This is a genomic window from Salinarimonas sp. NSM, assembly GCF_052380005.1.
Classification (GTDB): Bacteria; Pseudomonadota; Alphaproteobacteria; order Rhizobiales; family Beijerinckiaceae; genus Salinarimonas.
In genome coordinates, this window is the sequence record NZ_JBQTCJ010000006.1 from 1 (window position 1) to 103,058 (window position 103,058).

The following is a 103,058-nucleotide window of genomic DNA, read 5'->3' on the forward strand; positions in this document are numbered from 1 at the left end:
CCTCGAGCGCGTCCTCGGCCCGCGCGGCGCGGGCCGCGAGCCGGGCGAGGCGCACGGGACCGAGGCCCTCCGCCGCCAGCAGCGGCGCGATCCGCCGCAGCCGCGCGCGGGCGAAGCGCGGGGCCGCGTTCGACGGGTCCTGGACGAAGTCCCACTCGCGCGCCACGCAGGTGGCCACGAGGCGTGCCTTGGGCAGGTCGAGGAAGGGCCGCGCCAGCACGAGCCCGTCGAGATCCGCGCGCGGGCGCATCCCGGCGAGGCCGGCGGGCCCCGAGCCGGCGCAGAGCCGCATCAGCACGGTCTCGGCCTGGTCGTCGCGGTGATGTGCGGTGAGGATCGCGCCGGCGCCGGCCGCACGGGCGGCCTCCGCGAGGAGGGCGTAGCGGGCGGCGCGCGCGGCGTCCTGGACGCCCCGAATCGGCTTCTCGCCCGGCCAGGCGCGGATCTCGTGGGGAAGCCCGACCTCGCTCGCCCATGCGGCGACCCGCAGCGCCTCCGCGGCCGAGCCGGGGCGCAGGGCGTGGTCGATCGTGACGACGCGGGTGGACGTGCCGGTCTCGCGGGCGAGCGGCGCGGCGAGGCGCATGAGCGCGACCGAATCGGGGCCGCCGGAGATGGCGAGGATCAGCCCGGTGTCGCGGAAATCACGGAAGTGCGGCGTCAGGCGGCTCCGCGCCTCGGCATCGGCGAGGGGAGCGTCGTCCGGCACGACCATCGCGGGCGAGGGCTCAGCCGCAGGAGGCGCGGCGGCGCTCGCGCTCGACCGCCTCGCGCACGGGCATCGAGGCGTCGTCGTAGCGGCGCGTGAGCTCCGCGAAGGTGGCGCAGGCCTGCTCGCGGGCGCCGAGCTCGACGAGCGAGGTGCCGAGCTTGAGCATCGCGTCGGGCGCCTTGGGCGAGTCCGCGTGCTCGGTCGAGACCTTGAGGAACTGCTCCGCCGCCTCCCGGTGGCGGCCGCGCTGGGCGTAGGTCTCGCCGAGCCAGAAGGTGGCGTCCGGCACCAGCGCGTCGCGCGGGTGGGACTGGAGGTACTGGCGAAAGCCCATCTCGGCGCGCTCGTATTGGCGCTGCAGCAGGTAGGCGTAGGCCGAATCGTAATCGAAGCGCGGATCCTCCGAGCCGGTGGCGGCGATGGACGGACCCGCTCGCTCGACGGACGGCAGAGGCGCCTCGCCGCGCAGGATCGCGGCGATGTCGAGCGGCGCGCCGCCACCCTCCGGCGGGGGCGCCTCGGCGGCGCCGAGCGGCGTCGAGGGCGTCGTGGTGCCGAGCGGCTGGGGCGCGCCCGGTGCCGAGGGGCTCGTGCCCGGGTCGAACGCGTCGGAGCGCTGGCCGGGCGCCGCCGAGGGCGCTCCGGCCGGCGCCGTCGCCGGCGGCGGGAGGGCGGAGGCGGGGCCGCCCATCTCCTGGAAGCGGAAGTCGACGTCCTCCTGGAAGCGCTGCAGCTGCTCGCGCAGCTGGCGGTTCTGGAACGTCAGTTCCTCCACCTGCCCGGAGAGGCGGCGCACCTCCTCCTCGAGCTGGTTGAGGCGTACGACGACCTCCGTCGCGCTCTGGGCGCGCGCGGGCGCGCTACCTGCGAGGAGGGCTGCGAACGGAGCGGCCGAGGCGAGCGCGACGAGCGCGAGCGCCGAGGCGAACGCGACGAGGGAACGGGGAAGGAGCATGGAGCGCGGTACCGATCGGTGCGGGGAACCTCCCGATACCACAGTCGCCCGGGGCGGCCAAAATATGGCGTGGGGCGGCCGCTCAGGCCGGCGGGTCACCCTCGCCGCGAGCGTGCTGCTCGGCCTCGACCGCGGCCGCCAGGATCGCGAGCGCGACGCCTTCCGCCGCCGCGCGCACGTCGGCGAGGGAGGGGAAGCTCGGGGCGATGCGCAGGTTCTCGTCGCGCGGGTCCGTGCCGCCGGGCCAGGTCGAGCCCGCCGGCGTCATGGCGATGCCCAGCGCCTTGGCGGTGGCGACGACCTTCCTCGCCGTACCCGGGCGCACGTCCACCGAGACGAAGTAGCCGCCCCGCGGGCGCGCCCAGCGCGCCGCGCCCGTGCCCGCGAGCCGCGCCTCGAGCGCCGCCTCGACCGCCGCGAACTTCGGCGCGAGCAGCGCGCGATGCCGGTCCATGTGCGCGGCGAGCCCCGCCGCGTCGCCGAAGAAGCGCACGTGGCGCAGCTGGGCGAGCTTGTTGGGGCCGATCGTGCGCAGGCTCGCCTTGGCGAGGTACCAGGCGACGTTGGCGGGCGAGGACCCGAAGAAGGAGAGGCCCGCGCCGGCGAAGGTCACCTTCGAGGTCGAGGCGAAGACGAAGGCACGGTCCGGGTTTCCCGCCGCCGCGCAGGCGTCGAGCACGTTGGCGAGCGTGTCGCCCTCCTCGACGAGGTCGTGGACGGCGTAGGCGTTGTCCCAGAACAGCCGGAAGTCCGGCGCCGCGGTCTTCATCGCAGCCAGCGCCTCGACCACGCCCGGCGCATAGGTCTCGCCGGTGGGATTGGAGTATTTCGGCACGCACCACATGCCCTTGACCGACGGGTCCTGCACGGCGCGCGCCACCGCGTCGACGTCCGGACCCTCGCCGGTGAGCGGCACGGGGATCATGCGAACGCCGTAGCCTTCGGTGATGGCGAAGTGGCGGTCGTAGCCCGGCACCGGGCACAGGAAGGCGATGGGGCCCTCCTCGCGCGACCAGGGGCGGGTCCCGCCCGGCACCCCGTGGAGCAGCGCCCAGACCAGGCAATCGTGCATCATCGCGAGCGAGGCGTTCTCGCCGACGACCACCTGCTCCGGTGGCGCGCCGACCATGCCGGCGAAGAGCCTGCGGGCCTCGGCGATGCCCTGCAGGCCGCCGTAGTTGCGCGCGTCCTCGCCCGCCTCGGTGTGGTAGTCGCCGTTGCCCGGCAGCGCGAGCATGGCGTTGGCGAGGTCGAGCTGCTCGGGCGCGGGCTTGCCGCGCGTCATGTCGAGCTTGAGCCCCTTCGCCCGGAACGCCTCGATGTCGCGCGCGACCTCGGCGGCGAGCGCCCGCAGGGCGTCTGTGGTGAGTTCGGCGAGAGCGGGCACGAGGGGCCTCCGGACGGCTGTGGATCGCCGGAGGTTAAGGAGCCGGCCGGCTTCGCTGTCAAGCCGTGACGGCGCGCACCCTCACGCCGCCGTCCCGTCGCGCGGATCGCGGGGCGCCTCGAACTGGCCGCGCTTGCGGAAGCGCTTGAGGTAGGCCGGCACGATCGCCTCGACCGCGGTCGAGGCGATGCCGATCCCCTCGAGCGTGCGGCCCTCGGCCTTCGCCGCCTCGGACACGACGTTGTCGGAGGCGAGCATCTTCAGCTGGTCGCGGGTGAGCACGATCTCGTCGGGCAGGAGGCCGAGCGTGACCTTGTCGAGCGTCTCGGTGAGCCCCGCCTGGAAGCGCGCGAGCTTGTCGGGCAGCGTCAGGATCGGGCGGCGGCGCTCGGTGTAGCGCAGCACGAGCTCCACCACCTCGCGGAAGGTGAAGACCTCCGGCCCGCCGAGCTCGTAGACCTTGCCGCCGGCGACCGTCCCGTCCATCACGCGGGCGATCGCCTCGGCGACGTCGGCGACGTAGACCGGCTGGAAGCGGGTGTCCGCGGCGGCGATCGGCATCACCGGGAGCGCGCGCGCGAGCACGGCGAAGCGGGTGAAGAAGCCGTCTCCCGGGCCGAACACGATCGAGGGCCGCAGCACCACCGCGTCGGGCAGCGCCTCGAAGACCCGCGCCTCGCCCTCCGCCTTGGTGCGGCCGTAGCGGGACGCGCTCTCGGGATCGGCGCCGATGGCGGAGACGTGGGCGAGCGGCACGCCGACCTCGGCCGCGGCCCGCGCGACGGCCGCGGCGCCCTCCGTCTGCACGGCGGAGAAGGTCTGCTTGCCGCCCTCCTGAAGGATGCCGACGAGGTTCACCGCCCCGTCCGCGTTCTTCATCGCGGCGCGCACCGACTCGGGGAAGCGCAGGTTCGCCTGCACGGGCATGATCTGCCCGACGGTGCCGAGCGGCTGGAGGTGGTAGGCGAGATCCGGGCGGCGCACGGCGACACGCACGCGGTAGCCGCGCCGCGCCAGGATCTGGCAGACGTACCGGCCGAGGAAGCCGGATCCGCCGAAGACGGTGATCAGTTTCGCGCTCGGCCAGCCTGCCGCCTGCATGGTCCCTCACCCCTCGCTCACGATGCGGGGGATCTCTAGAGCGTTCCGCAGCGCTGGGGAAGGGCGCGCGGTGAATTTGCCGCGCCCGGCGCGGGCTTTCCGCCCCCCCGACCCGGTCCGCGTCAATCGCGCCGGGGAATCTGCGGAACGCCGTGGCGGCCGCGGTCGACGACGCGCACCGGGATCGGCCGCAGCACGCGGTCCTCGTCGCGATGCCCACCGCCCCCGCCGCCGGAGCCGCCCTCGTGGTCGTCGTCCTCCCAGGGCAGCAGCATCACTGCCGTGGCGATGGCCGCGCCGCCGCAGGTGACGGCGAGCCCGAAGGCGAGGAGGATCACGGCGACGAAGCCGTTGGGATCTGTGAGCGCCAGGGTCGCCACGCCGCGGAAGTCGACCGCGACGAGCACGGCGGCGATCGCCATGCCGAAGCCGATCCCCAAGAACCCGTTCGTCACGAACAGGCGGATCAGCGGCTGCTTCATCAGGGCACGCATGGGCGGCCCTCCTTCTCGAGCAAGAGCGCGTCTATGGAAGAGTACGCATCCGAGGCCATCCTGGATCCGTCCCCTTTACGATTTCCTGCATCTCCCTCGGATTCGCGGCGGGGCTCTGTCGGGTACGCGCCCCGCGCGGACGCGAGAAAGACGATTGACGGCGCCCGCGGACCTGCTATGAAGCCCCCCACCGCGCGAGCGGGCCCAGGTGGCGGAATTGGTAGACGCGCTGGTTTCAGGTACCAGTGGTTAACAGCCGTGGAGGTTCGAGTCCTCTCCTGGGCACCAAGCCGACGCAGATGCGTTGTGCGCCGAACTCCCCGATCCAAGTGAATTTTCGATACCGCCCGTGTTGCGCACGGATGGTCGACGCTCCTGCCGCGCTCGCTTCCACGCGCGGCGACGCGACGGAGTCGAGTACGGCTGAGCACGCCTTTCGAAGGCAGCGGGACGACGGCCGCCGGCTCGACCTTTTCGATGAGATTCAACGCGACTGCTCTCCTCGGTTCAATGTTGCCGCTACTCTCGCCGATGAGTAGCATATCCTGGGCAGTACGGGAGAGAGCGCCGCGTGACACCCGATGAGTTGGACAAGCTCCGTGCGGCGTCCCGCAGCTTCGTCGCCCACGCGCGCCAGGATGCTCATCCGGGTCTTGCCGTAGTGCCAATCAGCTTCCGGGCCAAGGCGGCCGCGAGGAGCGCGAGATGACGAAACGAGCGACGACCGGCACGAAACGAACGGCGCCCTTCAAGACCCGCACATCCCGGGCAGGGCACGTGCTCACGCATGCCGTCTCCGTGGCTCCCTCGGGCAAGGTCCGTCTCCGCAAGCCACGGGCGGCGAAGCGCTCCGCCGACTACGCGGCCGCGATGGCACGCCTGGACGCGCTCCCCGCGGACTTTCTCGACTGGATGGACGACGTCCCGGCATGGCCGCTGGACGGGCCCGAGGTCCTGGGCGGCCGCCGATAGGCTCGTCCCGCTCACCCTTCCCCCATCAACCGATCCCTGATCGCCTTGTACCCCTCCACCGCGTGCACGGCCGGGCTGCCGTCCGCCTTCGGGCTCGTGTAGACGAGCGCGCCTTTCGCATGGGGGTGGGGCTCCACGCGGACGATGTGGGCGATGTTGATGAGCACCTTGGGCTTCTGGACGCTCTCGACGGTCAGCTCGATGAAGGGCATGGGGCGGCTCGGGGCTCCTCGCGGCGGGGGACGCTGGGGAGGCTAGCGGGGGTGCCTTGACGATTTCCTGACGCCCCCGCCCCGGGCCGAGCCACGCGCCCTCAGAGCGCCGCCTCGAACAGCCCCCTCAGGTTCTCCTTCGTCAGCTCCACCGGATTGCCGCCGCAGGACGGGTCGTCGAGCGCCATGGCGACCATCTCGTCGATCCGGTCCGCCGTCACGCCCATGTCGCCGAGCCGGCGGGGAATGCCGAAGCGGTCGTTGAAGGCCTGGACGAAGGCCCGGAAGCCCTCGTACCCGCCATCTATGCCGAAATACGGTGCGGCGCGGTCGAAGCGCTCGCGGATCGCCGGTGCGTTGAGATCGAGCACGGCGGGCATGCAGACCGCGTTCGTGGTGCCGTGATGGGTGTTGAACAGCGCGCCCACCGGGTGGCTCATGGCGTGGATGGCGCCGAGCCCCTTCTGGAAGGCAACCGCGCCCATGGCGGCGGCGGACATCATGTTCGCGCGCGCCTCGATGTCGCCCGGCGAATCGTACGCCCGCGGCAGGTTCTCGATCACGAGCCGCATGCCTTCGAGCGCGATGCCCTGGCTCATCGGGTGGTAGAAGGGGCTCGAGAACGCCTCGACGCAATGCGCGAAGGCGTCGAGCCCGGTGCCCGCGGTGATGGCCTTGGGCATGCCCACCGTCAGCTCCGGGTCGGCGATGACGACGGAAGGCAGCACCTTCGGGTGGAAGATGATCTTCTTCACGTGGGTCTGCGAATTGGTGATGACGCTCGCGCGGCCCACCTCCGAGCCCGTGCCCGCCGTGGTCGGCACGGCGACGATGGGGGCGATGCCGCTCGCGTCGGCCCGGGTCCACCAGTCGCCGACGTCCTCGAAATCCCAGATCGGCCGTGTCTGGCCCGACATGAAGGCGACCATCTTCGCGAGGTCGAGCCCCGAGCCGCCGCCGAAGGCGACGACGCCGTCGTGCCCGCCCGCGCGGTAGGCCTCCAGGCCCGCCGCGAGGTTCAGCTCGTTGGGGTTCGGGTCGACCTCGGCGAACAGCGCCCTGCCGAGGCCGGCCTCCTCCAGGACGGCGAGCGCGCGGGCGGTGATCTCCATGGAGGCCAGCCCGCGATCGGTGACCAGCAGCGGCTTTGCGATCCCCGCCGCGCGGCAGGCCTGCGGCAGCTCGGCGATACGGCCGGCGCCGAAGCGGATGGCGGTGGGGTAGGACCAGGTGGCGCGGGGACCGGCGGGCGGGCTCATGAGCGAACCTTCTTGAGGTGGTAGGATTTCGGGCGGGTGAGCGCGTGGTAGCCGAGCACGGAGAGCCCCGCGCCGCGGCCGGTGTCCTTGCAGCCGGTCCAGCAGAGCGCGGGATCGAGGTAGTCCGCGCGGTTCATGAAGACCGTGCCGGTCTCGACGCGGTCCCCGACGCGGGCGGCGCGCTCCGGGTCCGCGGTCCAGAGGCTCGCGGTGAGGCCGAAACGGCTGTCGTTCATCAGCCGGATCGCTTCCTCGTCGTCGGCGACCGGCATGATGCCGACGACGGGGCCGAAGCTCTCCTCGCGCATCACGGCCATGTCGTGCGTGACGTTGGTGAGCACCTGCGGCGTCAGGTACGCGCCGCCGTCGTCGGCGGGGTCCTTGGCCAGGTGCGCGACGGCGCCGGCGGCGACGGCCGCGTCGATCTGCTCGCGCACGAGCCGCGCGAAGCGCACGTGCGCCATGGGGCCGAGCGTGGTCTCCTTGTCGAGCGGGTTGCCGAGGCGCTGCGCGCGCGCCCACGCCACCGCCTTCTCGACGAAGGCGTCGTAGAGGCTCTGGTGGACGTAGATCCGCTCTATCCCGCAGCAGCATTGCCCGGAATTGAACATCGCGCCGTCCATCAGCCCGTCGACGGCCGCGTCGAGGTCGGCGTCCTCCATGACGTAGCCGGGGTCCTTGCCGCCGAGCTCGGTGGCCACGGGCACGAAGGTGCCCGCCGCCGCGCGCTCCATCGCCTGCCCGCCGGGCACCGAGCCCGTGAAGTTGACGAAGTCGACGGCGCGCCCGGCGATGAGCGCGCTCGACGTGTCGTGATCGAGGAAGACGTTCTGGAACACGTCCTCAGGGATGCCCGCCGAATGGAAGGCCTTCGCCATGCGCTCGCCGACGAGCAGCGTCTGCGTAGCGTGCTTGAGCAGCACGGTGTTCCCGGCGATCAGCGCCGGCGCCACCGTGTTGATGGCGGTCATGTACGGGTAGTTCCAGGGCGCCACCACGAAGACCACGCCCCAGGGCAGCCGGCGGATATAGCGGCGGAAGCTCTCGTCGTCGCTCACGGGAATGTCGGCGAGCGCGTCCTCGGCGATGGCCGCCATGTGGGTGCCGCGCTCGGAGAAGCCGCGGAACTCGCCGCCGTAGCGGACCGGCCGGCCCATCATCCGGGCGAGCTCGGGCACCACCTCGTCGTTCATGGCGCCCACAGCCGCGATGCCGGCGAGAACCAGCTCCGCCCGCTCGCGGATCGAGCGCGCGGCCCAGGCCGGCTGCGCGGCTCGGGCGCGGGCCGCGGCGGCGCGGGCGGCGTCGGCCGAGAGGGCCGGCCGCTCGGCGAAGACCGATCCGTCGATCGGCGAGATACATCTGAGGATCTGCGACATGCTCACGCTCTCTCGAAGCCCCGCTCGATCTCCCAATCGGTGACCGCGCGGTCGAACTCTTCCTGCTCCCACTCGCCGCAGCGGACGTAGTGGTCGACCACCGCGTCGCCGAAGGCCTCGCGCAGCATCGCCGAGCCGCGCAGGGTCTCGATGGCGGCGCGCAGCGCGCGCGGGATCTCGACGACGTCGCCGCTCGCATAGGCGTCGCCCTCGTAGGGCGGGTCCAGCGCGAGCCCCTCCTCCATGCCCTTGATGCCTGCGGCGATCATCGCGGCCTGGGCGAGATAGGGGTTCATGTCGGAGCCGCCGATACGGCATTCCATGCGCACGCCCCGCGTCCCCTCCCCGCACAGCCGGAAGCCCGCGGTGCGGTTGTCCACCGACCACACCGCCTTGGTCGGCGCGAAGGTGCCCGCGGCGAAGCGCTTGTAGCTGTTGACGTAAGGCGCGAGGAAGATCGTGTAGTCGCGGGCATAGGCGAGAAGCCCCGCGGTGAAGCTGCGCATCAGCGCCGACATGCCGTGCTCGGCCTTGGAATCGTGGAAGGCGGGCTCGCCGTCCTTCCAGACGGAGAGATGCACGTGGCTCGACGAGCCGACCTTGCCCGGGGCCCACTTGGGCAGGAAGGTCGCCGAGCAGCCGTTCATCCAGGCGATCTCCTTGGCCGCGTGCTTGGCGATCGTGTGGTGGTCGGCGCAGTCGAGCGCGCTCGCATAGCGGATGTTGAGCTCCTGCTGGCCGGTCTCGGCCTCGCCCTTCGAGTTCTCCACCGGCACGCCCGCACCCACGAGATGGTTGCGCAGGGGCCGCATCACGGCCTCTTCCTTGGTGGTCTGGAAGAGGTTGTAGTCCTCGTTGTGGCCGTTGAGCGGGACGAGGTCGCGGTAGCCGCGCTTCTGGAGGCTGCGGTAGTCGCCCTCGAACAGGAAGAACTCGAGCTCGGTCGCCATCATGGCCTCGAGCCCCATCGCCTCGAGCCGCGCCGCCTGCCGACGCAGCATCTCGCGCGGGGAATGGGGCACGGGGGCGTGGGTGTGGTGGTCGAGCACGTCGCAGAGCACGAGCGCCGAGCCAGGCAGCCACGGCATCAGGCGCAGCGTGGAGAGGTCGGGGCGCATGACGTAATCGCCGTAGCCCTTGGCCCAGCTCGTCGCGGCGTAGCCGTCGGGCGTCGACATCACGAGATCGGTGGCGAGCAGGTAGTTGCAGCAATGGGTCTCGCGGTGGCCGTGCTCGAGGAAGTTGGCCACGTGGTAGCGCTTGCCCATGAGCCGCCCCTGCATGTCCACCATGGCGACGAGCACGGTGTCGATCTCGCCCGAGGCGGCCTTGGCGGCGAGGGTCTCGAGGGTCAGGTTCGCGGGCATGGCGGGCTCCGATGGCGGGCGCGGGAGGGCGGCCCGCACGGGGCCGCCCTCGATCTCTTCGAGGCGGGCGGAGGTCAGAACGTGTAGGGCGGGCCCGCCTGGTTGATGATCTCGTTGTACTCTCGGAAGATCGAGACGATCCTGGCGTGGACCTCGCCCTCCTCGGCGATCTCGGTCCAGAACTCCTTGGCGGCGTTCTCGACCTCGGCCCATTCCGCGGCCGGCACGGTACGCAGCGCGAGCTTGTCGCCGGTCGCCCGCAGCCGCGCCTCGCCGCCCCAGTACCATTGATTCCGGTAGGTGTGGCCCGCGTCGATCGCCGCCATGACGAGCCGCTTCAGGTGATCGGGCAGCTCCGCCCAGCGCGCCTCGTTCACGAAGAAGGAGCCGATCCAGGCGCCGGAGATGTTGTTCGTCAGGAAGTAGTCCGTCACGTCGGCCCAGCCGACGGTGTAGTCCTCGGTTATGCCCGACCAGGCCATGCCGTCGAGCTCGCCCGTCTGCACCGCGACCTCGGCATCCTCGTAGGGGATGTTCACCGGCACCACGCCGAAGCGGCTGAGGAAGCGCCCGGCGGTGGGGAAGGTGTAGAGCCGCAGGCCCTCGAGATCGGCGACGGAGGTGATCTCCTTGGTCGTGTTGAAGTTGCACGGATCCTGGCCCGCGGCGGAGAGCCACTTCACGCCGACCTTGGCGTATTCCTCCTCCCAGATCTCGGCGAGACCATACTGGTTGAACAGCACCGGCACGTCGAGGATGTGCTTCGTGGCGAAGGGGAAGTAGCCGCCGAACACCCGCAGCGGCGTCGGCGAGGCCATCGAGTCGTCGTCGGAATGGACGCCGTCGATGGTGCCGCGCTGGAGCGCCTGGAACAGCTCGCCGGTGGGCACGATCTGGTCGGCGTAGAACAGCTCGATCTCCATCTCGCCGTTCGCGGCGGCGTTGATCGCGTCGATGATGGGCTTGGTCACGTGCTCGCCCAGCGCCGCGCCGGCATAGGTCTGGAAGCGCCAGCGGATCGGCGCCTGGGCACGCACGATGGCCGGTGCGGCGAGGGTCGCGGGTGCGGCGAGGGCCGCGCTCTTCAGGAATGTGCGTCTCGTGGTCATCTCGGCTTCTCCTCTGGTTCGAATGGCCGGCCGGTTGACCCGGCTCTGGTCCTTGCGATCACAGACCGTACACCTGAGCGGGAAGCCAGAGCGCGATCTGCGGGAAGATCATCACCAGCGCGAGCGCCAGGATCATGATGAAGACGAAGGGGATGATGGAGCGGTAGATGTCCCCGAGCTTGATCTCCGGGGGCGCCATCGCCCGCATCAGGAAGAGATTGTAGCCGAAGGGCGGGGTCATGTAGGCGATCTGGCAGGTGATCGTGTAGAGCACGCCGTACCAGACGAGGTCGAAGCCGAGCGCGCCCACCAGCGGTACGTAGAGCGGAGCGACGATCACGAGCATCGCCGTGTCGTCGAGGAACGTGCCCATCAGGATGAAGCTCAGCTGCATCAGGATGAGGATCACCCAAGGGTTGAGCCCGAGCTTGTCGGTGAAGAGGTCGTCGATGGCGCGCACGGCGCCGAGCCCGTCGAACACCGCCCCGAAGGCGAGTGCCGCCGTGATGATCCACATGAACATGCAGGTGATGCCGAGCGTCTGGCGCGTGCTGGTCTCGAACACGGCCCACGTCATGCGCCCCTTGGCGACGGCGGCGACGAAGGCGGCGATGGCGCCCACGGCCGAGCTCTCGACGAGGCTCGTCCAGCCGTTGACGAAGGGCACCATCATCACGGCGAAGATGCCCACCGGCAGGAGCCCAGCACGCAGGAGCCGCATCTTCTCGGCGCGGGTGATCTGGTCGCGCTCCTCGAGCGACAGGGTCGGCCCGAGCTTCGGGTTCAGCCGGCAGCGGATGGCGATGTAGACGATGAAGAGCCCAGCCATCATCAGCCCGGGGATCGCGCCGGCGAGCCAGAGCTGGCCCACCGGCTGGCGCGCGATCATGGCGTAGAGCACGAGCACGACGGAGGGCGGCACGAGGATGCCCAGCGATGATCCCGCCTGGATCACCCCCGTGACCATCAGCTTGTCGTAGTTGCGTTTCAGCAACTCCGGCAGCGCGATCGTCGCGCCGATGGCCATGCCCGCGACGGACAGCCCGTTCATGGCCGAGATCAGGACCATGAGCCCGATCGTGCCCATGGCGAGGCCGCCGGGCATGCCGCCGGTCCAGACGTGGAACATCCGGTAGAGGTCGTCGGCGATCTTCGACTCCGACAGGACGTAGCCCATGAACACGAACATCGGCAGCGTCAGCAGCGGGTACCAGCGCATCACCTTGATGATGGCCGAGAAGCCGATGTCGTAGCCGCCGCGCTCGCCCCAGAGCAGGATCGCTGCGATCACAGCCACGAAGCCGATCGCCGCGAAGACGCGCTGGCCCGTGAAGAGCATCAGCATCATCGTCGAGAACATCAGGATCGCGATCAGCTCATAGGGCATCGCCGCGCTCCCCCTCGCCGAGCGCCTGTGAGCCCGGTGCATCGTCCTCGTGGCGGATCGGCGCGCCGGTGGCGAGGAACAGCACGTCCTTCGCCAATTCGCTCAGCGCCTGGAGCAGCATCAGCGTCACGCCGATGCAGATCGTCACCTTGATCGGCCACATGTACGGCCGCCAGGCCGAGGACGAGCGCTCGCCGCCGAAGGAGAAGGAGTAGATCGTGCTCTCGATCCCGCCCCAGAGCAGCACGCCGAGGTAGAAGATCAGGAAGCCCACGGTGAGCACGTCCATCAACGCCTTGCGCCGGGACGAGAGCGCGCCGTAGATCAGGTCCATGCGCACGTTCGCGCCCATCTGCATGGCGTAGGGTCCGCCCAGGATGAAGTAGGCGACCATCACGAACTGGGCCATCTCCAGCGTCCACAGGGAGGGCACGAAGAAGGTCTTCGAGATCGACGACCAGAGCAGGATGCCCATCAGGCCGAACAGGCCGAACATGACCACCCGGCCGATGGCCCAGTTGCAGCGGTCGATCACGGCGACGTAGGCGCGAAGGCCCCTCAGAAGTGCATTCATGGCGCCGCCCCCGCAGCCTGCGGCGCGTCGGCGAGTGCGCGCGCCAGCGTCCGCGCGAGGTGGTCGCCCATGCGCGCGGACGCCGCGTCGGTGGCGATCAGGTCATTGCGCACCTCGATCATGAGCGCACGGCGCCCCTCGCCCTCGCCGTGGCGGGCGAGCGTGTAGGTGACGCCGTCGGCGGCGGAATAGGGCTCGTCGAGCGCCGCGCGATAGGCGCCACGCGCACGCTCCGCGGCGACGGCCGCGCTGGCCAGCGCCGCGTCCTCGTGATGCAGGAAGCCGATCTCCACCGCGCGGGGAACGCCGAGATAGACCGGCGTGAAGCTGTGGACCGTGACGAGGTCGATGGTGCGCCCGCAGCGCCGCTCCTGGGTGCGGCAGACGTCGGCGAGCGTGGCGTGGAAGGGCTCGTGCACGCGCTCGAAGCGCAGCCTGCGCGCCGCCTCGTCGAGATCGCGGTTGCCGGGGACGTCGTAGCGCTCGCTGCGCGCGGGGATGCAGTCGGGCGCCGAGAGCGGGCGGTTGCAGTCGTAGACGAGCCGCGACAGGCCGCCCGACACGAGCGGCGCATCGAGCCGCTCCGAGAGCCGGCGCGCCAGCACGGCGGCGCCGATGTCCCAGGCGACGTGGGCACTCCGCGCCTCGTCGTCGAGGCCGAGGTCGTCGAGCTCCGGGGGGATCGCGCGGGAGGCGTGCTCGCACACGAGGACGAGCGGCGCCGCGCCGGCCGTCCCCGTGATCTCCACCGCCGTCCAGCCCGCGTCCGCCACGTCGTCGCCCCTCCCCGCCTGCCGTCGCTCGAGGCTCCTCGCCGCAAACCCCTTGCCGCAAACCCCTTGCCGAGCTCGTGTAAAATTCACTACATGAGTTCGAGGCGTGTCAAGCTTGTTTCTGTAGCGGATCGATCATCCACGATCCGCGCTGAAGCGGAAAGGACATTTCTTGAGCAGGAAGCCCCTCGTGCGCGACCTCCTGAAGCGCAAGCAGGCGGAGCTGACCGCGGCCGAGCGCCGGCTGACCGCGGTGCTCCTGCAGGATTCGCTCGTAGGCGGGCTGCAGTCGGTCACCAAGCTCGCCGAGAGCGCCGAGGTCTCGACGCCGACCGTCATCCGCCTCGCCCGCAAGCTGGGCTTCGACGGCTACGGCGGCCTCCAGGACGCGATCCGCGAGGAGATCGCCGCGCGCATCAAGCAGCCGCTCGCCAAGCTCGACATGGCCGAGCCGCAGGCCCCGCGCGACCACATCCTCGCGCGCTTCGCCAAGGCCGCCTTCGAGAACATCGGCCGCACGCTCGAGCAGATCGACCTCGACGAGTTCGACCGCGTCGCCGCGCTCCTCTCGGCCTCCGAGCAGCAGCTGCACCTCGTCGGGGGGCGCATCACCCGCTCGAACGCGCATTATTTCTACAACCACCTCCAGATCATCCGTCCGCGGGTCTTCCTCCTCGACAGCTCGCCCAGCGTCTGGCCGCAATCGCTGCTCGACATGGACGAGACCTCGACGCTGATCTGCTTCGACATCCGCCGCTACGAGCGCGAGCTCGAGAAGCTCGCGCAGCTCGCGGTGAAGCAGGGCGCCCGCGTCGTGCTGTTCACCGACCAATGGGGCTCGCCGATCGAGCGCTGGGCGCTGCACACGTTCCGCTGCGCCGTCGAGGTGCCGTCGAGCTGGGATTCGACGCTCTCCATCAACATCCTGGTGGAGAGCCTGATCGCCGAGGTCCAGAGCCGCAGCTCCCGCTCCAGCGTGGAGCGCATCTCCGCGCTCGAGCGCATGATCGGCGAGACCAACATCTTCCGCGGGACGAGCCCCGGCCGGGAACCGGGAGCCTGAGGGCGCCCACGGGCGAGGAGCGCGAGCGGCCGTGCTGGGCCGCCTCCAGGCGGTCCGCCGCGCCTACCGCGTTGAAGCGGCGGCGATCCTGCGCGAGGATCGCCGCCGGACGTCTGCGTCCCCGCGCGTGCGTGACGCCGGCACAGACGCCGATCTTCCTGCCGAGAGACCCCGATGAGCGACGACGTTCCACCACACGCCACCGTCCACGTCCGCCCGAGCGAGGCCCGCGACGTGCCGTCGATCACGCGGATCTACGCCCATGCGGTGCTGCATGGGCGGGGCACCTTCGAGCTCGTCCCGCCGGACGAGGACGAGATGCGCCGGCGGCGCGCCGCGCTCGTCGACGCGGGGCATGCCTACCTCGTCGCCGAGAGCGAGGGCCGCGTCGTCGGCTACGCCTATGCGGGCGCCTATCGGCCCCGCGCCGCCTATGCCTCGACGGTCGAGAGCTCGGTCTACGTCGATCCCGACCGGCGCGGGCACGGCATCGGCCGCCTGCTCGTCTCCCGGCTGATCGCGCTGGCGGAAGCGGCCGGCTACCGCCAGATGGTCGCCGTCGTCGGCGACAGCGACAACCACGCCTCGATCGCCCTGCACGAAGGGCTCGGCTTCAGCCGCATCGGCGTGCTGCGCGCGGTCGGCTGGAAGCACGAGCGCTGGGTCGACACGGTGCTGATGCAGAGGTCGCTCGGCGCGGGCGCGGGCGCACCGCCGGATGCGGGAGGCTGATGGGGGGTGAACGGCGAACGGCGGGCTATGCGGCCCGTGGGGCGAACGTTGGCGGACAGGGCGTCCGCCCGAATTCGTTGCGAGGCAAGGTGTAGAGGACGATCAACGCCCGGCGCCCCACCATCCGCCCTATCAGCGGGCGGGCAGTGACCCGCTCTCCCCCGCCCGCGTGAACCCCCGCGCGATCCGCTCTGCGATCCGCTCGGCTGCCTCCCGCGACCACCGCCCCGTCGCCGATCGCCGCGTGCCCTCCGCGAAGTAGACGTAGGCCACCGGGCGATCCGCGGCGTCGAGCACGATGAAGCACTCCTCACGGGCGTCGACACGGCAGGGTGGGCGCGGGGCTTCAGCGTCGGTCATGCCGGCGAGATAGCGCGGCCCCTGAAACGCGAAAAGCCCCGGGCCGCGCGAGGCGGACCGGGGCGAAGGTGGTGCGGGGGAGCGAGTGGGCTACGGGTCGCGCGCCCGGCGCGGCTGGCCCGCGGCGGCGATCGCCGTCATCAGCGAGTTCCGCAGGTCCCGCAACTCCGTCTTGATCTCGTCGCCGAGCCGGCCGAGTTGCTCGTGCGAGACGTATTCGCGGGCGATCTTGGTCTCGAGCGCGGCCGTCATCTCGCGGGCCTCGCGAGCGAGCCGGCGGGCGGTCTCGGCTTCCGCGCGCGCGTCGTCGCGGACCTTCTCGGCCATCGCGGTGGCGGCCCTGGCGTGCTCGCGGGCTTCGTCGCGGAGTTGGTCCCGGACCCGCACGAGATAGAGCACGATGCCGATCACGAACGCTCCGTAGAGCGAGAGGCCGGAGAGGATCGCCATCGTCACCGGGACGTCCTGGAGAGTGGTGGGCACATTCACGGGGCGTCGTCTCCGTAGCTCTCACGGACGCCCGCGTACCAGCGGGCGGCTTCTTGAAGTCGGCGCGCGTTCTCGACGCGGCCGGCGCGCTCGCGGGCGGCGATCCCGAGAAGGGGCTCGCCCGCGCGGGGATCGGCGACGGCGACGGGAGCGGCGAACCCGGGCCATGCCGGAAGCTCCCGCGGCGCGGGGCTACCGGATGTCGCGCAGGCGGCGCACGTCATCGCCAGAAGCGCGACAGCGGTCGCCCTCCGGCAGGCTCGCGAGATCGGCGGTGAGCGCATCGACCCTCTCCTGGTTGGATGCGGCTTCGGCCGCGAGCTGTTCGGCCTGGCGCGCAGCGCGGCGCTCGGCCTCGCGGGCGGCGACGACATCGGCCTGCATCGCGGCGATCACCTCGCGCAGCCGATCGGCCTCGCATGCCTCGCGCGCGCTCGACGCGCCCCACCACCACCCGAGCGCGGCGGCGATGACGATGAGCCCCAGGCGGGACGTGGCGAGCCGCCACAGGGTCGCGAGCGCCGTCATTCCGCCGGCCCGTCCGGGATGTTGCTCTGCTTCACCACGCGGGCCAGCGCGGCGCCGACGATGACGGCCGCGGTCACCCACTGCGGAATGGTCTCGGTCCAGTCCGGCACGACCTCACGGACGATCTCGAGCACGGCCGCGGCTGCCATGAGGTACATGCTCCACGCGCGGGTCGCGATCGTGGTCCAGTTCTCGACGAGCTTCATGGCGTCACGCCTCGTTGAGAGAGATCGGCACCCCGTCCGGCCCACGAGCGATCGTGCCCGTGCGCGGCATGGGGTAGGTGGAGGGCCAGCGGTAGCCGAGAAGGCGGTCCTTCCCGAGCCGGGCCACCGTGACCGCGTCGGACTGGTTGCCGCCCAGCACGTGAACGTGGCCGGCATCCTCGCCGGCGTAGAACCCGACGTGCCCCGACGTCCCGGACCGCGAGCCCCGCCAGAACACCGCGACGGCGCCGAGCGCGGGCTCGCCCAGCGGCTCGCCGAAGCGCATCCAGTTCCGCGCGAGGTAGGGGTTGCCGGGCAGGCGCTCGCCCGGGAGCGTCACGGCGATGCAGGTCTCGACGAAGTCACCGCACCACGGGAGCCGGGCGGGATCGCCGAGCGTCGGGCCGTCGCTGCGCAGGAAGCGCGCGAGGATGCCGTTGTCCCGGCGCTCGTGGAGGCCCTTCTTCGTCTCGGCGAGCGCGTACCAGGGCGGGGTGCGCAGGTCCTGGACGAAGGGCGCCGCCGGCCCGGACCCGAACAGCGCGGCGCGCGTCTTCGGCCCCACCACGCCGAGCCCCTGAAGCCCCACGCTCTTCTGGAAGGCGACCACGGCCGCGCGCGTGAGCCGGCCCATGATGCCGTCGACGGGCCCGGGGTCGAAGCCCTTGGCCGCGAGGGCGCGCTGAAGGCGCGCGATGTCCATGTCCATAGTCGTGCTCCGTCGTGCCGGCGCGCGGATGGCGGGCAGGCGACATGTCGTGAGGATGGATGACGTAAGGTCTTACGCTTGCGTAAGGTGCGCACCGGCAGCTAGAGCGAGTCCATGACCACGCTCCGGAACACAGCCCTTCGTGTCGTCGCGCTCGCCCGCGGCGCCTGTCTCGTGCTCGCCATGGTGGCGGCGCTCGCCGTCGAGGCGATCGTGCTCCTGGCCTCATGGGCCGCGAGCAAGCCCCGCGCGGCGATGACACCGGCGGAACGCGCCGAGCACGATCGCGAGGCGTGGCGAGGCTAGCCCGCGAAGCCCATCACCGCCACGCGGAACTCCAGCGGCGGGAGCGTCACCGCCCCGCCGGAACCGTTCTTCGCGTAGACCGCGACGAGCCCGGTCGTGGCGACCTGGCCCCAATAGCTGAGGCCATCGGCGCTGGCGGCCGTCGAGCGCGGCGTGACCATGACCAGGTCGCCCGCGAGCGCGCCCGGGACCGAGATATAGCCGTAGCCCGTCTTGCCGGCCGGAACGGTGCCGAACGAGATCACGCCCTCGCGGCTGAGAAGCCGAACGCACCCCGCGCCCTGTGGTCCGCCGACGCGCAGCGTGGGCACCCACCCCTTGTCCGACGAGACGAAGGTGGTGCGGATGCCGTGATCCACGATGAGGGTCCCGACGCTCGTCGTCTTGCCCTCGTAGAGGTTCGCGGCGACGGAGCGCGGGCCGACGTAGAGCGCCGTCGAGGTCGCCATCGCCTCGATGTACGGGTACTCGACGGTGTTCGCGATGCAGCCGTTCGGATGCCCGGGATGGTCGACGAAGAAGTGGATGTCGACCGCGGCCTCGGACTTCGGATTGTCGAGCACGTTGCCCGTCCCGAGCAGCGAGAAGTTCCGGGAGCATCCGGAGACGCGCCCGCCTTCCCATCGCATCGCGTTCGGGCCGCGGCTGGGATAGGCGGGGTCGAAAGTGCACACGAGCCCGCGGACATTCGAGAATCCGTGGATGGCGCGCCCGGCGACGACGGGGTTGTCCCACGTGTTGTAGTACGGCCCGGACCCGCCGACGCCGCCGGCCCATTCGATGCCGACCTGGCCCGACGCCATGAGGTTGGCGGCGCAGTCCACCCAGCGGCTGTTCTTGGTGCGGTCGCGGAGCCCCACGGCGCCGGGTGCGGTCAGCTCGACGTGCACGCGCTCAACGAGGCACGAGGCGAGATAGCCCGACGCGGCGACGGCGTCGTCGGTATCGAGTGCGACGCCCGGGCCGGCGTAGACGAGATCGCACAGCGCGCCGACGATCTCCTGGCCGTGGTGCTTGAGGCGAAGCCCCTGGCCGACACCGAGGAAGTACCTGGCGCCGTGGTTGCGCCGTTCGATCCGCCCGCCCTCGTCGAGCATGGTCTGGATCGCCACGAGGTCGTGTTCCTGCGCGAGCGACGTCGCGCAGGGGAAGACGGCTTGCGCGGCCTCGAGCGTGGCGTAGGACTCGGAGAGCGGGTGCGACTGGCCATCGCCGATCGCGCCGTAGAGCTCGGGCGTGCGGGGTGCCGTCATCGAGTGCCCCCGCGGGTCTTCCCCTTGCGTGCCTCCGGCTTGGGGTGGGCGGCCTTGATCTCGGCGCGGGCCTCGAGCACCGTCGCGAAGTCCGGCACGACGGGCGCGCCGGTGTGCTCGCGGATGGCCTCGACCTGCTCGACGAGGGCGCCGAGCGTGCGGCCGTCCAGGTCCGCGTAGGCACGGCGGCGGGCGATGCGGTGGTTGTCCATGGTGTCCCCCGGGATCAGTAGAGCGGCACGACGCCGACGCAGCGCGTGTAGTTGAAGTTGGCGTCGGTGGTGGACGTGAGTCGGTAGAGGAGCGACGTACCGGTCTGGCCGGAAACGTCGGCCAGCGCGCGGAACATGATCTCGCCCGTGGCGCCGAGCGCGCCGAGCGTCTCCACCGCCGCCGCGGCCCAGGTCGTGCCGCCATCGATCGAGAAGTCGATGAGCACGTTCGTGCCGATCGTCGCGAAGTTGATGGGCAGGATCGCGAAGTATCCGAGAACGTCGTCGGGGTCGGCGGAAATCGTCGTCGCGACCGGGCGGAAGTTGACGTTGTTGCCGCCGACGCGCCGCGCCGCGACGGGAACGACGATGTTCGAATCCTCGGTCAGCCCGGCATAAGTGCCGCCGACGGCGGCTGCCGAGGCGACGGTCGAGACGGCGCGATTGCCGGCGGTGCTGCGGCTGTTGGTGCCGAGCGAACCGACCCTGTGCACCGCGACGTGATAGTCGCCGGAGGCCGGCACGGTGTAGGGCGACGCGAGGCGCGCGTATTCGAATCCGCCGCCGCCGGTGTGCGTGAGCACGACCGACGCCACGACGGTATAGTTGCCCGCGCTCGTGCGCTGGACGATCTGGAGCGTGTAGTCGCCGGCGACGGCGGCGCGCACGCCCAGATCGGTGATGATCTCCTCGTTGTTCACGGCCCACGCGCGGTCCAGCGTGAGGGTGAAGGACCCGTAGCCCGACGTCCCGGAATCCGTGGTGGACGTCTCGGTGTATCTGATCGTATCGTTGGCGTACCAGTCGCTTGCGGCGACATAGGCCCCGCCCGTGACGACGTTGAGCGTGTTCGTCTCGAAGTCGTCGGACAGCCGGAAGGCGCCGACCGGGCCGAGGATCGAGGCCGCGTCGTTGCTGGCCATCGCATAGGCGAGCGCCGAGCCCGCCATGTCCCGGGCGACCTGGTCGACGGCGCCCGTGAGCTGCGAGGCGTCGCCCGTCTTCGTGAGGAAGTTGCCGTAGTCTGCGGCGCTGACCATGAAGCGAACCACCGCGGCTCCCGACAGCGAGAGCTTGGACGTCCCGACGGTGCCGGCGATGAGAGACACCTCGACCGTGTCGCGGGTCATGGTCGTGAGAGACCCCCCGAGCGTGCCGCGCCCGATCTCGATGTTGTTCCCGTCGAGCAGGATATACGTGACCGTGTCGCCGTCGGACGGCGCCGGCGAAGCGCTGGCCGGCGCGATGAAGTTGCTCGCCACCGGCGACCCGAAGGTCACCGTGCCGATGCCGGTCGTGCCGACCGCGCACGCGACGCGGTTGATGTAGACGTGAGCCATGATGGCGACCTCTCAGGCTGTGAAGATCGAAACGACGGGACGGCGCGGGCGGGCGATGGCGCTCGGCGCATGAGGGATGACGACGGTCTCCGGCAAGACGTCCAAGTCGACGGCAACGATGGGCGCGCTCTCACCGATGGCGAACTCGCCGATGGATTCCGCCCCGCCTATCGGATACGGGATCGGCGCATCGGCCCACCGTGCTGTCACGGCCGTGCCGCCCCCGACGTCCGGGACGCGCGCCGTGGAAACTGTCACCACGGGCGAGGTGAAGTCTTCGAAGCCCTCGCCCTGGCCGATCGCCAACTCGCCGATCGAAGAGCCGACGCCGATGCGCGTCGTGTTGAAGGCGCTCGCCGCGGCGCCTGCACCCACCCGGGGGGCCGGCGCATCCGCCACGGTCGCGATCGTGACGAGCTCGACCACGGCCCCCGGCGGAAGCACCGGCACGAGCGCGTCGACCACCGTTTCGACGACACCCGCCGAGACGGTCGCGCCGGCGCCGGCCCGCGGCGCTACGCCCGCGGTGATGGTCCCGACCGATCCGACCTCGACGGCCGCGCCGGAGCCCACCGCCGGGGCGAGCGCCGCCGCGACGGAGACGACGGCGCCGACCGTGACGACGGTGTCCCCCGTGGCCAGGGGCGTGAATTCGCCGATCGCGAATTCGGAGATGGCGCCGTCCGCGATAGCCATGGGCGGGCTCCTCTACGCGGGCGAGATCAGGAAGGGGCGACGAACGTGAACAGCCCGTTCGGGTCGAGCGCGATGAGGAAGTCGGTGCCGTCCGACGCCTCTCGCACCGAGTCGAAGGCCACGTACGCCAGGGGCCGGTCGCTCGCGTCGGCGTCGTCGTAGATCACGGCGGCGCTCGCCGGCCCGATGTTGCCGCCCGTGGCCCGGACGCGCACGTCGTCGGCGTCCACCCGCGCGGCGTTCGTGCTCACGGTGGTGACCGCGACGTTGTCGAGCGTCTCGCCGCCCGCGGTCCATCCATTGCCCGAGACCTCGCGCGCGTTGGCGCTTCCCGCGACGGCCGTGAGGGTCGCATCCGCCGCCGAGAACGAGGCGGTGTTGTCGAGCAGCATGACCTTCAGCGTCATGTTGCCTATGCCGACGTCCGCGATGTGCGCGCGAGCGCCGTTGTAGACCGAGATGGTATCCGCCATGGGGGCTCTCCAGAGATCAGGTCAGATCAGCTCGGCAGGCGCTCGAGCAGCAGGGTCACCGACACGTCCGCCAGGGTCGCGTCGGGGATGTCCGGCCCGCGGACGCTGATCACGTCCCCGGGGGCGAAGGTGGTCTCGGTCGCGGCGAAGGTCCCCGCCGTCGCGCCGACGGCAAAGGTGATCGTGCCGAACTGGACGCCGTTCTTGCGGACCGAGAAGACCGTCGAGGCCGTCGCGGCGGTGACCGCGCGGGCGTAGGAGCGCTCGGTCGGCGCCGCGGGCGTGGGGGCGGCGAAGTTCGCCGGCGCGCGCAGCGGGAACGTCGCGACGACGAGGGCGAGGTCCAGGCCCGAGGCCGGCCGCCCGGCTTCCGAAACGGCGATTCCGAAGCGTGCGCCGAAGGCGTCACGCACGGCCTCGACCTCGGCGAGCGCCTCCTCGGCCCCGCCCCGCGCCACCTGCGCGGCCGCACGGTCGGCGGCGACGGCGACGGCGGCCGCGCCGAACCCGGAAGCCAGCGAAAGCCGGTAGACGCCCTCGAAGGCCAGCATCTCGTAGATGCGCCCGCCGATGAGATCGCCGACGGCAGGATCCGCGCCCTCCGCATCCTTCACGCGCACACCGTTGAGCGTGACCGTCGTCGAGGTGTTCGTGTTGGGCCAGACGATCCGGAACGTCGCCGCGAGGTCGCGAGTGGGCGGCGGCACGTCAGGGGTCGCGGTGACCGCGTTGCTGCCGCTCGCGCCGCCGAAGACGACGGTGCGCTCCGGCAGGTCGCCGATGCGTACCCAGGAGCCGGTGCCGCTCCCTCCGATCTTGCGATAGATCCCGTTGCTGGCCACCGTCGCGTCGGCGTAGACGTAGCCCAGCGTGTTGGCGTTGGGCGTGAGGTAGGCGTTCATCGCCGCCCGGGTGTCGAAGACGGTGGCGCCGCCGGACAGCCCCACGACCCGTCGCTCGATGTCCATGTGGTAGAGCTGAGACTCCGCGAGGCTCGGCTGCCGCGCCGTGCCGTCGGCGGCGAAGGGCGCATAGATCGTCGCCGCGGTGCGCGCGAGCGTCATCGCTGTCTCCTCGAATGCGGGGTAGGGACTGCCGTCACGACTAGTTGGAGATCGCCTCGACCGTGACGCTGGCCGAAGCGGTGGCGCTGGGCGTGCCGTTCGAAGAGCGCGCCTGCGCTTCGAACGTCACCACGAGATTGTCCCCTTCCTGGTCGGACGGCTGCGGCAAGGCCGCCGCGACCGTGAAGCGCTCGCCGGGGCGCGCGTCGAGCACGGTCCACGACGACCAAGCCCCCGGCGTGCCGAAGCGCGTGGTCCGCTGCCGCCAGGCGACCGAGGCCAAGAAGAGACTGGACGGCGAGTCGATCGTCAGCGTCGCCGTGCCGGCGGACGTCGGCGGATCGCCGGGCGTCTCGACGACGGACAGCCCCACCGCCCCCGGAGGTGCGTTGATGATCGCCGGCACCACGGCGAGCACGTCGGAGAAGTTCGAGGGCTCGCTGTCGGCGTTGAAGACGCGATGCCGAGCCTCGACCTGCTGTCCGGAGAGGTTCCCCACCACGAAGGCGTGGGTCACGCCGTTGAGCAGCAACTCGTTCATCGCCCGGTAGCGGGTGGGCCCATCGACGCCGATCGTCCGGTAGATCGCCTCCGTCGTCGGGAAGCCCGTGTTCACGTACCCGAAGCGGGTCACCGCCACCCCGTTCGAAGGGTAGACCACCACCGCGGCTCCGGTCATCTGCGCCGGCTTCGGCACCGACGACTGGAATGCGAGGTCCGGGATCTGCTCCGGCGCGGGTGCCTCGTCCACGGCCGGGTTCCACGGCGGGAGCGCGGGCTGAACCCGGAACGGGATCTCGCACCGCCCCTCGTCGTCTTTCTCGCGCACCTGTCCGATCTCCGCGACCTCGGTCGTGTCGAGGTCGGGAAGCGGGAACGAGATCGTCTTGCAGCCCACTGCCGCCAGTCCCGAGAAGTGCATCTCGACTATGCCGCTCCGGGCGCGCTCAAGGTAGAACAGCCGCCGGGCGACGCGCTGCGCCTGGGAGGCGGACGGGCAGAACAAGAGCCGGACTTCGGTGATCTGCTCGCCGTAGCGCGCGATTTCAGACTCGATCCGCGCCCAGCCGACGCCGGTCATGTCGAGCGGCTCGACGCTGTAGTTGCGCTCCGGGCTGTAGTAGGCCACTCGGCACACGTTCGGCCGGTCGACGCCTTCCGGGCCGTTGGTCCACTTCACGTTGACGATGTCGTCTTCCGTGAACTGCACCTCCGGCGCGCGCACGTCGTCGACGAGCCGGAACCAGATCTTGCCGTCGGTCTCGACTTGCTCCGCACCGATGGAACGCAGCACGTCGGCGAGCACGGTCTCGCGGTCCGTGGATTCCGAGAACACCCCCCATGCGCGGGCTCGCTTCTCGGCCCCGCCGCCTCGGATCGGCACGAGCGCATCGGCGAGGTCCGCCTCGGCCGCGATGGCGTCGAGGTCGAAATCGGAGGCGACGAACGGGAAGCGCCGGGCGACGTGCAGCGCCGCCAGGATGCCGTTGTCCGTCCACTTCCACGACGTGGGAACGTCGAACACCTGCGCCGGGTCGCGCGGGTCGAACATCGGCTCCCAACGGCCCTCGAGCTCCGCGTCCGGGGGGCCGGACTGCCACAGCTTGAGGAACAGCTCGGTCCCGAGCCCCGGCGAGATAGCGATGATGAGCGACTGCGCGATGCCGCGGCAGCGATGCGCCGCGGTCCACAGCCCCGGGAAGTCGACGAGGAGGTCGTTCCACGCCGTCTCGGTCCCGTCGCCGACCTTGGTGCGCCAGTAGAGCCACGAGGCCCCACCCGGGCGCGCGTAGGGCGGCGAGGACACCGCGTCGTTGTCGTCGACGATCACCTCCCGCCCACCGAACCAGTACCGTTCGATGGCCGTGAGCTTCGGCGCGGCGAAGGGGCCGCCGGCGTGCCAGATCAGGCGGTAGCGGTTAGCGCCGGCCGTGTTGCCGAAGGCCTTCAGCCCTCCAATGCGGGCGCGCCCGATAGCGCGGATCTCGTCGCCGTCCGCGCTCTCGAAGGTCGACTTCGCCGAGCCCGGGTCGATGCTCTGCGCCGTGGCCGCACCGCCACGCCGCCCGCCGCCCGCTGCCGCCGAGATTGCCACGCCGGCGCCGACGACGACGGCCGTCGCCACGGCCTGTGCGATCGTGACGCCGGCAATGAGCGTCGCCGACGTTGCCGGAAGCAGCGTGGTGACGATCCCGGCGATGATGGTCACCGGGTCCGCCTGCGCAGCCGTCGTCGTCGCGGCGAGCAGCGCCACGGCGAGAAGCCAGGGAAGAGCGTGCATGTCAGGGTTCCGGGACGTGCCAAGCGGCGACGATGGCCGGCTCGCGCGGGGCCAGGCCGCGCAGCCCCGCCGTGGTGCGGATGTAGGCGTAGCCGCCGTTGCTCCAGATCGCCCCTACGACGCCGATCGAGAGGCGCAACAGCCCGACGTCACCGATCTCCGGAGAGCCGTACGAGCGCCGCGCGCCGGGCACCGACAGCATGGCGTTGTCCCACAACGGCTCCAGGCCGCCCGCCATGAGCGTGCGGGCCTCGGCCTCGGTCGTGTAGCGCGGCAGGTCGAGCGCGGAGCCGGTCTCGGTGCGCACCCACGCCGCGGGCCAGGCGCAACAGTCGTTGACGCCCCACGTCCACGGGCAGTCGCGGAAGGGGGCGAGGAATGCCGCGAGGCGTTCGGCGCGCGTCACGTCCAGTTCTCCTCGACCTTCACACCGATGAACTGCCCGCCCTTGTCGCCTGGCCAGCGCTCGAGCTGTGCTTGGGCATTCCATCGCCCGCCGGGCGAGAACCGGAATCCGTGCCAGACGGACTCCAGCGTCAGCGCGACGATGCGCCGGGCGATGCCCGCCCACTCGAGCGAGGGCGCCGTCATCAGCCCGCGCGGAAAGAGCGGCTTCGGGGGGATGATGATCTCCCCCGTCTCCATGTCGAACGCGCACCAGTAGAGGACGGCGGATCGTCCCTCGACCTCCGCGGCCGTCGCGTGGACGGACCGGAAGAACTCTCGGTTGGCGCCCGTGAGCGTGAGCGTGACGGCGGCCGCGGTCCCGAAGGTCGGCTCATCGATCTGTCCGACGAAGAGAAGCTGCCCGCCCTCCGGGTCGGTGACGCCGGTCCACTCCTCTCCGTCGAGGTAGAGCGGCCCCGCGCCGGAATGCAGCCGCGCCTCGCCGCTCGGCAGGTCGAGTCGGGCCAGCAGTGCGCGCGCCACGTGCGGGCTTCGCAGCTTGGCGAGGAACTCGGTGAACGGCCCTGCCATCGGTCAATCCGCGAAGTTGCTCCGGACCGTCGGGTCCGGGATCTCGAGAAGCGTGAGCGTCAGCCCCTCGGCCACGTTGAGCCCGCGCGCGAGCTGCACAGGGCCGAAGGACCGCATCGCAACGATCGGGCGGAACGTGGCGAAATCGTCTGTCGTCAGCGCCTTCCGCAGCCCGGGCCAGATGCGGTAGACCCCGGGCGCGAACACCTCCGTCACCACGTGCATCCCGAAGTAGACTGGGCCGAAGCCGATCCGAGCACCCATGTCGAGACGGTGACCGGCGAAGACGTCGCGCAGTTCGATGCTTGTTGCGCCGAGCGGGGCCGGGGTCGCGAGCGGGACCGGCGGCATGTCGAGGCTCCAGCGCAGGCCGTTGGACCATCGCGCTCCGCTGGACCACGTGATCCCGCCGAACTCCTCATCCGGCGTGAGCGTGAGTCCGGCCCGGGCGTAGGAGAGCCTGTCGACATCCGCGAAGGAGACCCGCACGGCATTGGCGCCGGCGTGCAAGCCGGTCGCCATGCCGCGATAGGCGCGCAGGGCGTCACCCCAGAGGCGCGGGAGGCCAAGGCGGAACTGCCACAGGCCGTTCATGGTCGAGAAGGTCTGCACGAAACCCGAGACGGCCTCGTTGCTGCCGGCCCCGATCGCGCGCGGGCCGGAAAGCTCTTCTTCGGAGACGATGCCGAGGCCTACCGGCCAATCCAGGAGACGCGGCATGGGCTATGCCCTCCTGTTGCGCGTCTCACGCGCGTTGATGAATGCCGAGACGCGCTTCTCGAACCCGCGGGCTTGCTCGCGCATCTGGAGCTCGAGTTGCTGGACCCGCGCAGCGTCCGCGCCGCGTGCATCGATCACGGGCGCGTAGTTCAGGACAGGCGCCGGACCGCGGTCGTTCGCGGGGCCGCCGAGCATGTGGTTCGGCACGACCCGTCCCGCGGTCTCCGGAACGAAGATCTCCGGACCGCGCCCGGCCCCGACCATGTACGGCATGCCGGCCATGGCCGGCCCGCCAGAGTCGCGCGGGCGAAGGAACGAAAGCAGGTTGAGCGGCCCGCCTGCCCCACCGCCGGCGCCACCGAACGCACCGTCGAGGATGCGCATGAACATCCGGTTCGCCGCCATGCTCAGCAGTTGCGTGGCGAGACCCCGGATCGCATCGCTCGCGCTCTTCGATCCGGTGACGATGCCCATGAACATGTCGGTGAGGCCGCTCGCGACCGTGCTCTTGATCTGGTCGAGGTGCTGCTGCTCTTCCTGCATCAAGCGCAGCTGCTCCGTCGCCGCGGCTTGCGCCTGGGCTTCGGCGTTGATCGACTCGACGAGCGCGGACGTGATCGGGACGCCGGCTTCCTTCGCTGCATTGAGGCCCTCGAAGGCAAGCCGGTGGGCATCGATCGCGACCTGGGCCATCCCGAACGTCTCGGCCTCAAGGCGAAGCGCCTCGGTCCGCTCGCGAGTCGACTGCAGCCACCGCTCGAGCGCGTTCTCGCTCTCGCGGCCGCCCGCGCCTGCGAGAAGCCCGGAGATGTCCGGCGCGACAATCTCGGGAAGCTGCGGCGCCGCGGGCGCTGGCGGGCTGTACGGGACACGCTCGTTGAACGAGGGCGTCTCGAGGATGCGCTGCGCGTCGAGAAGCGCCGCGCGCTCGGTGCGTAGCTCTTCAACGATGCCCTCGAGACGAGCCGCCTGTCGGGAGGAGAACACGCTGCCACCCGCGGCAAGCGCGCGGTGGCCCGCGAGGTCCTCCTCGCGCCTCTGCAGCATCATGTCGACTTCGGCGAGCTGATCATTCAGCCTTGCCGACGCGTGCCCCGCCGTGGTCAGCCGGTCGAGCATGCCGCCGATGGCCGCCGCCGCGCCATTGGCTGCCCGCCCGATGACGTCGAGCGCGCCCGCGAGCCCACGCATGACAGGGGATGCATTCTGGGCATCGGCCGAGGCCTCCCGGATCTCCTCGCGGAAGGCGAACAGCGCACCCAGAGCGGCCGCGGCAGCGACCGCGAGCGCACCGAACGGGTTGCGCGCGATGGCCGCGGTGAGCGCGTTCACGGCTCCCACCATCCGCGTACCGATGGCGACGGTGAGACCGCCGACCATGGCGAGGATCTGCGGGCCGAACGCGGCCGTCATCCCGGCGCCGACCACGAACAGGCCCTTCGCGAGGGTGTCGGCGTTCGCAGCGAGCGCGGCCGTCGCCGGCACGAGCGATGCCGAGAGCACGGCGGCGGCGCCCTCGAGCCCCGGCACGAGCACGTTGAGCGCGACCTCACCGATGTTGCGCAGCGACGCCCCGACCGGCGTGAGAGCGCCTTCGATGCGCTCGGTCCACGACACGTCGATTCGCGCCATGGCCTCGTTCGTCGAGCCGGCCTTCTCGCGCATGTCGTCGAGGATGGCGTTGAAGCTCTCCCCCGCGCCGCCCGCGAACGAGAGCGCGGCGTTCAGCGCTTCGATCGAGCCGAAGAGCTGGGCCAGAGCCGCCGCATCGCCGCCCGTGCGCTCCGTCACGTCCGCGAGGAAGCCGGCGAGCCCCTTCGCCTGGAGCGCGGCGACGCTGTACTCGATGCCGAGCGCCTTGGCGACCTTGCGGGCCTGCTCGGTTGGTGCGGCGACCTGCGAGAGGATCGCGCGCAGGCCGGTGACGGCGCTCGCCGTCGAGAGACCTTGCGTCGTGAGCGCAGCCACGCCCGCGTTCAGCTCGTCGAAGCCGACGCCGAGTGCCGCCGCGGTCGGGATCACGTTGCCGAGGCTCGACGCGAGCTCGCCGATCGTCGTCTTGCCCGCTCGCATCGCGACGAAGAGCGAATCGGACGCGTCGATGGCGGAAAGCCCGGAGGCGGCATAGGCGTTCGTCGCGGTCGTGAGGACGTCCACGCCCGTGGTGACGTCAACGAGACCGCCGGTCGCCAGCCGGTTGGCGGCGTCAACGACCGCCGTCGCCTCCGCGACATCCGACGCGCCGGCCGAGATCGCCTGATAGAACGCCTGGACCTGAGGCGTCGCCGATCCGCCGAACTCGCTCGCCAGCCCGCGCGCCGCGGCCGATACCTCTTCCATCTGGCCATTCAGGACCGGGAAGAGCGTCGAGACCTCGCGCAGGGCCGCATCGAAGCCGATCGCGGACTGGATGCCCTCGCTGAGCGAAAAGCCCGCGCCGAGCGTCGCCGCGGCGCCCGCGATTGCGCCGAACACCGTCCGTGCGGTATTCCCGAAGCGCTCGACGTCCCGCTCGGCATCGCCGGCGCGGTCGCCGAAGCGGTCGAGATCGGCCATGGCGCGGCGCAGCGCGTCCGTGGCCACCTCGATACCGAGGCGGGCGATGTCGACCATGGCGAGACCTCAGAGGGAGGGGCGGATGCGTGTACTAGGTGCCGCGATTGGCGTACTGGCTTTCGCGAGCGTCAGCGTCGCTGAAGAGCGCTCACCCGAGGTGGGACGGCTTCTCGACGCGGCCGACATGGTGCTGGTGACGGTCGAGATGTGCGCCGGGAGCCTGAGCGATGCAGAACAGGCGGCCGCGCGCCTCCAGGTGCTAGACGCGATATCTTCGGTCGCCATGCCTCGCGAGCGGGCGGCAGAGTGGTTTCGACTAATTGTTCAGGATGCCGAGATGCTGCGCGACGATATCGTGACCGACGAGTGCGCGCCGCTCCTACAGGATGCTGTTGCCGAGATGGAGCAAGCAGCGCACTCCGTCCGGCGGTCATGGGCGCCCGTGCGGCGCTGAAACGGAAACCGGGGCCTCTCGGCCCCGGCTCTGTGGTCAGACGGTCTCGCGTTCCGGAGCGTTCCTCCGGTCCGGGAACGGGATCACCCCTTGTCCCTTCTGGCGATCGTTGTGCTCGCGCACGAGCCCGTTCCCGCGCTCGCGCATGTAGGCGTCCGCGAAGGCCCGCGGGTACAGCCACACGCCCGAGTGCGGGCATCGCCGGAGCGGGACCGGCGGCACGGCCTGGAGAGCGCGCTCACGCATCTCGAAGCCGATCCGCCGGTTGACGCCGTTCCGCCCCTTCTGGATCGCCTTCGCTTCGTCGAGGAGCTGGCGCGTCGAGACGTAGTCGAGCACGGCCCTGCGCGGATCGTGCGCCACCACAAGCGCCTGGACCTGTCCCGCGAGCGCGCCCATGGCCCGCTCGATACCCGTCACCTTCTTCGCCAGCATGCGGCTGATGCCGTTCGTCCGCTCGGCGAGCTCGTCGCCGCCCGCGAGCGCCTTCCCGAAGAAGTGTTCGAACAGGACGTCCGCCGCCTCCGTCTGGAACAGGATCACCCGCTCGCGCACCACCGGGTCGGCGATCCGGTTCGGGGAGATCGTCGCCAGCCAGAAGTGGAGGCGGTTGAGCGGCAGCAGCACCGTGCGCTGCATCCCGCCTTCCGAAGGTATCTCCGTAACGGAGACGCACCCCGAGAGGACAGGATGGCTAAGCACCTTCTTGTGTTGCCCACCCCAGTCGAGGCCCATGCCCTCGACGACCGGCTTCATCGCCACCATCGTTGTCTCCGGCGACTCGCCGGGGATCGCCACGAGGTTCGCTCCGTGGAAGGTGATCGTGGTCAGTGCGTTTCGCATGATCCCCTCCCTCACCGCTCGGTCACGGGGACGACGCGGGGAAGCCCGTCGACGCCGCGGACCATGTCGAGGAGCGCGCTCATCGCGAGCGTGGAGTCGAAGGCATCGCCGGCCGAAAGGTCGTCGGTGATCCCTTCCTTGATCCCCTCCACCCCGCCGCCGGACGTGGCCGCGGCGACGAGCTTGAGGTACAGGTCGTCGAAGGTCCGCGCGGGCTCCTGGACGATCGCCCGCCGAGCGGCGCGGGCGGCATCCGCGAGCGGCTTCCAGGCCGCGTATGGCGTGTCCTCCGGGATCGATCGGATCACGCCATCGGCCCGCTCCCACTCGACGTAGAGCGCCGCCATCCGAGACGACGGGGAGAGGGCGAAGGCCGCGAGCGGCACGGTGACGGCGGCGGCCGCGACCGGCGCGCCGATGATGAGGGAACGACGGTTGATCTGCATGCCGCCCTCCCTCACGCCTGCTCGAGGACGCGGTCGGCCTCGCCGCCGCTGAGGACGGGCCGGCGCGGGGCCGGCACGGCGAACGACGCCCCGCCGTCCTTCTCCGCCCGCTCGAAGGCGCGGCGGACGAAGGGGTCGCGGAAGAGGGTCGAGAGGCGCGGGCCTTCCACGGCCGCGCGAGATGCGGTATAGATTTGGGCTGTCATGTCGGTAGTCCTTGTACCGGGGTGACGTGAGGGCCGCCCTGCCAGGCGGCTCGTTACGAGACGGCGACGGAGAGAGGTTCCTAGGCCCGCTCCGTCGCCGTTTTCGTTTCTGCCGTCATCCGCTCGCGCAGGACGATGACGACTTCAGCGTTCATGCTCCGAAGGTTCTGCTCGGCGGACTGGCGCAGCCAATCCATGACGTCCTTCGGGAGGCGAACCTTGATCTGCGGGTCGGTTTGCTTCATTCGCGTTCCTCTGTGGTACCTCCACGGTCCATTGGGTACCACTATGGTCCGCTTCCGTCAAGCACCGATCTGGTGCATAAGCGGGGCATGTCCGACCGCCTCGACATCCAGTTCAAGATCCGGCTCTCCCCGGCGATGAAAGATCGCCTGGAAGCGGCAGCGCACGACAACCGGCGCTCCGTCACGGCCGAGATCATTGCTCGGCTGGAGAAGACGCTCGACGACGACGATCATCTCGCCGAGATGGAGAAGCGCCTCTCCCGGCTGGAGGAGCGGGTCGACGCTCTCGACTTCACCACCGGCACCCGCGACCCCTACAACGACTCGGACTGAGGGCGAGCGATGACCCCCGACATCCGCGAACTCATCGACCTGATGCACGAGCAGGAGAAGGACCTCGTTGTCCTCAAGATGCAGGTCGCGCGGCTTGAGGCCCACGGGAAGGCGACGATGCAGGTATTCACCGTCATCGCTCAGCTTCTGGCCATCAAGGGCACGGTCAGCCGGGAGGAGATGGGGGCGGCCCTTGATGAGGCCCTGGTCGGCATGCGCACCGTAGGCGCCCCCGACGAGGCGATTGCACTCTTGCGATCACTGCGCACCACGATGACGAGGCCGATCCCATCGGCGCCCAGCGTCAAGCACTAGCTCTTGGGCTTCCCCATCGCAGCGAGCGCCGCGGCGTCGAGGCGGCGGATCACGGCGACCTCCCACGGGCGCAAACCCCGTTCCATGAGCCGGTCGTAGGCTGCGATGTCTGCCCACCCGATCGGGAGCGGGGCGAACCCGTTCCCGCCCCGGACCGAGGCGAGGTCCAGGAACGCGCCCCAGACGCGTTCCATACCTGGCGGGACTGGCGGCTCCTCGAGATCCTTCGGGCGCTTGCCGGTCTGCTTCGCGACTTGCTCCAGGTGTGCGCGCAGCGGCGTCCCGTCCTTCGCTGGGCTGTCGAGCCGGACCGCCGCCTCGACCCTGGCGACGAGCGCAGCGACTAGGCGCTCCGTCGGGCGAAAGGGGCGCGGGACGCCGCGACCTTGTCGACCTGCTCGCGGATCATCCGGTTGGTGTAGAGGCTGCGAGCGAGTTCGCGGGAGAACGGCACGACCTTGCCGCCGCTGATCACGCCGGGCACCCACGCGGCGGGGTCGCCCGCTTCCGCGCGGTCCGGCAGATGGCGAATGTCGAGCGTGATGTCGGCGAGGAAGCCGATGCTGAGGGCGATGCCGTGCTCGGCGGTCAGGGTCAGCCCCTCGTTCTGCATGGCGATGCGGCGATCGGCGAGCGTGGCGGCTGCCTTCTGGCAGACCTTGGAGTCCGGCCCGGCGATCTTGACCGAGACGCCGAGCGGCTCGCCCGCGCCGAGGTCCTTTAGGTCCACCCACACGCCTTCGTCGTGCGATGCGGTGAGATCGTCGAGCTTGGCGAGATCGAACGCCATGATGCTTGGCTCCTTACGCGGCCGGGGTGCGGGTGAAGATCAGGTTGGTGCCTTCCGAGCTGTCGCGCAGCGCCTGGAACGGCATCTCCATGAGGATCGAGCCCTCCCCGCTCACCGGGACCTCGGCACCGTTGTACTTCAGGCGCGGGATCTCGATGGCCAGCGTGTTGCCGGCGGGGTCCTCGAGGGTCACCGCGAGGCTGGAGATCGTCTCGTTGACGAACTTCTCGTAGAGGGTCGTGTTCTCGAAGAACGCCGTGAGCGTGCCGGTGAGGTTCGCTCGACCGAAGCTCATCTGCGGCGTGGTGGGGGAGCCGATCACGAAGTTCGGCTCGACGCCGTTCGCGAGCTGGAGCTCGAGTCCCGTCACGATCGCGATCGGGGACCCGCCTTCGGTGAGCGTGCCTTCGAACGACGAGAAGGGCTCGTTCGCGGGCGCCGCCGTGGGGCTGCCGAGCGCCGTCGTCGCCGGGGCCACGTCCTTCGCCACGATCCCGAGCGAGCCGGTCACCATCGCGTTCGGGGTGATGCTTAGCGAGAGCGTGTTGACGATGCACCCGGTGAAACGGAGATACCGGCCGATGTCGAGATGCCGGCGCTCGATCGTGAAGGGCTTCAGGGTCGTGCCGGGGGAGATGACGTTGCTCGACCAGTCCGCGAACATGGCGGACGCGAGGAGATCGTCGAGCGCGCCGTAGGACAGCTCGAAGCCGATCTCGCCCGCGCCTTGGCGATTGCCGTGGCGGCTGATCTCGATCTGGCGATCCGACCGGATCTCCTCGGAGACGAAGGCCTCCTTGGTGAGGTTGAGCGTCGTCGACGTGTACCGCAGCGCCTTCATGCTGGGCGTCTCGGGCGTGGTGCCGAAGACGCTCTCGGCGACGTAGGCGATGTCGTGGCGCGAGCCCTGCGCGAAGGCCATGGCGGTTCTCCCGGGATGCGAAGATGGCCGGCGCTCAGGCCGGGTTGGCGGCGTCGCAGAACCACGACACCGTGACGGGGATCATCGTGAGCGCGCTCTCGGTCAGCGACGGCCCGGTGGACGGGGGCCGATCAATGCGGACCGTGAGCCCGGAACGGGTCAGCGAGAGCCCGCGCCGGAAATGCGCGCCGACGAGCCCGGCGATCTCGCGCAAGGCGATGTGCGAGCCCGCGGCCGGGCCGTAGACCGAGACCTGGTAGAGGCCGAAGTGGCGGTTGAGGCCGGAGTCACCGAGCGTGATCTGCGCGGCCGTGTTCGGCAGGAACCGGGGCTCGAGGTAGATCGCCCCGGGCGCGGGGGTGAAGCCGACGCCGGGCCACGCCACGGGGCGCGCCGGCGAGAGGGTCAGCGCCGCGAGGCGAGCGTTCAGCGCCTCTTCGATGATCGCCTCTACCGTCGTGGCGGCCATGTGGTAGGCTCCCGCGCGATGCCGGCGCCCGAAGACGATCCCGACCAGTTCATTGATGAGGACGAGGTGTATCGCCGCCTCGTTGACGCGCAGCGCGCGCTCGGGACGGCCCGGTGCGACACCACGCGAGGCCAGAACCACATCGCCTTCGCCCGGCGCTTGGTGGTGAGCCTGCAGATCTCGCTCGTGAAGGCGCAGGAAGACGGGACCGAGGACGTGCTCGGCGCTACCCGCCCGCCCGGCTCCGAAGCTCCGTAGCGACCGCCTCGACGATGCTCTGCCACTGCTGGGCGGCGAGGCGGACGAAGCCCACCCCGGGCCGCCCCCGCGCCCCGTACTCGACGAAAACCGCGTAGTTCGCCGTGAAGACGCCGTAGATCGGGACGCCGATCTGCGCCCCCGCGATCGTGGCGGCAATCGAGGTGTCCGACGCCTGATAGCTCCCATCCCCGGGCGGCCGGAACCGGATGTCGGTGATCGGAGCCGAGAGCGAGGTGACGAACGACGCCCTCAAGAACCCGGTGTCGACGGGCGTCCCCTCCCTCGCGAGGTTGAAGACGCGCTTCGCGCTCTCCTTCTGGACCGCCTCCATCCGCGCGCGGGTTTGAAGCACCCACGCCCCGACTTGCGCGTTGAACGAGCGGCCCGCCATCTCAGGTCACCCCCGCGAGGAAATCGATGTCCTGCATGATGGTGCATCGGCACTGGATCGTTTCCGATGCCGGCGCGCCGAGCGAGGTGTCCCCCGGATACCGAAGACGATGCCCCGCGGGCGTGACGAACACCCCGTCGAGCCCGACCCGCTGCCCGTTCATCGCCCGATGGCTGTCTCTGGTCCGCGGACCGCTCGTTGCGCGCCATTCCCTCGTCACCGCATCAGCGCGGACCTGACCTCGGTCGACGACCTGTCGCAGGGCTTCGTCCTGTGCGGCGTGGACCGCGGTCAGCGTCTCGGTCCGCCCGATGGTCTCGCCCCGGAGCTGAAGGAGCGAATCCGAGTAGCGTCCGGTGATCCGGTCGACGTCGGCCGGCGATAGGGGTCGCCCCTCGTTGATGGCCCGCATAATCGTCCGATCGAACCGGCGGTCGCGGCGCTCGCGCTCCAGGAAGGCGCGCATGCGGGCCGGGTCGCCCGAAGACAGCTCGGCGCGGGCGTTCACGACGTAGCGGGCCTGCGCCTCGGTCAAGCCGACGATGCCGCCCTCTCGCCGCCCGGTGCGCCGGTCCACTCGCCCCACGATGTCGAGCGCCGTGGCGCGTGGGTTCCGGCCCGCGTTGAGACCGTCGTCGAGCACGACCCGCACCGCGGCGCGTTGGTCGTTCACGACCCGGGTGATCAAGGTCGAACTGTGCTCCCGCACCCACGTCTCGGCCCGAAGGTTCCGGGCGTCGAAGCGGATGAGGACCCCGTCCACGTCGCGTGCCGCGGCGCGGGGCAGCATCTCGACCGCGGCCGTTCCGCCGGCCCCGTAGGCCGCGACGATGGCGGCCTCGAAACCGGCGAAGGCCGATGCGGCGATGCCCACCGCGCGCAACGCCCCCTCGAGGTCGCCGGCGCGGATCCGCTCTTCGATGCGGGCGACCTGCGCAGCCGCGGTGATGCCCTGGATAGCCGCGAGGAAGGCGTCCCGCACCTGCGGCTCGAATCCGTCGAGGGCCGCGCGGATGCGGTTGAAGCGGGACGGGCGGCGGGCCATCGGTGATCAGCCCGCCGACGCCTGGGGCTCGCCGAAGAACCACCCGGGCGGCGCGAGCCACAGGCCGGCGGCGATCATCACGACGAACAGCATGATGTAGCGCCAACGCGACGAAGGCAGGCCGAGCAGCAGCCCCAGGCCCGCGAAGCCCATATATACGGCGACGACGGCGAACGGCATGCTCATCTTGTTGCTCTCTCGGCTTGGCGTTGGCGGGGTGCGGGCCGATCCTCGCCGGACTGCGCTTCGACGAGCGCCGCGGCCGTCGCGGCTTCGGCGCGCGCTTGGCGGGCTTCCTCGACGAGATCGCACCCGGGGCGGGGACGCGGCGGGCGGGAGATCACAGCGCCCCGGTGGCCCGAAGAGCGGCAAGCGCGAGCACCGCGCCGCCACAGGCGTAGACGAGACCCTTAAGCCCGCCAGCGCTGAAACAGGCCAGCGCGGAAGCGGCCGCGGCGGCGTAGACGACGTTGTCCGGCGATTCCATGTTCAGCGCCTCACCTGCGCCTCGTAGAGGACCACGACCCCGCCAGGGGCGGGCTGCAACGGCCGGGGGTCTACGACCCGCCATTCCTCGGATGCCGAGACCACGATCATGTCCCCGACCGCGAGCCCGCCGGTCAGCGTCGCATTGTCCAGCGTGAGAAGGGCCTTGCGATCCCCCTCGAGGATGTTCGTGCCGTCCCGCTCCCGCAGGCTGAATTCCAGCATGACCGTCTTCGCCGGAGCGGTGATCGGCGTTCCGGGGGTGGGGTTCCACGGGTCCCCCGTCGGCGCGCCCGCCCGGCGGATGGTGACCGGGGCTCCGTTCGCGCCGACGAGGCGGGCCGCGGTCCGGGCCTGGGGGGTATAGTCGCGGGTCATGCGAACCACCACGCCGCGCTATCGCCGCCGGGCTGTCTTCCGTCGCAGAGCGCTGCCATCATGCCCGCCACCGGGCCGTAGGTGGTGACCGCGGGCGCGCCGTCCATGTACTCGACCTCGGTCTTGAGCGGCCCCACGGCTTCGGAGGTGCGCTTCACGCGCCCGCCGCGCTCGAGGTCCGGGGCGAGCCGCGCCGTGAGCGCCCGCGCCGCCAGCTCGGCCGATGCCGAGATCAGCGCCGGCGGGAGCTCCGGAAGGGTCGCCCCGTTGGGGTCGGTGATCGCGATCGGCTCGCCGTCGGCGTCCAGGCCCGCGTTCCGGGGCCAGAGGAGCCCCTGTGTGTAGGAGGCGCGCCGGCCCCGGTAGAACGGGCCGTAGACGCTGTCGAGGAACGCCGCGGCCTCCCGGATCGCGCCCTCTCGGTTCGCGTCCGTCGCCGCGGTCCAGGTCGCCGCGAGAGCGTCGTGCGGCCGGGCGGCCCAGTAGGCGGTGACGGCGGCGAGCGACGCGTAAGCGTCCGCTCCGGTGACGCCGGTCCCGTCCTCGACGACGATCGCCATGGATCACCCCTTCGCGGCCGCGCGGGCCTCTTCGATCTGCGCCCGGATGCGCTCCGGGCCGGCTCGGTGGTGGACCCGGAGCCCCATGCTCTCGGCGATCACGGCGAGCGCATCCCGGTCGGCGGGAAGCTCGGTCGGCACGTCGAGCCGCGTGGGGGCCCCGCCAGCGGCCGCGGCCCGCATGTCCTTGACCTCTGCATCGAACATCTCTCGTCGGGTCAACAGGTCCTTCGCGTTCCACGTCGCGGCCGTGATGCCGTGCCGTTCGATCGCGGCGTTCACGATGACCGCCGACGCGACCTCCTGGCCACCGACGATGGCCGTCGCTGGGAGTCCTTCGACCGTCTGCGCGTTTTCAGCGGCCTCGTACCGACGCACCCATTCCGGCGCTGCGGCATCGTCGCGCAGCACCGGCGCCCCCGTCGCGATCGGCCAGCGATCCATCTTGTCTTCGATGGCCCGGCGGACGTAGCCGGCGCGCTCCAGGCCCAGGAATAGATCGGCGCGGCAGGCGAAGGCCTCGCCGGCGGCGATGGTGCGCACCGTCACGCCGTCGTCGCTGTAGGGGAAGGCGCGCAGGGCGGTGGCGTCCACGGACATGACGGCTCCGGGGCGAGAGGAAGGGGGAGGCGCGGGACCAAAGCCCCGCGCCCGTCAGCGTCACGCGGCGTTGTTCGGGTCGTTGAAGACGTCGGCCACGAGCACCGAGGCCGGCTGCGTCACCGGCTTGTTGTGCGCGTTGTAGAGGATCGCCACGATGCCGTTGACCACCGCGTTCGCCGTGCCGCGCTCCAGCGTGGCGTAGGCGTAGCGCTGCCGCGGCTTCACCATGTCGACGACCATGAGCTTGTTGTCGGCGTCGGAAGCGCCCGCGGTGAAGGTCACCGCCGCTGCCGTCTCGGTCGGCGTGGTCGTGTTGTTCGTGTCGTTGGTGTAGCCCGTGAGGGTCAGCACCGACGTGTCGGTGACGTCGCCGAGATGCGCGACGAAGGCGACGGAGTCGAACCCCGCCAGGTCGACGACGTCGGTGGTGAGGGTCGTGGTGCCGGCGATCGCCGACGCCTCGACGACGACGAACTTCGCGTCGTGAATCAGGTTCATCATGGTCCGGGGTCCCTGTCTGGATCGGGGAGGGCAGCGCCGCCCGGCGGGGTCACCGCCGAGCGGCCGGGCCGGTCATGCCGGCGCGGGGGTCACCCGAGATCAGGAGGCGGCGATCTTCATCTTCGCGATGGCCTGGCCGAGCACGGCCTGACCGCCGACCCGCTTGCGGGCGAGGTACTTGATGAAGCCCGTGCCGGCCAGGGTGTAGGGGTCGCGCAGGACCGAGATGCCGATGCGATCCGCGATGCGGTAGCCGCGGCGGAAGTCGCCGAACGCCACCGGATAGGCGCCGGCCGCGATGGTCGGCATGTCCGGCATCTCGACGTAGGGCGCGCCGAGGATGGTGTTCGGCCGCCCCTCCGCGATGCCGGGCTGCCACAGATAGTGGCCGTCCGACGCCTTCAGCTTGCGGGCCGCGCCGAGCGACAGGCGGTTGAGGACGAAGGTCCCGCTGCGCATGTAGACCGACTTCGGCGCGTGCATCAGGTCGATGAGGCCGTCCGCGGTGATCAGGCTCGCGTCGCCGGAGATGGTCTCGATGACACCGGAGCCGTTGAGGAAGCCCTGCGCCTCGTTCCCCGCGCCGGACCCGGAGATGAACTCGGCGCCCTCCTTCACCGCGAACTGCTCGGCGAACTCGAGCCCCATCTCGGCCTCGATGTTGAAGGCGCTGTCCTCCACCATCTGCTGCGAGATGTGCACCTCGGCGTACATCTCGGGCGCCATGATCTCGACCTGGCCCGTGGTGTAGCCCGTCGTCTCGGTCCGGGGCTCGGTCTCGCCGACGCGCCGGGCGGCGAAGGTGCCGGTGCGCTTCGGGAGGATGAGGGACTTGACGGAGATCGAGGTCACCGAAGCGAGCGAGCGCATCGGCGAGAACTCGACGAGGTCCTTGACGAGCTCCGTCGCCATCTGGGCCGGGGCGAGGTAGTAGCCGCCCTGGGTGAGATCGCCGGACACCAGCCCCTTGGCCTCCATGTCCTTCTCGGCGGCCTTGAGGGCCTTCACGGCCTCCGGGTCGACGAACTGGCCCGTGGAGCGCATGACCGAGAGGAAGGCCTCCTTGTACGCGGTGGCCGCGGGGTCTTCCTTCCCCTCGCCGCCGGCGCCGCGCGGAGTGCGGGCGAAGGCGGTCTCGAGGTCCTTGAGCAGCGTCTCGAGGTTCTGCTGCTTGCCCTTGAGGGTGGTCAGCTCCTGGTTGAGGTCGTCGCCCTTGGCCATGGACTTCTCGAGCTTGTCGAGCTTGTCGGTGATGAGGGGGTCGGACGCGCCCTTCTTCTCCAGCTCCTTGAGCCGGGCGTCGTTGGCGCTCTTGAACTCCTCGAAGGCGGTCATGACCTCGGTCACGACCTTCTTCACGTCGGTGCCGGAATCGTCCTTGCGCTCGATGCGCGCGCCCATGGCGGACATGGCGAGCACGCCGCCGATGTCCATGAGGTCGGGCGGGACGGCGACGCCCACGGTGGTGAGGGCCGCGAGGGCCGGATCGGCGAAGCCCGCCAGGGCGAGGATGCCGAGCGTGAGAGCGAGCGCGAGCGCGCCCGCGACCGGGATGCCGGTTCGCATGGTCGTGTTCTCCGATGATGTCGGTGGTCGATGAGGGGTGTCAGCCCCCGCCGCGGAGCGTCCGCGCGAGGGTGCGGAGCGCGTCCAGCGCGTCCCCGCTCTTGTCGTCGCCCGTCCCGGCATCCCGCGCGTTCAGGATCGACTTGTAGGCCCGGCCCGCGATGAGGGCCTTGGCCTCGGAAGCGGACAGGCCTGCATCCCGCAGCGCCGCCTCCAATTCGCGTTCGGTCGGGAGCTCGCGCCCCTTCACCCGAGAGATCGTCGCCGCCTCGTTCATCGGGAACGTGACCAGCGAGACCTCCATCAGGTCGACCTTGATGAGCTGACGCACGTCGCGGCGGCCGTTGGCGTCGCGCTGGTAGGAGTCCGCGAGCACGCGGTATCCGATCGACAGGCTGTCCAGCGCGCCGGCCTTGAGCAGCGCGTAGGCCTCGCGGCCGCCCTCGGTGTCCAGGATGAGCCGGCCCTTCATGTAGAGGCCGCGGCCATCCTCCTTCGCCTCCGTCCAGACGCCGATGATCTTCCGGGTGTCGTGGTCCCGGAGCATCTTGACCTTGCCGGCGGGGCGGCGGCCCAGGCTTTCGAGGAAGGCCCCTGCCATCATCATGTCGCCGCCGCGGTCGACGTTGCCGAAGGTCGAGGCGTAGCCCTCGAATTCGCCGGCCTCGGTCAGCTCCTTCGTCGAGAGCTCGATCGGCGCGGCGATGGTGAGGCCCGCCGTGGCGTCCTTGGTGCGCAGCGAGATCATCGCGTCGGGTCCTCTTCGTCTTCGGGGTCCGGCTCTTCGTCGTCGCCATCAGCCGGCGGCGGAGGCGGCGGGTTCTGGCTAGGCGGTGTCCCGGCCGCGGCGGCTTCGGCGTCCGACGCCAGCCCCTCGACGAGCGTGAGAAGGGCGTCATCGGTCATGCCCGGCTCGACGAGCCCAACGGCGCGGGCGTAGCGCCACAGCGCCTCGAGCGGCAGGCTCCGGTCGCGCACCGCCGCAAGCAGGGCCTGGAGCACCGTGGCGTCGACCTTCACCTGGACCGCGTCCGGCATCGGGTCGTAGCCCAGCGCCTCGCGCGCCTCGTCACGGGTCACGAGACCGTCGTTCCACAGGTTGCGGACGTTGCTCTGGTGGATCTCCCGGCGAAGCGTCAGCGCCTCGACTTGGTCCAGGTCGAGCACGAGTTCCGCCCGGTCGTCGAAGCCCGGCATCAGCCACGAATTCCAGTGGCCGCAGAGCCGTTCGGCGAGCGGGACCACGGTCTCTTCGTAGAAGCCGAGTTTCGCTTCCCGCATGTTGTTGTAGGTCGACTGCCCCGGGAGCAAGAGCGCGATCGGGACGCCGTAGGCGATGCAGATGTCCCGCGCCGCGTCGAGCTTCGACTCCACGAGCTGAAGCTGCTCCATGTTCATCCCGAAGGACGCCCAAGACACGTCACCGCCGAAGACCATCGGCTTGCCCGCGTTCCGGGCGCCGGTGTAGCGCTCGCGGATCCTCGCCTCTGCCTGGTCGATCGCCTCCTTCGGCGGCATCTTCGTCTCGCCGTTCACGGTCACCGGGCGGAACATGAGCGCGCCCGACGGGGTCGCCCCGTTCTGGAGGATGGCCGTGTTGTGGTCCGCCGCCGCGGTGTGGCGATCGATGGCGCGGGCCGCCGGGTCGGTGGCGGCCATGCCGTAGAAGTCGTCGAGGGGGTTCACCGCGGCGATGTGCAGGATCGGCGAGCCGCCCCGCACCGGGTCGACCGGGAAAACGACCTTGATCCCGTTGGCCTCGTACTCGTAGCCCCTGGGCAGCGCGTCCGGGCCGGGGATCACCTTCACCCGATCGGGGCGCAGGGCGTAGAGCTCGCGGGCCGGGCCGCGCATGCGCCCCTCGCGCGCCCCCGGCGCCACAGCCTCGACATAGCCGTTGCCGGCGATGAGGTAGAAGGTCACCAGCCGCTCAAGGAACGTCGTTCCCGGCTCGAGCGGATTCGGGCGGGTGAGAAGGTCGAGGGCGGGGTGACCGTCCAGCACAGCCCCCGATGCGGTCCGGGCCTTGGCGTAGATCGGGACCGACGTCACAGCCTGCGCGATCATGGCGATGCAGCGGAAGGCGATGGCGTTCTTGACGTAGGCCTCTTCGGCGAAGCGGTCGTAGCGCCGGGGCGTGTAGACCGCTTGGCCCGTGGTCCAGTAGGCGTGCGCCGGCCCGGTGGCGCTCGCCTTCTCTTCGCGCTCGCGCCCGATGAGGCGACGCCAGAACGACATGTGCGCAGCCTCCTCAGGCGCCGACGTAGAAGGGGTATTCGCCGCCCCCGGACAGGAGCCGCCCGAACGCCGCCGAAGTGGCGTCGACCTGGTCTTTCAGGGCGCCGCCTGGGAACAGGCACAGCTCGTCGAGGTAGGCGTCGTTCCACGCCCCCCGAACGAGGGAGACGTTGCCGGCCGCGCATTGAGCGGCGAAGGGCTCGGCGCGGGTCGCCTTGTCGCCCGTCTCCGGGTCGACCTTGACGACGTAGCCGGCGAGCATGGCGACCATGTCCTGCTTCTGGACCTTGCCCGCCTGGCCGGGGTCCTGCGGCAGGCTGATCTCGACGTCCCGCCCGTCCGTCGCGGCCGTGGTGCAGATGAGGCGGCGGACGTCCGGGCCTTCTTCCTGGACCGTGATGACGTGGCCGACGACGTATCGGCCGTCCGGGGTCTTCCCGAGCTTCACGCCGGCGGTGCGGGCGTTGCCGCCCCCGTTGCGCTTCTTCGCCGTGGCGGCAAGGTCCCAATGGCGAACCCACCGGGTGCCTTCGGGTGCCGCGGGGATGATCCTGTCTGCGAACCAGGCCCGCTTGAACATGCCGCCCTCTCGGGGCGTGGGCCGCTGCTGGAACTGCCCCGCGACCGCGTAGGAGCCCATCGGGATCTTGTCGCGGTCGACCACGGCGCGCGGGAAGCGCTCGGGGAAGAGCAGCTCGCCCTCGGTCCGCCGCGGATCCTCGAAGCCTATGACCGTGCGGCACCGCCGCTCCGGCTCGAATTCCATGGGCAGCATCAGGTGCTGGTAGCCGAGGTTGAGCGCGAGCGCCGTCCCGGAGACGTCATTCGTGTGAAGCCGCTGCATAACGACCACGATCGCCGAGGCGACCGGGTCAACAAGGCGCGTCGGGACCGATTCCCGGAAGATGCGGACCGTCCTCGCGCGCTCAGCGTCGCTTTCGGCCGTCTCCGTCGAGTGCGGGTCGTCGATGATCACCCGATGCCCGCGGCCGGCGGTGAGAGACGCGAACGGCACGCCCTCGCGGAAGCCAGTGCGCGTGTTCGCGAATGAGGCCTCGCCGGAGCGGGCCATCTCGACCTCCGGCCAGAGACCCCGGTACCAGTCCGACACGACGAGGTCGCGCATGCGCCGGCTGTCGCGCTTCACGTAGGCGTCGGAATACGACGTCGTGAGGTAGCGCATCTCCGGCATGCCGCACGGCCCCCACTCCCAGGCAGGCCAGAACACAGAGACGATGAGGCTCTTCATCGTCCCCGGGGGCACGTTGATCAGGAGCCGATTCTCAGCGCCGAGAGCGAGGAAGCGCCCGAAGGTGATCGCCTCGAGGTGCGCGCAGATGGCGTCGATGTGCCAGCCGTGGACGTAGGCGCTCCCGGGCTCGACGATATGCCAGGCCTCGCGGATGAAGCCGGCGAGGGTCTGGCATCGGGCGCGGATGCGCTCGCCATCCTTGGCGACCCGCTCGCGCTCGCGCTCGGTCTCACGCCTCCGCCTCTCCGCTCGGATCTCCGCCAGCGTCGGCAATCGGACCGAGGATGCTTTCGAGGCGCTCAAGCTCTTCGTCCGTCAGCTTCGAGAGGTCGTAGGAGCCAACGGCGCCGGAATGGTGCCGGCGCTCGACGAGAAGGCCGTGCAGCTTCGCCTTGCCCATCGTCGCCGCGACGGCACCGCCGGCCTGCCCCTGCGCCTTGGCGAGCGCGCGAGCTTCCTCCAGCTCTGCGGTGAGGCTCTCGATGGTGACGGCGGTGCGCTCCGCCGCCCTCCCCTGTAGCTCGGCGATCCGTGCCCGGACCCTACCATTTCCTGCCAGACGGGCGGCGTGGCCATCGTTCGGCTTGTAGCCGGCCAAGGCGTACGCCTCGACCTGCGTCCTACCTTTCGCCACGGCCTGCGCGAACGCCTCGTGCCGGGCGTTCTTCATCGCCGGCATGGTGGTGGTCTCCTATCGGGCTCTGATCATGATGTCCGGGCCCGTCTGCAGGACCCTGAAACGCCCCCGATCGCCCTCTGGTTGGTTATCCGGGCGGCCGGTATCCGGGCTATCTTCGCCTCACCTCATAGGCTGGCGCAATCTTCCCGACCTCACCTCGGTATCTGCTGTTCGCGAGACCATGCTCGAACCGCCGCGTCTGGCGTTTGGGCGGTGTCTGCCGAGTTGCTACTGGCATCTCGAAATGCCCAGCCTCGACCTCCGCATGGATAGCGCGTGCCACGACCGCTGCATCCTCGAAATCGCAGAACCGCCATTCGCCGATGATCGCCCACCGCGCGGTGCGCTCAAGAACGATGCGCTCTGCGTCACGGAGGAATATCGCGTCCATCGGGAAGAGTTCGAACTGCACCGGTTCAATGATGCCGCTGTGCGTGTATTGCGCAAGCCGGTTCGCCCAATCCCGCGTCTGCCCGATCTTCACCTTCCCGGGAAACAGCTCGATCACGTAGATCGCCGACACCTTGCCCATGGGCTCAATCCCTGCCAATTATCACCGTCACAGTGATATAGCGGCTGGGACGGATTATCACAATGGTAGTGATGTCAGGCGAAGCATTTTCCCGGTGGCTGAAGGCCATGGGCATCAGCGGGGCCGAGGCGAGCCGTCGTCTCGGCGTTCACGTCAACACGGTCACCCGATTCAAGCGCGATGGGGCGCCGGTGCACATCGCCCTTGCCTGTGCTGCGCTCTACCATCGGCTGGAACCGTGGGCCTGATGTCCCGGCCCGAGCCTCAACCCTGCAGGTCACGCGCGCCCGTACCGGCTCGCGGCCACGATGACGGCGCGGTCCCGATCGTCGAGAGGCCGGCCGAGCGCGGCCCTGGCGTGAAGCGCAGTGGGGCGCTCCGGGAGGCCGCGGGCGGCGAGGGCGAGGTTCAGCTCTTCCCGCTTCCGATCCGCACCGGAGAGGCGGGGCAGCGCGGCGGTGCGCCGCTCGAGCGACAGGCCGTGCCGGACGCGGCGCCAGTGTTCTTCGCAGGCCGGCGTCATGCGCAGTCGTCTTCCGGGTCGTGGGTGGGGAGGGTGTCGAACGGGATGCGCCGCCCCTGTGCGTCTACCCGCGTGCGGCCGTAGAGACGCATGTCGCGCATGCACTCTTCCGAAGACAGCCCGGCGAGCATGATGGCGATCTGCGACGGCTGCGCCTTGGCGTCGCGCAGCTCGACTTCCTGGCGGGGCCTGGCGAGACGCGCGTCCTCAGCCTTCCGAGCGGCGATGAGCGCTTGCGCCCGGCCTTCGGCCGTGTCTGCGGCGCCGAGCCTCAGCGGGGGCTCTCCGCCCTGGTGGTCGGTGAGGGTGATCATCGGCGCTGTCCTGCGATCGGGGATACCGGCCCGCCCCCGCGCTAGCGTTCGGGCGGAGGCGGCCATGCTCGCCCTGGGGCGGGCCGGTGTGGGTGTCAGCGCGACCGGGGCGGCGAGCCAGACGGGGCCGGTGCCGCTCTCCCGCATTCCTCGGCGCCGGGGCGCCGCCGTCGTCTTCTGGGCGTGAGCCGCCGCGCTGATCTGCGAATCTGGATGCAGGGGCCGGGATCGAACCGGCGACCTGGTGGTTATGAGCCACCCGAGCTACCGCTGCTCTACCCTGCAGGATGGGCCGGCGCGCCGCCGTTGGCGCATCTCGACCTGACGCACGAGAGGTGCCCGGTTTTGTGCAATGACGCAAGCCTGATTTCCGTCACGCCTGCATCAGATTGCGGCATCGCAATCTATGCACGGAAGCCCGGAAGACGGATCGTGAGGCCGTGAAGCTTGCGCGGGAGCACGGATCGTGCACCGTAGCGTCCTGCATCCGATCGCGGCACAAATGGCGTGCGGCGGATCACGGTAACTCAGGCGGACGCCAGAACTTCCCGCACCTGTCTCCTGCCGCGGAGGTCGGGTAGCCCTCGCGCACGATCGCCGCCGTCCAGGCGTTACAGCCGGGAAGCAGATCCGCGTTCGCGGCCAGCCAATTCAGGCCGGAGCGTTCCCAGACCTTCGGTTCGCGCGCCGAACGCCACGTGCCATCCAGTGGATACAGAGACGATGCAAGCAGGTCCGCGATGATGATCGCCGCGTCCTGCAAATTCTTCGGCCCTTCTGTCATGCCTTCACCCTCCTGGTCGGCCCGGCATCGCGGAGATCGTTGTATTCCATGTCCGTGGGATCACGAGCACCTTCACCCGCCTCCCCCGTCCAGGATAGCACCAACGGGCGTAGGGCCGGGTAGGGCGGGCGTGAGGCTTCCCGAACACCCTCGCGGCGAGCGCTGCGCCCTCGACCCGGCTCACGGGCTCTGGCGGGGCTGCGGGAGCCCGCCACGCCACGATCCGAACCGGGCGGCGGTAGATGGGCCACGGGGCGTTCATGCCGCGCTGGCCTCTCGCAGGGCGGTGAGGGCCGCGTCCTTCCACCGGCTGAACAGCTTCGTCTTCCGCGTCATGGTCAGCGTGCCGGGCTCGTGATCCGCAAACCAGTCGTCGACGGCGATCTGCACGAGCTTGTGGACGATGGCTTCCGGGTCGCCGCGCAGCGCCCGCGCGTCCGCCACGATCGCCGAGAGGATCGCATCGAAGCCGGCGGCATCGGGCATCCCGTTCGCCGCTTCCTCCGGGCTCTCCGGCGCGCGCCACGCCGTGCCATGGGCCGGCGCCGGGCCGGCGGGCGCGGGCGCCTCGAGCGGTTCCGGGACGATCCGGTCCCGCGCGTTGAGGCGGCCGTCCCGCATCAGCTCGGCCGCGATCCAGAGGATGCCTCGCCGACGAGCGGCCCGGGTCGCGTGGGCCTCGAGGCGATCCCCTTCGGTGCTCTTCGATCCGTCGCGGGTGGCCAGCCACAGGCGCACCGCGTCGTGTTCCGACCGCCGGCCGAACGACAGGAGGAAAGCCTCGGGCCAGGTGTAGACCGCGCGGGCCCAGTCCACCCGCGCGGCCGCGTAGCCCTTCCGGCCGTCCCCGGGATCGGAGAGGCGCCCGAGTACGGACCCGCCGGCGCTGGGCCGGGGGTGGCGTTCGATCGCCCCCATGATCCGGGCCGCCTCCTCAAGGTCCGCCTGGACGTCCTCTCGGGTCCAGATGTAGGCCGGCGCCCGAAGACGCATCTCCCGGCGATAGGCCCGCGCCGCTGGCGTGCCGGCGATGTCCTTCGGGAGGTCGAGCGGGTCGACGAGCATGTCCCGTTGCGCGCTCATTCCGCGGCCTCCATGGTGGGTGCGAGAGCGGCCTTCACGGCGCGCTCGGCGAGGATGCTTTCGAGGAAGAGCGCCGCGACCGGGACGCAGATCGCGTTGCCGTAGGCGCGCAGGCGTCCCACTCGGGAGGGCTCACCGGTCGACAGGGGCGCGAACGTCACCCGTCGCCAGATATCTCCAAAACCCATTGCGATCCGCGCTTTCGCTTCACCGCTAAGGGATGCCCATGCCGCTTGAGCCTGCTCAGGTGAGTTCCGCACAGCCCCCGCTTCACAGATGGCCGCGCACAATGCTCGCATGGCTTCGGCGTCACGCCGTCTTCCATGAAGTTCGGCGAGTGCGAGCGACGATGGCAGGCCGGACACAACGTCCTCAAGTTCGATGGCGTGTTGTTGGTAGGGTCCTCGTCTCGGTGGTGGACGTGGAGCTTCCCTGTCGCCCCGCACGCCTCGCATGCGGGCTTCGCCTGAGCCGCGGCCTTCGATCGACTGTGGCTCAGGCTGCGGCAGACGTCCTTCTCCATTCCGCGCGCCATGCACGCCCGATCGCAGTAGACGCGATTCCGAAACGCGCTCAGGTCCTCCAGGCGACCGTTGATCCGCTTGCGATCCATCTGAGCCCCGCATGCGCGGCAATGCTTGATCGGGGCCGGCTTGGCTCTCTGTGGCATTTACAGCTTCCTTTTCCGAGGCATAGTCTCGGGAGCTACCATATCCCATTCCGGCGGGAACCCCATTAGCCAAGCCGACATATGAGGGGATAACTGGCCGCCACTTTCCGTCCCGGCAGAAGAGCCAGTCAGCATCTCGCCAGAGGCCGTTAACCGGGCCGGGCCGGTCGTCGGCAGGCATTCCTGCGCGTTCGGCTCCCTCCCTTCCCGAAAGGCATCCGAGCGCACCTTCTCGTGCGCCGTCGGCGTCGCCCACCCCGCGAGCTGCACCTGATGGTCCAGCGTCGTCACCGACTGGCCGCACGAGAGCCCCGCCTTGCGCGCCAGGGCTTGCTCCGGCGTAACGCCCGGCGCCGAGGCGTTCGGCGTGCCCCAGCCCGTCATTGCGGCCGCATGGTTCAGCGTCACGTGCTTCGGCTCGAGCGAGACCTGCCCGCGGCGTTCGGCGTCCGTCCGGGTCGGCGTCGGCCAGCCGCTCGGCAACCCACCACAGCCGCTGTCGGATGTGCGGCGCGCCGACGCCCGCAGCGCACAGATCAACCGCCCGGCAGGCGTAACCCGCACCTTCCAGGTCAGCGAATACAGCGTCGAGCCAAGCGAGGCCGTCGCGGCTCGCAACCTGCTCTCCCACGACGACGGCAGGGCGGCGGGATTCGACGAGGCGGAACATCTCCGGCCACAGATGGCGGTCGTCGGCGAAGCCCCCGCGCTTGCCGGCGGCGCTGAACGGCTGGCACGGGCAAGAGCCGGTCCAGAGCTCGAGATCGTCGGGCCATCCGGCAAGCTGCGCGGCGATGTCCCATCCGGCGATCCCGGCGAATAGATGGACGCGGCGGTATCCGGCGAGGTCGCCAGGCTGGACGTCTCGGATGCTCCGATCGTCCACGTCGCCGGGTCGAACAAGTCCGGCTGCGATGAGGTTGCGAAGCCATTCCGCCGCATAGGGGTCCACCTCGTTGTACAGGGCGACGGGCGCGCTCATACCGCCACCTCGCGCTCACCGATCGCCGGTACGCGGGTCCACAGCCCCTGTGCGTGCAGCGCGTCGAGAAGCTTCCGCGCCCGCTTCGCCGCCGATCTCGCCAGCGCCGGGCTCTCGTAGACGTGGGCGTGGGCGGGCTCGAGGATCGCCACCACGTCCGCCATCGGTGACCCGTCGTGGATCGCGAGCTCGTCGTGCTCGATGAGGTGGGCGAAGACCTGCCACACCGCAGCGACGATCTTCGCGTTGGGCTGGTCCTCGAGGCCCGCGCGGACGATGACGGCCCGCGTGGCCTTCGTGATCTGATCCTCGGCCTTCCGCAGGTCCTTCGGGAAGTAGAGGCCGGCGAAGGCCTCCTCTTGCACAGCGTCGAGCGCGGCCCGGAGCCGGGCGATCGATCCCTCATCCCCGTCTTCCACGAGAGCCCCATCCTGGCGGCACACGCTCCAGAGGATGCGGGGGAGGACCGCGATCTCGCGCCGCTGGCGGTCGGTGAGCGGGATCATGGCGCCGCCTCACGAGCAGCCCGAACCCGCGCCTCGACGGCTGCGCGCGCGTTCGTGAGTGCGGAGCGCTTCTCGCTGCCCATCACCGGCCCGATGCGCTCGCCGTTCGCCCACGCGTAGATGACGTCCGGGCTGGACCGAAAGGCTTGAAGGCTGCCGACTTCCTCGAAGCCGACGATGGCCTGTTGGTAGAGCACATAGCTCCCGCGTTCGTCGGGCGGCAGATCGTCGAGCAGGCTGATCCACGTGATCTCGATGCTCATCGTCTCACGCTCCCCCTATGAGGTCGGGCAGATCGGAAAGGTCGTCATCCGTGACGGGATCGGCGCCGGGCGTGACGTGATCGCCGGGGGCTGTGACATTTGAAGCGCGATCCGTGACGTTTGACGCGGGATCTGTGACACCGGGCGGCCGGCCTGTGACTTGCGCGAGACCCCGTGTGGTCAGCCAGAACCAGTCCTTCTTCGTGAACATGAAGCCGTTGGCGATGAGCTTGTCGCCGAGCCGCTCGCGCGCCTTGCGCATGTTCTGCTCGCGGTTCTTCGGGTCTGTTTCCTGCCCCTGATACATGTCGTCGTAGGCCTGGATGACATGCTTGCGATGCACGACGAGCATGTGCGGCGGAAGCCGGATTCCGGAGCCGGGAGGCGGGGGCTCGCCGTGTTCGTCGAGCGCCATCTTGATGGCCTTGAGGTAGTTCCGGGGCTTGTCGGCCATCCGCGGCGCGCCGACCGCCGCCTGCGACGGCTCCATCGGAAGGTCGCCCATATCCGGCGGCTCGACGGTGCAGGACGTGATCTCCTTGCCGTTCTCGCGATGGCCGAGCACATGGCCGCGCAGGACGAAGGGCACCGACCACCCGTCTTCGCCCTCCTTCAGCTTCTCGACGCGCAGGTCGCGGATCTCGCGCTTGTTGGCGTCGCGGTGCTGCGGATCCGCCTTCTTCGTCTTCGGGTCGAGGCGGCGCTCGCAGATCAGGACGGAGTCGACGTCGCCCTTCCACGACGTGTGGCCGCGCACCTTGCTGCCGTCGGCGTTCGTGTGGATCACCAGGATGACGGTGACGCCCGTCTCCTCGCGGATGCGCTGGCACCGCGCGATGATCGCGCCCACGTCCTTGCCGCTGTTCTCGTCGGCGCCGGTGCTCGCCTTCGAGACGGTGTCGACGATAAAGGCCTTCACCGGCTCGCCGAACACCTCCGCGGCCAGCTTAAGGTCGGCGATCACCTTCTCGGTGTCGGCGTCGTCGCGGAAGAGGTTGATGCGGCGCGGGATCACGGCGAGCGGCAGGTCGTGGTCTTCCGGGATGCCGAGCTCGCGCCGATACGCGGTGATGCGGCGCGTCCGCAGCGCGTTCGCGCCTTCGCCGGCCTGGTAGACGACAGGCCCGCGCTTCGTGTCGAAGCGGCCGAGGAACTTCGCCCCGCGGATGATCGCGAAGGCGATGTCGAGGATGAGGAAGGTCTTTCCGGTGCCCGACGCGCCGCCGAGTAGGCACACCTCGCCCTCAGTGATCATGTCGTCTACGAGGTAGGCGTGCGGCTTCACCGCCCGCTCGATGTCGCGACCGAAGACGATGCCGAGCTGAGAGCGCTTCTTCGCCTCGGTCTCCGGGCGCCACGGCTCAACCGCGTCCGCGAGGTCGTAGATCTCATTCCCCGGGTCGCGCGCCTCATGCGTCCAGTCCAGGGCGGCGCCCGTGCCCGGCAGCTCGAGCAGCCGCACCGCGGCCGCGCCGGCCTCGCGCAGGGCCGCGCAGATCGAAGGCGCCTTCTTCGGGTACTCGCCCGCGACCACGACCACGTCGAGATCGATGAAAGACGACGCGAGGTCCCGCGCCGTCTCGCCAGCCCACGCCGAAAACCCGCCTTCCGTCGTCACCGCGAGGGCGCCGATCGCCGTGAGCGCGCGCTGGTCGGACTCGGTGGCGGTGAGGAAGATGCGGACGTTCTCGCGGCGCGCCTGGTCGAGCGCGTCCGCGCCGACGAAGACGGCCGCCTCGCCGTCGTCGCCATCCCACGGGGCGGGCTCGGGCGCGCCGGCCGCGTCCTTCAGGGCCACGAGGCTATCCGAGAGGTCGGTCATCCTGCCCCTTCCCGCGCGCGGCGATCTCCGTCGCCAGCGCGTCCATGTCCTGAATCGTCCCCACCACCGTCGCGACCGTCGCGGCGAGCTTCTTCGCTTCGAACCGGGTCCGGGCGTGGTCGGCCGAGAGAACCGCCATCTGCAGGTCGGCAAGATGCCGGTGAGCCTCGGCGCACCACGCCATCAGCTCCTCGCGCGTGCCGGCGTAGTCGTGCCATCCCGGCTCCCGGGCGACGGGCTCGGCGATCTCCTTGGCGATGGCGGCGAGATCGGTCATCGGCGGTTCCGCTCCTTCGCCAACGTCTCGCCGAGCTTGCGCTGAAGCTCGTTCCGATAGGCCTCAAGCGCGATCGCGATGTCCTGCTGGTCCTGCATCCGCTCGGCGAATTCCGGCATCATCGGGCCGGTCGGTGTCTCGCCCGGCGCGAGCCGCTGGTTCATCCGGCGCATATCCCAGTCGTGCCGCTCAATGCGGTCAGCCTCGAGACGGGCAGCGTCGACGAGCTTCGTGACGCGGGCGATCGTCCCTTGGAGCTTGGCGACCCGCGGCGACACAGCGTCTCGCGCGGCCGGCGCCTCGGTCCTTGCGGCGTGGGTGCTCATGCGGCCCTCCGCTTCCCGGGCTTCGCGACGGCGAGCCCGAAGTGGTCCGCGATGATCAGGTTGACCCGCCGGCGGAGATCGTCCCGGAGCGGGTAGAGGTGCGCATTCCCGTTCTTGAACCAGCGGGCGCGCCAGTACGGCGTCTCCGCTTCGGACCGGCCGTTGCGCTCGGCGCGCGCGGCCTCGATGGCGGTGATGATCGACGTCGGGCCGCGGCGCTCGTAGGGCTTCCCGTCGAGCACGTGCATCGCCCGATCGACGTCCGCGAGGTCGTCGTCCTTGCGGAACGATCCGATGTAGACCCCGCCGCGCCCGTCGCCGTAGGTGCTGAAGGCGTAATCGACCACGATGCGCGGGCCGATCTTGAATCCGTCGTTGCTGGCGTACTCGCGGGAGAGCCTGCGGAAGGCCGTGACGAGCCCGCGATTGAAGATCGGCCCCGCTTCGCCGAGGAGCCGGAAGCACGTCGCCGAGACGTTCTCGACCGTGAACGGCGGCGGGTCGTCTTCGATCTGCTTCTCGAAGGCGGTGCGCTCCTTGGCGTCCATGAGGTCCAGGAGCCCGGTCGTCTTCAGCGCGCCCTTCCACGCGTCCCTGTCGACGTCCTTCACCACGTCACGGCCGGTGCGCTCGAATTCGCGGCGGCGGATGTAGGTGTGCCCCGAAGCCGCGCGGGCGTGCGCTTCCTGGGCATCGCGCAGCCGGCGGGCCGCATCGTCGTAGAGCTCGACGGCCCGGTCGCGGTGACCGACCAGCTCCTCGATGGTCGCACGCGGGATGAGGGATGTGCTGTAGGTGCTCATGCGGCGGCTCCCGCGAAGCGCGCGACGTCATCGGCGCGAGTGAGCGCGCGGCGGCGACCGGGCGGCACCCACCGCATCTCGGTCCGCCCCGCGGCGAGCGCGCACGCGCTCCAGATGATCCAGGCGTAGGCGGTGGCGGTCGTGGCGTTCGGGTCCCACCGCCCCTTGACCATCGGGACCCGCTCGACGAACGGGGCGACGATGGCCGGCGGGTTCCGCGAAAAGATGCGCTCGTACCGCGCAACGCCTTCGATCCAGGTCGAGCGCACGAGAAGGGCAGCGCCGACGACGGCCTCGGCTATGGCGCGCTCGGCGAAGTCCACCGCGAGGTTGAACGGCGGGTTCGTGATGATCCAGTCAGGGCGGAACGGGCATTCCGCGCGGTCGGCGCCTTCGCCAACGAACGAGCCGACACAGGCGCCGATGCCGTAGTCGTGGACGTCGGAACGATGCACACGCCCGAAGGTCTCGGCCAGCACGGCGGACATATGCCCGGCTCCGCACGCCGGCTCCCACACCGCCCCTCGGCAGTTCTCGACGCCGAGAACATCGTGAACCAGCGCGCGGGTCGCCCAGGGTGGGGTCGGAAAGAAATCCAAGCTGTCGCGCGCCTCGACGCGCTGCGCCATCACGGCGTGAGAGGTGTTCTGGCTCACGACCGCGCCTCCCCGTCGAGGCGGCGGACCTTCCAGTGCCTCTGGAGCGGCATGAACAGCTCGACACCGACGCTCTTGAGCCGCGGGCGCATCGCGTCCAGGGCGAGCCGAAGCCGGTCGGCATCGAACGGACCGGCCTCGCACAGCGTGGCCTCGTCGAGGAACTGGTCGGGCGCGAGGGCCGCAAGGCGGGCCAGCACCCGGCGCGTCGGCTTCGGCACGTTCGCGAGAGCCTGCCCGGTCGGGCCGATCACATGCCCGTTGTCGAGGATGGTGAGGAGCGGGCCGGCAGGCGCCGTGGTGACGCGCGGGGCCGGTGACGCCGGCGACGGGGCCTCGGGCTCGGGCACCACGGGCGCGCGCGGCGGCCGCGCGGCGGCGGCACGCTGGCGACGGATGCGCTCGAAGCCCGAGATGCGTGGCGGGGCGCCTTCCGGGCGCATGTCCGCGGTGAGCGAGCGCTTCGTGATCACGGCCCGGACGCCGCCGGGCGTCGAGCCGGCCTCTTTCGCGATGGCCTCCGTCCCGAGCGTCGTCGTGCGCCACAGGTGCTCAATTCGGTCCCCGCGCGTGACGGGGGCCGCGGGCGGCGCTTCCGGCTCGGCCGGCGGTGGCTCATTGGGGACGGCGATAGGGTGCAACGTGACCGGCGCCGAGCGGCGCGGCGGCCCAGGCTGGCGGTACGGCGCTCCCGCTTGCCGCATCTCCGCCGTGAGCCCGAGCTTGCTGATCGTGCCGCGCACGCCGCCCTCGCTCGCACCGGCCTCGCGCGCGATCCCCGACGTGTCGAGGGTGGTTGTCCGCCACAGGTGGGCGATGTGCTCGGCCTTGCTCTTCCACTTCGGCGGTACACGACCCGGCATCGGAGGCGGCGGCGGCAGCGTCTCGCGCGTGGCTTCGAACACGATCCGGTACGGCGTGACGTCTTCGTCCGCGTCCGCGGTGGGGTCCGTCTCGACCGGGGCAGGCTCCAGGAGCGAGGCGCCGGTGGTGGGCTGGGGGGCTTCGGCGGCCCGCTCCTCCCTTCCCTCCACGGTCGAGACGGATTCGGGCTCGGGCGCGGCACGCGCGCCGAGAGATGGCGGGATCGGCGGCTCGTCGGCGAGGCTGCCGATGTCCAGCCGCGGTGCGCCGATGACGACGCGCTCGGCGTTCTGCCGGCGAAGCGCCACGAGCGCTTGGGCAACCCGCGTCTGCGCTTCCGACACGGTGAGGAGCGCGTCCTCGACGATCTCAAGCAGCGCAGCGGGGTCGGTGGGGAGGCGGCGATCGGACATCACGCGGCCTCCACTGCGATCTGGGCGAGGATCGAATCCCGCGTCGCGCGATCGATGGCGTACCCGTAGCCCCACAACGTCTCGAACGAATGGCCGTGTCGCGCCAGTTTCTTCCGAAGCTTGCAGGCCACGACGTCGACGATCTTCATCTCGGCCTCCTCGTTGAGCGCGACGTGCGTGTGGAGCGTGCCCTTGGTGACGCGCATGAAGGCGATCAGCGCCGAGAGGAACCGCGACTCCTGCGGCGTGAGCCCGAAGGTGGCCGCAAGGTGCGGAACCAGGTCATCGATCTGCCCCACTCCCGCTCGCCGAATGGCTGCGGTCGGGACGCGCTCGGACCGATTGCCCGTTACGGGCCAATCCGCGGCAGGAAGGGCGACGATCCGCCCGTCTTCGTACGCATCGCGCAGCAGGGTGTAGAGCTCGTCGGTGCCGCGCTTGAACGCGCGGGCCATCGCCTTCACCGGGACGCCCTCGTCAGCGAGCCGGACGATGACGAGGTCGAACAGGCTCCCTCGAACGGTGCTCATGATCAGGCCCTCGCGGGGACGCCGCGGGCCGCGCGAGCGACGCGCCAGGCAGCGTGGAGGTGGCGGGCGATCTCGTGCTCTTCCCAGTCGCGATCGGCGAGGAAGGCGGCGACGGCGGCGGTGCTCGTGATCCGGAAGTCCCGAATGTGCTCCAGGATGTCGCGCGCCATCCGCTCCGTCGTCGGGTCGCAGGGGATCGGGAGCACGACGGGAGCCGCCGCGCGGGGCGGGAAGGGGATGATGAGGGCGGTCATCGTCACACCCCCGCGCCGGGCTCGACCGCGGAGCACGCCGCGGCGATGGCCACGAGACGGCCACCACGATCACCGACCACCACGCCGTAGGGAGCGGACCGGATCACGTGCACCGCCATGCGCCAGCACGCGTCCGGGGAGGGGAACACGTCGTCGAGGTCCACCGGCTCGACCGACACCCGCCCGTCGGGCATCAGGAGCGTCGGGAACAGCGTGAGGCGATGGGGACCGGAGCCGGCCTCGACGCGCGGCGCGGCGGCCATGAGCGCGATCGTGGCGGCTGAGAGGAGGATGGTCGTGCCGTTCATGCCGGGGCTCCCGCGTTGAACAGGTCGCTCGTGAAGCGCCGGCGGAAGATCGCGGGCGCGTGGTGCTTCACCGCGCAGAACCAGAGGCCGCATGCGTCCGCCTCGTTGTCGTTGCGGACATCCCAGCCGCGGGCGCGGGCCGCGGCGACCATCTCGTGCTTCTCGGCGCGCCCGTGCCCGGCAAAGGCCTTCTTCACGGTCGCGAGGTTCGCCTGCTCGCACCGGACGTCCCGGCGGTAGCAGGCGACCTCCGTCGCGTTGGCGAGCCCCATGAGCTTCCGGGCCACGGTGGGGGTGGTGTTCCCGCGCGTGAGGAGCGGCGCCTCGAAGACGACGAGCGCCGGGCTCTCGACGGTGATCAGGTCGAGCAGCCAATCCTCGAAGAGCGCGAGGAAGCGCCCGATCTCGTCGCCCGTCTTCGGGAGCTGGAGCGTGCCGAAACGCGGGTCCGCGTCCGGGGCGCCGGAAGCCCAGCCGGTCGAGTGGGCAAGGTCGAGAGCGATTATCGGGCGCATCGTCCCGGCCTCAGTGCGCGAGCTGCTTCATGCCGCGCTCGAGGCGCGTCACGTTCTCGGCGACCGGATCGGGCTCGGGAGCCGGCGGCGCGGCGGCATCGAACTCGTCGAGCTCGTCGGCCCCCTCGTCGGCATCGTCGCCGTCCCCGTTCTCCGGGAACATCTCGGCCTGCGCGTCGAGACCGAGCGCGTCCCGGTAGTGGTCGAAGTGCGCCAGCCAGGCGGACCGCTTCACCGGGTCCATGTCGTGCAGCTTCACCGCCGCCTTGAAGGCCGCGGGGTGGATGTTGTGCTTCTTCTCGGCGTTCTGGATGATGGTGCCGACGCCGCCGCGGGCTTCGGCCGCCTCTCGCTTCGCCGAGTCGTAGAGCCGCCGGACGCTCTCGACCTGCTCCTTGCCGGGCAGCTTCGCGTCCTTGTTCGCGCTCTCGCCGAGCTTCTTCGCCATGGTCCTGTCCTCCTGGTTCAGCCGCGACGCGGCACGATGCGATCGGGATCGGTATCGGCCGCGACTTCCGCGACCTCCTGGGCCAGCGCCTCCGCGGCCTCGTGGATGCGCCGGCGCTCGACGTGGTCGACATGCCCATCCGCCACGGCCTCGCCGATCTCGCGCACGAGAGCGCCCGATGCGGTGGCGACATCGCCGAGATGGCGGGCGAAGTGCTCGACGCTCGGCTCGGCGCGCTCCGACGGCACGAGATCGAACCCGAACAGCGCGGCGTACTGCTGGAGGATCGGCGGGACCGTGAGCCCGCTCTTCGCGTCGAGCACGATCGCGACGCCGAGCGGCGCGGTCAGCGTCTCCGACGCCGAGCCGTAGCGAGAGAGGAGACCCGTGTTCGCCGTGGTGAACTGCGAGACGTAGGTCACGCCGCCGGCGCATTCCGCGGCGCGGCGCGTCGCGGCCTTGAGGGCGAGGATGGCGGACTCCGGGAAGACGGTGGGCCGGTCGTTCATGAGTGGTTCCGGTGAGGGTTTCATTGCCGCATGGCGGGCGACGAGGGATCGTGGCGGGGTCGGAGATCAGGCCGCGGGGGAGCCGGGCATATGCGAGGGGAGCGCGAGCAGCCGGGCGACGTGCGAGCCGTCGGAGCGGTCCAGGCACGCCGGGCGCTCGGGCCAGTGGTCGCCGACCTGGACGCGCGACGTGCTCTTCGCGTCGTGGATCACGGCGACCATGCCGGGGACGGGCACCTCGCACCCGTCCGGCATGCGCTCGAGCACGGTGCCGTCGTTGCGGAGGATCAGGTGGCGGCGGGTGGTCATCGGGCTCTCTCGGTCTGCGCAGCGCGGACGGTGGCGGCGGTGCGGGCGGTGAAGGCGCGGCGACGGGATGCCGCCGGGTGGGTGTCAGCGGCGCGAGCGGATCGCGGCCGCGAGGTTCTGGAAGGCGGGGAAGGCGCCGGCGCCGTCGAGCACGCGGGTGCACGCCTCGCGCTCGTCGCGGATCAGCTTCTCGGCCATCGCGACGGCCCGGCTGTGGAAGGACTCCTGCGCGCCGGATCGGTCGCTAGGCCACAGCGCATCCACGGCCAGGATCGCGCGCTCTCGGGTGGTGGGCTCGGGCATGTGCGGATCCTCTCAGGCGGGCTCGAGCGCGCGGTCGTCGACCGGCGCGAGCAAGTTGCGGATGAGCGAGATGTCCGTGCGGACCGCGGGGCGGAAGTAGACCGCCACCCAACTCGGCTCGCCGACGAAGCCGCATGCAGTCGACACGGTGTCGTTCTCCAGTTCCTCGACCAGGATCATCGGGACGCACGCCGAACCGTCCTCGCGGTGGAGCACGACTTCGGAGAACCCGGTATCCGGATCGGCGTCGAAGAACTCGACGTCGCGGACCGTGTAGACATCATCCTTGCGCGGGCGCGCCATCGCCTCCGGCCATCCCCAGGTCGGATGGTCCAGGATGCAGACCACGAGCTGACCGATCCGGAACATCCCTCAGGCCTCCTCTCGTTCCCGCTCCCGGCGCTCGGCACGGTCCGCGGCGATCGTTGCGGTGATGGCGTCCCGCTCGGCGTAGAGCGGCACGCGGGAGGCGCGGGCCTCCGGGGACAGGTCGAGGTAGCGGCCGTGCTCCCGGCCGTGCGTCGCGCACAGGGCGGCCGTGTTCTCGGCGAGCGCAGAGCGGGGGGAGAGGCCGGGGGCGTGCATCGGTCAGGCCGCGCTCTGCATCTGGCCTTCCGCTTCGAGAGCGTCGGCGTGTTCGAGCCGGGCGCTAGCGGAGCGACGGAGTTGGCGGACGTTCCACGCGCGTTCAGAAGCCGTGAGGTGCTGGCGGAGCTTGTAGACCGGCTCCTCGCCTTTCATCCGCGGAACCGGGTAGCGGTCCTGAAGCCTCCCCGAGAACCGCGGTCCGAAGTCCAAGTCGTGCTGGACCGCCTCGTTCTCCTCTCCGTCCGGGTCGTGCCGGGCGCGGAGGAAAGCGCGGCTCATTTGCTTGTAGTGCTCCAGTGCCGCGTAATGGATGTTCGGGTCTTCGTCCCCATTCGAGAACAGTTCCCATACGCGGTAGGCGAGAGCGGAGTACGTGACCTCCACCGCGTCGGCCATGCTCTCGTATTGCCGGGCCAGCTCGACCCTGATGCGCTGATGCGGGTTCATGCCTCTGCCTCGACTTCCTGTAGAAATTCACGGACGCGCGGCGCAAGGCGGCGCACGTCTTCGCGCATGGGCGCGGTCATTTCGTTCAGCAGGAACAGCGCGGCATGATCGAGCACGCCCTCCCGCTCGAAATCCTTCAGCCGGCCCCACAGCCACAGGGCTTTCGGGTTCATCGGCTTGGGCTGGGGCTTCGCGGCGATCTCGCGCTTGAGCGCCGCGCGCGTCGGCTCTTCGCCTCGCTCGACGATTCGGTTGATGGTGCGCTGGATCACGCCGGGCTCGGCGCGCTCGGCGTCGCGCATCACGCGGGCCTCGTGGAGGTCCTTCGGTTGCAGGCCGACGTCCCGCGCGCTTGGCAACTTTTCCCCTTCGGAAAAATTAGGGTTGCCCGGCCTCGCCACCTCGCCGCCCTCTTGGGCGATGTCGTATTCCTCCGCGAGCCGCATCTCCGCGCGCGCCCGGATCGCCAGCGCGTGCGCCTGAGCGCGGTGCACGTCGGCGATGAGGCTGTCGTGCGCCTCCTTGGCCTTCATGATCCGGGCCGCGCTCTTCGCCGCGTCGTAGGCCATCCGGGCCATGTCGCGGGCTTCGAGCACTTCACCGCTGGTGCGGGCGCTCGCCAGCGCGGCGGTGGCGCGATCGATCAGCGTCGGGAGCGTGTCGTTCGGGGCGATGACGGGGACGTTCATTCCGCCGCCTCCGCCCGGGGGAAGAAATCCGCGGGCTCGAGCTCGATGCCTCGCTCGCGGGCCGTGGTCAGGAGCTTCGCCTGATGGCGGGCGGGGATGACGCCTCCGGTGCCACCGCGAGCGACCGGGTAGGTCCAGCGGTAGACGCGGCTGACGTTCACCCCGAGCATGGAGGCGACGGCCTGGTGGCCGCCGCACTTCCCGATGATGGTTTGGGCTGGAGTCGTCATGGCTCGGACGATTGCGGAAAAAGCAACGTTGGTCAAGATGCCATCGCAACGATTTTTGCGAATTCGTCGATTGCGCCCGAGCCGCCGGTCGCAAGACTGCCTCGCATGAGCGAGGGGAACGCAAACAGGCGGGCGCGCGAGTGGCTTAAGGCCAGCTTCGATCGTACCGGGAAAAAGCAGAGCGCCTTTGCCAAGGTGCTTGGGGTGAACCCGTCCGCTGTCACAAGGATGTTGAGTGGCGAGCGGCTCATCACTCTTCAAGAACTTGCCGTGGCGTTCCGCTTTTTTAATGAGCCGGAAGAAGGGTTAAGGCTACTATTCGACTTGAGCGACCCCTTGCGCACTCATTACGATCTTGAGAGATCTCTTGCCGCGACACGGCAGAAGCTGGCCTCGGATGATGTAACACGAGTGCGAGCCGAGGAATACGATCGCGAGCACATCCCAACCGAGCCCAAAGATCTTGCGATTGCCGAGGGCAACGGCGCGACGTTCGACATAGGCCCCGGCACCGTCCCTGAAATTGATCTACGCGCCGGCTTAGGTGGAGGCGGCCAAGCGCTTGAAGCCTTCCTCCCAACAGGGCCAGGCGATCACATGAACGCCGACGCCGTACGTGGGCTCTGGCAGCTGCCGGCGCACATGATCAGCCGTCTAGCCGTGCCGTCTCGCGCAATTCGATGCTTCGCCGTGCAAGGCGACTCGATGCTGCCTACGCTTGATGAAGGCGACGTCGTCTTCATCGATGTGACGCACAAGCATCCGTCGCCGCCTGGCATTTACGCGCTCGACGATGGGTTCGGAGGCGTCATCGTGAAGCGCCTTGAGGTGTCCACTCGCCCAGGTGAAGAGCCGGCGATGGTAAAGGTGACTGCCGACAATCCGCGCTACGGGACGAAAGTTGAGCCGCTCGAGGGTCAGCGAATCGTCGGGCGCTACATCGGCCTGTTCACGACGCGGAACCGGCTGGACTGAGGCCGCGCCTCAGCGCGCGGCCCTCTCTTCAACGTTCGCGCCTGCTCGCGTAATCACAGACCTCAAACGTATCAGGACTATCTCGACCTATAGGAGCGTCGAGGAGGGGGAAAGGCTTGTCGCCTTCCCCCTCGGCTCTGTCGAGACCGATAAGGGTCAGTGGTTACGCGCGAGGCTAGTCAAGCCCCCGGCCCCGCGTCAAGCCCGCAATCTTGCGATTTCCAGAAATTTTGCGCTCTGAGCAAAAAGCGGCTTGACCACGCTTTGCGCTTATAGCAACATCTCCCTCGTCACCGCCCCGGCCGCCTGGCCAGACGAGGAGCCCGAAGATGCCCGAGACCCTTCCCGAGACCGTCACGCTCACGCTGACCCGCGCGCAGCTCGCCGCCGTCCGTGGCGCGTTGGATCACCTCGTCGCGACGTGCCGAGACCAAGCCGCGAAGTGCGAGGCGGAGGCCGATGCGGTCGAGATCGTCGTGCCCGACCCGCAGGAGGCGGAGGCCCGCACCGCGGCCGCTCGCATCGACTGCGAGATCAGCGCCGCCCGCTGGACCCGCCTCGCCGATGAGGCCGCGTCCGCCCTCGCCGTGGTCGAGGCCGCCGCCGAGCGCGTGATCCTCGACACGCACGCTGCCTGAGACGCCCCCGCCGGGCGTCCGCGCCCGGCTCCTTCCCGAGAGGAGCGCCACCATGCCCCGCCTCACCCTCACCAACGTGACGCTCGGCGACGGCCGCGGGCCGGCCCTTCGCGCCGTCGAGGCCACGGTCTCCGCCGGCCGGGTCTGCGCGATCGCGATCTCCCGCGAGCACTTCCACTGCGGGACCGTCGTCGGCTTTCACCAGCTCGACCCCCATTCCTCCCCCCGCCTGTACGCCTGCATCGCCGCTGCGGTGATGCGGGAGGCTGGCGACCGCATCGGAGCGTGATCATGCGAACCGAGACCATCATCAACGGCCCCTTCCGCGCTGATGCCGCGGCCGTCCAGAGCCAGCCCATCAGCGGCGTCGTGCGGCTCAACAAGCGGGGCAGCGCTTTCAGCACCGGCCTGAGCATCTACCTCGCGAGCTTCGCCGCCGCTCGGGACGTCGCCAGCGGCATCAACGCCGCGCTGGACGCCCACGAGAAGCCGCCGACGACGCCCTACGAAGTCGAGGTGGACCTGCACGAAGACGTCGCCCCGGACCTGTTCAAGCCCGGCGAGACGCTGCGCATCGGGTGGGAGTGGGGCACCGAGGGCGACGTGTCGGTCGTCTTCGTCCGTGCCTACGACGCGGGCGGCGCGCCGATCGTGCTCACGTCCGGGATCGAGTCCCGGATCCTCGCGAGCGACTTCGTCCAGCGCGCGCTCGACGACGCGCGCGTAGAGGCTGCGGTCGCCGAGCGCGAGCGCGCCATGGCCGCTGCGGAGTGACGCCGATGATCTGCACCTACTGCGGCACGGATACCGTCACCTGGCGCGGCCCGTGGTCGAACCTGACGCACACCGAATGCGAGCGGTGCGGCCGGCAGAACTGCCAGGAGATCGCGACCGAGGGCGAGCCGGATGCGGACGATGGTGACGACGCGCATGCCGACACCGGCGACGTGCTCGGCATGGCCGGCCTCGTCGCCTTCACCGCGAGCGCGGTCGTGCTGGCGTCGGTGCTCCCGGCGGACGCGGCGACGGCCGCCTCGAGCGCGCCCGGCGCCTGGTTCCTCGACCTCACCGGAGCCGCCGTCCAGGTCGCCGCGGGCGCGCTCGCCATCGGCGCGGGCGTCGGCGGTCTCGCCTACCTCGGTCAGCGCGTGATCGCGTGGCTGGAGTCGGACGGGAGCGACGACGTCGAGCTCGACTACCGGGACGCCGAGAGCCGCGGGGGACGGGCCGATGGGTGACCGCGAAGACTTCACCCCGCTGGGCTCGGTCGCCCTGCGCATCGTCGCCGGCCTGCGCCGGACCCTCGACGAGACCGTGCGCGACCTCAACGCCGAGCGCGCCGCCCACGACGCCACCACGACCACCCTCGCCCGGCGGGAAGCGGAGATCCGCGAGCGCGCCGGGGAACGGAAGGACGCCGCGGAATGAGCGACGCCGCCACCGATTTCGACCTCGACGCCCTGCACGACCTCGCGCGCGCCGGCCACGCCGAGCACAGAGCCCGCCAGCGCTACGACGGCGCCGATCTCACGGAAGAGGATCGCGCCGAGATGGTCGCGCAGATCGCCGAGCAGCGCGGGCAGCACCTCACGCCGCTGATGGGCGCGTACTCTCTCTGGCTCGTCTACTGGCCCAGCGCGCGACGCATCGTGCCCGTCGTCTACGCGAAGAAGCGCAAGCAGATCCTCACGGTCCTGCCGCGCACGAACAGACACCTCCGGGATCTCGCGGCCGAAGCCGGCGCCGCGGCGGACGCGGTGATCGATGCCGAGACCGCGACGTGCGCCGGGATCGTCTCGCGCTTCTCGGAAGACGAAGACGACGGGTTCGCCCGCGCCGCCGCGATGATCCGGGCGCGCCTGCGGAGTCCCGCCACCACCACCCCCGCGGCCTGAGCCGCCAGACGAGAGGACCATGATCATGAACGCCCCTGTGAACCCGCGCGCCGTTGCCGGCGACAACTCGACCCGCTTCCTCGACATGGTCGAGGCGGACCCCGCCGTGGTGTTCCGCGAGACGGAGGTCTTCCCCGGTCTCGTCGCCGAGCTGGAGGCGGAGATCGCCGCCGGCGCGGTGGACCTCGCCACCGACAAGGGCCGGAAGGCCATCGCCAGCCGCGCTGCGCGCATCGCCCGGTACAAGGTCGCGATCGACAAGGCCGGCAAGGATCTTGGCGAGGATCACCGGAAGGCGATCAACGCCGTGAACACCGTCCGGCGCGAGGTGTGGGATTCGCTCGAGGCGATGCAGCATCGCGTCCGCGCCCCTCTGACCGAGTGGGAGGAGGCCGAGAAGGCGCGACAGGCGCGGATCGATGCCGTGATCTCCGATCTCGCGCGGGCCGCCGTCGTTCCGGTCGGCGCCACGGTCGCGGACGTCGAGGCGACGATCGCCCGCGTCGCCGCCATCGAGATCGATCCGGGCGAGTTCGGCGTCAACGCGCCCCTCGCGCGGGCCGAGAAGGAGCGCGCCCTCGACGCGCTGCGCGACGGCAAGGCACGGCTCGAGCGCGAGGCGGCCGAGCGTGCGGAACTGGATCGGCTGCGCGCAGAACAGGCCGAGCGCGAGCGGCGGGAGGCCGAAGAGCGCGCGGCGCGTGAGGCGGCAGAGCGCGAGGCCCGCGCCGCGGAGGAAGCCCGCCGCCGCGAGGAAGAGGCTGCGCGGCTCGCCGCCGACCGTGCCGCCGCGGAAGAGCGCCGGAAGGCCGAGGAGGCCGCGGCCGCCGAGCGCCGCGCGCACGAAGAAGCCCTCGCCGCCGAGCGTGCGGAGCGCCAGCGCCTGGAGCGCGAGGCCGAGGCCAAGGCGGAAGCCGAGCGCAAGGCCGCGGCCGACGAAGCCGCGCGTCAGGCGGACCGCGAGCATCGCGGGCGCGTCATGGGCGCTGCCAAGGAGGCGATCATGTCGACCGGTGGCGTCGACGAGGACGCGGCGCGGAAGATCGTGCTCGCCATCGCCGCGGGCTCCGTCCCGCACGTCGTCATCCGGTTCTGAGGGGGACCGCCATGAATGCTCCCCTCGCCCATCCGCTCTCCGGCGCGCGCATCCTCGCCGCCGGGGAGGTCATCACCGAGCCCGGCGTCTACGGTTCCGTCCCGATGGAGCGCTACCACGGCGCGGACCTCTGCGACGGCCCGTCGGTGTCGAGCTCCGGCCTGCGGACGCTCTTCTCGCAGAGCCCGGCGCACTACTTCGCCACGTCGCCCCTCAACCCGAACCGCGTCGAGCGCACCGAGACGCAGGCGTTCTCGCTCGGCCGCGCCGCGCATCACCTGCTTCTCGGGGAGGCGGACTTCGCCCGGCACTTCGCCGTCCGTCCCGACGAGTGGAAGGACTGGCGCACGAACGCCGCGAAGGCGTGGCGCGACGAGCAGGAAGCCGCCGGGCTCACCGTCCTGAAGCCGGACGATCTCGACGCCATCCGCGGCATGGCCGCCTCGCTCGCCGCGAACCCGCTCGTCGCCGCCGGCATCCTCAACGGCGCGATCGAGCAGAGCATCGTGTGGAAGGACGCCGGGACGGGCCTGTGGCTGAAGGTGCGGCCAGACGCCATCCCCGGCGACGGGAACGACGTGGCGGACCTGAAGACCACGACGAGCGTCGCCTACGACGCGCTCGCGAAGACGGTCGCCGAGTACGGGTACGCCATGCAAGGCGCCCTCATCCGGGAGGGCTTCCGCCAGGTGCTCGGCCGCGACCTCGAGACCTTCTCGCTCGTCTTCGTCGAGAAGACCGCGCCGTGGTGCTGCCGGATCGTGACCCTGAAGACGGAGGACCTGGACCTCGGCGCCGACGCGATCCGGGTGGCGCTGCGCGTCTTCGCCCGCTGCCTCGAGCGGGGAGAGTGGCCCGGGCCCGGCGGGACGCAGGGCGACGCCGAGTTCCTCGAGATCCCCGAATGGGCGCGCAACCGCGTCCGGATGCAGATCGAAGCCCTCAAGATGGAGGCCGCCTGATCATGAACGCCGTCACCACGACCGAGCGCCGCCCCCCCGCCGTCGAGTTCCGCGACCAGTTCACCAAGATGGAAGGCGAGATCGGGATGGCGCTCCCGGCGCACATCCCCGTTGAGCGGTTCATGCGCGTCGTGCTGACGGCGGTGAACGGCAACCCCGATCTCCTCGCGGCCGATCGCCGAAGCCTGTTCTCGAGCGCCATGAAGGCGGCGCAGGACGGCCTCCTTCCGGACGGGCGCGACGGCGCGCTCGTGATCTACAACACCAAGGTCAAGGTGAAGAACCCCGAGACCGGGCGCGAAGAGAACGAGTGGATCAAGGCCGTTCAGTGGATGCCCATGATCGGCGGCATCCTGAAGAAGGTCCGCAACAGCGGCGAGCTGAAGTCCATCCGGGCGCACGTCGTGCACGCGAAGGACCGCTTCGAGGTCGTGCTCGGCGACGAGGAGCGGATCGTGCACGAGCCCGTCGTCTTCGGCGAGCAGGGCCCGCCCATCGGCGCCTACGCCATCGCCGAGACGAGCGACGGCGGCGTGTACCGCGAATTCATGTCCCGCGAGGAGATCGAGCGCGTGCGCAGCGTCTCGCGGGCGAAGGACAGCGGGCCGTGGTCGCAATGGTGGGGGGAGATGGCGCGCAAGACGGTCCTGCGCCGGCTGGCGAAGCGCCTGCCGATGTCGTCGGACCTCGACGACCTGATCCGCCGCGACGACGAGCTCTACGACTTCGAGGGGCAGCGCGAGGCGCGCCGGCCGCAGGCCTCCGGCCTCGCCGCCCGGCTCTCTGGCGCCCGCGGCCCCGGCTTCAACCACGCGCAGATCGAACGCACGGTAGCGGGCGACGAGACGCCCGCGCTCGAGCACGACGACATTCAGGAATCGCCCGCGCCCAACCAGGCCCCTGGCGCGGGCGCGGCGGGGGAAGCGGAGGGGGGTGGCACGACCTCGCGCTCCCCCGCCGATACCTCTCCGGCCGCGCAGGCCGGTGACGCGGCGGGCCGCTCCGGGGAGGGCGACGACCTGCCCTCCCCGGAAGACATCAAGGACTGGTGTCGGGAGAGCTCGGCATTCGAGATCGGATACCAGCACGGCACGAAGGGTCGCCCCGCCGCCCCGGATCAGGAGTGGAACGACGACGAGACCGCGGACTACCGCCGCGGCCACGGGATCGGGAAGCGCGTGCGCGCGGCCGCCGCTCGCGAGACGGAGGGCGCGCGATGACGGAAGCCTACCCCCTCTCGTGGCCCGAAGGATGGCCGCGGACGCCGATCGGGAGGCGCATGGACGGGCGGGCGAAGTTCGTCCGGCACGACCGAAAAGCCCAGGCTGGGAAGACGGCCTACGACTGGACCTTCGGCGAGTCCCGAGATGCGCTCATGGGCGAGCTGTCGAAGCACGGCGCGCGGGGCATCGTGATCTCGACGAACCGCCAGCTTCGGCGCGACGGGCTCCCGCTCGCGTCCGGGCGCATCCCCGAAGACGACGGGGTGGCGATCTACTTCACCCGCGCGGGCCGGCCCCTGGCCATGGCCTGCGACCGCTTCCTCCGCGCGGAGCACAACATGCGCAGCTTGACGCTCGCGCTGGAGGCGATGCGCGCGCTTGAGCGCCACGGCGGCGGCGTGATGATGGAACGGGCCTACGCGGGCTTCGCGGCCCTGCCGTCGCCCGGCGCCGCGCGCCCCTGGCACGTCGTGCTCGGCGTGTCTCCGGTCGCCTCGGTCGACGAGATCCGGGCCGCGCATCGCCGCCTGATCAAGGAACACCACTCCGACCATGGCGGCTCCGATGACCGCGCCGCCGAGATCAACGCCGCCCGGGACGCGGGCGTGAGGGAGAGGGGCTGACCATGGGCGACATAGCCGAGGATTGGCGCGAGTTCCGCGAGCACAAGCGCCGCCGGAACCGCGAGGCGGGCGACCGCAACATGGCGAGCGCCGACCCGACCGGCTGGACGCAGCACACAGAATACCACTGGAGCCGGACTTACCAGGGCGATCGGTTGGACTTCTGGCCGAGCACGATGACGTTCCGGTTTCGAGGGGAGACGCACCACGGCAACGCGAATGACTTCATCAACGCCGCCCGGGATGCCGGGCTGAGGGAGGGCTGACCATGGCCGAGAACAGCGCGATCGAGTGGACCGCCCACACCTTCAACCCGTGGATCGGCTGCGCCCATGTCGGTCCCGGCTGCGACCACTGCTATGCCGAAGCGCTGATGGACAAGCGCCACGGTCGCGCGCAGTGGGGAGGCCCCGGCAAGGGCGTCGGGACGCGGGTCCGGACGGCGCCGAGCACCTGGCGCCAGCCGCACGTCTGGAACCGCAAGGCTGCGGCTGCCGGCCGCCGCGAGCGCGTGTTCTGCGCGTCCCTCGCGGACGTGTTCGACAACGCGGTGCCCGACGAGTGGCGGGCGGATCTCGCGGCGCTCATCCTCGCGACGCCGTCGCTCGACTGGTTGCTTCTCACGAAACGCATCGGGAACGCGAGGGGCATGCTCCGCACGATGTTCCCTGCGGGCGTGCCGGCGAACGTCTGGCTAGGCGCCACTGTCGTGAACCAAGCCGAGGCCGATCGCGACGTGCCTAAACTTCTGCGAACGAAGGACAGGCTCAGTATATCTGTCGCGTTTTTGTCATGCGAGCCGCTACTTGGTCCTATTGATCTCGCTCGGTGGCTGGAGACGTGGGAACATTGTAGCGCATGCGGCGCGGACTATCCAACGGATGAGGCGATCCCAGACGAAGAAGGCCACCCGAACGGTGCAGATCAGTGCGCAGTATGCGGCGACACCAATTGCATGACGACAACGTGGGGCTGGCGCGCGAAGCAGTTGAAGCTCGAAATCGGCAGCGAGGCTGCCGAAGATGTTCACAGTCGTTTCTGGTTGAACTGGATCATCGTCGGCGGCGAGAGCGGCGCCGGCGCCCGCCCGATGCATCCTGATTGGGCGCGGTCCCTGCGCGACCAGTGCGCCGCCGCGGGCGTGCCGTTCTTCATGAAGCAGATGAGCGGCGTCCGGAAGCCGCTTCCGCCGATACCGGATGACCTGATGGTCCGGGAGTTCCCGCGGGTGCACGGGGCCGATCCCGCTCCCGCGTCGCTCTTCGGCGGGGAGGGCTGACCATGGCGCGCCCGACCTGCCCGTCATGCGGCAAGCCCGCTGAGGAGCGCCGCACCCGCTATGGCGTCCGCCATTCGTGCTGCGGGCTCCATTCGTGGGGTGGGCGCCCGCTCGTTTCGCAGGCCGTCCACGACGCCCGCCAGCGGGCGCACGCCGCCTTCGATCCGCTGTGGCAGCGCGCAGAGGAAGCCTATCAGCTCGCCGAGCCCGCGGGGCCGGAGCGCGACCAAGCCGTGAAACGCATTCGCCGGACGGCCCGGAATCGAGCCTACGAGTACATCTCGCACGTGACCGGGATGCCCGAGCCCGAGTGCCATATGTCCGCGCAGGACGATCTCGCGAAGCTCGCGGCGATCGAAGCGGTGGCGCTCGGCGCCTCGCCGGCCATCGTCCGCGCGTGGTGGAAGAGCCGCGGGGAGGCCGCCTGATGCCCCCGCGCCCGCCCCGCCGCGCCGTCCCGCTCGCCGTCCAGGTCCAGGTGGCGAAGCGCCAGCTCGCCGAGCTGATGATCCGGCTCGGGATGATCCCGGTCGTCGTGATGGAGGACGGGACGGAGCGGGACGCGCGGCCCGATGAGGTGGCGCTGGATCTCGACCACACGCCCGCGCTCGGGATGCGCCCGGTTAACGCGGACGGGACCGACTACGACCCACCCCAGCACGACCCGGGCGCGCTCGTGTGGCGCCCGCAGGTGGCGATCAAGGGGATGCAGGGGCATCGGGAGAAGACGCACGGCCGGCGTCTCGGCGAGAGCCGGAACGCCCGGCGCGAGCCCGGCGACGTGACGATGATCGCGAAGGCCCGCCGGGTCGAGAAGGCGAACGCCGAGTTCCGCGCCCGGCTCCTGGCGAAGGTGGACCCGGACGCCGAGCCTCCGCCGGCCCGCAAGCGGAAGCACACCATCCCGAGCCGTCCTTTCCCGACCGGGAAGCGGCCGATGAGAACCCGCGCTCTCCGCGAGCGCACGACGGAAGGACGATGACGATGACGAGAGAGCAAGAAATTCGCGAGCGGCTGCGCGAGCCCATTGGGCTGGACCTGTCGGACGCGGCAGTCGGTGCGCTCGCTGATGAGCTCGGGGTGCTTCACCATCGCGCCGAGAGCACCCGTGAGGCGGTGAAGAGCGTCATCCAGCGCGTCGAGGCGCTGGAGCGGGCCTCCGGTGCGCCAGCCGCTACGAGCTCGCCCCCGGTCACCGATGCCGTCACTGAGTTGATCGCGGCGGCGGAGGCGGTGATCGCACGCCTCGACGCTGGCCCCAGTGCCACCGGCACGATGCCGTGGGGGCGCCTCCGCTCTGCTCTCAACCTCGCGAAGGGGGCGGCCCCCGTCCCGGCACCCCCGAGCGCAGTGGATGCCGTCGTCGAGGCGGCGCGGGCGTTGATCGTCGCGGACCACAAGACCGAGGGCTCGGCGCCCGATGCGGCTTGGGATGCCCTCGCGAACGCTCTCGCCGCCTACGACGCGGCCCCGCGCGAGCCCGCCCTCGACGCCAAGGACGTCGAGATCGCGAGGCTGCGCAGTCAGATCGCCCGCCTCAAGGAGACCCAGCGCCGCCTTTACGACGGCGAGCACGTACGGCTTCTTGAGGAAGCGCAGGCCGAGACCGCCCGGCTGCGCGCCGCGCTGGAGCCGTTCGCGAAAGCGGCGGGCATCAAGCTGTGCGGCGAGTGGCGCGACGACGAGCGGTTCTCGCAGACCGACGTCGGCTCCTACCTCACATTCGGCGATCTCCGCCGCGCCGCCGCTGCCCTCGACGGCGTGCCGCGTGTCGCCGACATCCTCGCCGCCGAGCTGAAGTGGCCGACGACAGAAGAGCGCGCGGCGGCCGAACCCAAAGAGGATACGCGATGACCGAGACCGACGACACGATGCTGACGATCGATGAGGCTGCGACCCGGCTCGGGATGCACCGCGCGACCGTGTTCCGGCGCATCAACGAGGGCAAGCTCGCTGTGGCCCGTGATGGGAGATGGGTGCGCATCCGCCTTGGCGAGATTCGCCGCTACGTCGCTGCGCAGACGAAGGCCTCCCATTCGATGGCGAGCTGACGGCGGCGCGCCAGCGCGTCGCCTCTTCGATACGCCCGCTCCGTCTCGTCACCGACGACGTGCGCGAGCGCAGCCTCGATGATCTCCCGCGGATGTGCCGTGGCGTCGCCTGCCCAATCCCGGAACGAGGAACGGAAGCCGTGCACGGTGTACTCGCCCAGCCCCATGCGCTTCAGTACGGCCGAGAGGGTCATGTCGCTCATCGGCCCGCCGCGGGGCGCCGGGAACACGAGCCCGTCTTTGCCGGCGCGCGGGCGGACGAATTCGAGGATCGCCAGGGCTCGAGGTGCGAGGGGGACGCGATGCACCCGGCCGCTCTTCATGCGCTCGGCGGGAACGGTCCACAGCGCGCTCTCGACGTCGAGCTCGCGCCACGTCATGCCCCGCACCTCGCCCGATCGCGCGGCCGTGAGGATGAGGAATTCCAGCGCGAGCGGCGCGAGCCCGTGGCGCGCCCGAAGGTCTCGCACGAAGGCCGGCACCTCCCGCCAGGGCATCGCCGCGTGATGGCCGCGCGCAAGCTTCCGCGGGGCCGGGAGGATCATCCGCAGATGGCCGGCCCAGCGCGCCGGGTTCTCGCCCTCGCGCAGCCCCTCGACGCGGCCAGCGTCGAGGATGCGTTCGATCCGAGCGCGCAGCCGGCTCGCCGTCTCGGGCTTCGTGTGCCACAGGGGCCGGAGCGCGCGCAGAACGGCCTCGGTATCGACGTCCGCGATCGGGGATGCCCAGATCCCGGCCGCGTGCTGCTCAAGCGTCTGCCGCCACTGCCGTCGGTGGACCGGGGAGCGCCATTCTCTCTCGTGCATCGCGATGAATCGCTCGGCGACCTCTCCGAAGGTGGGGCGGTGGACGGGCTGTGGTGGGGCGGCACGGGCGGCGATGGGGTCGCGCCCCTCCGCGACGATCGCTCGGGCTTCCGCGGCCATCTCGCGCGCGCGGGAGAGCTTCACGGCCTGGACGGAGCCGAGCCCCATCTCGCGACGCTTGCCGTTGAGGCGGTAGAGGAACACCCACCGCTTCGCGCCGGCCGGGTCCACCAGGAGATAGAGGTTGCCGCCGTCGGCGTGGCGCCCCGGCGCCGTGATGGTCGCGACCTCGCGCGCCGTGAGCCTGTTGAGGGTCCGCCCCACCACCGCCTCCCGCTCACCCCACCGCGCGCCCCACTTCCGGCTTGCGATCCGGGGCGACGGCCTGCGACTGTGAGCGACGGGAATAGCGTGCCGATGCGGGGCTCGGCAAGGCGTTCGTGCGACTGTCTGCGATTGCGTGCGACGTGCTGCAACGGTAGAGTGGCGGACAGGGCGGGATTCGAACCCGCGATACGGTTTCCCGTATACACACTTTCCAGGCGTGCGCCTTAAACCACTCGGCCACCTGTCCGCGTCGCGGGGGGCGCCGGATATGGGAACGGCCGCCCGCGGAGGCTCTCCATATATCCGGGGGCGGCCGCGACGCAAGCCCCATTGCCGAGGCACGCGACGCGTCTCGCCCATGTCTGCCCCGTCGTCTGCCCCGTCGTCTGCCCCGTCGCCTGCCCCATCCCTCGCCCCCGTCATGCGGGAGAGCGTGGCCGCATTTCGCTGTTGCGCGGCCGGCGCGGGCGGGTAAGGCTTGCGGCATCTTCGTGTCCTCAGCGTTCGCGAGCGTCGTCCCATGATCCGTTTTCTCGTGCGTGTCCTCGGCCTGCTCCTCGTCGCGGCGGGGTTCGTGGGGCTCGTGGTGGACGGCACGCGCTCGATCGCCAACCACGAGATCGCCTTCACGCCGCTCGGCGAGGTGCTGTTCCAGGCCTTCCCGCAGAGCTTCCCCATGCTCGAGCCCGCGATCACGCGCCACGTCTCGCCCGTGCTGTGGGACCCGGTGCTGCTGACGCTGCTGCTCTGGCCGGCGTCGATCGTGGCCTTCGTGCTCGGCGCGATCCTCTTGTGGCTCTCCCAGAAGCGGCCGGAGCCCGTGGGCTACCTCACGGAGCGGTGAGGCGTCCGCCCCTCGAAACGCCGGGCGCGCAGGGCCATATGGCGCAGGACGTCACGAGGAGGCCCTTCATGTTCTTCATGCGCAAGAAGACCACGATCCCGACACCCGCCGAGGCGCTGCCGGGCCGCGACCGCCCGATCCCGACGGCCGAGCGCCACCACGTCTCCGGGCGCCCGCTGCAGGGGCCGTACCCGGAGGGCGCGGCGATCGCCGATTTCGGGCTCGGTTGTTTCTGGGGCGCCGAGCGCGCCTTCTGGAAGCTGCCGGGCGTGTGGGTCACCGCCGTGGGCTACGCGGCCGGGCACACGCCGAACCCGACCTACGAGGAGGTCTGCTCGGGCATGACCGGCCACAACGAGGTCGTGCGCGTCGTCTACGATCCGGCGGAGATCTCCTACGAGCGGCTGCTCGGGGCCTTCTTCGAGAGCCACGACCCGACCCAGGGCATGCGCCAGGGCAACGACGTCGGCACGCAGTACCGCTCCGGCATCTACGTCCACGGCGAGGGCCAACGCCGGGCGGCGGAGGCGGCGCGCGCAGCCTACGGCGAGCGTCTGGGCGCGGCGGGCTTCCCCGCGATCACGACCGAGATCCGCGAGGCCGGGCCGTTCTACTTCGCCGAGGACTACCACCAGCAATATCTCGCCAAGAACCCCGGGGGCTATTGCGGGCTCGGCGGGACCGGCGTCTCCTGCCCGGTGGGCGTAGGTGTGGGCGTGGGCGTGGGCGTGAGCGCCGCGGAGGCGTGAGCCTCAGCTCCGCGTGAGACCGACGCGGCGCGGGCGACCTCCTGTCATCCGCGCCAGCGTGTCGTCGCGCCGCAGATAGTGGTGCTGCAGCGCTGCGCCCGCATGCACCAGCACGACGAAGGCGAGCAGGTAGGCAGCATAATTGTGCACGACGAAGATCGGCCGCGCGACGTCGAAGCCGCGTGCGACCGGCAGCGTCATGTCGACGCTCCAGAACAGGTTCACCGGTGCGCAGCAGGCGGAGGTCGCCGCCCAGCCCGACAGGGGCACGACGACGAGCAGGAGATAGAGCGCGACGTGGCTGATGCGCGCGGCGAGCAGCTGCCATCCCGGCATCGGCGCGTGCGCCGGCGCGCCGTGCACCGCGCGGGCGACGAGGCGCAGGACGACGAGCCCGACGACGATCAGACCGAACGACTTGTGCAGCTCGTAGAGCGCGTTCGTCAGCGTGCCCGGCCCGATGCGCGTCATCGTCAGCCCCGCCGCGATCATGCCCACGATCACGAGGGCGGTGAGCCAGTGGATCCAGATCTGCACCGCCGCGTAACGCGGCGCGACCGCGATGTCTCGTCCCGCCATCCGCTCTCTCCCTCAGGCGCCCCCCGCGGCGGCCTCCGATCGCAGGTCGCAGTCGAAAAGGACGTCCCCGTCCGCCAGGAGATAGGTCCGTGCGCGCGGACGCAAGGCCTCCCCAACGGTCTCGATCGGTGCGAGCGTCAGGCCCGGCCGCCCGGAACCGATCAGCATCGGCGAGACGAGCACGTGCAGCCGGTCGAGCGCGCCCGCCGCGAGGAAGCGCGAGACGGTGTCCGCCCCGCCCTCCACCAGCAGCCGCGCGATGCCGAGCCGCCCGAGCGCCGCGACGATCGCCCGCGGATCGACGCGGCCGGCATCGTCCGCCGGCAGCGCGAGCGCCTCGACGCCGACGGGAAGCGTCGCATCGACACCCGCGCGGCGCAGCGCGATGCGACGCGCGCCGTCCTCCCGCCAGACCGCGGAGGTGGGAGGCAGGCGCCCGCTCGGGTCGAGCACGACGCGCGCGGGGCTCTCGCCGGGCACGCGGCGCACGGTCAGCAGCGGATCGTCGGCGAGCGCCGTGCCGACGCCGACGAGCACGGCGTCGACGCGGGCGCGGATCGCATGCAGGTGATCGAGTGCCGCCGTCCCGTTGATGTACTTGGAGTGCCCCGTCACCGTGGCGATGCGCCCGTCGAGAGACTGGCCGAGCTGGCCCACGACGAAGGGTGCGTCGGGCCGCCCCGCCGCGAACGGCGAGAAGACCGCCTCCGGCGCCGGCGCGGCCGCCGACCGGGCGTCCCCCTGCGGCAATGAGGCCGCGCTTCTCCCTGATCCGTGATCTCGCATACGCCGTACCCGAATTGCCCTGCGCGACTTGCGCCCGATATAACGCGAGCCGGCTCACTTCGGCGCGCACGATCGGAGAACCCCTCTCGCGGAGAGCCCTCTCTCGCGCGGAGACCCTCACGAACTAGCGTGGCGGGAACGAACGGCCAGGGTCGGCGCTTGTCGTCCAACCCGCGGCTCGCTGCGTATCCCGCCACGGGTGAAAGGCCAGGAAGTCATGATGCGTCTCGTAATGGGCTCGAGCGGGGATATCGACCTGACGCGGGTCGAGCGCGCCATCGCCGAGTTCCGCCACGCCCGCCCGGTCCTGATCGAGGACGGCGACCGCGCGATCGTCGCCGTCGGCGTCGAGGACCTCGACGCGGAGGCCTGCACGCACCTGGACGTCGTCGCCGACGGCACCGCTCGTCTCGTGCTCACCGAGCAGCGGCTGTCGCGCATCGGCCGCGAGCGTGCCGAGCCCGGCGCGGTCGCGCTGCCCCGGCTCGACGCGCAGCGGATCGAGAGCCTCGCCCGGCGCACGGAGGCGCGGCTCGACGCTCCCGCCCATCCGGTCGACCCGCTCGACGCCGACGCCCTCGAGCTCGCCCGCCTCGCGTTCGTCACGCCCGCGGTGGTGACCTTCCCCGTGCGCGCCGCCATCGAGCGCGAGCCGAGCCTGCTGCGCGTGCCCGCCCAGGCGATCCGCTCCTTCCGCGCCCGCCAGGCGAGGACGCTGCGCATCGCGAGCCGGGCGCCGGTGCCGCTCGAGGGTGCGGCGACGACGGAATTCGTCGTCTTCCGCGGCGGCGAAGGCATGCGCGACCAGGTCGCCGTGGTGGTCGGCGAGCCGGATCTCGCCAAGCCCGTGCTCGTGCGCCTGCACTCGGCCTGCCTCACCGGTGATCTCTTCGGCTCGCTCAAGTGCGACTGCGGAGACCAGCTGCGCGGCACGGTCCAGGCCATGGCGGCGGGCGGCGGCGGCATCCTGCTATACCTCGACCAGGAGGGCCGCGGGAACGGCATCGCCAACAAGATCCGCGCGTACCAGCTCCAGGCCGAAGGTTTCGACACCTACGAGGCTGACGAGGCGCTGGGCTTCGGCCAGGACCAGCGCCGCTTCGGCTTCGCCGCGCAGATGCTGCGCCAGCTCGGCGTCGCGCGCGTGCGGGTGATGACGAACAATCCCGAGAAGATCGCCGCCCTGCGCGCCGCGGGGCTCGAGGTCGTCGCCGACGTGCGCAGCGTCGGGCGCCGCCATCCCGAGAACGTGCGCTACCTCGCCACCAAGCGCGACAAGGCCGGCCACCTGATCGAGCTCGACGGCGCCGCCGCTCCCCCGGCCGAGTGACCGGCGCACGGCGGCCCGCCGCGTCCTGCGGTCGCATGCGGGCGGCCGCGATCGACGGCCTTACCGCCATGCATCGGGTTTAACGCAAAGGTGACGGGTCGCCGCCTACGCTTCGCTTCGTTCCGGGATGCGCCCGGGGGCAGACGAGGGGCCGATCAACGTGGACGCAGAGACCCGCGCCGCCATCAAGAAGCTCGCGAGCGCCATCGACGGCGTCGCCGGAATGGCCGCCGGCTGCGCCGCCTACATCGCGGCGATGGAGAACGCCTCCTTCGCGGACCGGCGCAAGGCGGTCGGCGTGTCGCGGACCTTCGCGCCCGAGGGTCTCGCCGGTGAGACCGGCATCCCGCCCGCACGGGTCGCCCAGGCCATGATCGAGCAGATCGCCACCGTGGCGCGGCAGATGGAGCAGCTCAAGCAGCGCATCGACGCGCCGCCGCGGTTGCCGCTCCAGCGTGACCGGGAGGACGCGAACCCGGCCGAGCGGGCCGCCGGCACGGCCGCCCGCGCACCGGAGGCCGCGACCCGCAAGCGCGCCTGAAGGACGCCGTCCGCCCGCGTTCGGCGGGCGTCTTTCGCGCTGCGGCAAAGCGGTGCCGCAACGGCGTGCGCGGCGCTTGCGCCCCCTGAGATCCCATGGTATCGCAGCCACGCCTCGCGGGCACCGGGTGCCTCGCACACCCGCGGCCGAGCCAAATCCAGACCTCAGCGAGCGCTCCTTCGCAGCCCCGCGGCGGCCGAGCGCTCCCATTCGGGAAGAGACTTTCGGTGGCTGAGCGAAATCAAGAAGGCGGGTCGTCGTCCGGCGGCTCGATCGTGTCGGGGGTCGCCGGCCGTTACGCGTCCGCCCTGTTCGAGCTGGCGCAGGACCAGGCCGCGGTAGACGCGGTCGAATCCGATCTCGCCCGCATCGAGGCCATGGCAGCCGAGAGCGAGGACCTGCGCCGCCTGCTCCGGAGCCCGATCTACACCGCCGACGAGCAGAAGGCCGCCATCGGCGCCCTGCTCGACAAGGCGGGCATCTCCGGGCTCGCCGGCAACTTCGTGCGGCTCGTCGCCTCCAAGCGCCGTCTCTTCCTCCTCCTGCAGATGATCGGCGCCTACAAGGCGCTGAACGCGCGGGCCAAGGGCATCGTCCCCGCCGAGGTCCGAGTCGCGGAGGAGCCGTCCCCCACCCTCCTCGACGAGATCCGCGCCACCGTGCGCGACCTCGCGGGGTCCGAGGTGTCGCTCGACGTGAAGGTCGACCCCGCGCTGATCGGCGGCCTCGTCGTCAAGGTCGGCTCGCGGATGATCGACGCGTCCCTGCGCACCAAGCTCAATGCAATTCGTCTCAGCCTGAAAGAGGCCCGCTGATGGACATTCGTGCAGCCGAGATCTCCGCGATCCTCAAGGAGCAGATCAAGAACTTCGGCCAGGAGGCCGAGGTCAGCGAAGTCGGCCAGGTGCTGTCCATCGGTGACGGCATCGCGCGCTGCTACGGCCTCGACAAGGTCCAGTACGGCGAGATGGTGGAGTTCGAGTCCGGCGTGCGCGGCATGGCGCTCAACCTCGAGACCGACAACGTCGGCGTCGTGGTGTTCGGCTCCGACCGCGAGATCTCCGAGGGCCAGACGGTCAAGCGCACGGGCTCCATCGTGGACGTGCCGGTCGGAAAGGGCCTGCTCGGCCGCGTCGTCGACGCGCTCGGCAACCCGATCGACGGCAAGGGCCCGATCCAGTACACCGAGCGCGCGCGCGTCGACGTGAAGGCGCCGGGCATCATCCCGCGCAAGTCCGTGCACGAGCCGATGGCGACGGGCCTCAAGGCGATCGACGCGCTCATCCCGATCGGCCGCGGCCAGCGCGAGCTGATCATCGGCGACCGCCAGACCGGCAAGACCGCGATCGCGCTCGACACGATCCTCAACCAGAAGCCGCTCAACGTCGAGGGCGCGCCCGAGAGCCAGAAGCTCTACTGCGTCTACGTCGCGGTGGGCCAGAAGCGCTCCACGGTCGCCCAGTTCGTGAAGGCGCTCGAGGAGAACGGCGCGATGGAGTACTCGGTCGTCATCGCGGCGACCGCCTCCGACCCGGCGCCGATGCAGTTCATCGCGCCCTTCGCCGGCTGCGCCATGGGCGAGTACTTCCGCGACAACGGCATGCACGCGGTCATCATCTACGACGACCTCTCGAAGCAGGCCGTCGCCTACCGCCAGATGTCGCTGCTGCTGCGCCGCCCGCCGGGCCGCGAGGCCTTCCCGGGCGACGTGTTCTACCTGCACTCGCGCCTGCTCGAGCGCGCGGCAAAGATGGGCGAGGACGCCGGCCTCGGCTCGCTCACCGCGCTGCCGGTGATCGAGACCCAGGCGAACGACGTCTCCGCCTACATCCCGACGAACGTGATCTCGATCACCGACGGGCAGATCTTCCTCGAGACCGACCTGTTCTACCAGGGCATCCGCCCGGCGGTGAACGTCGGCCTCTCGGTGTCGCGCGTGGGCTCCTCGGCCCAGACCAAGGCGATGAAGAAGGTCGCCGGCAAGATCAAGGGCGAGCTCGCGCAGTACCGCGAGATGGCGGCCTTCGCGCAGTTCGGCTCCGACCTCGACGCCACGACCCAGCGCCTGCTCAACCGCGGCGCGCGCCTCACCGAGCTCCTGAAGCAGCCGCAGTTCTCGCCGCTGAAGATGGAGGAGCAGGTCTGCGTGATCTACGCCGGCGTCAACGGCTACCTCGACGCCCTGCCGGTGGCGAAGGTGCGCGCCTTCGAGGAGGGGCTCCTGTCGCTGCTGCGCCAGAAGCACCCGGAGATCCTCGACGCGATCCGCGAGACGAAGGACCTGAAGGACGACACGGCCGAGAAGCTCAAGGGCGTCGTGTCGGACTTCGCCAAGACCTTCACCGCCTGATCGGGCGACCAAGACCCTCGCCGCCGCTCCCCGGCGGCGGGGCTTCCGCACCCGTCGCGAACACGAGAAGAGGTCTGGGCGCTCGATGCCGTCTCTGAAGGATCTGCGCAACCGCATCGCCTCGGTGAAGGCGACGCAGAAGATCACCAAGGCCATGCAGATGGTCGCCGCGGCGAAGCTGCGCCGCGCCCAGATGCAGGCGGAAGCGGCGCGCCCCTATGCCGAGCGCATGGCGAAGGTGCTCGGCAACGTCGCCGCCGGCGTCCAGATCGGCCCGGAGACGCCCAAGCTCCTCTCCGGCACCGGCAAGACCGACACGCATCTGCTCGTCGTGTGCACCGCCGAGCGCGGCCTGTGCGGCGCGTTCAACTCCTCGATCTCCCGTCTCGCCCGCGACACGGCCAACCGGCTGCTCGCCGAGGGCAAGACGGTCAAGATCATCTGCGTCGGCCGCAAGGGCTACGACGTCCTGCGCCGCACGCACGGCAAGCTGATCGTCGAGCTGATCGAGCTGCGCTCCGTGAAGGTGCTCGGCTTCGAGAACGCCGAGGAGATCGGCAAGAAGGTGCTCAACCTCTACGCGGAGGGCGCCTTCGACGTGGCGACGCTGTTCTACTCGCGCTTCCGCTCGGTGATCCAGCAGATCCCCACCGCCCAGCGGCTGATCCCGACCGAGATCCCGCAGGTCGAGGAGGCCGGATCGGGCGCGATCTACGAGCACGAGCCCTCCGAGCAGGAGATCCTGGAAAAGCTGCTGCCGCGCAACGTCTCGGTGCAGATCTTCTCGGCGCTGCTCGAGAACGGCGCCTCCGAGCAGGGCGCGCGCATGTCGGCCATGGACTCGGCCACGCGCAACGCCGGCGAGATGATCAAGAAGCAGACGCTGACCTACAACAGGACGCGTCAGGCTCAGATCACCAAGGAACTCATCGAAATCATCTCGGGCGCCGAGGCGCTCTGAGCAGTCAACGAGGACGAGACCCATGGCTGAACCCACCGGACGCATCTCCCAGGTCATCGGCGCCGTCGTCGACGTCTCCTTCGACGGCCACCTGCCGGAGATCCTCAACGCCCTCGAGACCGACAACAACGGCATGCGTCTCGTCCTCGAGGTGGCCCAGCAGCTCGGCGAGAGCACCGTGCGCTGCATCGCCATGGACACGACCGAGGGCCTGACCCGTGGCCAGCCGGTCACCGACACCGGCGCGCCGATCCGCGTGCCCGTCGGCGCCGGCTGCCTCGGCCGCATCGTCAACGTCATCGGCGAGCCGATCGACGAGGCCGGCCCCGTCCCGGCAGAGGGCTACCGTCCGATCCACGCAGAGGCGCCGAGCTACGCCGACCAGTCGACCGAGGCGCAGATCCTCGTCACCGGCATCAAGGTCATCGACCTGCTCGCTCCGTACGCCCGCGGCGGCAAGATCGGCCTGTTCGGCGGCGCCGGCGTCGGCAAGACCGTGCTGATCCAGGAGCTGATCAACAACGTCGCCAAGGCCCACGGCGGCTACTCGGTGTTCGCCGGCGTCGGCGAGCGCACCCGCGAGGGCAACGACCTCTACCACGAGATGATCGAGTCGGGCGTCAACAAGGACCCGCACGAGAACAACGGCTCCACCGAGGGCTCGAAGTGCGCCCTCGTGTTCGGCCAGATGAACGAGCCGCCCGGTGCCCGCGCCCGCGTCGGCCTCACGGGCCTCACCATCGCGGAGCACTTCCGCGACCAGGGCCAGGACGTGCTGTTCTTCGTCGACAACATCTTCCGCTTCACGCAGGCGGGCTCCGAGGTGTCGGCGCTGCTCGGCCGCATCCCCTCGGCGGTGGGCTACCAGCCGACCCTGTCCACCGACATGGGCCAGCTGCAGGAGCGCATCACCACGACGACCAAGGGCTCGATCACGTCCGTGCAGGCGATCTACGTGCCCGCCGACGACCTGACCGACCCGGCCCCGGCCACCTCCTTCGCCCACCTCGACGCGACGACCGTGCTCAACCGCGCGATCTCCGAGAAGGGCATCTACCCGGCGGTGGACCCGCTCGACTCGACCTCGCGCATGCTCGACCCGCGCATCGTCGGCGAGGAGCACTACCAGGTCGCCCGCCAGGTCCAGCAGGTGCTCCAGCGCTACAAGTCGCTGCAGGACATCATCGCGATCCTGGGCATGGACGAGCTGTCCGAGGAGGACAAGATGACGGTGGCGCGCGCCCGCAAGATCGAGCGCTTCCTGTCGCAGCCCTTCTTCGTCGCCGAGGTGTTCACCGGCTCGCCGGGCCAGCTCGTGTCGCTCGAGGACACGATCAAGGGCTTCAAGGGCCTCGTCGAGGGCAAGTACGACCATCTGCCGGAGGCCGCCTTCTACATGGTCGGCTCCATCGACATGGCGGTCGAGAAGGCCGAGCGCCTCGCCCAGGCGGCCTGACCGGGGCCGACCATCGATCGCGGGCGCGCCGGGACGGCACGCCCGCCTCCCATTCCGACGCGGGTCCCAAGAGGGTTCAATGGCCAGCTTCCCCTTCGAGCTCGTCTCCCCGGAGCGAATCATCTTCTCGGGCGACGTCGAGACGGTGGTGATCCCCGCCTCCGAGGGCGAGATGACGCTGCTCGCCGACCACGCCCCGATGATGACCTCCCTGAAGACGGGCTTCCTCGTCGTCGGGTCCGGCAAGGGCGAGGAGCGCATCCTCGTCCAGGGCGGCTTCGTCGACGTCGGCCCCAAGGGCGCGACCGTCCTGGCAGAGCGCGCCATGCCGGTCTCCGAGGTCACCGGCGACATCCTCTCCCGCGAGATCTCCCGCGCCGAGACGGCGCACGAGACCATCGAGGACCCCGTCCTCAAGGCCGAGGCGGCGGACACGGTGGCGCAGCTGCGCGACGTGAAGGCCCGGCTCGGGCTCTGAGGACTCGCCGGGTCCGCCGACGTTCTGCCGAAGGCCGCCGCGAGGCGGCCTTCTCGCGTTAGGGGCCGCCCGCCGACCCCCGATTTCGCTTGCGTGCCGGCATGCGCAGCATAGACATGTCGCCACCAGCAGGGAGGCAGGCATGGCGGAACACCAGCCCACGCCACGCACCAGCCCGGCACGCCTGTGGCGCGACGCCCGGCTCGCCACCTTCGCCCCCGGCCTGCCCGGGATCGGCGCGGTGGAGGGCGGCGCGGTCGTCGCCCGCGACGGCCGAATCGCCTGGGTCGGACCGGAACGCGACCTGCCGACGGAGGCCGCGCGCGGTGCGGAGGTCGTCGCCTGCGACGGGCGCTGGATCACGCCGGGCCTCGTCGACTGCCACACCCACATCGTCCACGGCGGTAGCCGCGCCCGCGAGTTCGAGATGCGGCTCGAGGGCGCGCGCTACGAGGACATCGCCCGCGCCGGCGGCGGCATCCTCTCCACGGTGCGCGCCACCCGCGCGCTCGACGTCGAGGGCCTCGTCGCCGCCGCCCTGCCGCGGCTCGACGCCTTCCTCGCGGAGGGCATGACGACGATCGAGGTCAAGTCCGGCTACGGCCTCGACATCACGACAGAGATCGCCATGCTCGAGGCCGCCCGCCGCCTCGCCCGCGAGCGGCGCGTGCGGGTCGCCACCTCGTGGCTCGCGGCGCATGCGGTGCCGCCGGAATACGCCGGCCGGGCGGGCGCCTATCTCGACGCCGTCGTGCTGCCAGGCCTCGCGCAGGCGCACGCCCGCGGCCTCGTCGACGCGGTGGACGGCTTCTGCGAGGGCATCGCCTTCTCCCCCGCCGAGATCGCCCGCGTCCTCGACGCGGCCGTCGCCATGGGCCTGCCGGTGAAGCTCCACGCCGAGCAGCTCTCGAACCTCGGCGGCGCAGCGCTCGCTGCATCCCGCGGCGCGCTCTCGGCGGACCATCTGGAATACCTCGACGAGGCCGGCGTCGCGGCCATGGCCGAGGCCGGGACGGTGGCGGTGCTCCTGCCCGGCGCCTACTACACGCTGCGCGAGACGCAGGCACCGCCGGTGGCGGCGCTGCGCGCGGCGGGCGTGCCGATCGCGCTCGCGAGCGACTGCAATCCCGGCTCCTCGCCGCTGACGTCCCTGCTCCTCGCCATGAACATGGGCGCCACGCTGTTCCGCCTCACCCCGAGCGAATGCCTCGCGGGCACGACCCGCGAGGCGGCCCGCGCGCTCGGGCTTCTCGACGAGATCGGCACGCTCGAGCCCGGCAAGGCGGCGGATCTCGCGATCTGGGACGTCGAGACCCCGGCCGAGCTCGTCTATCGCATCGGCTTCAACCCGCTCCACGCCCGCGTCGTCGCGGGGGAGGAGGTGCGCCCGTGAGCCCCGTTCGAGACGATCCGGCCTCCGCCCTCGTGCTCGAGCCCGGGCGCGTGCCGCTCGCGACGCTGGAGCGCATCTACCGCACCGGGGCACCCGCGCGGCTCGACCCCGCCTGCGACGCCGGGATCGCGCGCTCCGCCGCGCGGATCGCCCAGATCGCGGCGGGGGACGCGCCGGTCTACGGCGTCAACACCGGCTTCGGCAAGCTCGCCTCGATCCGCATCCCGGCGGGCGACGTGGCGACGCTGCAGCAGAACCTGATCCGCTCCCACGCCTGCGGCTTCGGCGCGCCGCTGCCCGCGGCGGTGGTGCGTCTGGTGATGTCCCTGAAGCTGATCTCGCTCGGGCGCGGCGCCTCGGGGGTGCGCCACGAGGTCGTGCGGCTGATCGAGGGCATGCTCGCCGGCGACGTGCTGCCGGTCATTCCCGAGAAGGGCTCGGTCGGCGCCTCGGGCGACCTCGCGCCGCTCGCGCACATGACGCTCGTGATGATCGGCGAGGGCGAGGCCGTCCTCGGCGGGGAGCGGCTTCCCGGCGCCGATGCGCTCGCGCGTGCGGGGCTCGCGCCGGTGCGGCTCGCGGCGAAGGAGGGGCTCGCGCTCATCAACGGCACGCAGGTCTCCACCGCGCTCGCGCTCGCGGGCCTGTTCGAGGCCCACCGCGCGCTGAAGGCGGCGATCGTCACCGGCGCGCTGTCGACGGACGCCGCGATGGGCTCGCCGGCGCCGTTCCGGGCGGAGATCCACGCCCTGCGCGGCCATCGCGGGCAGATCGACGTCGGCGCCGCGCTCAGGGCGCTGCTCGAGGGCTCGGGGATTCGCGAGGCGCATCGCGAGGGCGACGAGCGGGTGCAGGACCCCTATTGCATCCGCTGCCAGCCACAGGTCGCGGGCGCCTGCCTCGACCTCCTGCGCCAGGCCGCGTCCACGCTCGAGATCGAGGCGAACGCGGTGACCGACAACCCGCTCGTCCTGTCGGACGACAGCGTCGTCTCCGGCGGCAACTTCCACGCCGAGCCGGTGGCCTTCGCCGCCGACCAGATCGCGCTCGCGGTGGCCGAGATCGGCTCGGTGACGCAGCGGCGCATCGCGCTCCTCGTCGACCCCGCCCTCTCCTTCGGCCTGCCCGCCTTCCTGGCGAGAAGCCCCGGCCTGAACTCGGGGCTGATGATCGCGGAGGTGACCTCGGCGGCGCTGATGTCCGAGAACAAGCAGATGGCGCATCCCGCCTCGGTCGACTCGACGCCCACCTCCGCCAACCAGGAGGACCACGTCTCCATGGCCTGCCACGGCGCGCGCCGGCTCCTCGCCATGACGGAAAACCTCTACGGCATCGTCGGCATCGAGGCGCTGACCGCCGCGCAGGGCGTGGAGCTGCGCGCGCCGCTCGAGACGAGCCCGGCGCTCCTGCCGGCGCTCGCCGCCATCCGCGCGGTCTCCCCGCCGCTCGAGGTCGACCGCCCGCTCGCCCCGGACATCGCCGCCGCCCGCGACCTCGTCGCGACGGGCGCGCTCGCCGCCGCAGCCCCCGCGGGCGTGCTGCCGGAGCTGTGAGGCCGCGCGGCGTCGCGCCTACCCCTCCGAGGGTGCCGGCGCGGCGCCGCCGGCGAGGATGCCGCCGTCGAGGACGAGCTCGGCGCCGGTCATGTAGGTGGCCTCGTCGGAGGCGAGCATGACGGCGAGCGCGGCGACCTCGTCGGGACGGCCGAAGCGCTTCATCGGGCAGTCCGCCAGCGCCGCCGCCTCGCGGGCGGCGCGCTCGGGGCCGGTGCCGAGCACGACCTCCCACATCGGGGTGAGGATCGCGGCGGGGCAGATGGCGTTGCAGCGGATGGCGAGACCCTGGGCGGCGCAGTAGAGCGCCACGCTCTTGGTGTGGTTGCGCACCGCCGCCTTGGCGGAGGCGTAGGCGGCGGCGCCGGGCACGCCGACCATCCCCGAGCGCGAGGCGATGTTGACGATCGAGCCCGTCCCCGCGGGGCGCATGGCGCGGATCGCGTGCTTGCAGCCGAGGAACACGCCGTCGAGATCGACGGCGTGCACCGCCCGCCAGTCGGCGAGCGATGCATGCTCGGGATCGTGCGGCACCATGCCGTTCTCGAAGCCGGTGATGCCGGCGTTGTTGACGAGCACGTCGAGCTTGCCGCGCGCGGCGACGAGATTGTCGACCGCGGCGATCCAGTCCGCCTCCTCGCGCACGTCGAGCTTGGTGTGCGCGGCGCAAGGGCCGAGCTGCTCGGCCTGAGCGGCGGCGCCGGCCTCGTCGATGTCGGTGACGAGCACGAAGGCGCCCTGCGTGGCGAAGGCCTTGGCGATCGCCGCCCCGATCCCCCGCGCGGCACCGGTGACGAGGGCGACCTTGCCGTTGAGGCGATGCATGGGCGGGCTCCTTGCGTGTCCTGCGGCGGGGCGGTGCGTGTGGCCCGGCGCTCATACGCGCTCCACGCGCGCGGGTCGAGGCGGGAGCGTTGCGGGAGGGGGGAGGCTGGCATGCGTGAGAGGGGCGGGGTTCGGCGGCGAAGGCGTCATGCGCCGGCGCGCGCCTCACAACCGAAGCCCCGCATCCCAATACGGCGTCGCCCCATACAGCTCCTCGAGGAAATCGATGAACGCCCGCGTCTTCTGCTCCAGATGCCGCCGGCTGGGATACACCGCGTGGATGGCGACGCGGGCGGAGGAGCGCCAGGCGGGAAGCACGCGCACGAGGGCGCCGGACTTCAGCTCCGACCCGACGTCCCAGGTCGAGCGCAGCGCGATGCCCGCACCCGAGAGCACGGCCTCGCGCACGACCTCGCTCGAGTTGGTGCGCAGCGGCGACGTGATGCGCACCGTGCGCGGGCCATCCGGCCCGTCGAGCCGCCATTCCGGCGCGCCGTGGACGAGGAGCGTGTGGCGCGCGAGCGCGTCGAGATCGGCGGGCGTGCCTCGGACGGCGAGGTAGCCCGGCGTCGCCACCAGCACCCGATGGCTCGGCGCGAGCTTCTTGGCGACGAGACTCGAATCCGACAGGTCCGCGATGCGGATCGCGAGGTCGAGACCCTCGGCGACGACGTCGACGAAGGCGTCGGAGAGGGCGAGGTCGACGGTCACCTGCGGGTGGGCCGCGAGGAAGCGCACGAGATGGGGCGCGACGTGCATGCGCCCGAACGAGGTCGGCGCCGAGACCCGCAGCAGCCCCCGCGGCTCGGCGGCCCCGGACATCGCCCACGCCTCCGCCTCCTCCACCGAGGCGAGGATCGCCACCACCCGCTCGTGGAAGCCGCGCCCCGCCTCGGTGAGCGCGAGGGAGCGCGTCGTGCGCTGGAGGAGCCGCACGCCGAGCCTCTCCTCGAGCCGCCGCATGCGCTTCGACACCACCGCCGGCGAGAGCCCGAGCTCGCGCCCCGCGGCCGACATCGAGCGCGCGGCGACGATGCGCGCGAAGACGTCGAGATCACCCAGCCTGTCCATGGTCGCCCTCGATTATGTCACGGGGGGAAACAATCTAGCGCAGGCGACGCCCCTGTTAAGCGCGAAGCGTTGCGCCTATTGTTGGATTGGAACCCGTCCGGACGAGACGGGAGGAACCGACCGCACGACGAGGAGGACGCGCCATGTCGATCGCCTTCCCGCCCCCCGACGCCGGCATCCTGGCGCGGCGCGACGCCATCCTCGCCGGCCTCGCGCCGCTGGTCGCGCCGGACGCGCTGATCGTCACCGAGGACGAGCGCCGCGCCTTCGAGACCGACGCGCTCACCGCCTACCGCCGCCTGCCGCTCGCGGTGGTGCTGCCCTCCTCCACGCAGGAGGTCGCGGCCGTGATGCGGTTCTGCCGGGAGAACGGAGTGAAGGTGGTCGCCCGCGGGGCGGGCACCTCGCTCGCCGGCGGGGCGATCCCGCAGGAGGACGCGGTCGTGATCGGCGTCTCCAAGCTCAACCGTGTGCTGGAGACCGATTTCGCGAACCGCACCATGCGGGTCGAGGCCGGCATCACCAACCTCGCCATCTCGCAGGCGGTGGCGCACGAGGGCTTCTTCTATGCGCCCGACCCGTCGAGCCAGCTCGCCTGCACCATCGCCGGGAACGTGGCAATGAACTCCGGCGGCGCGCATTGCCTGAAGTACGGCGTCACCACCAACAACCTCCTGGGCCTCACCGTCGTCCTCGTCGACGGCACCGTGGTGGAGATCGGCGGAGACATGCTGGACGCGCCGGGCTACGATTTCCTCGGCCTGATGACGGGCTCGGAGGGTCAGCTCGGCATCGTGACGGAGGCGACCGTGCGCATCCTGCGCGCGGCGGAGGGCGCGCGCCCTGCGCTGATGGGCTTCGACAGCGTGGAGGAGTGCGGCGCCTGCGTCGCCGCCATCATCGGCGCGGGCATCATCCCCGTGGCGCTGGAGTACATGGACAAGCCCGCGATCGAGATCTGCGAGGCCTTCGCGCACGCGGGATACCCGCTCGACGTCGAGGCGATGCTGATCATCGAGGTCGAGGGCTCGGAGGAGGAGATCGAGGACGCTTTCGCGCGCATCGTCGCGATCGCCGAGCCCTTCAACCCGCGGGCGCTCAAGGTCGCGCAGAGCGAGGCCGAGGCCGCCGCGATCTGGAAGGGCCGCAAGTCCGCCTTCGGCGCCACCGGCCGCGTCGCCGACTACATCTGCATGGACGGCACGATCCCCACCGGCCAGCTGAAGCACGTCCTCAGGCGCATCGACGAGATCGTCGAGGGCTACGGGCTGCGTGTCGCCAACGTCTTCCACGCCGGCGACGGCAACCTCCACCCGCTGGTGATGTTCGACACCAACACGCCGGGCGAGATGGAGAAGGCGGAGGCCGCCGGCGAGGACATCCTGCGGCTGTGCGTCGAGGTAGGCGGCTGCCTCACCGGCGAGCACGGGGTCGGCATCGAGAAGCGCGACCTGATGACGACGCAGTACGACCGCGCGGATCTCCAGCAGCAGCTGCGGGTGCGCGGCGTGTTCGATCCGCTCTGGCTCCTCAACCCCGCCAAGGTCTTCCCCCTGGAGGGACGCGACATCGACGACTCGGCTCCGGCGACCGGGCGGGAGGCGGCGTGACGACGCACAGCCCCTCGAGCGAGGACGAGGTCCGCGCGCTCGTCGCCGACGCCGCCGCACGCGCAACGCCGCTCGCGATCGCCGGCGGCGCGACGAAGCGCGCCGTCGGCCGCCCGGCGCAGACCGAAGCGACGCTCTCCACCCGCGGGCTCGGCGGCATCACGCTCTACGAGCCGGCGGAGCTCGTCATCGGCGCGCGCGCCGGTACGCCGCTCGCCGAGGTGGAGCGCACGCTCGCCGAGAAGACCCAGCGCCTCGCCTTCGAGCCCGCGGACTGGCGCGCGCTGCTCGGCACCGACGGCGAGCCGACGATCGGCGCGGTGGCGGCGGCCAACCTGTCGGGTCCCCGTCGGATCATGGTCGGAGCGGCGCGCGACGCGCTGATCGGGGTGCGCTTCGTCAACGGCCGCGGCGAGGCCGTGAAGAACGGCGGGCGCGTGATGAAGAACGTCACCGGGCTCGACCTGGTGAAGACGCTCGCCGGCTCCTGGGGAACGCTCGCGGTGCTCACCGAGGTGACCTTCAAGGTCCTGCCGATCCCCGAGCGCACGGCGACGCTGGTCTATACCGGCCTCGACGACGCCCGCGCGATCGCCGCGCTCTCGGCGGCGCTGGGCTCGCCCTACGAGGTGACCGGCGCGGCGCACGTGCCGGGCGACGGCGGCGGGGCGGGGACGTTGATCCGCATCGAGGGCTTCGAGGCCTCGGTGCGCTACCGGCTCGGCGGATTGAAGACGCTGCTGGCGGAGTACGGCGAGCCGGCGCTCGTCGAGGACGCCGACGGCGAGGCGCTCTGGCGCGGGGTGCGCGACGTGGCGCCCCTCGTCACGCCGGCGGACCGCGCCGTGTGGAAGATCTCCACCGCCCCCGGCCGCGCCCCGGCGCTCGCCGCCGCGATCGGCGCGCAGACCGAGGCGCGCTGGCTCTACGACTGGGGCGGGGGGCTGATCTGGCTTTCGACCCCGGCCGACGAGGCCACGGCCGGCGTCGTGCGCGCCGCGACCCGCGCCCATCGCGGCCACGCGACGCTGATCCGCGCCCCCGCGGACCTGCGGGCGGCGGTCGACGTGTTCGAGCCGCTGCCCGAGGCGATGATGCGGCTCACCAAGGGGCTGAAGGCGAGCTTCGACCCGAAGGGGATCTTCGAGCCGGGGCGGATGTATGCGGGGGTGTGAGAGATGAGCGAGCTTCTTCTTTCTCCGGTTTTCTGGTCGGCAGTCTCAGCATTTGCTTGGCCCGCGGCTTTCATCGTTGCAATCTTATTGTTCAAGGAGAGGATCCGAGCGCTTCTTACGGGAAAGCGTCTCAAGGCAAAATTTGCAGATTTCGAACTCGACATCGGCGAGGCTGTCGAGAAGACGTCGGAAGACGTTGGCGAACTGCGAGACAGACTCATAGAACTTGAGCAAAAACTACAGCTTTCTACGGATGCAACCGAAAATAATCGGGATAAAGGATTGCGGTTGCTATGGGTTGATGATTTCCCATCGAATAATGCAATGATAATCGACCATTTTCTTAGAAATGGTATTCAAGTTGACCTCAGCGCAGAAACGGAAGATGCAATCAGGAAGGTTTCTCATGTTCGGTACGATCTTTTGATTTCGGATCTTGGTCGGATTGAAAATGGCATCGATAATCCTTTTGCTGGATTAGAATTAACACGACGTCTCAGGCAGGGTGGATTTGATATGCCTTTGCTAATTTTTTCTGGGCGACGAGGACTTGAAAATAGAAAAAAGCTGCTGGATGCCGGAGCAACAGATGTTACCGCATCTGCTATCGACGTACAGGGTTTTGTTGAGCGAGTTCGGCGGATGAAGGGCACTTGAATGCAGACCAACTTCACCGAAGAGCAGCTCCGCGATCCCGCGACCCGCGAATCCGAGAAGATCCTGCGCACCTGCGTGCATTGCGGGTTCTGCACCGCGACCTGCCCGACCTATCTCCTGCTGGGGGACGAGCTCGACTCGCCGCGCGGGCGCATCTACCTGATGAAGGACATGCTGGAGAACGGCAAGCCGGCCACCGAGGAGGTGGTCAAGCACGTCGACCGCTGCCTGTCCTGCCTCTCCTGCATGACGACCTGCCCGTCCGGGGTGCACTACATGCACCTCGTCGATCATGCGCGGGCCTATATCGAGGAGACCTACGAGCGCCCCTGGCACGACCGGCTCTTGCGCGCCACGCTCGCGAAGATCCTGCCCTACCCCAACCGCTTCCGCCTCGCGCTGCTCGCGGCGAAGCTCGGGGCGCCGTTCGAGGGCGTGGCGCGGGCCATCCCGCTCGTCGGCCCGCGGCTGGCCGGCATGCTCGACCTCGCACCGAAGCGCCTGCCGTCGCGCTCGGCCATCGACGGCCCGCAAGTCTTCCCCGCGATCGGCGAGAGGCGCGGGCGCGTGGCGCTGCTGCAGGGTTGCGCCCAGCGGGTGCTCGACCCGGGCATCAACGAGGCGACGATCCGGCTCCTCACGAGGAACGGCATCGAGGTGGTGCAGGCCAAGGGCGAGGGCTGCTGCGGCGCGCTCGTCCACCACATGGGCCGCGAGCACGAGGGCCATGATTTCGCGCGGCGCGCCATCGACGTCTGGACCCGCGAGATCGAGGGAGAAGGGCTCGACGCCATCGTCATCACCGCGTCCGGCTGCGGCACGACGATCAAGGACTACGGCTTCATGCTGCGCGAGGACGCCGCCTATGCCGAGAAGGCGCAGCGGGTCTCGGCGCTGGCCAAGGACGTGACCGAGTACCTCACGACGCTGAAGGTGGTGGCGCCCGGCCGCGACGTCTCGGGTCTCACGGTGGCCTACCACTCCGCCTGCTCGATGCAGCACGGCCAGCAGATCCGGCTCGAGCCGAAGACGCTGCTCAAGAAGGCGGGCTTCACCGTGAAGGACGTGCCGGAGGGCCACATCTGCTGCGGCTCGGCCGGCACCTACAACCTGCTCCAGCCCGAGATCGCCGGGCAGCTGCGCGCCCGCAAGGTCGCCAACATCGAGAAGACGAAGCCCGACCTGATCGCCACCGGCAACATCGGCTGCATGACCCAGATCGGCAAGGGCACCGCCATCCCCATCGTCCACACCGCCGAGCTGATCGACTGGGCGACCGGCGGCCCCCTGCCGCGGGCGCTGGAGGAGGCCGGCTGGGCGGACCGGCCGCTCGCCGACGCGCCGCGGCAGGCCGCGGAATAGCGACGTCGGACGGCGTTAACCGCGTCCCTCAAGCAGCGATTCACCCTGATTCGACGAAGCCGCCGCGAACCCGCCCGCGCGTACGCGGGACTCACCGCCCGGCAATCTCCGTCGCCGCATCGTCCCCTCGTCATCGAGCGAGGAGAGGGACGCGATGCGGGCGGGATGCGGACGACGTGCGGATACGGGGCGCCTCGCGCGGCTCGCGGCCGCGCTCGTCCTCGCTGTGCTCGCCCTCGGCGCGAGCCCTACCCCCGCCGCTGCGGAGGACGGCGAGCCCGCCCCGATCGTCACCGCCGAGCTCGGCGGCGGCTTCATCGAGTTCCTGTTCGGCCGCGGCGGCGCGCTGCGCCCGCAGCCGGAGCCGCAGCCTGCACCGCCCCCGCCCCCCGCACCCGCGGCCCCGACCCCGGCGCAGAACCCATCGGGCGTCCTCGCCACGCCCTCGGCGCCCGGCGTCGGAACCACGTTCTGCGTGCGCACCTGCGACGGCTACGCCTTCCCGCTGGGCTCGCTGCGCGGGCGCGGCGATGCCGACCTGCACCGGCGCGCCTGCGCCGCCGCCTGCCCGGGCGCGGCGACCGCGCTCTTCGTCGGCTCCCGCAACGCCGGCTTCGCGCACGCCCGTTCCCTCGACGACGGCCGACCCTACGCGGCGCTGGCGACCGCCTTCCTGCACCGCCGCGAGCGCGTCGCGGGCTGCGGCTGCGGCCTCGTCTCGGAGCCCGCCGCGCGCTGGGCGCAGGGGGACGCCACGCTGCGGCGGGGCGATGTCGTCGTCACGTCGCAGGGTGCGCTCGTCTTCGAAGGCGGCGGCCTCGTCGACTTCCGCGAGAGCCGCGCCGCCGGGCAGGCGCTGCGCCGCAAGATCGACGAGCGGCTGGGGCTGACCGCCCGCGAGGAGCGCCGCGCCGCCTGGTTGCGGGCGCGTCCGACGGCGACGCCGCTCGCGACACCAACGCCCGGACCCTCGGCCGAGGCCGTCTCGCCGTCACCCGTCGCGACGCCCGTGCCGCCGCCGCGGCCCGACGCGCCGATGCGCGTCGCCGAAGGCCCGGGGCCGGACGCGAACGAGTGAGCGGTCCGGCCGCGCGCGATCAGTTGAACACGGCCTCGTAGACGCGCTTGCCGTTGAGCTTCTCGATGTCCTGCATCGCGGGCACCACGGGGGTGATGAACACGCCCTCCATCAGCCCCTTCTTCGGGTGGCGGATGTTGTACATCTGGTTGTCGAGGATCGGCGTCGGCGGTGTCACGAACAGGATGGCGAAGGCGCGCCGGCGCGCCGGCAGGCTCGGATAGGGCGACAGGCGCGCGCCGATCAGCTCCATCTCCACGCGGCCGCCCGCGCCCTCGAGCACGAAGGTCTTGCCGATCTCGTCCTTGAAGTCCTCGTAGGTCAGCTGATCGAGCATCCGCGTCTCCCCTCGCGCCGAGCCCTCCCCAGGGCACGCCAGGGATAGCGTGAGTCGCCCGTCGGCGAAACCTCCGGTCAGCCTCCTCGGTGTTGAATTCGACGCCCCTGCGTCGGCCCAGCGCGGGTTGTCCTCAACTTTCGACGGCCGTCGGCGCGTCGGCGCGCTGCAGGCGCTCGAGCCGGGCGTAGGCGCCCCCGCGCGCCACCAACGCGGCGTGAGTGCCGCGCTCCACGATGCGCCCGGCCTCCATCACCACGATCTCGTCGGCTTCGCGGACGGTCGAGAGGCGGTGCGCCACGACGAGCGTGGTGCGCCCGGCCATCAGCCGCGCCAGCGCGTCCTGGACCAGCCGCTCGGACTGCGAGTCGAGTGCGGAGGTCGGCTCGTCGAGGAGCAGGATCGGCGCGTCCTTGAGGAAGGCGCGCGCGAGGGCCACGCGCTGGCGCTCGCCGCCCGAGAGGCGCCCTCCGGCGGGGCCGACCCGGGTCTCCCAGCCGTCGGGGAGCGCGCGGATGAAGTCGGCCGCGGCCGCGGCCTCGGCGGCCGCGACGATCTCGGCCTCGCTCGCGTCCGGCCGGCCGAAGGCGATGTTGGCGCGGATCGTGTCGTCGAACAGCACCGCGTCCTGCGAGACGACGGAGATCGCGTCGCGCAGGCTCGCGAGCGTGACGCCGCGCACGTCCTGCCCGTCGACGAGGACGGCACCCTCGGTGGGGTCGTAGAGCCGCGTCACGAGGGCGACCAGCGTCGACTTGCCCGATCCCGAGCGGCCGACGAGCGCGGTGACGCCGCCCCCGCGCACGGTGAGGTCGATCTCCTCGAGCGCCGGCGCGTCGGCGCGGTAGCGGAAGCGCACCCGGTCGAAGCGCATCTCCCCCGCGCCCACGACCAGCGGCACGGCCTCGGGCGCGTCGGCGATGCGGGGCACCTCGTCGAGGAGCGCCCAGTGCCGATGGAGCGCGGCGATCGCCTCCTGCACGATGGCGTTGAGGTTGCCGAGCGCCCGGATCGGCTGGGCCGCCATCAGGAGGGCGGTGACGAAGCCGGTGAAGTCGCCGATCGTGGTCTCGCCCGCCCCGATCCGCACGCCGATGAGAAGCAGCACGGCGGCGACCGCGGCGCCGCCGGCGATCTCGAGCAGGGGGTCGAGCCGCGCACGCTGGGTCGCGGCCTTGATCTTGAGGTCGCGCACCCGCTCGAAGGCGCCGCGCGCGCGGCCCTCGAGCCAGCGCTCCATGCGGTAGGTCTTGGCGATGCGCACGCCCGCGAGGCTCTCGGTGACGAGCCCGGCCATGTCGCCGATCTCCTCCTGCGTCGCGGTCGAGACCCGCCGCAGCCGCTTGCCGATGCGCGCGATCGGCGGGGCCACGAAGGGGGCGACGAGGGCCGCGATCAGCGTCATCCACGGGTCGATGACGAGCATCGCCACGACGAGCGCCAGGATCGTGGCGACGTCGCGGAAGAAGACCGTGAAGATCCGCACCATCGCCTCGCGGATGTACGTGAAATCCGTCGTGAAACGCTGGGTCAGCGAGGCCGGGCTCTCGCTGCCGAGCTGGGCGAGGTCGAGGGAGAGGAGGCGCGCGTAGAGCGCCGCCTGCATGTCCGCCTCGATGCGCGCCACCGTGCGCTGGGTCAGCGCCGTCTGGCCGAAGAGCGCGAAGCCCTTGATCGAGGTGACGACGATCACGACGACGGGCGCCCAATAGATCAGCTCGAGGTCGCGCCGGTCGAAGGCGTCGAAGGCCTCGCGGATCAGGAGCGGGTAGAGCGCCGTCGCGCCGGCGCCCACCGCGATGAGCCCGAGCACGACGGCGAGCGTGCGCCGATGCGCCCGCATCCGCTCGCGCCACAGGCGGCGCATGACGGGCCAGGTGTCGCCGGACAGGAGCGGCGGCCGCTTCGTCTTCGCTTCGGGCTTCGTCGTGTCGGGCTTGGTCTGCGTGTCGGCCATGATGGTGCGTGCGCCTCCGGCAGGCGCGTCTAGCACGGTTCGTGCGGGTATGGCACGCGCGGCCGGCGGGGCGCCTCAGACGCCGCGCATCCGCTCGAGCGCGGCGTCCAGCGTCGCGTCCGTCTTGGCGAAGCAGAAGCGCACCACGTTGGTCACCTCCCCGCCCGGGTAGAAGGCGGAGACCGGGATCGCCGCGACGCCGTGGTCGCTCACCAGCCGGCGGCAGAAGGCGACGTCGGTCTCGCCGCGGCCGGCGAGGTCGACGCCGACGAAGTAGGTGCCGGCTGCGGGAATGACCGAGAAGCCGAGAGCGGCGAGCCCGGCGCAGAAGCGGTCGCGCGACCGCTGGAGGTCGGCGCGCATGCCCTCGAACCAGGCGTCCTCCTTGCCGAGCCCGTAGGCGACGGCGGACTGGAGGTTGGGCGGCGTCGTGAAGGTGAGGAACTGGTGCGCCTTGGCGAGCGCGCCGAGCAGCGCCGGCGCGGCGCAGACGAAGCCGACCTTCCAGCCGGTGAGATTGAAGATCTTGCCGGCCGAGCCGATCTTCACGGTCCGCTCGCGCATGCCCGGCTCGGCGATCAGCGGCCGGTGCCGGGCGCCGTCGAAGACGACGTGCTCCCAGACCTCGTCGCAGATCGCGACGAGGTCGTTCTCGACGCACACGCGGGCGAGGAGCGCGCGGTCGGCGTCGGAGAAGACCGTCGCGGTGGGGTTCAGCGGATTGCAGAACAGGACCGCCTTCGTGCGCGGCGAGACCGCCGCGCGCAGCGCCGTCTCGTCGAGGCCGAAGCGCGGGGGCTCCAGCGTCACCACCCGCGGCACGCCGCCGGCGCGGCGCACGAGCGGCAGGTAGGCGTCGTACATCGGCGCGAACAGGACGACCTCGTCGCCGGGCTCGACGAGCGCCATCAACGCGCCGGCGATCGCCTCGGTGGCGCCCGACGTGACCATCACCTCGCGCTCCGGATCGAGGTCGAGCCCTTGCCAGCGCGCGTAGTGTGCCGCGATCGCCGCGCGCAGCTCCGGCAGCCCGAGCATTGGCGGATACTGGTTCCAGCCCTCGATCACCGCCCGGGCCGCCGCCTCGCGCACGTCGGCGGGGCCGGGATCGTCCGGGAAGCCCTGGCCGAGATTGACCGCCCCGGTCTCGCGGGCGCGCCGGGACATCTCCTCGAAGATCGTGGTCGGCAGGCCGGCAAAGACGGCGTTGAGCGGCTTCATCGCGGGGCGGCTCCGGAGGGCGGCGAACGCGGCTCCTCTAGCACGGGAGCGCGGCCGCCCGGAAGCGCCGAGGGAGGAAGGATGCGCCCGCTCAGCGCCGGCGCGCGTCCATCCGGCGCTGCGCCGCCGCCTCCGCGGCCCGCTTCTGCGAGGCCTCGCGGGCCTTGAGGAACTGCACGACGCGCTGGGCGGTCTGCGGGCGCAGCTGCTCGAAGGCGTCGCGGGCGCGCTTGCGCAGATGCGGCGCGAGCGTTCCTTCGGGATCCCGCAGGACGAGGAGCGGCTCGAGCGTGGCGAAGGCCCAGCCCTGGGCGCGGGCGACGACGACGAGCAGCTCCGAATCGCCCGCCTTGAACAGCCGCTCGGCGGTGGCGAGCGAGAGGTCGGCGGCGAAGGCGATGGCGCAGATCGCCTCGTCGCCCTTGCCGTCCCGCGCGTAGGAGGCGACGTCGCCCTCGGTGATCGGCCGTGTCGCTGCGATGCGGGAGACGATGGCGTAGGCCGTGCCGAGATCGCGTCCGCCGGGCACGACCGCCGCGCGCACCGCGCTCGCGCCGATCTCCAGCGCCTCGACGATCGCCGTGCCGCGCGGCGCGTCCTCCGCGAGGCGCCGGCGCGCGGTCTCCTGGGCGATGGCGACGAGCTGGCGGACGTGCTCCTCGGGCAGGTCGATGCGCTCGCCGAGCAGATCCTGGAGCGGCGTGTCGATGCGGGCGCGGTCGACGAGGCTCGACAGCGACCCTTCCGAGAAGCGCGCGCCCGGATTGGCGGCGACCGCGTGCACGACCCGTCGGTCGCCGCGCTTGACGAGCACGTCGGTGACGGGCTCCGACAGGTTCTGCCGGGCCGTTATGGCGAGCATGTGCTCGCGCCCCTTGGCGATCGCCACCGCGACGAGGTCCTCGTCCGAGAGCCGCTCCGAGCGCGCCAGCACCGCGCGGGCGATCTCGATGTCGTCGTGGGCGAGCGAGCGGATCACGCCGCGCGGGGCGTTGGGCGCGTCGGCCAGCCGCTCGGCGAGCTCGACCCGCGCCCGCGCCTCGATCACTGCGGCGAGCCGGGCGATGACGACGTCGAACAGATCGACCTGCTCGTCCGACAGGGCGGGCGCGTCGCGCAGGAACAGGTCGGTGACCTGGCGCAGGTGGTCGGCGCGGCGCTCGCGCGACCCGCGCGCGATCGCGTCGTCGACCTCCTGGATCAATGCGGGCATCGCGTTCATGGCTCCTCGTGCCTCCCGAGGGGAAACACTAGGGCCTGCGGCTTCTCGGGAGCGTTGAATCGATCGCTCGAATTGTCCGCGTCGGCCGAGGAGCAGGCTTTCGGCGGACGCTCAGCGCGTCGGATGCGGCGCCGGCGGCTCGCCACGGCGGCAGAGACCGGCGTTGAGCCCGCGCCGGACCTCGTCCTCGGCACGCGCGGCGGCGCGCTTGCGGTCGGTGTGCGCGTCGAAGGGAATCGGCGCACCCCAGCGGATCTCGACGTCGATCGGCCCGCCGCCGAGGACGCCGCGCAGGTGGGGCAGGAGGTCCATGTCGCCGTACCAGGCGATCTCCGGCCGCTCGCGCCGGTCGAGCGGCAGGCCGTCCCGACGCACGTAGACGAGGGAGAGCGGCTGGAGCACGATGGCGTCGAGCCGGTGGTCCGCGAGCGCGAGCCGCGCCGCGCCGACGAGCGAGGTGCGGAAGGGCAGGATGCGCCCGCCGTCGCCGGTCGTGCCCTCGGCGAAGAGCACGATCAGCTCGCCGCGGGCGAGGCGGCGTGCGATGGTGGCGTTGACCTCCGCGGTCGCCGCCTTGCGCTCGCGCTCGATGAAGATCGAGCGCTGCAGCCGCGCGAGCGTGCCGAACAGCGGCCAGGAGGCGATCTCGGACTTCGCCACGAAGGAGAGCGGCCTCAGGCTCCCCAGGACGAGGATGTCGAGCCACGAGACGTGGTTCGACAAGACGAGCGTCGGCGTCTCCTTGGGCGGATGGCCGATCTCGCTCACGCGCACGCCGAGCGCCCACAGGGCGATGCGGTGGAAGAGCACCGGGATGCGCCGCGCGATCGCCCAGTGCGCGCGCACGCCGACGGCCTGGGGTCCGATCAGGACGACGAGCGCGAGCACGAGCACGAGGAGGCGCAGCGCCTTCGAGAAACCCGCCATCGCGCCGCCTCAGAGATCGAGCGCGAGCGTCAGCGCCGCGGCGCGGCTGCCGTCGGGGCGATGGTAGTAGCCCTCGCGGCGTCCCACGCGCCCGAAGCCGAGGCGGGCGTAGAGCGCGCGCGCGGGCGCGTTGGCCTCGTCCACCTCGAGGTGGAGCCGCGCCACGCCGACCCGCCGGAGCGCCTCGAGGTGGCGATCGAGCAGGGCGCGCGAGAGGCCGCGTCCGCGCACGGCCGGATCGAGGGCGATCGTGAGGATCTCCGCCTCGTCGAGCACCGCGCGCGAGAGGACGAAGCCCTTCGGCCGCGCGGGATCGCCGAGGAAGAGGCCGTCGGCGACGACGCCGCGGTCGCTGATCAGGCCCTCGATGTCGGTGGGGCTCCAGCCGCGCGCGAAGCCCGCGGCGTGGATGGTGGCGCAGGCGGGAGCGTGCGCCGGCAGGAGCGGCGCGACGACGGGCAGCGGCCTCGATGCGGTACGCCAGGGCGGCATCAGCGCCTCGCGATGCGCGCGCCGTCCTGCGGGCGAGCGTCGGGCGCGCGCAGGTAGAGGGGCTTGGGGAGCGCGCCGCCGGGGTCGGCGGCGAGCCCGAGCCGGGCGACCCAGGCGATCTCGGGGGCGGGCTCGGCGTCGGCGAGGGTGACGTCGATGCCGCTCTGCATCGCCTCCGCCGCCACGATCGGGCCGCCCGAGCCGCTGATCACGGCGCCCGAGCCGAGGTAGCGCACGGCGTCGCGCACCGGCATGTGCGCCGGCGCCACGACGGTTCGCCCGCCGGGCGCCACCGCCTGGAAGTAGACGGCGCCGTGGCGCGCGTCGATCGCCGCCGCGAGCAGCCGGCGGTCGGCGGAGGCGACGAGGGGCGCGAGCAGCGCCGATAGCGTCGAGACGCCCACGACCGGCGCCTTCGCCGCGAGCCCGATGGCGCGGGCCGCCGCGATGCCGACCCGCAGGCCGGTGAAGCTCCCCGGCCCGACGGTCACGGCGATCCGGTCGAGGCTCGGAAAGCCGCCGGGGACGCCCGCCATCACCCGCGCGACGAGGGGCAGCAGCGCTTCCGCGTGGCCGCGCTGCATGGGGATCTGCTCGCGCGCGAGGGGCGCGCTCGCGCCCGCGTCGAGCACGCAGGCGGAGCAGGCCTCGAGCGCCGTGTCGATGGCGAGGATACGCAAGGGGGGCCTCGTCGGGACGTCCGTTCCGGGTCGATCGTCCCGTGAGCTTTACGCGATCGCGCAGAATTCCTCGAACGAAAAACGCGGCAGCCGCGGCTTCACCCCGGCTGGATCGCCGCGGCCGATGTTCACGAGCACGTCGGCCTCGACGGCGGTGCCGGCGAAGAAGTCCCGCGTCACGCCCGGCGCGTCGAAGCCCGTCATCGGCCCGCAATCGAGCCCGAGCGAGCGCGCGGCGAGGATGAGGTAGGCCACCTGGAGCGCGCCGTTGCGGTATGCGTTCGAGCGAATCTTCTCCTGGGAGCCGTTGAACCAGGACGGCGCGTCGGGCTCGTGCGGGAACAGCCGATCGAGCTTCTCGTAGAAGCGCATGTCGTAGCCGACGATCGCCGTCACCGGGGCCGCCATGGTCTTGGCGCGGTTGCCCGCCGAGAGATGCGGCTCGAGCCGGGCCTTGGCCTCGCGCGAGACGACGAAGACGATGCGCGCCGGGCAGCAATTGGCGCTCGTCGGGCCCATCTTCATCAGGTCGGCGAGCGCCCGCAGCGTCGTCTCCGAGACCGGCTCGTCGTGCCACGCGTTGTGCGTGCGCGCCGCGCGGAAGAGCCGGTCGAGGGCGGCGTCGGGAAGGGGGTGGGCGGTGGGACGGGGCTGGCTCGGCTCGGTCATCGGTTGTCGCGATCCTCGTTCGTGGGGACGAGGCGGACATAGGCCTGGAGGCGGCGCGTTTCGAGGGGCGCCGCCTCTGGTTTCGATCAGGACATCGCGCGCGATGCTGCGTCGCGCAGGACGTCCTCGCTCCACTGGTTGAGGCTCTTCCCGCTCGCTTCGGCCGCCGTGGCCGCGGCCGCGTGGACGGACGGCTCGATGCGGAGCATGAGATTGCCCGAGAACGCTTTCTCCGGCGGCTTCCCGATCTTCGCACAGGTGGCCACGTAGTCGTCGACGGCTTCCTCGAAGGCGGCTTTCAGTTCAGTGACGTTTTCCGCGTGAAAGCTGACGAAATCCCGAATACCGAGGATACGGCCGACGAAAACCTCGTCATCCGCGTCGAACGTGACAGCCGCCCGGTAACCCTTGTAGCTGAGCAGGCTCATGGCCGAACTCCCAAGTCTATCAGGAATGCTCGAGCTTCACGGATCTGATACCGCTTCGCTTCCTTGACGGGGTGCGGTCGGTGAAAAGTCGCCACCACGCCGTCGCGCGCGAAACGAACGCGGGAGCCGCTTCCCTCGATAACCGCACATCCCAGAGCCACGAACAGCGCTTCGACCGCCGACCACGGCAGGCTGGTTGGTGCCGGGTCGGCGAAGATCGCATCCAGCGTCTTCCGATGCTTGCTGTTCATGCAAGCATACTAGCGACTCCACCCGCACGCTCGCAATGGAAATCGATTGTACGAGACTGCAGCCCCCGCCCGTCACATCTGCTGGACTTCCTGCACCTCCGGCACGAAGTGGCGCAGGAGGTTCTGGATGCCGTGCTTGAGCGTGGCGGTGGAGGAGGGGCAGCCGGCGCAGGCGCCCTTCATGGCGAGGTAGACGATGCCGTCGCGATAGCCGCGGAAGGTGATGTCGCCGCCGTCGCCGGCGACCGCCGGGCGCACGCGCGTCTCGATCAGGTCCTTGATCGTCGCCACCGTGTCGGCGTCGGCCTCCTCGAAGAACTCCTCGCCCTCCGCCGCCTCGGCCGGGCCGGCGTCGGCCACGACCGGCTGGCCCGACATGAAGTGCTCCATGATCGCGCCGAGGATCGCGGGCTTGAGGTGCTGCCACTCGCCCTCGCCCTTGGTGATCGTCACGAAGTCGTAGCCGAAGAACACGCCGGCCACGCCCGGGATCGCGAACAGGCGCTGCGCGAGCGGCGAGCCCTCCGCGCCCTCGGCGGCGCGCGCGTCGAACGTGCCGCGCTCCATCACGACCCGCCCGGGCAGGAACTTGAGCGTCGCGGGGTTCGGCGTGGCTTCGGTCTGGATGAACATGGCGGTCTCGGTGGTGACGGAGAACGGGGACGGGGCCCGCGATGCGCGCTCGCCCCGTCCCCACGATGTGGTGGCGCGCCCGTCCCGGTCAAGCGGCGCAGGCGAGGAACCCCGCGCGGATCTCGTCCGCCTTCAGGTCGCGCCCGATGAACACGACCCGCGAGCGGCGCGGCTCGCCCGGCGCCCAGTCGCCCTGGACGTCGCCGTCGAGGATCATGTGCACGCCCTGGAAGACGAAGCGCTTGGGCTCGTTCGGGAAGGCGACGATGCCCTTGCAGCGCAGGATGCTCGGCCCTTCCACCTGCGTGTAGTTGGAGATCCAGGGCATGAACTTGTTCGGGTCGACCTCGCCCTCGATGGTCACCGAGACCGACTGCATGTCCTCGTCGTGATGATGGTGGTGGCCCTCCTCCAGGAAGTCGGGCTCGATCTCGAGGATGCGCTCGAGGTCGAAGGCGTTGCGGCCGAGCACCGCGTCGAGCGGCACCGAGCAGCGCTCCGTCCGGTGGAGCCGGGCGTAGGGGTTGATCGCGCGGATGCGGCCCTCGACCTCGGCGAGCTCGTCCGCCGAGACGAGATCGACCTTGTTCAGGAGGATCACGTCGGCGAAGGCGATCTGGTTCTTCGCCTCGGGCGCGTCCTTCAGGCGCTCGGAGAGCCACTTCGCGTCCGCCACCGTGACCACAGCGTCGAGCCGGGCGTTGGCGGAGACGTCCTGGTCGACGAAGAAGGTCTGCGCCACCGGCGCCGGATCGGCGAGCCCGGTCGTCTCGACGATGATCGCGTCGAACCGCCCCTTGCGCTTCATCAGCCCGTCCATGATGCGGATGAGATCTCCGCGGACCGTGCAGCAGATGCAGCCGTTGTTCATCTCGAAGACTTCCTCGTCGGCGCCCACGACGAGGTCGTTGTCGATGCCCACCTCGCCGAACTCGTTGACGACGACGGCGTAGCGCCTGCCGTGCTCCTCCGAGAGGATGCGGTTGAGGA

Annotated in this window: 135 protein-coding genes, 3 tRNA genes and 2 pseudogenes (1 of these 140 running past the window's edge); 42 read left to right on the plus strand and 98 right to left on the minus strand. The window is 70.9% G+C overall.

Annotated elements, in window-relative coordinates; all coding sequences use genetic code 11:
• The 5 genes from tilS to ACTZWW_RS03945 all read right to left on the minus strand — a co-directional run.
• Window positions 1–709: tRNA lysidine(34) synthetase TilS (gene tilS, locus ACTZWW_RS03925; RefSeq protein ID WP_444779774.1), on the minus strand; the 709-nt coding region annotated here is incomplete at its 3' end.
• Window positions 710–728: 19 nt separating this feature from the next.
• Window positions 729–1,667, minus strand: a complete 939-nt coding sequence (gene ybgF / locus ACTZWW_RS03930) for a tol-pal system protein YbgF (RefSeq protein ID WP_444779635.1) — start codon at window positions 1,665–1,667, stop codon at window positions 729–731.
• An 82-nt stretch (window positions 1,668–1,749) separates the two neighbouring features.
• A complete protein-coding gene (locus ACTZWW_RS03935; RefSeq protein WP_444779636.1) occupies window positions 1,750–3,054 on the minus strand; it encodes an aminotransferase in 1,305 nt (434 codons plus the stop codon).
• Between the two features lie 81 nt (window positions 3,055–3,135).
• Window positions 3,136–4,155 (minus strand): complex I NDUFA9 subunit family protein, encoded by a 1,020-nt coding sequence (locus tag ACTZWW_RS03940; RefSeq protein WP_444779637.1) that lies wholly within the window; start codon window positions 4,153–4,155, stop codon window positions 3,136–3,138.
• 122 nt (window positions 4,156–4,277) lie between these two features.
• Window positions 4,278–4,649, minus strand: a complete 372-nt coding sequence (locus ACTZWW_RS03945; RefSeq protein WP_444779638.1) for a hypothetical protein — start codon at window positions 4,647–4,649, stop codon at window positions 4,278–4,280.
• Window positions 4,650–4,851: 202 nt separating this feature from the next.
• Between ACTZWW_RS03945 and ACTZWW_RS03950 the strand changes: the two genes are divergently transcribed.
• Window positions 4,852–4,937: transfer RNA gene (locus tag ACTZWW_RS03950), tRNA-Leu, on the plus strand.
• 695 nt (window positions 4,938–5,632) lie between these two features.
• Here ACTZWW_RS03950 and ACTZWW_RS03955 read toward each other — a convergent pair.
• The 8 genes from ACTZWW_RS03955 to ACTZWW_RS03990 all read right to left on the minus strand — a co-directional run bounded on the left by ACTZWW_RS03955 (window position 5,633) and on the right by ACTZWW_RS03990 (window position 13,681).
• The gene (locus tag ACTZWW_RS03955) at window positions 5,633–5,833 is read right to left on the minus strand and encodes a hypothetical protein (RefSeq protein ID WP_444779639.1); all 201 of its coding nucleotides are present in this window, start codon (window positions 5,831–5,833) and stop codon (window positions 5,633–5,635) included.
• Window positions 5,834–5,934: 101 nt separating this feature from the next.
• Window positions 5,935–7,092 (minus strand): iron-containing alcohol dehydrogenase, encoded by a 1,158-nt coding sequence (locus ACTZWW_RS03960; protein WP_444779640.1) that lies wholly within the window; start codon window positions 7,090–7,092, stop codon window positions 5,935–5,937.
• Window positions 7,089–8,471, minus strand: a complete 1,383-nt coding sequence (locus tag ACTZWW_RS03965) for an aldehyde dehydrogenase family protein (protein WP_444779641.1) — start codon at window positions 8,469–8,471, stop codon at window positions 7,089–7,091. Before ACTZWW_RS03965 ends, ACTZWW_RS03960 begins: the two co-directional genes overlap by 4 nt.
• A gap of 2 nt (window positions 8,472–8,473) precedes the next feature.
• The gene (locus ACTZWW_RS03970) at window positions 8,474–9,838 is read right to left on the minus strand and encodes a glutamine synthetase family protein (protein ID WP_444779642.1); all 1,365 of its coding nucleotides are present in this window, start codon (window positions 9,836–9,838) and stop codon (window positions 8,474–8,476) included.
• A gap of 74 nt (window positions 9,839–9,912) precedes the next feature.
• On the minus strand, window positions 9,913–10,947 hold the full coding sequence (locus tag ACTZWW_RS03975) for a TRAP transporter substrate-binding protein (protein WP_444779643.1): 1,035 nt from the start codon (window positions 10,945–10,947) through the stop codon (window positions 9,913–9,915).
• A 58-nt stretch (window positions 10,948–11,005) separates the two neighbouring features.
• On the minus strand, window positions 11,006–12,334 hold the full coding sequence (locus ACTZWW_RS03980) for a TRAP transporter large permease (RefSeq protein WP_444779644.1): 1,329 nt from the start codon (window positions 12,332–12,334) through the stop codon (window positions 11,006–11,008).
• Window positions 12,324–12,908 (minus strand): TRAP transporter small permease subunit, encoded by a 585-nt coding sequence (locus ACTZWW_RS03985; RefSeq protein WP_444779645.1) that lies wholly within the window; start codon window positions 12,906–12,908, stop codon window positions 12,324–12,326. Before ACTZWW_RS03985 ends, ACTZWW_RS03980 begins: the two co-directional genes overlap by 11 nt.
• Window positions 12,905–13,681, minus strand: coding sequence for an N-formylglutamate amidohydrolase (locus ACTZWW_RS03990; RefSeq protein ID WP_444779646.1), 777 nt, complete (start codon window positions 13,679–13,681; stop codon window positions 12,905–12,907). The genes ACTZWW_RS03985 and ACTZWW_RS03990 overlap by 4 nt, the downstream gene beginning before the upstream one ends.
• Before the next feature lie 172 nt (window positions 13,682–13,853).
• Between ACTZWW_RS03990 and ACTZWW_RS03995 the strand changes: the two genes are divergently transcribed.
• Window positions 13,854–14,744: a MurR/RpiR family transcriptional regulator gene (locus ACTZWW_RS03995; protein WP_444779647.1), complete on the plus strand. Its 891-nt coding sequence runs from the start codon at window positions 13,854–13,856 to the stop codon at window positions 14,742–14,744.
• 174 nt (window positions 14,745–14,918) lie between these two features.
• The gene (locus tag ACTZWW_RS04000) at window positions 14,919–15,476 is read left to right on the plus strand and encodes a GNAT family N-acetyltransferase (protein WP_444779648.1); all 558 of its coding nucleotides are present in this window, start codon (window positions 14,919–14,921) and stop codon (window positions 15,474–15,476) included.
• 132 nt (window positions 15,477–15,608) lie between these two features.
• Here ACTZWW_RS04000 and ACTZWW_RS04005 read toward each other — a convergent pair whose 3' ends face one another.
• The 5 genes from ACTZWW_RS04005 to ACTZWW_RS04025 form a co-directional block, all read right to left on the minus strand.
• Window positions 15,609–15,836 (minus strand): hypothetical protein, encoded by a 228-nt coding sequence (locus tag ACTZWW_RS04005; RefSeq protein ID WP_444779649.1) that lies wholly within the window; start codon window positions 15,834–15,836, stop codon window positions 15,609–15,611.
• A gap of 90 nt (window positions 15,837–15,926) precedes the next feature.
• Entirely contained in the window at window positions 15,927–16,325 is a 399-nt protein-coding gene (locus ACTZWW_RS04010) for a hypothetical protein (RefSeq protein ID WP_444779650.1), read from the minus strand.
• Between the two features lie 192 nt (window positions 16,326–16,517).
• Window positions 16,518–16,853 carry a hypothetical protein gene (locus ACTZWW_RS04015; protein ID WP_444779651.1) on the minus strand — a complete coding sequence of 112 codons (336 nt, stop codon included), beginning with the start codon at window positions 16,851–16,853 and terminating at the stop codon, window positions 16,518–16,520.
• Complete coding sequence (locus ACTZWW_RS04020) at window positions 16,850–17,059, minus strand: DUF7940 domain-containing protein (protein WP_444779652.1); 210 nt, start codon at window positions 17,057–17,059, stop codon at window positions 16,850–16,852. Before ACTZWW_RS04020 ends, ACTZWW_RS04015 begins: the two co-directional genes overlap by 4 nt.
• Before the next feature lie 4 nt (window positions 17,060–17,063).
• Window positions 17,064–17,768 carry an NlpC/P60 family protein gene (locus tag ACTZWW_RS04025; RefSeq protein WP_444779653.1) on the minus strand — a complete coding sequence of 235 codons (705 nt, stop codon included), beginning with the start codon at window positions 17,766–17,768 and terminating at the stop codon, window positions 17,064–17,066.
• A 114-nt stretch (window positions 17,769–17,882) separates the two neighbouring features.
• On the opposite strand from ACTZWW_RS04025, the gene ACTZWW_RS04030 reads away from it, so the two are divergent.
• Entirely contained in the window at window positions 17,883–18,074 is a 192-nt protein-coding gene (locus ACTZWW_RS04030) for a hypothetical protein (RefSeq protein WP_444779654.1), read from the plus strand.
• Here the strand turns inward: ACTZWW_RS04030 and ACTZWW_RS04035 are convergent.
• From ACTZWW_RS04035 to ACTZWW_RS04085, 11 genes are read right to left on the minus strand one after another with little or no spacing between them, the layout of a single operon-like run.
• On the minus strand, window positions 18,071–19,327 hold the full coding sequence (locus ACTZWW_RS04035) for a hypothetical protein (protein WP_444779655.1): 1,257 nt from the start codon (window positions 19,325–19,327) through the stop codon (window positions 18,071–18,073). The two genes, ACTZWW_RS04030 and ACTZWW_RS04035, sit on opposite strands and share 4 nt — an antisense overlap.
• The gene (locus ACTZWW_RS04040) at window positions 19,324–19,539 is read right to left on the minus strand and encodes a hypothetical protein (RefSeq protein WP_444779656.1); all 216 of its coding nucleotides are present in this window, start codon (window positions 19,537–19,539) and stop codon (window positions 19,324–19,326) included. Before ACTZWW_RS04040 ends, ACTZWW_RS04035 begins: the two co-directional genes overlap by 4 nt.
• Window positions 19,540–19,553: 14 nt before the next feature.
• Window positions 19,554–20,879 (minus strand): hypothetical protein, encoded by a 1,326-nt coding sequence (locus ACTZWW_RS04045; RefSeq protein ID WP_444779657.1) that lies wholly within the window; start codon window positions 20,877–20,879, stop codon window positions 19,554–19,556.
• 12 nt (window positions 20,880–20,891) lie between these two features.
• Window positions 20,892–21,575: a hypothetical protein gene (locus tag ACTZWW_RS04050; RefSeq protein ID WP_444779658.1), complete on the minus strand. Its 684-nt coding sequence runs from the start codon at window positions 21,573–21,575 to the stop codon at window positions 20,892–20,894.
• A gap of 26 nt (window positions 21,576–21,601) precedes the next feature.
• The gene (locus ACTZWW_RS04055; RefSeq protein ID WP_444779659.1) at window positions 21,602–22,048 is read right to left on the minus strand and encodes a hypothetical protein; all 447 of its coding nucleotides are present in this window, start codon (window positions 22,046–22,048) and stop codon (window positions 21,602–21,604) included.
• Window positions 22,049–22,074: 26 nt separating this feature from the next.
• Window positions 22,075–23,112 (minus strand): hypothetical protein, encoded by a 1,038-nt coding sequence (locus ACTZWW_RS04060; protein ID WP_444779660.1) that lies wholly within the window; start codon window positions 23,110–23,112, stop codon window positions 22,075–22,077.
• Window positions 23,113–23,152: 40 nt separating this feature from the next.
• Window positions 23,153–25,393, minus strand: coding sequence for a phage tail protein (locus tag ACTZWW_RS04065; RefSeq protein WP_444779661.1), 2,241 nt, complete (start codon window positions 25,391–25,393; stop codon window positions 23,153–23,155).
• Between the two features lies 1 nt (window position 25,394).
• Window positions 25,395–25,799 carry a DUF6950 family protein gene (locus ACTZWW_RS04070; RefSeq protein ID WP_444779662.1) on the minus strand — a complete coding sequence of 135 codons (405 nt, stop codon included), beginning with the start codon at window positions 25,797–25,799 and terminating at the stop codon, window positions 25,395–25,397.
• Window positions 25,796–26,371, minus strand: a complete 576-nt coding sequence (locus ACTZWW_RS04075) for a transcriptional regulator (protein ID WP_444779663.1) — start codon at window positions 26,369–26,371, stop codon at window positions 25,796–25,798. The genes ACTZWW_RS04070 and ACTZWW_RS04075 overlap by 4 nt, the downstream gene beginning before the upstream one ends.
• Before the next feature lie 3 nt (window positions 26,372–26,374).
• Window positions 26,375–27,091 carry a hypothetical protein gene (locus tag ACTZWW_RS04080; protein ID WP_444779664.1) on the minus strand — a complete coding sequence of 239 codons (717 nt, stop codon included), beginning with the start codon at window positions 27,089–27,091 and terminating at the stop codon, window positions 26,375–26,377.
• Window positions 27,092–27,094: 3 nt separating this feature from the next.
• Window positions 27,095–29,704, minus strand: a complete 2,610-nt coding sequence (locus tag ACTZWW_RS04085; protein WP_444779665.1) for a phage tail tape measure protein — start codon at window positions 29,702–29,704, stop codon at window positions 27,095–27,097.
• A gap of 25 nt (window positions 29,705–29,729) precedes the next feature.
• On the opposite strand from ACTZWW_RS04085, the gene ACTZWW_RS04090 reads away from it, so the two are divergent.
• The gene (locus tag ACTZWW_RS04090; RefSeq protein WP_444779666.1) at window positions 29,730–30,101 is read left to right on the plus strand and encodes a hypothetical protein; all 372 of its coding nucleotides are present in this window, start codon (window positions 29,730–29,732) and stop codon (window positions 30,099–30,101) included.
• 36 nt (window positions 30,102–30,137) lie between these two features.
• On the opposite strand, the gene ACTZWW_RS04095 is transcribed toward ACTZWW_RS04090, so the two are convergent.
• The 4 genes from ACTZWW_RS04095 to ACTZWW_RS04110 all read right to left on the minus strand — a co-directional run bounded on the left by ACTZWW_RS04095 (window position 30,138) and on the right by ACTZWW_RS04110 (window position 31,841).
• Entirely contained in the window at window positions 30,138–30,944 is an 807-nt protein-coding gene (locus tag ACTZWW_RS04095; RefSeq protein ID WP_444779667.1) for a phage antirepressor N-terminal domain-containing protein, read from the minus strand.
• Between the two features lie 11 nt (window positions 30,945–30,955).
• On the minus strand, window positions 30,956–31,390 hold the full coding sequence (locus tag ACTZWW_RS04100; protein WP_444779668.1) for a hypothetical protein: 435 nt from the start codon (window positions 31,388–31,390) through the stop codon (window positions 30,956–30,958).
• Window positions 31,391–31,401: 11 nt separating this feature from the next.
• Complete coding sequence (locus ACTZWW_RS04105; RefSeq protein WP_444779669.1) at window positions 31,402–31,596, minus strand: hypothetical protein; 195 nt, start codon at window positions 31,594–31,596, stop codon at window positions 31,402–31,404.
• Window positions 31,597–31,676: 80 nt separating this feature from the next.
• The gene (locus ACTZWW_RS04110; RefSeq protein WP_444779670.1) at window positions 31,677–31,841 is read right to left on the minus strand and encodes an Arc family DNA-binding protein; all 165 of its coding nucleotides are present in this window, start codon (window positions 31,839–31,841) and stop codon (window positions 31,677–31,679) included.
• An 87-nt stretch (window positions 31,842–31,928) separates the two neighbouring features.
• Between ACTZWW_RS04110 and ACTZWW_RS04115 the strand changes: the two genes are divergently transcribed.
• Both ACTZWW_RS04115 and ACTZWW_RS04120 read left to right on the plus strand, forming a co-directional pair.
• Complete coding sequence (locus ACTZWW_RS04115; protein ID WP_444779671.1) at window positions 31,929–32,174, plus strand: Arc family DNA-binding protein; 246 nt, start codon at window positions 31,929–31,931, stop codon at window positions 32,172–32,174.
• A 9-nt stretch (window positions 32,175–32,183) separates the two neighbouring features.
• On the plus strand, window positions 32,184–32,489 hold the full coding sequence (locus ACTZWW_RS04120; protein ID WP_444779672.1) for a hypothetical protein: 306 nt from the start codon (window positions 32,184–32,186) through the stop codon (window positions 32,487–32,489).
• On the opposite strand, the gene ACTZWW_RS04125 is transcribed toward ACTZWW_RS04120, so the two are convergent.
• The 4 genes from ACTZWW_RS04125 to ACTZWW_RS04140 all read right to left on the minus strand — a co-directional run bounded on the left by ACTZWW_RS04125 (window position 32,486) and on the right by ACTZWW_RS04140 (window position 34,670).
• On the minus strand, window positions 32,486–32,764 hold the full coding sequence (locus tag ACTZWW_RS04125; protein ID WP_444779775.1) for a phage tail assembly chaperone: 279 nt from the start codon (window positions 32,762–32,764) through the stop codon (window positions 32,486–32,488). The two genes, ACTZWW_RS04120 and ACTZWW_RS04125, sit on opposite strands and share 4 nt — an antisense overlap.
• Before the next feature lie 68 nt (window positions 32,765–32,832).
• Window positions 32,833–33,279 (minus strand): hypothetical protein, encoded by a 447-nt coding sequence (locus ACTZWW_RS04130; protein ID WP_444779673.1) that lies wholly within the window; start codon window positions 33,277–33,279, stop codon window positions 32,833–32,835.
• 13 nt (window positions 33,280–33,292) lie between these two features.
• The gene (locus tag ACTZWW_RS04135; RefSeq protein ID WP_444779674.1) at window positions 33,293–34,201 is read right to left on the minus strand and encodes a phage tail tube protein; all 909 of its coding nucleotides are present in this window, start codon (window positions 34,199–34,201) and stop codon (window positions 33,293–33,295) included.
• Window positions 34,202–34,235: 34 nt separating this feature from the next.
• Window positions 34,236–34,670 carry a DUF4128 domain-containing protein gene (locus ACTZWW_RS04140; protein WP_444779675.1) on the minus strand — a complete coding sequence of 145 codons (435 nt, stop codon included), beginning with the start codon at window positions 34,668–34,670 and terminating at the stop codon, window positions 34,236–34,238.
• Window positions 34,671–34,688: 18 nt separating this feature from the next.
• On the opposite strand from ACTZWW_RS04140, the gene ACTZWW_RS04145 reads away from it, so the two are divergent.
• Window positions 34,689–34,928 carry a hypothetical protein gene (locus ACTZWW_RS04145; RefSeq protein WP_444779676.1) on the plus strand — a complete coding sequence of 80 codons (240 nt, stop codon included), beginning with the start codon at window positions 34,689–34,691 and terminating at the stop codon, window positions 34,926–34,928.
• On the opposite strand, the gene ACTZWW_RS04150 is transcribed toward ACTZWW_RS04145, so the two are convergent.
• The 16 genes from ACTZWW_RS04150 to ACTZWW_RS04225 all read right to left on the minus strand — a co-directional run bounded on the left by ACTZWW_RS04150 (window position 34,897) and on the right by ACTZWW_RS04225 (window position 45,999).
• Window positions 34,897–35,322 (minus strand): HK97 gp10 family phage protein, encoded by a 426-nt coding sequence (locus ACTZWW_RS04150; RefSeq protein WP_444779677.1) that lies wholly within the window; start codon window positions 35,320–35,322, stop codon window positions 34,897–34,899. The two genes, ACTZWW_RS04145 and ACTZWW_RS04150, sit on opposite strands and share 32 nt — an antisense overlap.
• 1 nt (window position 35,323) lies before the next feature.
• Window positions 35,324–36,367 (minus strand): phage minor head protein, encoded by a 1,044-nt coding sequence (locus ACTZWW_RS04155; protein ID WP_444779678.1) that lies wholly within the window; start codon window positions 36,365–36,367, stop codon window positions 35,324–35,326.
• Window positions 36,368–36,373: 6 nt separating this feature from the next.
• Window positions 36,374–36,553, minus strand: coding sequence for a hypothetical protein (locus ACTZWW_RS04160; RefSeq protein ID WP_444779679.1), 180 nt, complete (start codon window positions 36,551–36,553; stop codon window positions 36,374–36,376).
• A 154-nt stretch (window positions 36,554–36,707) separates the two neighbouring features.
• Window positions 36,708–36,854 carry a hypothetical protein gene (locus ACTZWW_RS04165; RefSeq protein ID WP_444779680.1) on the minus strand — a complete coding sequence of 49 codons (147 nt, stop codon included), beginning with the start codon at window positions 36,852–36,854 and terminating at the stop codon, window positions 36,708–36,710.
• A gap of 2 nt (window positions 36,855–36,856) precedes the next feature.
• Entirely contained in the window at window positions 36,857–37,231 is a 375-nt protein-coding gene (locus ACTZWW_RS04170) for a hypothetical protein (RefSeq protein WP_444779681.1), read from the minus strand.
• Window positions 37,228–37,791 (minus strand): DnaT-like ssDNA-binding protein, encoded by a 564-nt coding sequence (locus ACTZWW_RS04175; protein ID WP_444779682.1) that lies wholly within the window; start codon window positions 37,789–37,791, stop codon window positions 37,228–37,230. Before ACTZWW_RS04175 ends, ACTZWW_RS04170 begins: the two co-directional genes overlap by 4 nt.
• Window positions 37,792–37,794: 3 nt before the next feature.
• Window positions 37,795–38,385: a hypothetical protein gene (locus ACTZWW_RS04180; RefSeq protein ID WP_444779683.1), complete on the minus strand. Its 591-nt coding sequence runs from the start codon at window positions 38,383–38,385 to the stop codon at window positions 37,795–37,797.
• Window positions 38,386–38,451: 66 nt separating this feature from the next.
• The gene (locus tag ACTZWW_RS04185; protein ID WP_444779684.1) at window positions 38,452–38,895 is read right to left on the minus strand and encodes a hypothetical protein; all 444 of its coding nucleotides are present in this window, start codon (window positions 38,893–38,895) and stop codon (window positions 38,452–38,454) included.
• Window positions 38,896–38,994: 99 nt separating this feature from the next.
• Window positions 38,995–40,461 carry a phage major capsid protein gene (locus ACTZWW_RS04190; RefSeq protein ID WP_444779685.1) on the minus strand — a complete coding sequence of 489 codons (1,467 nt, stop codon included), beginning with the start codon at window positions 40,459–40,461 and terminating at the stop codon, window positions 38,995–38,997.
• 40 nt (window positions 40,462–40,501) lie between these two features.
• Complete coding sequence (locus tag ACTZWW_RS04195; RefSeq protein WP_444779686.1) at window positions 40,502–41,209, minus strand: HK97 family phage prohead protease; 708 nt, start codon at window positions 41,207–41,209, stop codon at window positions 40,502–40,504.
• Entirely contained in the window at window positions 41,206–42,699 is a 1,494-nt protein-coding gene (locus tag ACTZWW_RS04200) for a phage portal protein (RefSeq protein ID WP_444779687.1), read from the minus strand. Before ACTZWW_RS04200 ends, ACTZWW_RS04195 begins: the two co-directional genes overlap by 4 nt.
• Before the next feature lie 13 nt (window positions 42,700–42,712).
• Window positions 42,713–44,254 carry a phage terminase large subunit gene (gene terL, locus ACTZWW_RS04205; RefSeq protein ID WP_444779688.1) on the minus strand — a complete coding sequence of 514 codons (1,542 nt, stop codon included), beginning with the start codon at window positions 44,252–44,254 and terminating at the stop codon, window positions 42,713–42,715.
• Window positions 44,181–44,630, minus strand: coding sequence for a terminase small subunit (locus tag ACTZWW_RS04210; protein ID WP_444779689.1), 450 nt, complete (start codon window positions 44,628–44,630; stop codon window positions 44,181–44,183). The genes terL and ACTZWW_RS04210 overlap by 74 nt, the downstream gene beginning before the upstream one ends.
• Before the next feature lie 109 nt (window positions 44,631–44,739).
• On the minus strand, window positions 44,740–45,162 hold the full coding sequence (locus ACTZWW_RS04215) for a hypothetical protein (protein WP_444779690.1): 423 nt from the start codon (window positions 45,160–45,162) through the stop codon (window positions 44,740–44,742).
• Window positions 45,163–45,439: 277 nt separating this feature from the next.
• Window positions 45,440–45,685, minus strand: a complete 246-nt coding sequence (locus ACTZWW_RS04220) for a hypothetical protein (RefSeq protein ID WP_444779691.1) — start codon at window positions 45,683–45,685, stop codon at window positions 45,440–45,442.
• Window positions 45,682–45,999, minus strand: coding sequence for a hypothetical protein (locus tag ACTZWW_RS04225; RefSeq protein WP_444779692.1), 318 nt, complete (start codon window positions 45,997–45,999; stop codon window positions 45,682–45,684). The genes ACTZWW_RS04220 and ACTZWW_RS04225 overlap by 4 nt, the downstream gene beginning before the upstream one ends.
• Before the next feature lie 64 nt (window positions 46,000–46,063).
• Between ACTZWW_RS04225 and ACTZWW_RS04230 the strand changes: the two genes are divergently transcribed.
• On the plus strand, window positions 46,064–46,186 hold the full coding sequence (locus ACTZWW_RS04230) for a hypothetical protein (RefSeq protein WP_444779693.1): 123 nt from the start codon (window positions 46,064–46,066) through the stop codon (window positions 46,184–46,186).
• A 23-nt stretch (window positions 46,187–46,209) separates the two neighbouring features.
• Here ACTZWW_RS04230 and ACTZWW_RS04235 read toward each other — a convergent pair.
• The 27 genes and pseudogenes from ACTZWW_RS04235 to ACTZWW_RS04365 form a co-directional block, all read right to left on the minus strand.
• A tRNA-Met gene (locus ACTZWW_RS04235) sits at window positions 46,210–46,284 on the minus strand.
• 232 nt (window positions 46,285–46,516) lie between these two features.
• Complete coding sequence (locus ACTZWW_RS04240; RefSeq protein ID WP_444779694.1) at window positions 46,517–46,783, minus strand: hypothetical protein; 267 nt, start codon at window positions 46,781–46,783, stop codon at window positions 46,517–46,519.
• A 258-nt stretch (window positions 46,784–47,041) separates the two neighbouring features.
• Window positions 47,042–47,866: a hypothetical protein gene (locus ACTZWW_RS04245; protein ID WP_444779695.1), complete on the minus strand. Its 825-nt coding sequence runs from the start codon at window positions 47,864–47,866 to the stop codon at window positions 47,042–47,044.
• Complete coding sequence (locus ACTZWW_RS04250) at window positions 47,863–48,027, minus strand: hypothetical protein (protein WP_444779776.1); 165 nt, start codon at window positions 48,025–48,027, stop codon at window positions 47,863–47,865. Before ACTZWW_RS04250 ends, ACTZWW_RS04245 begins: the two co-directional genes overlap by 4 nt.
• Complete coding sequence (locus ACTZWW_RS04255) at window positions 48,024–48,536, minus strand: HNH endonuclease (protein WP_444779696.1); 513 nt, start codon at window positions 48,534–48,536, stop codon at window positions 48,024–48,026. The genes ACTZWW_RS04250 and ACTZWW_RS04255 overlap by 4 nt, the downstream gene beginning before the upstream one ends.
• A 538-nt stretch (window positions 48,537–49,074) precedes the next feature.
• Window positions 49,075–49,518 (minus strand): annotated as a pseudogene (locus tag ACTZWW_RS04260) (DNA cytosine methyltransferase); the annotation flags it as partial.
• On the minus strand, window positions 49,515–50,024 hold the full coding sequence (locus ACTZWW_RS04265) for a hypothetical protein (RefSeq protein ID WP_444779697.1): 510 nt from the start codon (window positions 50,022–50,024) through the stop codon (window positions 49,515–49,517). The pseudogene ACTZWW_RS04260 and the gene ACTZWW_RS04265, both read right to left, overlap by 4 nt.
• Window positions 50,021–50,287 (minus strand): hypothetical protein, encoded by a 267-nt coding sequence (locus ACTZWW_RS04270; RefSeq protein WP_444779698.1) that lies wholly within the window; start codon window positions 50,285–50,287, stop codon window positions 50,021–50,023. The genes ACTZWW_RS04265 and ACTZWW_RS04270 overlap by 4 nt, the downstream gene beginning before the upstream one ends.
• Before the next feature lie 4 nt (window positions 50,288–50,291).
• Window positions 50,292–52,109 (minus strand): AAA family ATPase, encoded by a 1,818-nt coding sequence (locus ACTZWW_RS04275; protein ID WP_444779699.1) that lies wholly within the window; start codon window positions 52,107–52,109, stop codon window positions 50,292–50,294.
• Complete coding sequence (locus tag ACTZWW_RS04280; RefSeq protein WP_444779700.1) at window positions 52,090–52,386, minus strand: hypothetical protein; 297 nt, start codon at window positions 52,384–52,386, stop codon at window positions 52,090–52,092. The genes ACTZWW_RS04275 and ACTZWW_RS04280 overlap by 20 nt, the downstream gene beginning before the upstream one ends.
• Entirely contained in the window at window positions 52,383–52,712 is a 330-nt protein-coding gene (locus ACTZWW_RS04285) for a hypothetical protein (RefSeq protein ID WP_444779701.1), read from the minus strand. Before ACTZWW_RS04285 ends, ACTZWW_RS04280 begins: the two co-directional genes overlap by 4 nt.
• Window positions 52,709–53,515, minus strand: coding sequence for a DUF4942 domain-containing protein (locus ACTZWW_RS04290; RefSeq protein ID WP_444779702.1), 807 nt, complete (start codon window positions 53,513–53,515; stop codon window positions 52,709–52,711). Before ACTZWW_RS04290 ends, ACTZWW_RS04285 begins: the two co-directional genes overlap by 4 nt.
• On the minus strand, window positions 53,512–54,171 hold the full coding sequence (locus tag ACTZWW_RS04295; RefSeq protein WP_444779703.1) for a hypothetical protein: 660 nt from the start codon (window positions 54,169–54,171) through the stop codon (window positions 53,512–53,514). The genes ACTZWW_RS04290 and ACTZWW_RS04295 overlap by 4 nt, the downstream gene beginning before the upstream one ends.
• Window positions 54,168–55,448: a hypothetical protein gene (locus ACTZWW_RS04300; RefSeq protein WP_444779704.1), complete on the minus strand. Its 1,281-nt coding sequence runs from the start codon at window positions 55,446–55,448 to the stop codon at window positions 54,168–54,170. Before ACTZWW_RS04300 ends, ACTZWW_RS04295 begins: the two co-directional genes overlap by 4 nt.
• A complete protein-coding gene (locus ACTZWW_RS04305) occupies window positions 55,448–55,978 on the minus strand; it encodes a winged helix-turn-helix domain-containing protein (RefSeq protein WP_444779705.1) in 531 nt (176 codons plus the stop codon). Before ACTZWW_RS04305 ends, ACTZWW_RS04300 begins: the two co-directional genes overlap by 1 nt.
• A gap of 2 nt (window positions 55,979–55,980) precedes the next feature.
• Window positions 55,981–56,232, minus strand: a complete 252-nt coding sequence (locus tag ACTZWW_RS04310) for a hypothetical protein (RefSeq protein ID WP_444779706.1) — start codon at window positions 56,230–56,232, stop codon at window positions 55,981–55,983.
• A 2-nt stretch (window positions 56,233–56,234) separates the two neighbouring features.
• Entirely contained in the window at window positions 56,235–56,540 is a 306-nt protein-coding gene (locus tag ACTZWW_RS04315) for a hypothetical protein (protein ID WP_444779707.1), read from the minus strand.
• Window positions 56,537–57,055: a hypothetical protein gene (locus ACTZWW_RS04320; protein ID WP_444779708.1), complete on the minus strand. Its 519-nt coding sequence runs from the start codon at window positions 57,053–57,055 to the stop codon at window positions 56,537–56,539. The genes ACTZWW_RS04315 and ACTZWW_RS04320 overlap by 4 nt, the downstream gene beginning before the upstream one ends.
• A 10-nt stretch (window positions 57,056–57,065) precedes the next feature.
• The gene (locus ACTZWW_RS04325) at window positions 57,066–57,503 is read right to left on the minus strand and encodes a hypothetical protein (RefSeq protein ID WP_444779709.1); all 438 of its coding nucleotides are present in this window, start codon (window positions 57,501–57,503) and stop codon (window positions 57,066–57,068) included.
• Window positions 57,504–57,520: 17 nt separating this feature from the next.
• Entirely contained in the window at window positions 57,521–58,012 is a 492-nt protein-coding gene (locus ACTZWW_RS04330) for a phage regulatory CII family protein (RefSeq protein ID WP_444779710.1), read from the minus strand.
• A gap of 66 nt (window positions 58,013–58,078) precedes the next feature.
• Window positions 58,079–58,321, minus strand: coding sequence for a hypothetical protein (locus ACTZWW_RS04335; protein ID WP_444779711.1), 243 nt, complete (start codon window positions 58,319–58,321; stop codon window positions 58,079–58,081).
• Window positions 58,322–58,405: 84 nt separating this feature from the next.
• Window positions 58,406–58,624, minus strand: a complete 219-nt coding sequence (locus ACTZWW_RS04340; RefSeq protein WP_444779712.1) for a hypothetical protein — start codon at window positions 58,622–58,624, stop codon at window positions 58,406–58,408.
• 12 nt (window positions 58,625–58,636) lie between these two features.
• Window positions 58,637–58,993, minus strand: coding sequence for a hypothetical protein (locus tag ACTZWW_RS04345; RefSeq protein WP_444779713.1), 357 nt, complete (start codon window positions 58,991–58,993; stop codon window positions 58,637–58,639).
• 3 nt (window positions 58,994–58,996) lie between these two features.
• Window positions 58,997–59,209 carry a hypothetical protein gene (locus tag ACTZWW_RS04350; protein ID WP_444779714.1) on the minus strand — a complete coding sequence of 71 codons (213 nt, stop codon included), beginning with the start codon at window positions 59,207–59,209 and terminating at the stop codon, window positions 58,997–58,999.
• A gap of 3 nt (window positions 59,210–59,212) precedes the next feature.
• Complete coding sequence (locus ACTZWW_RS04355; RefSeq protein ID WP_444779715.1) at window positions 59,213–59,659, minus strand: hypothetical protein; 447 nt, start codon at window positions 59,657–59,659, stop codon at window positions 59,213–59,215.
• A complete protein-coding gene (locus tag ACTZWW_RS04360; protein WP_444779716.1) occupies window positions 59,656–60,348 on the minus strand; it encodes a hypothetical protein in 693 nt (230 codons plus the stop codon). The genes ACTZWW_RS04355 and ACTZWW_RS04360 overlap by 4 nt, the downstream gene beginning before the upstream one ends.
• Window positions 60,345–60,518, minus strand: a complete 174-nt coding sequence (locus ACTZWW_RS04365; RefSeq protein WP_444779717.1) for a hypothetical protein — start codon at window positions 60,516–60,518, stop codon at window positions 60,345–60,347. Before ACTZWW_RS04365 ends, ACTZWW_RS04360 begins: the two co-directional genes overlap by 4 nt.
• Window positions 60,519–60,533: 15 nt before the next feature.
• On the opposite strand from ACTZWW_RS04365, the gene ACTZWW_RS04370 reads away from it, so the two are divergent.
• The 17 genes from ACTZWW_RS04370 to ACTZWW_RS04450 all read left to right on the plus strand — a co-directional run bounded on the left by ACTZWW_RS04370 (window position 60,534) and on the right by ACTZWW_RS04450 (window position 71,320).
• Window positions 60,534–61,553, plus strand: coding sequence for a LexA family transcriptional regulator (locus ACTZWW_RS04370; RefSeq protein WP_444779718.1), 1,020 nt, complete (start codon window positions 60,534–60,536; stop codon window positions 61,551–61,553).
• 329 nt (window positions 61,554–61,882) lie between these two features.
• On the plus strand, window positions 61,883–62,191 hold the full coding sequence (locus ACTZWW_RS04375) for a hypothetical protein (protein ID WP_444779719.1): 309 nt from the start codon (window positions 61,883–61,885) through the stop codon (window positions 62,189–62,191).
• A 52-nt stretch (window positions 62,192–62,243) separates the two neighbouring features.
• The gene (locus ACTZWW_RS04380; RefSeq protein WP_444779720.1) at window positions 62,244–62,480 is read left to right on the plus strand and encodes a hypothetical protein; all 237 of its coding nucleotides are present in this window, start codon (window positions 62,244–62,246) and stop codon (window positions 62,478–62,480) included.
• 2 nt (window positions 62,481–62,482) lie between these two features.
• Complete coding sequence (locus ACTZWW_RS04385) at window positions 62,483–62,965, plus strand: hypothetical protein (RefSeq protein ID WP_444779721.1); 483 nt, start codon at window positions 62,483–62,485, stop codon at window positions 62,963–62,965.
• Window positions 62,966–62,970: 5 nt separating this feature from the next.
• Window positions 62,971–63,429, plus strand: a complete 459-nt coding sequence (locus ACTZWW_RS04390) for a hypothetical protein (RefSeq protein WP_444779722.1) — start codon at window positions 62,971–62,973, stop codon at window positions 63,427–63,429.
• On the plus strand, window positions 63,422–63,619 hold the full coding sequence (locus ACTZWW_RS04395) for a hypothetical protein (RefSeq protein WP_444779723.1): 198 nt from the start codon (window positions 63,422–63,424) through the stop codon (window positions 63,617–63,619). The genes ACTZWW_RS04390 and ACTZWW_RS04395 overlap by 8 nt, the downstream gene beginning before the upstream one ends.
• On the plus strand, window positions 63,616–64,086 hold the full coding sequence (locus ACTZWW_RS04400; RefSeq protein WP_444779724.1) for a hypothetical protein: 471 nt from the start codon (window positions 63,616–63,618) through the stop codon (window positions 64,084–64,086). Before ACTZWW_RS04395 ends, ACTZWW_RS04400 begins: the two co-directional genes overlap by 4 nt.
• 19 nt (window positions 64,087–64,105) lie before the next feature.
• Window positions 64,106–65,182 (plus strand): hypothetical protein, encoded by a 1,077-nt coding sequence (locus ACTZWW_RS04405; RefSeq protein ID WP_444779725.1) that lies wholly within the window; start codon window positions 64,106–64,108, stop codon window positions 65,180–65,182.
• An 11-nt stretch (window positions 65,183–65,193) separates the two neighbouring features.
• The gene (locus tag ACTZWW_RS04410) at window positions 65,194–66,144 is read left to right on the plus strand and encodes a PD-(D/E)XK nuclease-like domain-containing protein (RefSeq protein WP_444779726.1); all 951 of its coding nucleotides are present in this window, start codon (window positions 65,194–65,196) and stop codon (window positions 66,142–66,144) included.
• Window positions 66,145–66,146: 2 nt separating this feature from the next.
• The gene (locus ACTZWW_RS04415; RefSeq protein WP_444779727.1) at window positions 66,147–67,364 is read left to right on the plus strand and encodes a recombinase RecT; all 1,218 of its coding nucleotides are present in this window, start codon (window positions 66,147–66,149) and stop codon (window positions 67,362–67,364) included.
• Window positions 67,361–67,990 (plus strand): J domain-containing protein, encoded by a 630-nt coding sequence (locus tag ACTZWW_RS04420; RefSeq protein WP_444779728.1) that lies wholly within the window; start codon window positions 67,361–67,363, stop codon window positions 67,988–67,990. The genes ACTZWW_RS04415 and ACTZWW_RS04420 overlap by 4 nt, the downstream gene beginning before the upstream one ends.
• A 2-nt stretch (window positions 67,991–67,992) precedes the next feature.
• The gene (locus ACTZWW_RS04425; RefSeq protein ID WP_444779729.1) at window positions 67,993–68,256 is read left to right on the plus strand and encodes a hypothetical protein; all 264 of its coding nucleotides are present in this window, start codon (window positions 67,993–67,995) and stop codon (window positions 68,254–68,256) included.
• 2 nt (window positions 68,257–68,258) lie between these two features.
• Window positions 68,259–69,269 (plus strand): phage Gp37/Gp68 family protein, encoded by a 1,011-nt coding sequence (locus tag ACTZWW_RS04430; protein ID WP_444779730.1) that lies wholly within the window; start codon window positions 68,259–68,261, stop codon window positions 69,267–69,269.
• 2 nt (window positions 69,270–69,271) lie between these two features.
• The gene (locus ACTZWW_RS04435; protein ID WP_444779731.1) at window positions 69,272–69,697 is read left to right on the plus strand and encodes a hypothetical protein; all 426 of its coding nucleotides are present in this window, start codon (window positions 69,272–69,274) and stop codon (window positions 69,695–69,697) included.
• Window positions 69,697–70,251, plus strand: coding sequence for a hypothetical protein (locus ACTZWW_RS04440; protein ID WP_444779732.1), 555 nt, complete (start codon window positions 69,697–69,699; stop codon window positions 70,249–70,251). The genes ACTZWW_RS04435 and ACTZWW_RS04440 overlap by 1 nt, the downstream gene beginning before the upstream one ends.
• Window positions 70,248–71,123: a hypothetical protein gene (locus ACTZWW_RS04445; protein WP_444779733.1), complete on the plus strand. Its 876-nt coding sequence runs from the start codon at window positions 70,248–70,250 to the stop codon at window positions 71,121–71,123. The genes ACTZWW_RS04440 and ACTZWW_RS04445 overlap by 4 nt, the downstream gene beginning before the upstream one ends.
• Window positions 71,120–71,320, plus strand: coding sequence for a helix-turn-helix transcriptional regulator (locus ACTZWW_RS04450; RefSeq protein ID WP_444779734.1), 201 nt, complete (start codon window positions 71,120–71,122; stop codon window positions 71,318–71,320). The genes ACTZWW_RS04445 and ACTZWW_RS04450 overlap by 4 nt, the downstream gene beginning before the upstream one ends.
• Here ACTZWW_RS04450 and ACTZWW_RS04455 read toward each other — a convergent pair.
• Window positions 71,275–72,450 (minus strand): tyrosine-type recombinase/integrase, encoded by a 1,176-nt coding sequence (locus ACTZWW_RS04455; RefSeq protein ID WP_444779735.1) that lies wholly within the window; start codon window positions 72,448–72,450, stop codon window positions 71,275–71,277. The genes ACTZWW_RS04450 and ACTZWW_RS04455 overlap by 46 nt on opposite strands.
• A gap of 160 nt (window positions 72,451–72,610) precedes the next feature.
• A tRNA-Ser gene (locus ACTZWW_RS04460) sits at window positions 72,611–72,700 on the minus strand.
• 273 nt (window positions 72,701–72,973) lie between these two features.
• Between ACTZWW_RS04460 and ACTZWW_RS04465 the strand changes: the two genes are divergently transcribed.
• Window positions 72,974–73,297 (plus strand): hypothetical protein, encoded by a 324-nt coding sequence (locus ACTZWW_RS04465; protein WP_444779736.1) that lies wholly within the window; start codon window positions 72,974–72,976, stop codon window positions 73,295–73,297.
• Window positions 73,298–73,365: 68 nt separating this feature from the next.
• On the plus strand, window positions 73,366–74,046 hold the full coding sequence (gene msrA / locus ACTZWW_RS04470) for a peptide-methionine (S)-S-oxide reductase MsrA (RefSeq protein WP_444779737.1): 681 nt from the start codon (window positions 73,366–73,368) through the stop codon (window positions 74,044–74,046).
• A gap of 3 nt (window positions 74,047–74,049) precedes the next feature.
• Here msrA and ACTZWW_RS04475 read toward each other — a convergent pair whose 3' ends face one another.
• Entirely contained in the window at window positions 74,050–74,625 is a 576-nt protein-coding gene (locus ACTZWW_RS04475; protein ID WP_444779738.1) for a cytochrome b, read from the minus strand.
• A 12-nt stretch (window positions 74,626–74,637) separates the two neighbouring features.
• Window positions 74,638–75,375, minus strand: a complete 738-nt coding sequence (locus ACTZWW_RS04480; RefSeq protein ID WP_444779739.1) for a RibD family protein — start codon at window positions 75,373–75,375, stop codon at window positions 74,638–74,640.
• Window positions 75,376–75,628: 253 nt separating this feature from the next.
• Here ACTZWW_RS04480 and ribA point away from each other — a divergent pair, with 253 nt between their 5' ends.
• The 9 genes and pseudogenes from ribA to hutH all read left to right on the plus strand — a co-directional run bounded on the left by ribA (window position 75,629) and on the right by hutH (window position 85,473).
• Entirely contained in the window at window positions 75,629–76,741 is a 1,113-nt protein-coding gene (gene ribA, locus ACTZWW_RS04485; RefSeq protein ID WP_444779740.1) for a GTP cyclohydrolase II RibA, read from the plus strand.
• Between the two features lie 160 nt (window positions 76,742–76,901).
• A complete protein-coding gene (locus ACTZWW_RS04490) occupies window positions 76,902–77,282 on the plus strand; it encodes a hypothetical protein (protein WP_444779741.1) in 381 nt (126 codons plus the stop codon).
• A 227-nt stretch (window positions 77,283–77,509) separates the two neighbouring features.
• Complete coding sequence (locus tag ACTZWW_RS04495) at window positions 77,510–78,097, plus strand: F0F1 ATP synthase subunit delta (RefSeq protein WP_444779742.1); 588 nt, start codon at window positions 77,510–77,512, stop codon at window positions 78,095–78,097.
• A complete protein-coding gene (gene atpA / locus ACTZWW_RS04500) occupies window positions 78,097–79,632 on the plus strand; it encodes a F0F1 ATP synthase subunit alpha (RefSeq protein ID WP_444779743.1) in 1,536 nt (511 codons plus the stop codon). The genes ACTZWW_RS04495 and atpA overlap by 1 nt, the downstream gene beginning before the upstream one ends.
• A gap of 85 nt (window positions 79,633–79,717) precedes the next feature.
• Window positions 79,718–80,593, plus strand: coding sequence for a F0F1 ATP synthase subunit gamma (locus ACTZWW_RS04505; protein WP_444779744.1), 876 nt, complete (start codon window positions 79,718–79,720; stop codon window positions 80,591–80,593).
• 37 nt (window positions 80,594–80,630) lie between these two features.
• Window positions 80,631–82,049: pseudogene (atpD, locus tag ACTZWW_RS04510) on the plus strand (F0F1 ATP synthase subunit beta); the annotation flags it as partial.
• Window positions 82,050–82,128: 79 nt separating this feature from the next.
• Window positions 82,129–82,527: a F0F1 ATP synthase subunit epsilon gene (locus ACTZWW_RS04515; protein WP_444779745.1), complete on the plus strand. Its 399-nt coding sequence runs from the start codon at window positions 82,129–82,131 to the stop codon at window positions 82,525–82,527.
• A 142-nt stretch (window positions 82,528–82,669) separates the two neighbouring features.
• A complete protein-coding gene (gene hutI / locus ACTZWW_RS04520) occupies window positions 82,670–83,920 on the plus strand; it encodes an imidazolonepropionase (protein WP_444779746.1) in 1,251 nt (416 codons plus the stop codon).
• Window positions 83,917–85,473 carry a histidine ammonia-lyase gene (gene hutH / locus ACTZWW_RS04525; protein WP_444779747.1) on the plus strand — a complete coding sequence of 519 codons (1,557 nt, stop codon included), beginning with the start codon at window positions 83,917–83,919 and terminating at the stop codon, window positions 85,471–85,473. The genes hutI and hutH overlap by 4 nt, the downstream gene beginning before the upstream one ends.
• Window positions 85,474–85,491: 18 nt before the next feature.
• Here the strand turns inward: hutH and ACTZWW_RS04530 are convergent, their stop codons facing one another.
• Complete coding sequence (locus ACTZWW_RS04530) at window positions 85,492–86,298, minus strand: SDR family oxidoreductase (protein WP_444779748.1); 807 nt, start codon at window positions 86,296–86,298, stop codon at window positions 85,492–85,494.
• Window positions 86,299–86,463: 165 nt separating this feature from the next.
• A complete protein-coding gene (locus ACTZWW_RS04535) occupies window positions 86,464–87,369 on the minus strand; it encodes a LysR family transcriptional regulator (RefSeq protein ID WP_444779749.1) in 906 nt (301 codons plus the stop codon).
• Window positions 87,370–87,512: 143 nt separating this feature from the next.
• Between ACTZWW_RS04535 and ACTZWW_RS04540 the strand changes: the two genes are divergently transcribed.
• The 5 genes from ACTZWW_RS04540 (at window position 87,513) to ACTZWW_RS04560 (ending at window position 93,251) form a co-directional block, all read left to right on the plus strand.
• Window positions 87,513–88,979, plus strand: coding sequence for an FAD-linked oxidase C-terminal domain-containing protein (locus tag ACTZWW_RS04540; RefSeq protein WP_444779750.1), 1,467 nt, complete (start codon window positions 87,513–87,515; stop codon window positions 88,977–88,979).
• Complete coding sequence (gene glcE, locus ACTZWW_RS04545) at window positions 88,976–90,154, plus strand: glycolate oxidase subunit GlcE (protein WP_444779751.1); 1,179 nt, start codon at window positions 88,976–88,978, stop codon at window positions 90,152–90,154. Before ACTZWW_RS04540 ends, glcE begins: the two co-directional genes overlap by 4 nt.
• A gap of 3 nt (window positions 90,155–90,157) precedes the next feature.
• A complete protein-coding gene (locus ACTZWW_RS04550) occupies window positions 90,158–90,811 on the plus strand; it encodes a response regulator transcription factor (protein ID WP_444779752.1) in 654 nt (217 codons plus the stop codon).
• A complete protein-coding gene (gene glcF / locus ACTZWW_RS04555; protein ID WP_444779753.1) occupies window positions 90,812–92,173 on the plus strand; it encodes a glycolate oxidase subunit GlcF in 1,362 nt (453 codons plus the stop codon).
• 154 nt (window positions 92,174–92,327) lie between these two features.
• Window positions 92,328–93,251: a DUF2865 domain-containing protein gene (locus ACTZWW_RS04560; RefSeq protein WP_444779754.1), complete on the plus strand. Its 924-nt coding sequence runs from the start codon at window positions 92,328–92,330 to the stop codon at window positions 93,249–93,251.
• Window positions 93,252–93,270: 19 nt separating this feature from the next.
• On the opposite strand, the gene ACTZWW_RS04565 is transcribed toward ACTZWW_RS04560, so the two are convergent.
• From ACTZWW_RS04565 to ACTZWW_RS04620, 12 genes are all read right to left on the minus strand, one after another.
• Entirely contained in the window at window positions 93,271–93,588 is a 318-nt protein-coding gene (locus tag ACTZWW_RS04565; protein ID WP_444779755.1) for a DUF6916 family protein, read from the minus strand.
• Window positions 93,589–93,721: 133 nt separating this feature from the next.
• A complete protein-coding gene (locus tag ACTZWW_RS04570) occupies window positions 93,722–95,545 on the minus strand; it encodes an ABC transporter ATP-binding protein (protein WP_444779756.1) in 1,824 nt (607 codons plus the stop codon).
• Between the two features lie 75 nt (window positions 95,546–95,620).
• The gene (locus ACTZWW_RS04575; protein ID WP_444779757.1) at window positions 95,621–96,766 is read right to left on the minus strand and encodes an aminotransferase; all 1,146 of its coding nucleotides are present in this window, start codon (window positions 96,764–96,766) and stop codon (window positions 95,621–95,623) included.
• Between the two features lie 91 nt (window positions 96,767–96,857).
• Complete coding sequence (locus tag ACTZWW_RS04580; protein WP_444779758.1) at window positions 96,858–97,988, minus strand: DUF2336 domain-containing protein; 1,131 nt, start codon at window positions 97,986–97,988, stop codon at window positions 96,858–96,860.
• A gap of 111 nt (window positions 97,989–98,099) precedes the next feature.
• Entirely contained in the window at window positions 98,100–98,915 is an 816-nt protein-coding gene (gene olsA, locus ACTZWW_RS04585; RefSeq protein WP_444779759.1) for a lyso-ornithine lipid O-acyltransferase, read from the minus strand.
• Window positions 98,916–98,924: 9 nt separating this feature from the next.
• Window positions 98,925–99,407 (minus strand): GNAT family N-acetyltransferase, encoded by a 483-nt coding sequence (locus ACTZWW_RS04590; RefSeq protein ID WP_444779760.1) that lies wholly within the window; start codon window positions 99,405–99,407, stop codon window positions 98,925–98,927.
• Window positions 99,407–100,087 carry a tRNA (adenosine(37)-N6)-threonylcarbamoyltransferase complex dimerization subunit type 1 TsaB gene (gene tsaB, locus ACTZWW_RS04595; protein WP_444779761.1) on the minus strand — a complete coding sequence of 227 codons (681 nt, stop codon included), beginning with the start codon at window positions 100,085–100,087 and terminating at the stop codon, window positions 99,407–99,409. The genes ACTZWW_RS04590 and tsaB overlap by 1 nt, the downstream gene beginning before the upstream one ends.
• A gap of 48 nt (window positions 100,088–100,135) precedes the next feature.
• Window positions 100,136–100,756 (minus strand): malonic semialdehyde reductase, encoded by a 621-nt coding sequence (locus tag ACTZWW_RS04600; RefSeq protein ID WP_444779762.1) that lies wholly within the window; start codon window positions 100,754–100,756, stop codon window positions 100,136–100,138.
• An 86-nt stretch (window positions 100,757–100,842) separates the two neighbouring features.
• The gene (locus ACTZWW_RS04605; RefSeq protein WP_444779763.1) at window positions 100,843–101,184 is read right to left on the minus strand and encodes a type II toxin-antitoxin system HicB family antitoxin; all 342 of its coding nucleotides are present in this window, start codon (window positions 101,182–101,184) and stop codon (window positions 100,843–100,845) included.
• On the minus strand, window positions 101,181–101,435 hold the full coding sequence (locus ACTZWW_RS04610) for a type II toxin-antitoxin system HicA family toxin (RefSeq protein ID WP_444779764.1): 255 nt from the start codon (window positions 101,433–101,435) through the stop codon (window positions 101,181–101,183). The genes ACTZWW_RS04605 and ACTZWW_RS04610 overlap by 4 nt, the downstream gene beginning before the upstream one ends.
• A gap of 72 nt (window positions 101,436–101,507) precedes the next feature.
• Window positions 101,508–102,068: a NifU family protein gene (locus ACTZWW_RS04615; protein ID WP_444779765.1), complete on the minus strand. Its 561-nt coding sequence runs from the start codon at window positions 102,066–102,068 to the stop codon at window positions 101,508–101,510.
• Window positions 102,069–102,156: 88 nt separating this feature from the next.
• Window positions 102,157–103,058 carry the 3' portion of a CobW family GTP-binding protein gene (locus ACTZWW_RS04620; RefSeq protein ID WP_444779766.1) on the minus strand. 73 nt of this gene lie beyond the right edge of the window, so the window shows 902 of its 975 coding nt (coding positions 74–975); its start codon lies off the right edge, out of view — the gene reads right to left on this strand; the stop codon is at window positions 102,157–102,159.

What these genes read in the sequence shown, in the direction of transcription:
- ybgF (WP_444779635.1), bottom strand. Translation starts at nt 1,667, where the DNA reads ATGCTCCTTCCCCGTTCCCTCGTCGCGTTCGCCTCGGCGCTCGCGCTC.
- ACTZWW_RS03940 (WP_444779637.1), bottom strand. Translation starts at nt 4,155, where the DNA reads ATGCAGGCGGCAGGCTGGCCGAGCGCGAAACTGATCACCGTCTTCGGC.
- ACTZWW_RS03945 (WP_444779638.1), bottom strand. Translation starts at nt 4,649, where the DNA reads ATGCGTGCCCTGATGAAGCAGCCGCTGATCCGCCTGTTCGTGACGAAC.
- ACTZWW_RS03955 (WP_444779639.1), bottom strand. Translation starts at nt 5,833, where the DNA reads ATGCCCTTCATCGAGCTGACCGTCGAGAGCGTCCAGAAGCCCAAGGTG.
- ACTZWW_RS03960 (WP_444779640.1), bottom strand. Translation starts at nt 7,092, where the DNA reads ATGAGCCCGCCCGCCGGTCCCCGCGCCACCTGGTCCTACCCCACCGCC.
- ACTZWW_RS03965 (WP_444779641.1), bottom strand. Translation starts at nt 8,471, where the DNA reads ATGTCGCAGATCCTCAGATGTATCTCGCCGATCGACGGATCGGTCTTC.
- ACTZWW_RS03970 (WP_444779642.1), bottom strand. Translation starts at nt 9,838, where the DNA reads ATGCCCGCGAACCTGACCCTCGAGACCCTCGCCGCCAAGGCCGCCTCG.
- ACTZWW_RS03975 (WP_444779643.1), bottom strand. Translation starts at nt 10,947, where the DNA reads ATGACCACGAGACGCACATTCCTGAAGAGCGCGGCCCTCGCCGCACCC.
- ACTZWW_RS03980 (WP_444779644.1), bottom strand. Translation starts at nt 12,334, where the DNA reads ATGCCCTATGAGCTGATCGCGATCCTGATGTTCTCGACGATGATGCTG.
- ACTZWW_RS03985 (WP_444779645.1), bottom strand. Translation starts at nt 12,908, where the DNA reads ATGAATGCACTTCTGAGGGGCCTTCGCGCCTACGTCGCCGTGATCGAC.
- ACTZWW_RS04000 (WP_444779648.1), top strand. Translation starts at nt 14,919, where the DNA reads ATGAGCGACGACGTTCCACCACACGCCACCGTCCACGTCCGCCCGAGC.
- ACTZWW_RS04005 (WP_444779649.1), bottom strand. Translation starts at nt 15,836, where the DNA reads ATGACCGACGCTGAAGCCCCGCGCCCACCCTGCCGTGTCGACGCCCGT.
- ACTZWW_RS04015 (WP_444779651.1), bottom strand. Translation starts at nt 16,853, where the DNA reads ATGACGGCGCTCGCGACCCTGTGGCGGCTCGCCACGTCCCGCCTGGGG.
- ACTZWW_RS04020 (WP_444779652.1), bottom strand. Translation starts at nt 17,059, where the DNA reads ATGAAGCTCGTCGAGAACTGGACCACGATCGCGACCCGCGCGTGGAGC.
- ACTZWW_RS04025 (WP_444779653.1), bottom strand. Translation starts at nt 17,768, where the DNA reads ATGGACATGGACATCGCGCGCCTTCAGCGCGCCCTCGCGGCCAAGGGC.
- ACTZWW_RS04030 (WP_444779654.1), top strand. Translation starts at nt 17,883, where the DNA reads ATGACCACGCTCCGGAACACAGCCCTTCGTGTCGTCGCGCTCGCCCGC.
- ACTZWW_RS04035 (WP_444779655.1), bottom strand. Translation starts at nt 19,327, where the DNA reads ATGACGGCACCCCGCACGCCCGAGCTCTACGGCGCGATCGGCGATGGC.
- ACTZWW_RS04040 (WP_444779656.1), bottom strand. Translation starts at nt 19,539, where the DNA reads ATGGACAACCACCGCATCGCCCGCCGCCGTGCCTACGCGGACCTGGAC.
- ACTZWW_RS04045 (WP_444779657.1), bottom strand. Translation starts at nt 20,879, where the DNA reads ATGGCTCACGTCTACATCAACCGCGTCGCGTGCGCGGTCGGCACGACC.
- ACTZWW_RS04050 (WP_444779658.1), bottom strand. Translation starts at nt 21,575, where the DNA reads ATGGCTATCGCGGACGGCGCCATCTCCGAATTCGCGATCGGCGAATTC.
- ACTZWW_RS04055 (WP_444779659.1), bottom strand. Translation starts at nt 22,048, where the DNA reads ATGGCGGATACCATCTCGGTCTACAACGGCGCTCGCGCGCACATCGCG.
- ACTZWW_RS04060 (WP_444779660.1), bottom strand. Translation starts at nt 23,112, where the DNA reads ATGACGCTCGCGCGCACCGCGGCGACGATCTATGCGCCCTTCGCCGCC.
- ACTZWW_RS04065 (WP_444779661.1), bottom strand. Translation starts at nt 25,393, where the DNA reads ATGCACGCTCTTCCCTGGCTTCTCGCCGTGGCGCTGCTCGCCGCGACG.
- ACTZWW_RS04075 (WP_444779663.1), bottom strand. Translation starts at nt 26,371, where the DNA reads ATGGCAGGGCCGTTCACCGAGTTCCTCGCCAAGCTGCGAAGCCCGCAC.
- ACTZWW_RS04080 (WP_444779664.1), bottom strand. Translation starts at nt 27,091, where the DNA reads ATGCCGCGTCTCCTGGATTGGCCGGTAGGCCTCGGCATCGTCTCCGAA.
- ACTZWW_RS04085 (WP_444779665.1), bottom strand. Translation starts at nt 29,704, where the DNA reads ATGGTCGACATCGCCCGCCTCGGTATCGAGGTGGCCACGGACGCGCTG.
- ACTZWW_RS04090 (WP_444779666.1), top strand. Translation starts at nt 29,730, where the DNA reads ATGCGTGTACTAGGTGCCGCGATTGGCGTACTGGCTTTCGCGAGCGTC.
- ACTZWW_RS04095 (WP_444779667.1), bottom strand. Translation starts at nt 30,944, where the DNA reads ATGCGAAACGCACTGACCACGATCACCTTCCACGGAGCGAACCTCGTG.
- ACTZWW_RS04100 (WP_444779668.1), bottom strand. Translation starts at nt 31,390, where the DNA reads ATGCAGATCAACCGTCGTTCCCTCATCATCGGCGCGCCGGTCGCGGCC.
- ACTZWW_RS04105 (WP_444779669.1), bottom strand. Translation starts at nt 31,596, where the DNA reads ATGACAGCCCAAATCTATACCGCATCTCGCGCGGCCGTGGAAGGCCCG.
- ACTZWW_RS04110 (WP_444779670.1), bottom strand. Translation starts at nt 31,841, where the DNA reads ATGAAGCAAACCGACCCGCAGATCAAGGTTCGCCTCCCGAAGGACGTC.
- ACTZWW_RS04115 (WP_444779671.1), top strand. Translation starts at nt 31,929, where the DNA reads ATGTCCGACCGCCTCGACATCCAGTTCAAGATCCGGCTCTCCCCGGCG.
- ACTZWW_RS04120 (WP_444779672.1), top strand. Translation starts at nt 32,184, where the DNA reads ATGACCCCCGACATCCGCGAACTCATCGACCTGATGCACGAGCAGGAG.
- ACTZWW_RS04130 (WP_444779673.1), bottom strand. Translation starts at nt 33,279, where the DNA reads ATGGCGTTCGATCTCGCCAAGCTCGACGATCTCACCGCATCGCACGAC.
- ACTZWW_RS04135 (WP_444779674.1), bottom strand. Translation starts at nt 34,201, where the DNA reads ATGGCCTTCGCGCAGGGCTCGCGCCACGACATCGCCTACGTCGCCGAG.
- ACTZWW_RS04140 (WP_444779675.1), bottom strand. Translation starts at nt 34,670, where the DNA reads ATGGCCGCCACGACGGTAGAGGCGATCATCGAAGAGGCGCTGAACGCT.
- ACTZWW_RS04145 (WP_444779676.1), top strand. Translation starts at nt 34,689, where the DNA reads ATGCCGGCGCCCGAAGACGATCCCGACCAGTTCATTGATGAGGACGAG.
- ACTZWW_RS04150 (WP_444779677.1), bottom strand. Translation starts at nt 35,322, where the DNA reads ATGGCGGGCCGCTCGTTCAACGCGCAAGTCGGGGCGTGGGTGCTTCAA.
- ACTZWW_RS04155 (WP_444779678.1), bottom strand. Translation starts at nt 36,367, where the DNA reads ATGGCCCGCCGCCCGTCCCGCTTCAACCGCATCCGCGCGGCCCTCGAC.
- ACTZWW_RS04160 (WP_444779679.1), bottom strand. Translation starts at nt 36,553, where the DNA reads ATGAGCATGCCGTTCGCCGTCGTCGCCGTATATATGGGCTTCGCGGGC.
- ACTZWW_RS04165 (WP_444779680.1), bottom strand. Translation starts at nt 36,854, where the DNA reads ATGGAATCGCCGGACAACGTCGTCTACGCCGCCGCGGCCGCTTCCGCG.
- ACTZWW_RS04170 (WP_444779681.1), bottom strand. Translation starts at nt 37,231, where the DNA reads ATGACCCGCGACTATACCCCCCAGGCCCGGACCGCGGCCCGCCTCGTC.
- ACTZWW_RS04175 (WP_444779682.1), bottom strand. Translation starts at nt 37,791, where the DNA reads ATGGCGATCGTCGTCGAGGACGGGACCGGCGTCACCGGAGCGGACGCT.
- ACTZWW_RS04185 (WP_444779684.1), bottom strand. Translation starts at nt 38,895, where the DNA reads ATGATGAACCTGATTCACGACGCGAAGTTCGTCGTCGTCGAGGCGTCG.
- ACTZWW_RS04190 (WP_444779685.1), bottom strand. Translation starts at nt 40,461, where the DNA reads ATGCGAACCGGCATCCCGGTCGCGGGCGCGCTCGCGCTCGCTCTCACG.
- ACTZWW_RS04195 (WP_444779686.1), bottom strand. Translation starts at nt 41,209, where the DNA reads ATGATCTCGCTGCGCACCAAGGACGCCACGGCGGGCCTCACCATCGCC.
- ACTZWW_RS04200 (WP_444779687.1), bottom strand. Translation starts at nt 42,699, where the DNA reads ATGTCGTTCTGGCGTCGCCTCATCGGGCGCGAGCGCGAAGAGAAGGCG.
- ACTZWW_RS04210 (WP_444779689.1), bottom strand. Translation starts at nt 44,630, where the DNA reads ATGCCGGCGATGAAGAACGCCCGGCACGAGGCGTTCGCGCAGGCCGTG.
- ACTZWW_RS04215 (WP_444779690.1), bottom strand. Translation starts at nt 45,162, where the DNA reads ATGGGCAAGGTGTCGGCGATCTACGTGATCGAGCTGTTTCCCGGGAAG.
- ACTZWW_RS04220 (WP_444779691.1), bottom strand. Translation starts at nt 45,685, where the DNA reads ATGACGCCGGCCTGCGAAGAACACTGGCGCCGCGTCCGGCACGGCCTG.
- ACTZWW_RS04225 (WP_444779692.1), bottom strand. Translation starts at nt 45,999, where the DNA reads ATGATCACCCTCACCGACCACCAGGGCGGAGAGCCCCCGCTGAGGCTC.
- ACTZWW_RS04230 (WP_444779693.1), top strand. Translation starts at nt 46,064, where the DNA reads ATGCTCGCCCTGGGGCGGGCCGGTGTGGGTGTCAGCGCGACCGGGGCG.
- ACTZWW_RS04240 (WP_444779694.1), bottom strand. Translation starts at nt 46,783, where the DNA reads ATGACAGAAGGGCCGAAGAATTTGCAGGACGCGGCGATCATCATCGCG.
- ACTZWW_RS04245 (WP_444779695.1), bottom strand. Translation starts at nt 47,866, where the DNA reads ATGAGCGCGCAACGGGACATGCTCGTCGACCCGCTCGACCTCCCGAAG.
- ACTZWW_RS04255 (WP_444779696.1), bottom strand. Translation starts at nt 48,536, where the DNA reads ATGCCACAGAGAGCCAAGCCGGCCCCGATCAAGCATTGCCGCGCATGC.
- ACTZWW_RS04265 (WP_444779697.1), bottom strand. Translation starts at nt 50,024, where the DNA reads ATGATCCCGCTCACCGACCGCCAGCGGCGCGAGATCGCGGTCCTCCCC.
- ACTZWW_RS04270 (WP_444779698.1), bottom strand. Translation starts at nt 50,287, where the DNA reads ATGAGCATCGAGATCACGTGGATCAGCCTGCTCGACGATCTGCCGCCC.
- ACTZWW_RS04275 (WP_444779699.1), bottom strand. Translation starts at nt 52,109, where the DNA reads ATGACCGACCTCTCGGATAGCCTCGTGGCCCTGAAGGACGCGGCCGGC.
- ACTZWW_RS04280 (WP_444779700.1), bottom strand. Translation starts at nt 52,386, where the DNA reads ATGACCGATCTCGCCGCCATCGCCAAGGAGATCGCCGAGCCCGTCGCC.
- ACTZWW_RS04285 (WP_444779701.1), bottom strand. Translation starts at nt 52,712, where the DNA reads ATGAGCACCCACGCCGCAAGGACCGAGGCGCCGGCCGCGCGAGACGCT.
- ACTZWW_RS04290 (WP_444779702.1), bottom strand. Translation starts at nt 53,515, where the DNA reads ATGAGCACCTACAGCACATCCCTCATCCCGCGTGCGACCATCGAGGAG.
- ACTZWW_RS04300 (WP_444779704.1), bottom strand. Translation starts at nt 55,448, where the DNA reads ATGTCCGATCGCCGCCTCCCCACCGACCCCGCTGCGCTGCTTGAGATC.
- ACTZWW_RS04305 (WP_444779705.1), bottom strand. Translation starts at nt 55,978, where the DNA reads ATGAGCACCGTTCGAGGGAGCCTGTTCGACCTCGTCATCGTCCGGCTC.
- ACTZWW_RS04310 (WP_444779706.1), bottom strand. Translation starts at nt 56,232, where the DNA reads ATGACCGCCCTCATCATCCCCTTCCCGCCCCGCGCGGCGGCTCCCGTC.
- ACTZWW_RS04315 (WP_444779707.1), bottom strand. Translation starts at nt 56,540, where the DNA reads ATGAACGGCACGACCATCCTCCTCTCAGCCGCCACGATCGCGCTCATG.
- ACTZWW_RS04320 (WP_444779708.1), bottom strand. Translation starts at nt 57,055, where the DNA reads ATGCGCCCGATAATCGCTCTCGACCTTGCCCACTCGACCGGCTGGGCT.
- ACTZWW_RS04325 (WP_444779709.1), bottom strand. Translation starts at nt 57,503, where the DNA reads ATGGCGAAGAAGCTCGGCGAGAGCGCGAACAAGGACGCGAAGCTGCCC.
- ACTZWW_RS04330 (WP_444779710.1), bottom strand. Translation starts at nt 58,012, where the DNA reads ATGAACGACCGGCCCACCGTCTTCCCGGAGTCCGCCATCCTCGCCCTC.
- ACTZWW_RS04335 (WP_444779711.1), bottom strand. Translation starts at nt 58,321, where the DNA reads ATGACCACCCGCCGCCACCTGATCCTCCGCAACGACGGCACCGTGCTC.
- ACTZWW_RS04340 (WP_444779712.1), bottom strand. Translation starts at nt 58,624, where the DNA reads ATGCCCGAGCCCACCACCCGAGAGCGCGCGATCCTGGCCGTGGATGCG.
- ACTZWW_RS04345 (WP_444779713.1), bottom strand. Translation starts at nt 58,993, where the DNA reads ATGTTCCGGATCGGTCAGCTCGTGGTCTGCATCCTGGACCATCCGACC.
- ACTZWW_RS04350 (WP_444779714.1), bottom strand. Translation starts at nt 59,209, where the DNA reads ATGCACGCCCCCGGCCTCTCCCCCCGCTCTGCGCTCGCCGAGAACACG.
- ACTZWW_RS04355 (WP_444779715.1), bottom strand. Translation starts at nt 59,659, where the DNA reads ATGAACCCGCATCAGCGCATCAGGGTCGAGCTGGCCCGGCAATACGAG.
- ACTZWW_RS04360 (WP_444779716.1), bottom strand. Translation starts at nt 60,348, where the DNA reads ATGAACGTCCCCGTCATCGCCCCGAACGACACGCTCCCGACGCTGATC.
- ACTZWW_RS04365 (WP_444779717.1), bottom strand. Translation starts at nt 60,518, where the DNA reads ATGCTCGGGGTGAACGTCAGCCGCGTCTACCGCTGGACCTACCCGGTC.
- ACTZWW_RS04375 (WP_444779719.1), top strand. Translation starts at nt 61,883, where the DNA reads ATGCCCGAGACCCTTCCCGAGACCGTCACGCTCACGCTGACCCGCGCG.
- ACTZWW_RS04380 (WP_444779720.1), top strand. Translation starts at nt 62,244, where the DNA reads ATGCCCCGCCTCACCCTCACCAACGTGACGCTCGGCGACGGCCGCGGG.
- ACTZWW_RS04385 (WP_444779721.1), top strand. Translation starts at nt 62,483, where the DNA reads ATGCGAACCGAGACCATCATCAACGGCCCCTTCCGCGCTGATGCCGCG.
- ACTZWW_RS04390 (WP_444779722.1), top strand. Translation starts at nt 62,971, where the DNA reads ATGATCTGCACCTACTGCGGCACGGATACCGTCACCTGGCGCGGCCCG.
- ACTZWW_RS04395 (WP_444779723.1), top strand. Translation starts at nt 63,422, where the DNA reads ATGGGTGACCGCGAAGACTTCACCCCGCTGGGCTCGGTCGCCCTGCGC.
- ACTZWW_RS04400 (WP_444779724.1), top strand. Translation starts at nt 63,616, where the DNA reads ATGAGCGACGCCGCCACCGATTTCGACCTCGACGCCCTGCACGACCTC.
- ACTZWW_RS04405 (WP_444779725.1), top strand. Translation starts at nt 64,106, where the DNA reads ATGATCATGAACGCCCCTGTGAACCCGCGCGCCGTTGCCGGCGACAAC.
- ACTZWW_RS04410 (WP_444779726.1), top strand. Translation starts at nt 65,194, where the DNA reads ATGAATGCTCCCCTCGCCCATCCGCTCTCCGGCGCGCGCATCCTCGCC.
- ACTZWW_RS04415 (WP_444779727.1), top strand. Translation starts at nt 66,147, where the DNA reads ATGAACGCCGTCACCACGACCGAGCGCCGCCCCCCCGCCGTCGAGTTC.
- ACTZWW_RS04420 (WP_444779728.1), top strand. Translation starts at nt 67,361, where the DNA reads ATGACGGAAGCCTACCCCCTCTCGTGGCCCGAAGGATGGCCGCGGACG.
- ACTZWW_RS04425 (WP_444779729.1), top strand. Translation starts at nt 67,993, where the DNA reads ATGGGCGACATAGCCGAGGATTGGCGCGAGTTCCGCGAGCACAAGCGC.
- ACTZWW_RS04430 (WP_444779730.1), top strand. Translation starts at nt 68,259, where the DNA reads ATGGCCGAGAACAGCGCGATCGAGTGGACCGCCCACACCTTCAACCCG.
- ACTZWW_RS04435 (WP_444779731.1), top strand. Translation starts at nt 69,272, where the DNA reads ATGGCGCGCCCGACCTGCCCGTCATGCGGCAAGCCCGCTGAGGAGCGC.
- ACTZWW_RS04440 (WP_444779732.1), top strand. Translation starts at nt 69,697, where the DNA reads ATGCCCCCGCGCCCGCCCCGCCGCGCCGTCCCGCTCGCCGTCCAGGTC.
- ACTZWW_RS04445 (WP_444779733.1), top strand. Translation starts at nt 70,248, where the DNA reads ATGACGATGACGAGAGAGCAAGAAATTCGCGAGCGGCTGCGCGAGCCC.
- ACTZWW_RS04450 (WP_444779734.1), top strand. Translation starts at nt 71,120, where the DNA reads ATGACCGAGACCGACGACACGATGCTGACGATCGATGAGGCTGCGACC.
- ACTZWW_RS04465 (WP_444779736.1), top strand. Translation starts at nt 72,974, where the DNA reads ATGATCCGTTTTCTCGTGCGTGTCCTCGGCCTGCTCCTCGTCGCGGCG.
- msrA (WP_444779737.1), top strand. Translation starts at nt 73,366, where the DNA reads ATGTTCTTCATGCGCAAGAAGACCACGATCCCGACACCCGCCGAGGCG.
- ACTZWW_RS04475 (WP_444779738.1), bottom strand. Translation starts at nt 74,625, where the DNA reads ATGGCGGGACGAGACATCGCGGTCGCGCCGCGTTACGCGGCGGTGCAG.
- ribA (WP_444779740.1), top strand. Translation starts at nt 75,629, where the DNA reads ATGATGCGTCTCGTAATGGGCTCGAGCGGGGATATCGACCTGACGCGG.
- atpA (WP_444779743.1), top strand. Translation starts at nt 78,097, where the DNA reads ATGGACATTCGTGCAGCCGAGATCTCCGCGATCCTCAAGGAGCAGATC.
- ACTZWW_RS04505 (WP_444779744.1), top strand. Translation starts at nt 79,718, where the DNA reads ATGCCGTCTCTGAAGGATCTGCGCAACCGCATCGCCTCGGTGAAGGCG.
- ACTZWW_RS04515 (WP_444779745.1), top strand. Translation starts at nt 82,129, where the DNA reads ATGGCCAGCTTCCCCTTCGAGCTCGTCTCCCCGGAGCGAATCATCTTC.
- hutI (WP_444779746.1), top strand. Translation starts at nt 82,670, where the DNA reads ATGGCGGAACACCAGCCCACGCCACGCACCAGCCCGGCACGCCTGTGG.
- ACTZWW_RS04530 (WP_444779748.1), bottom strand. Translation starts at nt 86,298, where the DNA reads ATGCATCGCCTCAACGGCAAGGTCGCCCTCGTCACCGGTGCCGCGCGG.
- ACTZWW_RS04535 (WP_444779749.1), bottom strand. Translation starts at nt 87,369, where the DNA reads ATGGACAGGCTGGGTGATCTCGACGTCTTCGCGCGCATCGTCGCCGCG.
- ACTZWW_RS04540 (WP_444779750.1), top strand. Translation starts at nt 87,513, where the DNA reads ATGTCGATCGCCTTCCCGCCCCCCGACGCCGGCATCCTGGCGCGGCGC.
- ACTZWW_RS04550 (WP_444779752.1), top strand. Translation starts at nt 90,158, where the DNA reads ATGAGCGAGCTTCTTCTTTCTCCGGTTTTCTGGTCGGCAGTCTCAGCA.
- glcF (WP_444779753.1), top strand. Translation starts at nt 90,812, where the DNA reads ATGCAGACCAACTTCACCGAAGAGCAGCTCCGCGATCCCGCGACCCGC.
- ACTZWW_RS04560 (WP_444779754.1), top strand. Translation starts at nt 92,328, where the DNA reads ATGCGGGCGGGATGCGGACGACGTGCGGATACGGGGCGCCTCGCGCGG.
- ACTZWW_RS04565 (WP_444779755.1), bottom strand. Translation starts at nt 93,588, where the DNA reads ATGCTCGATCAGCTGACCTACGAGGACTTCAAGGACGAGATCGGCAAG.
- ACTZWW_RS04570 (WP_444779756.1), bottom strand. Translation starts at nt 95,545, where the DNA reads ATGGCCGACACGCAGACCAAGCCCGACACGACGAAGCCCGAAGCGAAG.
- ACTZWW_RS04575 (WP_444779757.1), bottom strand. Translation starts at nt 96,766, where the DNA reads ATGAAGCCGCTCAACGCCGTCTTTGCCGGCCTGCCGACCACGATCTTC.
- ACTZWW_RS04580 (WP_444779758.1), bottom strand. Translation starts at nt 97,988, where the DNA reads ATGAACGCGATGCCCGCATTGATCCAGGAGGTCGACGACGCGATCGCG.
- olsA (WP_444779759.1), bottom strand. Translation starts at nt 98,915, where the DNA reads ATGGCGGGTTTCTCGAAGGCGCTGCGCCTCCTCGTGCTCGTGCTCGCG.
- ACTZWW_RS04590 (WP_444779760.1), bottom strand. Translation starts at nt 99,407, where the DNA reads ATGCCGCCCTGGCGTACCGCATCGAGGCCGCTGCCCGTCGTCGCGCCG.
- ACTZWW_RS04600 (WP_444779762.1), bottom strand. Translation starts at nt 100,756, where the DNA reads ATGACCGAGCCGAGCCAGCCCCGTCCCACCGCCCACCCCCTTCCCGAC.
- ACTZWW_RS04605 (WP_444779763.1), bottom strand. Translation starts at nt 101,184, where the DNA reads ATGAGCCTGCTCAGCTACAAGGGTTACCGGGCGGCTGTCACGTTCGAC.
- ACTZWW_RS04610 (WP_444779764.1), bottom strand. Translation starts at nt 101,435, where the DNA reads ATGAACAGCAAGCATCGGAAGACGCTGGATGCGATCTTCGCCGACCCG.
- ACTZWW_RS04615 (WP_444779765.1), bottom strand. Translation starts at nt 102,068, where the DNA reads ATGTTCATCCAGACCGAAGCCACGCCGAACCCCGCGACGCTCAAGTTC.